Source organism: Kurthia sp. YJT4 (genome assembly GCF_030219945.1).
Lineage (GTDB): Bacteria > Bacillota > Bacilli > Bacillales_A > Planococcaceae > Kurthia > Kurthia gibsonii.
On record NZ_CP126689.1, the window covers coordinates 1885318 to 2000660 of the forward strand.

At 37.2% G+C, this 115343-nt stretch carries 124 protein-coding genes, 1 other RNA gene, 1 pseudogene and 3 other annotated features (1 of these 129 running past the window's edge); of the genes and pseudogenes, 11 read left to right on the plus strand and 115 right to left on the minus strand.

What is annotated here, in order from left to right; translation table 11 throughout:
- From QN089_RS09315 to QN089_RS09410, 20 genes are all read right to left on the minus strand, one after another.
- Positions 1-33 carry the start of a hypothetical protein gene (locus tag QN089_RS09315; protein WP_285215166.1) on the minus strand. Its footprint begins 174 nt before the window's first position, so the window shows 33 of its 207 coding nt (coding positions 1-33); its start codon is at positions 31-33; its stop codon lies beyond the left edge, outside the window.
- Positions 34-81: 48 nt separating this feature from the next.
- Positions 82-309: a hypothetical protein gene (locus QN089_RS09320; protein ID WP_285215167.1), complete on the minus strand. Its 228-nt coding sequence runs from the start codon at positions 307-309 to the stop codon at positions 82-84.
- Between the two features lie 39 nt (positions 310-348).
- Positions 349-693: a hypothetical protein gene (locus tag QN089_RS09325; RefSeq protein WP_285215168.1), complete on the minus strand. Its 345-nt coding sequence runs from the start codon at positions 691-693 to the stop codon at positions 349-351.
- 10 nt (positions 694-703) lie between these two features.
- The gene (locus QN089_RS09330) at positions 704-877 is read right to left on the minus strand and encodes a hypothetical protein (protein ID WP_285215169.1); all 174 of its coding nucleotides are present in this window, start codon (positions 875-877) and stop codon (positions 704-706) included.
- Positions 874-1410: a hypothetical protein gene (locus QN089_RS09335; protein ID WP_285215170.1), complete on the minus strand. Its 537-nt coding sequence runs from the start codon at positions 1408-1410 to the stop codon at positions 874-876. Before QN089_RS09335 ends, QN089_RS09330 begins: the two co-directional genes overlap by 4 nt.
- Entirely contained in the window at positions 1411-1950 is a 540-nt protein-coding gene (locus QN089_RS09340; protein ID WP_285215171.1) for an ERCC4 domain-containing protein, read from the minus strand.
- A gap of 12 nt (positions 1951-1962) precedes the next feature.
- Positions 1963-2175 carry a hypothetical protein gene (locus QN089_RS09345; protein ID WP_285215172.1) on the minus strand — a complete coding sequence of 71 codons (213 nt, stop codon included), beginning with the start codon at positions 2173-2175 and terminating at the stop codon, positions 1963-1965.
- A gap of 15 nt (positions 2176-2190) precedes the next feature.
- A complete protein-coding gene (locus tag QN089_RS09350; RefSeq protein ID WP_285215173.1) occupies positions 2191-2619 on the minus strand; it encodes a hypothetical protein in 429 nt (142 codons plus the stop codon).
- Positions 2620-2905: 286 nt separating this feature from the next.
- Positions 2906-5263: a phage/plasmid primase, P4 family gene (locus QN089_RS09355; protein WP_285215174.1), complete on the minus strand. Its 2358-nt coding sequence runs from the start codon at positions 5261-5263 to the stop codon at positions 2906-2908.
- 220 nt (positions 5264-5483) lie between these two features.
- Positions 5484-6029 carry an NUMOD4 domain-containing protein gene (locus QN089_RS09360; protein WP_285215175.1) on the minus strand — a complete coding sequence of 182 codons (546 nt, stop codon included), beginning with the start codon at positions 6027-6029 and terminating at the stop codon, positions 5484-5486.
- Positions 6030-6040: 11 nt separating this feature from the next.
- Positions 6041-6505 (minus strand): DUF669 domain-containing protein, encoded by a 465-nt coding sequence (locus tag QN089_RS09365; protein ID WP_285215176.1) that lies wholly within the window; start codon positions 6503-6505, stop codon positions 6041-6043.
- Positions 6505-7197, minus strand: a complete 693-nt coding sequence (locus QN089_RS09370; protein ID WP_285215177.1) for an AAA family ATPase — start codon at positions 7195-7197, stop codon at positions 6505-6507. The genes QN089_RS09365 and QN089_RS09370 overlap by 1 nt, the downstream gene beginning before the upstream one ends.
- Before the next feature lie 22 nt (positions 7198-7219).
- On the minus strand, positions 7220-7507 hold the full coding sequence (locus QN089_RS09375; protein ID WP_285215178.1) for a hypothetical protein: 288 nt from the start codon (positions 7505-7507) through the stop codon (positions 7220-7222).
- Positions 7508-7963, minus strand: coding sequence for an AP2 domain-containing protein (locus tag QN089_RS09380; RefSeq protein ID WP_285215179.1), 456 nt, complete (start codon positions 7961-7963; stop codon positions 7508-7510).
- A gap of 3 nt (positions 7964-7966) precedes the next feature.
- Positions 7967-8527: a host-nuclease inhibitor Gam family protein gene (locus QN089_RS09385; RefSeq protein ID WP_285215180.1), complete on the minus strand. Its 561-nt coding sequence runs from the start codon at positions 8525-8527 to the stop codon at positions 7967-7969.
- A gap of 84 nt (positions 8528-8611) precedes the next feature.
- Positions 8612-9040: a hypothetical protein gene (locus QN089_RS09390; RefSeq protein WP_285215181.1), complete on the minus strand. Its 429-nt coding sequence runs from the start codon at positions 9038-9040 to the stop codon at positions 8612-8614.
- Position 9041: 1 nt separating this feature from the next.
- The gene (locus QN089_RS09395; RefSeq protein ID WP_285215182.1) at positions 9042-9314 is read right to left on the minus strand and encodes an AbrB/MazE/SpoVT family DNA-binding domain-containing protein; all 273 of its coding nucleotides are present in this window, start codon (positions 9312-9314) and stop codon (positions 9042-9044) included.
- A complete protein-coding gene (locus QN089_RS09400) occupies positions 9314-10159 on the minus strand; it encodes a hypothetical protein (RefSeq protein WP_285215183.1) in 846 nt (281 codons plus the stop codon). The genes QN089_RS09395 and QN089_RS09400 overlap by 1 nt, the downstream gene beginning before the upstream one ends.
- A 12-nt stretch (positions 10160-10171) precedes the next feature.
- Positions 10172-10372: a helix-turn-helix domain-containing protein gene (locus QN089_RS09405; protein ID WP_285215184.1), complete on the minus strand. Its 201-nt coding sequence runs from the start codon at positions 10370-10372 to the stop codon at positions 10172-10174.
- A 17-nt stretch (positions 10373-10389) separates the two neighbouring features.
- On the minus strand, positions 10390-10629 hold the full coding sequence (locus QN089_RS09410; RefSeq protein ID WP_285215185.1) for a helix-turn-helix transcriptional regulator: 240 nt from the start codon (positions 10627-10629) through the stop codon (positions 10390-10392).
- A 163-nt stretch (positions 10630-10792) separates the two neighbouring features.
- Between QN089_RS09410 and QN089_RS09415 the strand changes: the two genes are divergently transcribed.
- A complete protein-coding gene (locus QN089_RS09415; RefSeq protein WP_285215186.1) occupies positions 10793-11407 on the plus strand; it encodes a LexA family protein in 615 nt (204 codons plus the stop codon).
- 83 nt (positions 11408-11490) lie between these two features.
- Positions 11491-12645, plus strand: a complete 1155-nt coding sequence (locus QN089_RS09420; RefSeq protein WP_285215187.1) for a tyrosine-type recombinase/integrase — start codon at positions 11491-11493, stop codon at positions 12643-12645.
- 104 nt (positions 12646-12749) lie between these two features.
- On the opposite strand, the gene lepA is transcribed toward QN089_RS09420, so the two are convergent.
- Positions 12750-14585 carry a translation elongation factor 4 gene (gene lepA, locus QN089_RS09425; RefSeq protein ID WP_285215188.1) on the minus strand — a complete coding sequence of 612 codons (1836 nt, stop codon included), beginning with the start codon at positions 14583-14585 and terminating at the stop codon, positions 12750-12752.
- A 305-nt stretch (positions 14586-14890) separates the two neighbouring features.
- Here lepA and rpsT point away from each other — a divergent pair, with 305 nt between their 5' ends.
- Positions 14891-15139 carry a 30S ribosomal protein S20 gene (rpsT, locus tag QN089_RS09430; protein ID WP_068452547.1) on the plus strand — a complete coding sequence of 83 codons (249 nt, stop codon included), beginning with the start codon at positions 14891-14893 and terminating at the stop codon, positions 15137-15139.
- 57 nt (positions 15140-15196) lie between these two features.
- Here the strand turns inward: rpsT and QN089_RS09435 are convergent, their stop codons facing one another.
- The 15 genes from QN089_RS09435 to QN089_RS09505 all read right to left on the minus strand — a co-directional run bounded on the left by QN089_RS09435 (position 15197) and on the right by QN089_RS09505 (position 26599).
- Complete coding sequence (locus QN089_RS09435) at positions 15197-15556, minus strand: hypothetical protein (RefSeq protein ID WP_285215189.1); 360 nt, start codon at positions 15554-15556, stop codon at positions 15197-15199.
- A gap of 39 nt (positions 15557-15595) precedes the next feature.
- On the minus strand, positions 15596-15895 hold the full coding sequence (locus QN089_RS09440; RefSeq protein ID WP_285215190.1) for a YfjL-like protein: 300 nt from the start codon (positions 15893-15895) through the stop codon (positions 15596-15598).
- 103 nt (positions 15896-15998) lie between these two features.
- A complete protein-coding gene (gene holA, locus QN089_RS09445; protein WP_285215191.1) occupies positions 15999-17015 on the minus strand; it encodes a DNA polymerase III subunit delta in 1017 nt (338 codons plus the stop codon).
- Positions 17016-17081: 66 nt separating this feature from the next.
- Entirely contained in the window at positions 17082-19217 is a 2136-nt protein-coding gene (locus tag QN089_RS09450; protein ID WP_285215192.1) for a DNA internalization-related competence protein ComEC/Rec2, read from the minus strand.
- A 122-nt stretch (positions 19218-19339) separates the two neighbouring features.
- Positions 19340-19921: a ComE operon protein 2 gene (locus tag QN089_RS09455; RefSeq protein ID WP_087680296.1), complete on the minus strand. Its 582-nt coding sequence runs from the start codon at positions 19919-19921 to the stop codon at positions 19340-19342.
- Positions 19922-20006: 85 nt separating this feature from the next.
- A complete protein-coding gene (locus QN089_RS09460) occupies positions 20007-20675 on the minus strand; it encodes a helix-hairpin-helix domain-containing protein (protein ID WP_068452538.1) in 669 nt (222 codons plus the stop codon).
- A gap of 78 nt (positions 20676-20753) precedes the next feature.
- On the minus strand, positions 20754-21491 hold the full coding sequence (locus QN089_RS09465; protein WP_285215193.1) for a class I SAM-dependent DNA methyltransferase: 738 nt from the start codon (positions 21489-21491) through the stop codon (positions 20754-20756).
- Positions 21484-21837, minus strand: coding sequence for a ribosome silencing factor (gene rsfS, locus QN089_RS09470; RefSeq protein ID WP_068452532.1), 354 nt, complete (start codon positions 21835-21837; stop codon positions 21484-21486). Before rsfS ends, QN089_RS09465 begins: the two co-directional genes overlap by 8 nt.
- Before the next feature lie 18 nt (positions 21838-21855).
- Positions 21856-22413 carry a bis(5'-nucleosyl)-tetraphosphatase (symmetrical) YqeK gene (yqeK, locus tag QN089_RS09475; protein ID WP_087680298.1) on the minus strand — a complete coding sequence of 186 codons (558 nt, stop codon included), beginning with the start codon at positions 22411-22413 and terminating at the stop codon, positions 21856-21858.
- The gene (locus QN089_RS09480; RefSeq protein ID WP_285216428.1) at positions 22382-22972 is read right to left on the minus strand and encodes a nicotinate-nucleotide adenylyltransferase; all 591 of its coding nucleotides are present in this window, start codon (positions 22970-22972) and stop codon (positions 22382-22384) included. Before QN089_RS09480 ends, yqeK begins: the two co-directional genes overlap by 32 nt.
- A 10-nt stretch (positions 22973-22982) precedes the next feature.
- A complete protein-coding gene (gene yhbY / locus QN089_RS09485) occupies positions 22983-23288 on the minus strand; it encodes a ribosome assembly RNA-binding protein YhbY (RefSeq protein WP_068452524.1) in 306 nt (101 codons plus the stop codon).
- Positions 23289-23293: 5 nt separating this feature from the next.
- The gene (aroE, locus tag QN089_RS09490; protein ID WP_285215194.1) at positions 23294-24127 is read right to left on the minus strand and encodes a shikimate dehydrogenase; all 834 of its coding nucleotides are present in this window, start codon (positions 24125-24127) and stop codon (positions 23294-23296) included.
- A gap of 13 nt (positions 24128-24140) precedes the next feature.
- Complete coding sequence (gene yqeH / locus QN089_RS09495; protein ID WP_068452519.1) at positions 24141-25244, minus strand: ribosome biogenesis GTPase YqeH; 1104 nt, start codon at positions 25242-25244, stop codon at positions 24141-24143.
- Complete coding sequence (locus QN089_RS09500; RefSeq protein WP_068452516.1) at positions 25244-25765, minus strand: YqeG family HAD IIIA-type phosphatase; 522 nt, start codon at positions 25763-25765, stop codon at positions 25244-25246. Before QN089_RS09500 ends, yqeH begins: the two co-directional genes overlap by 1 nt.
- A gap of 48 nt (positions 25766-25813) precedes the next feature.
- Positions 25814-26599: a phosphatidylserine decarboxylase gene (locus QN089_RS09505; protein ID WP_285215195.1), complete on the minus strand. Its 786-nt coding sequence runs from the start codon at positions 26597-26599 to the stop codon at positions 25814-25816.
- A gap of 99 nt (positions 26600-26698) precedes the next feature.
- On the opposite strand from QN089_RS09505, the gene pssA reads away from it, so the two are divergent.
- Entirely contained in the window at positions 26699-27223 is a 525-nt protein-coding gene (gene pssA, locus QN089_RS09510; protein WP_068457299.1) for a CDP-diacylglycerol--serine O-phosphatidyltransferase, read from the plus strand.
- A 160-nt stretch (positions 27224-27383) separates the two neighbouring features.
- Here pssA and mtnN read toward each other — a convergent pair whose 3' ends face one another.
- From mtnN to cymR, 20 genes are all read right to left on the minus strand, one after another.
- Positions 27384-28076 (minus strand): 5'-methylthioadenosine/S-adenosylhomocysteine nucleosidase, encoded by a 693-nt coding sequence (mtnN, locus tag QN089_RS09515; RefSeq protein ID WP_068452512.1) that lies wholly within the window; start codon positions 28074-28076, stop codon positions 27384-27386.
- Positions 28077-28151: 75 nt separating this feature from the next.
- The gene (locus QN089_RS09520; RefSeq protein ID WP_285215196.1) at positions 28152-28796 is read right to left on the minus strand and encodes a DUF1510 family protein; all 645 of its coding nucleotides are present in this window, start codon (positions 28794-28796) and stop codon (positions 28152-28154) included.
- Between the two features lie 213 nt (positions 28797-29009).
- Positions 29010-29486: a transcription elongation factor GreA gene (gene greA, locus QN089_RS09525; RefSeq protein WP_068452507.1), complete on the minus strand. Its 477-nt coding sequence runs from the start codon at positions 29484-29486 to the stop codon at positions 29010-29012.
- 103 nt (positions 29487-29589) lie between these two features.
- A complete protein-coding gene (gene udk / locus QN089_RS09530; RefSeq protein WP_068452504.1) occupies positions 29590-30228 on the minus strand; it encodes a uridine kinase in 639 nt (212 codons plus the stop codon).
- 1 nt (position 30229) lies between these two features.
- Positions 30230-31504, minus strand: a complete 1275-nt coding sequence (locus QN089_RS09535; protein ID WP_068452498.1) for a peptidase U32 family protein — start codon at positions 31502-31504, stop codon at positions 30230-30232.
- Between the two features lie 13 nt (positions 31505-31517).
- Positions 31518-32447, minus strand: a complete 930-nt coding sequence (locus QN089_RS09540) for a peptidase U32 family protein (protein WP_068452496.1) — start codon at positions 32445-32447, stop codon at positions 31518-31520.
- A gap of 5 nt (positions 32448-32452) precedes the next feature.
- Positions 32453-33085: an O-methyltransferase gene (locus QN089_RS09545; RefSeq protein WP_068452494.1), complete on the minus strand. Its 633-nt coding sequence runs from the start codon at positions 33083-33085 to the stop codon at positions 32453-32455.
- A 207-nt stretch (positions 33086-33292) separates the two neighbouring features.
- Positions 33293-34417 carry an endolytic transglycosylase MltG gene (mltG, locus tag QN089_RS09550; protein WP_285215197.1) on the minus strand — a complete coding sequence of 375 codons (1125 nt, stop codon included), beginning with the start codon at positions 34415-34417 and terminating at the stop codon, positions 33293-33295.
- Between the two features lie 170 nt (positions 34418-34587).
- Positions 34588-34857, minus strand: coding sequence for a DUF1292 domain-containing protein (locus QN089_RS09555; RefSeq protein ID WP_068452485.1), 270 nt, complete (start codon positions 34855-34857; stop codon positions 34588-34590).
- A gap of 25 nt (positions 34858-34882) precedes the next feature.
- Positions 34883-35164 (minus strand): DUF1292 domain-containing protein, encoded by a 282-nt coding sequence (locus QN089_RS09560; RefSeq protein WP_087680306.1) that lies wholly within the window; start codon positions 35162-35164, stop codon positions 34883-34885.
- A gap of 36 nt (positions 35165-35200) precedes the next feature.
- A complete protein-coding gene (locus tag QN089_RS09565; RefSeq protein WP_068452478.1) occupies positions 35201-35479 on the minus strand; it encodes a DUF1292 domain-containing protein in 279 nt (92 codons plus the stop codon).
- 14 nt (positions 35480-35493) lie between these two features.
- On the minus strand, positions 35494-35913 hold the full coding sequence (gene ruvX, locus QN089_RS09570) for a Holliday junction resolvase RuvX (protein ID WP_068452475.1): 420 nt from the start codon (positions 35911-35913) through the stop codon (positions 35494-35496).
- The gene (locus QN089_RS09575) at positions 35913-36182 is read right to left on the minus strand and encodes an IreB family regulatory phosphoprotein (protein ID WP_068452472.1); all 270 of its coding nucleotides are present in this window, start codon (positions 36180-36182) and stop codon (positions 35913-35915) included. The genes ruvX and QN089_RS09575 overlap by 1 nt, the downstream gene beginning before the upstream one ends.
- A 264-nt stretch (positions 36183-36446) precedes the next feature.
- Positions 36447-39104, minus strand: a complete 2658-nt coding sequence (gene alaS / locus QN089_RS09580) for an alanine--tRNA ligase (protein ID WP_068452469.1) — start codon at positions 39102-39104, stop codon at positions 36447-36449.
- 71 nt (positions 39105-39175) lie between these two features.
- Positions 39176-39397 (minus strand) — a binding site (T-box leader).
- A 57-nt stretch (positions 39398-39454) separates the two neighbouring features.
- Positions 39455-40240, minus strand: coding sequence for a GNAT family N-acetyltransferase (locus QN089_RS09585; protein ID WP_285215198.1), 786 nt, complete (start codon positions 40238-40240; stop codon positions 39455-39457).
- A 108-nt stretch (positions 40241-40348) separates the two neighbouring features.
- Positions 40349-42808 carry an SF1B family DNA helicase RecD2 gene (gene recD2 / locus QN089_RS09590; protein ID WP_285215199.1) on the minus strand — a complete coding sequence of 820 codons (2460 nt, stop codon included), beginning with the start codon at positions 42806-42808 and terminating at the stop codon, positions 40349-40351.
- 17 nt (positions 42809-42825) lie between these two features.
- Positions 42826-43491, minus strand: coding sequence for a tetratricopeptide repeat protein (locus QN089_RS09595; RefSeq protein WP_285215200.1), 666 nt, complete (start codon positions 43489-43491; stop codon positions 42826-42828).
- A gap of 16 nt (positions 43492-43507) precedes the next feature.
- Complete coding sequence (gene mnmA, locus QN089_RS09600) at positions 43508-44629, minus strand: tRNA 2-thiouridine(34) synthase MnmA (protein ID WP_285215201.1); 1122 nt, start codon at positions 44627-44629, stop codon at positions 43508-43510.
- A gap of 18 nt (positions 44630-44647) precedes the next feature.
- Positions 44648-45793, minus strand: a complete 1146-nt coding sequence (locus QN089_RS09605; protein WP_285215202.1) for a cysteine desulfurase family protein — start codon at positions 45791-45793, stop codon at positions 44648-44650.
- A 14-nt stretch (positions 45794-45807) separates the two neighbouring features.
- A complete protein-coding gene (gene cymR / locus QN089_RS09610; RefSeq protein ID WP_068452451.1) occupies positions 45808-46227 on the minus strand; it encodes a cysteine metabolism transcriptional regulator CymR in 420 nt (139 codons plus the stop codon).
- 131 nt (positions 46228-46358) lie between these two features.
- Between cymR and QN089_RS09615 the strand changes: the two genes are divergently transcribed.
- Positions 46359-47645 carry a replication-associated recombination protein A gene (locus QN089_RS09615; RefSeq protein ID WP_285215203.1) on the plus strand — a complete coding sequence of 429 codons (1287 nt, stop codon included), beginning with the start codon at positions 46359-46361 and terminating at the stop codon, positions 47643-47645.
- Positions 47646-47675: 30 nt separating this feature from the next.
- Here the strand turns inward: QN089_RS09615 and QN089_RS09620 are convergent, their stop codons facing one another.
- From QN089_RS09620 to QN089_RS09650, 7 genes are all read right to left on the minus strand, one after another.
- The gene (locus tag QN089_RS09620; protein WP_068452444.1) at positions 47676-48914 is read right to left on the minus strand and encodes an ABC transporter permease; all 1239 of its coding nucleotides are present in this window, start codon (positions 48912-48914) and stop codon (positions 47676-47678) included.
- Entirely contained in the window at positions 48907-49806 is a 900-nt protein-coding gene (locus tag QN089_RS09625; RefSeq protein ID WP_087680312.1) for an ABC transporter ATP-binding protein, read from the minus strand. The genes QN089_RS09620 and QN089_RS09625 overlap by 8 nt, the downstream gene beginning before the upstream one ends.
- A 130-nt stretch (positions 49807-49936) precedes the next feature.
- The gene (locus QN089_RS09630) at positions 49937-51346 is read right to left on the minus strand and encodes a phytoene desaturase family protein (RefSeq protein ID WP_285215204.1); all 1410 of its coding nucleotides are present in this window, start codon (positions 51344-51346) and stop codon (positions 49937-49939) included.
- Positions 51343-52428, minus strand: coding sequence for a glycosyltransferase family 2 protein (locus QN089_RS09635; protein WP_285215205.1), 1086 nt, complete (start codon positions 52426-52428; stop codon positions 51343-51345). The genes QN089_RS09630 and QN089_RS09635 overlap by 4 nt, the downstream gene beginning before the upstream one ends.
- Positions 52422-53030, minus strand: coding sequence for a 1-acyl-sn-glycerol-3-phosphate acyltransferase (locus QN089_RS09640; protein WP_285215206.1), 609 nt, complete (start codon positions 53028-53030; stop codon positions 52422-52424). The genes QN089_RS09635 and QN089_RS09640 overlap by 7 nt, the downstream gene beginning before the upstream one ends.
- Entirely contained in the window at positions 53011-53742 is a 732-nt protein-coding gene (locus QN089_RS09645; RefSeq protein ID WP_285215207.1) for a carotenoid biosynthesis protein, read from the minus strand. Before QN089_RS09645 ends, QN089_RS09640 begins: the two co-directional genes overlap by 20 nt.
- Positions 53729-55279, minus strand: coding sequence for a phytoene desaturase family protein (locus QN089_RS09650; RefSeq protein WP_285215208.1), 1551 nt, complete (start codon positions 55277-55279; stop codon positions 53729-53731). Before QN089_RS09650 ends, QN089_RS09645 begins: the two co-directional genes overlap by 14 nt.
- A 206-nt stretch (positions 55280-55485) precedes the next feature.
- On the opposite strand from QN089_RS09650, the gene QN089_RS09655 reads away from it, so the two are divergent.
- Positions 55486-56376, plus strand: a complete 891-nt coding sequence (locus QN089_RS09655; RefSeq protein ID WP_285215209.1) for a MerR family transcriptional regulator — start codon at positions 55486-55488, stop codon at positions 56374-56376.
- Between the two features lie 489 nt (positions 56377-56865).
- On the opposite strand, the gene QN089_RS09660 is transcribed toward QN089_RS09655, so the two are convergent.
- The 14 genes and pseudogenes from QN089_RS09660 to hisS form a co-directional block, all read right to left on the minus strand.
- Positions 56866-57630 (minus strand): tRNA threonylcarbamoyladenosine dehydratase, encoded by a 765-nt coding sequence (locus QN089_RS09660; protein WP_068452419.1) that lies wholly within the window; start codon positions 57628-57630, stop codon positions 56866-56868.
- A gap of 133 nt (positions 57631-57763) precedes the next feature.
- Positions 57764-58459 (minus strand): glucosamine-6-phosphate deaminase, encoded by a 696-nt coding sequence (locus QN089_RS09665; protein WP_285215210.1) that lies wholly within the window; start codon positions 58457-58459, stop codon positions 57764-57766.
- A 12-nt stretch (positions 58460-58471) separates the two neighbouring features.
- Positions 58472-58921, minus strand: a complete 450-nt coding sequence (locus QN089_RS09670; RefSeq protein ID WP_068452415.1) for a BadF/BadG/BcrA/BcrD ATPase family protein — start codon at positions 58919-58921, stop codon at positions 58472-58474.
- Between the two features lie 268 nt (positions 58922-59189).
- A pseudogene (locus tag QN089_RS09675) lies at positions 59190-59514 on the minus strand (PTS sugar transporter subunit IIB).
- Positions 59515-60269: 755 nt separating this feature from the next.
- On the minus strand, positions 60270-61979 hold the full coding sequence (gene ptsP, locus QN089_RS09680) for a phosphoenolpyruvate--protein phosphotransferase (RefSeq protein WP_068452411.1): 1710 nt from the start codon (positions 61977-61979) through the stop codon (positions 60270-60272).
- A gap of 1 nt (position 61980) precedes the next feature.
- Positions 61981-62250, minus strand: coding sequence for an HPr family phosphocarrier protein (locus QN089_RS09685; RefSeq protein ID WP_068452408.1), 270 nt, complete (start codon positions 62248-62250; stop codon positions 61981-61983).
- Positions 62251-62269: 19 nt separating this feature from the next.
- Entirely contained in the window at positions 62270-62986 is a 717-nt protein-coding gene (locus QN089_RS09690) for a sugar isomerase domain-containing protein (protein WP_068452405.1), read from the minus strand.
- A gap of 4 nt (positions 62987-62990) precedes the next feature.
- Positions 62991-63713 carry a GntR family transcriptional regulator gene (locus QN089_RS09695; RefSeq protein WP_285215211.1) on the minus strand — a complete coding sequence of 241 codons (723 nt, stop codon included), beginning with the start codon at positions 63711-63713 and terminating at the stop codon, positions 62991-62993.
- A gap of 13 nt (positions 63714-63726) precedes the next feature.
- Complete coding sequence (gene nagA, locus QN089_RS09700) at positions 63727-64884, minus strand: N-acetylglucosamine-6-phosphate deacetylase (RefSeq protein ID WP_068452399.1); 1158 nt, start codon at positions 64882-64884, stop codon at positions 63727-63729.
- Positions 64885-64957: 73 nt separating this feature from the next.
- Positions 64958-66901, minus strand: coding sequence for an N-acetylglucosamine-specific PTS transporter subunit IIBC (nagE, locus tag QN089_RS09705; RefSeq protein ID WP_285215212.1), 1944 nt, complete (start codon positions 66899-66901; stop codon positions 64958-64960).
- 184 nt (positions 66902-67085) lie between these two features.
- Complete coding sequence (locus QN089_RS09710; RefSeq protein ID WP_285215213.1) at positions 67086-68885, minus strand: hypothetical protein; 1800 nt, start codon at positions 68883-68885, stop codon at positions 67086-67088.
- An 89-nt stretch (positions 68886-68974) separates the two neighbouring features.
- A non-coding RNA gene (ssrS, locus tag QN089_RS09715) (6S RNA) lies at positions 68975-69157 on the minus strand.
- 278 nt (positions 69158-69435) lie between these two features.
- Positions 69436-71223 carry an aspartate--tRNA ligase gene (gene aspS / locus QN089_RS09720; protein ID WP_068452392.1) on the minus strand — a complete coding sequence of 596 codons (1788 nt, stop codon included), beginning with the start codon at positions 71221-71223 and terminating at the stop codon, positions 69436-69438.
- 15 nt (positions 71224-71238) lie between these two features.
- A complete protein-coding gene (gene hisS / locus QN089_RS09725) occupies positions 71239-72510 on the minus strand; it encodes a histidine--tRNA ligase (RefSeq protein ID WP_285215214.1) in 1272 nt (423 codons plus the stop codon).
- Positions 72511-72585: 75 nt separating this feature from the next.
- Positions 72586-72829 (minus strand) — a binding site (T-box leader).
- 246 nt (positions 72830-73075) lie between these two features.
- Here hisS and QN089_RS09730 point away from each other — a divergent pair.
- The gene (locus QN089_RS09730) at positions 73076-74674 is read left to right on the plus strand and encodes an N-acetylmuramoyl-L-alanine amidase family protein (RefSeq protein ID WP_285215215.1); all 1599 of its coding nucleotides are present in this window, start codon (positions 73076-73078) and stop codon (positions 74672-74674) included.
- 51 nt (positions 74675-74725) lie between these two features.
- On the opposite strand, the gene dtd is transcribed toward QN089_RS09730, so the two are convergent.
- From dtd to QN089_RS09790, 12 genes are all read right to left on the minus strand, one after another.
- Entirely contained in the window at positions 74726-75163 is a 438-nt protein-coding gene (gene dtd / locus QN089_RS09735; protein ID WP_285215216.1) for a D-aminoacyl-tRNA deacylase, read from the minus strand.
- A gap of 18 nt (positions 75164-75181) precedes the next feature.
- Positions 75182-77377: a RelA/SpoT family protein gene (locus tag QN089_RS09740; protein ID WP_285215217.1), complete on the minus strand. Its 2196-nt coding sequence runs from the start codon at positions 77375-77377 to the stop codon at positions 75182-75184.
- 177 nt (positions 77378-77554) lie between these two features.
- The gene (locus QN089_RS09745) at positions 77555-78067 is read right to left on the minus strand and encodes an adenine phosphoribosyltransferase (RefSeq protein WP_087680331.1); all 513 of its coding nucleotides are present in this window, start codon (positions 78065-78067) and stop codon (positions 77555-77557) included.
- Positions 78068-78074: 7 nt separating this feature from the next.
- Positions 78075-80411 (minus strand): single-stranded-DNA-specific exonuclease RecJ, encoded by a 2337-nt coding sequence (gene recJ, locus QN089_RS09750; RefSeq protein ID WP_285215218.1) that lies wholly within the window; start codon positions 80409-80411, stop codon positions 78075-78077.
- Between the two features lie 103 nt (positions 80412-80514).
- Positions 80515-81258, minus strand: coding sequence for a prepilin peptidase (locus tag QN089_RS09755; RefSeq protein WP_087680333.1), 744 nt, complete (start codon positions 81256-81258; stop codon positions 80515-80517).
- Between the two features lie 13 nt (positions 81259-81271).
- On the minus strand, positions 81272-82054 hold the full coding sequence (locus QN089_RS09760; protein WP_285215219.1) for a hypothetical protein: 783 nt from the start codon (positions 82052-82054) through the stop codon (positions 81272-81274).
- Entirely contained in the window at positions 82051-83592 is a 1542-nt protein-coding gene (gene pilM, locus QN089_RS09765; RefSeq protein ID WP_285215220.1) for a pilus assembly protein PilM, read from the minus strand. Before pilM (QN089_RS09765) ends, QN089_RS09760 begins: the two co-directional genes overlap by 4 nt.
- A gap of 100 nt (positions 83593-83692) precedes the next feature.
- Positions 83693-84184, minus strand: a complete 492-nt coding sequence (locus tag QN089_RS09770) for a prepilin-type N-terminal cleavage/methylation domain-containing protein (RefSeq protein WP_285215221.1) — start codon at positions 84182-84184, stop codon at positions 83693-83695.
- Positions 84185-84272: 88 nt separating this feature from the next.
- A complete protein-coding gene (locus QN089_RS09775; protein WP_285215222.1) occupies positions 84273-85478 on the minus strand; it encodes a type II secretion system F family protein in 1206 nt (401 codons plus the stop codon).
- Entirely contained in the window at positions 85475-86518 is a 1044-nt protein-coding gene (locus QN089_RS09780; protein ID WP_285215223.1) for a type IV pilus twitching motility protein PilT, read from the minus strand. The genes QN089_RS09775 and QN089_RS09780 overlap by 4 nt, the downstream gene beginning before the upstream one ends.
- 16 nt (positions 86519-86534) lie before the next feature.
- Entirely contained in the window at positions 86535-88193 is a 1659-nt protein-coding gene (locus QN089_RS09785) for a GspE/PulE family protein (protein WP_285215224.1), read from the minus strand.
- A gap of 17 nt (positions 88194-88210) precedes the next feature.
- The gene (locus tag QN089_RS09790; protein WP_285215225.1) at positions 88211-89539 is read right to left on the minus strand and encodes a VanW family protein; all 1329 of its coding nucleotides are present in this window, start codon (positions 89537-89539) and stop codon (positions 88211-88213) included.
- Between the two features lie 221 nt (positions 89540-89760).
- Here QN089_RS09790 and QN089_RS09795 point away from each other — a divergent pair, with 221 nt between their 5' ends.
- The 3 genes from QN089_RS09795 to QN089_RS09805 are packed head-to-tail and all read left to right on the plus strand — an operon-like array spanning position 89761 to position 92899.
- Positions 89761-90240: a type IV pilus modification PilV family protein gene (locus tag QN089_RS09795; protein ID WP_285215226.1), complete on the plus strand. Its 480-nt coding sequence runs from the start codon at positions 89761-89763 to the stop codon at positions 90238-90240.
- Positions 90230-90718, plus strand: coding sequence for a type II secretion system protein (locus QN089_RS09800; protein WP_285215227.1), 489 nt, complete (start codon positions 90230-90232; stop codon positions 90716-90718). Before QN089_RS09795 ends, QN089_RS09800 begins: the two co-directional genes overlap by 11 nt.
- A 3-nt stretch (positions 90719-90721) precedes the next feature.
- Positions 90722-92899 (plus strand): pilus assembly PilX N-terminal domain-containing protein, encoded by a 2178-nt coding sequence (locus QN089_RS09805; protein ID WP_285215228.1) that lies wholly within the window; start codon positions 90722-90724, stop codon positions 92897-92899.
- An 85-nt stretch (positions 92900-92984) separates the two neighbouring features.
- Here the strand turns inward: QN089_RS09805 and QN089_RS09810 are convergent, their stop codons facing one another.
- The 9 genes from QN089_RS09810 to ruvA form a co-directional block, all read right to left on the minus strand.
- The gene (locus QN089_RS09810; RefSeq protein ID WP_285215229.1) at positions 92985-94670 is read right to left on the minus strand and encodes a S8 family peptidase; all 1686 of its coding nucleotides are present in this window, start codon (positions 94668-94670) and stop codon (positions 92985-92987) included.
- 113 nt (positions 94671-94783) lie between these two features.
- Complete coding sequence (gene secDF, locus QN089_RS09815; protein ID WP_285215230.1) at positions 94784-97069, minus strand: protein translocase subunit SecDF; 2286 nt, start codon at positions 97067-97069, stop codon at positions 94784-94786.
- Between the two features lie 169 nt (positions 97070-97238).
- The gene (locus QN089_RS09820) at positions 97239-97535 is read right to left on the minus strand and encodes a post-transcriptional regulator (protein ID WP_285215231.1); all 297 of its coding nucleotides are present in this window, start codon (positions 97533-97535) and stop codon (positions 97239-97241) included.
- A 16-nt stretch (positions 97536-97551) separates the two neighbouring features.
- Positions 97552-97710 carry a hypothetical protein gene (locus QN089_RS09825; RefSeq protein WP_285215232.1) on the minus strand — a complete coding sequence of 53 codons (159 nt, stop codon included), beginning with the start codon at positions 97708-97710 and terminating at the stop codon, positions 97552-97554.
- Between the two features lie 287 nt (positions 97711-97997).
- A complete protein-coding gene (gene yajC / locus QN089_RS09830; protein ID WP_285215233.1) occupies positions 97998-98276 on the minus strand; it encodes a preprotein translocase subunit YajC in 279 nt (92 codons plus the stop codon).
- A 45-nt stretch (positions 98277-98321) separates the two neighbouring features.
- Positions 98322-99467, minus strand: coding sequence for a tRNA guanosine(34) transglycosylase Tgt (gene tgt, locus QN089_RS09835; RefSeq protein ID WP_068452320.1), 1146 nt, complete (start codon positions 99465-99467; stop codon positions 98322-98324).
- A 3-nt stretch (positions 99468-99470) separates the two neighbouring features.
- Positions 99471-100517, minus strand: a complete 1047-nt coding sequence (gene queA / locus QN089_RS09840) for a tRNA preQ1(34) S-adenosylmethionine ribosyltransferase-isomerase QueA (protein WP_068452317.1) — start codon at positions 100515-100517, stop codon at positions 99471-99473.
- A gap of 19 nt (positions 100518-100536) precedes the next feature.
- Positions 100537-101541: a Holliday junction branch migration DNA helicase RuvB gene (gene ruvB / locus QN089_RS09845; RefSeq protein ID WP_285215234.1), complete on the minus strand. Its 1005-nt coding sequence runs from the start codon at positions 101539-101541 to the stop codon at positions 100537-100539.
- Positions 101542-101554: 13 nt separating this feature from the next.
- Positions 101555-102175: a Holliday junction branch migration protein RuvA gene (gene ruvA, locus QN089_RS09850; RefSeq protein WP_285215235.1), complete on the minus strand. Its 621-nt coding sequence runs from the start codon at positions 102173-102175 to the stop codon at positions 101555-101557.
- A 192-nt stretch (positions 102176-102367) separates the two neighbouring features.
- Between ruvA and QN089_RS09855 the strand changes: the two genes are divergently transcribed.
- Positions 102368-102901: a transcription repressor NadR gene (locus QN089_RS09855; protein ID WP_068452306.1), complete on the plus strand. Its 534-nt coding sequence runs from the start codon at positions 102368-102370 to the stop codon at positions 102899-102901.
- 38 nt (positions 102902-102939) lie between these two features.
- On the opposite strand, the gene pheA is transcribed toward QN089_RS09855, so the two are convergent.
- The 17 genes from pheA to pilM (QN089_RS09940) all read right to left on the minus strand — a co-directional run bounded on the left by pheA (position 102940) and on the right by pilM (QN089_RS09940) (position 115312).
- On the minus strand, positions 102940-103809 hold the full coding sequence (pheA, locus tag QN089_RS09860; protein ID WP_141273607.1) for a prephenate dehydratase: 870 nt from the start codon (positions 103807-103809) through the stop codon (positions 102940-102942).
- 15 nt (positions 103810-103824) lie between these two features.
- Positions 103825-104280: an ACT domain-containing protein gene (locus tag QN089_RS09865; protein ID WP_068452300.1), complete on the minus strand. Its 456-nt coding sequence runs from the start codon at positions 104278-104280 to the stop codon at positions 103825-103827.
- Between the two features lie 20 nt (positions 104281-104300).
- Entirely contained in the window at positions 104301-105590 is a 1290-nt protein-coding gene (gene obgE, locus QN089_RS09870) for a GTPase ObgE (protein ID WP_068452297.1), read from the minus strand.
- 3 nt (positions 105591-105593) lie between these two features.
- Positions 105594-106130: a Spo0B domain-containing protein gene (locus QN089_RS09875; RefSeq protein WP_285215236.1), complete on the minus strand. Its 537-nt coding sequence runs from the start codon at positions 106128-106130 to the stop codon at positions 105594-105596.
- Between the two features lie 160 nt (positions 106131-106290).
- Entirely contained in the window at positions 106291-106584 is a 294-nt protein-coding gene (rpmA, locus tag QN089_RS09880) for a 50S ribosomal protein L27 (RefSeq protein ID WP_068452291.1), read from the minus strand.
- Between the two features lie 13 nt (positions 106585-106597).
- A complete protein-coding gene (locus QN089_RS09885; RefSeq protein WP_068452288.1) occupies positions 106598-106939 on the minus strand; it encodes a ribosomal-processing cysteine protease Prp in 342 nt (113 codons plus the stop codon).
- A 22-nt stretch (positions 106940-106961) separates the two neighbouring features.
- Positions 106962-107270, minus strand: coding sequence for a 50S ribosomal protein L21 (gene rplU / locus QN089_RS09890; protein ID WP_068452285.1), 309 nt, complete (start codon positions 107268-107270; stop codon positions 106962-106964).
- A 13-nt stretch (positions 107271-107283) separates the two neighbouring features.
- Positions 107284-107356 (minus strand) — a sequence feature (ribosomal protein L21 leader region).
- A 157-nt stretch (positions 107357-107513) separates the two neighbouring features.
- The gene (gene minD / locus QN089_RS09895; protein ID WP_068452281.1) at positions 107514-108311 is read right to left on the minus strand and encodes a septum site-determining protein MinD; all 798 of its coding nucleotides are present in this window, start codon (positions 108309-108311) and stop codon (positions 107514-107516) included.
- Between the two features lies 1 nt (position 108312).
- Positions 108313-108984: a septum site-determining protein MinC gene (locus QN089_RS09900; protein ID WP_068452278.1), complete on the minus strand. Its 672-nt coding sequence runs from the start codon at positions 108982-108984 to the stop codon at positions 108313-108315.
- Between the two features lie 18 nt (positions 108985-109002).
- A complete protein-coding gene (gene mreD / locus QN089_RS09905; protein WP_068452275.1) occupies positions 109003-109530 on the minus strand; it encodes a rod shape-determining protein MreD in 528 nt (175 codons plus the stop codon).
- Positions 109530-110432: a rod shape-determining protein MreC gene (mreC, locus tag QN089_RS09910; RefSeq protein WP_141274222.1), complete on the minus strand. Its 903-nt coding sequence runs from the start codon at positions 110430-110432 to the stop codon at positions 109530-109532. Before mreC ends, mreD begins: the two co-directional genes overlap by 1 nt.
- Before the next feature lie 16 nt (positions 110433-110448).
- Positions 110449-111468 (minus strand): rod shape-determining protein, encoded by a 1020-nt coding sequence (locus QN089_RS09915; protein ID WP_068452268.1) that lies wholly within the window; start codon positions 111466-111468, stop codon positions 110449-110451.
- A 93-nt stretch (positions 111469-111561) separates the two neighbouring features.
- Complete coding sequence (radC, locus tag QN089_RS09920; RefSeq protein ID WP_141274221.1) at positions 111562-112254, minus strand: RadC family protein; 693 nt, start codon at positions 112252-112254, stop codon at positions 111562-111564.
- Positions 112251-112820, minus strand: coding sequence for a hypothetical protein (locus QN089_RS09925; protein WP_285215237.1), 570 nt, complete (start codon positions 112818-112820; stop codon positions 112251-112253). The genes radC and QN089_RS09925 overlap by 4 nt, the downstream gene beginning before the upstream one ends.
- 220 nt (positions 112821-113040) lie before the next feature.
- The gene (locus QN089_RS09930) at positions 113041-113742 is read right to left on the minus strand and encodes a hypothetical protein (protein WP_285215238.1); all 702 of its coding nucleotides are present in this window, start codon (positions 113740-113742) and stop codon (positions 113041-113043) included.
- Positions 113742-114335 (minus strand): hypothetical protein, encoded by a 594-nt coding sequence (locus tag QN089_RS09935; protein ID WP_285215239.1) that lies wholly within the window; start codon positions 114333-114335, stop codon positions 113742-113744. Before QN089_RS09935 ends, QN089_RS09930 begins: the two co-directional genes overlap by 1 nt.
- Positions 114332-115312 carry a type IV pilus biogenesis protein PilM gene (gene pilM / locus QN089_RS09940; protein ID WP_285215240.1) on the minus strand — a complete coding sequence of 327 codons (981 nt, stop codon included), beginning with the start codon at positions 115310-115312 and terminating at the stop codon, positions 114332-114334. Before pilM (QN089_RS09940) ends, QN089_RS09935 begins: the two co-directional genes overlap by 4 nt.
- Positions 115313-115343 lie beyond the last annotated feature (31 nt).

Below are 115343 nucleotides of genomic sequence, written 5' to 3' on the forward strand. Positions count from 1 at the left end.
TCTTTGAAATTCTAATAATTCTTTATCTGTCATTTTTATCCCTCATTTCCTATGTCGCATAACGGTCGTGATGTGTATTTATTATTCCATATCCTCACGCCAAGAATAGTATGTTTTGAAATACTCGATGTTATCATCAATCATTTGAATATGGTTTTTAATTCCTAAAGTAGCTTGCTCTTTTGTTATTACACCTTCTCTTGCTAACTGCCAAATCAACTCTAATCGCTTCATATTTTCATTAATTGCTTCTGCATAATCAGTTGCATAATTTAATCTGTATTGCGATGTGCCTAATGACTTCTCCATTCTCTCTACTCCTTCGTGTTATGTTTCTAACACACACTCTTACTCCTTCGAAAATACCTCTAACCCAACCTGTGCTATATTGCGAATACTTCGCAATAAATCTTCATTATTTGCTTCAGTGCTAACTGCGTTTGTTTCATCCACAATTGCACGAAACAGGTTTTCGCACTCACTGATTTGATCGTATACCTTTTTAAGACATTCTAGGTATACTATCCCGTCCGTTAACTCCTCTTGGGTATGATTTATCCATTCGAGTACAGAAAGCGATTCTGGGCGTACTGTATGCCCATATTTCGCTATTCCTTTTTCGGTTTGTGTTTCAAATTTATCTTGAATGTTTCTTAAAATTTCATTTGCCATTATTTCTTCACTTATTTTCAAGTTAATCCCCCTATGCATATGCACCTGTGATTGTCTCGTCAGCTTCAAAATCTCTAACTCTTATACCTTTGGTGCATTTGCAATTCTTGTCATATCCCCAAAACTTGAAAGTATCGTAATAACCACGATATTCAATTACTCTCATCTCTAAACCACATTTGCATTTCGGTTTATTCTTATTCATTTATTTTCCTCCACAATTTCGAAGTCATTGGCTGACGTTACATTTTTTTTCTGATTGATCCATATCAATTTCTCCTTTTCGAATTGCTCTTGCGTAATATCCAAAACGAATAAAATTTCTTTCTCCGTTAAATTCTTTTTCACCATTTTTTTATACTTGAGATACAACTTCGCGTTTTCGGAAAGACGGTTTGTAATCTCTCTGATATCTTTCATGTACGCTTCGTCTTTTCTCCACTTTCTAACCAAGTAATTCAAACGATGGAGTGAAATATTCATTTCTTTCGCCATAACCTTTTGCATAGTTCCTCGCATTGCAAGTTCTTTATAAACAGCGAATGACTTTTCTATTTCTTCTTCCGTCAACGGTTTGTATTCTGACTTCGGCATTGGCGCTGCTATTACGTCACCACGTAACACTTTTATTTCTTCTTGAACTTTTTCTAAGTCACCGACAACCTCACCCATTTGGATTAGACTACGCAAGCGTTTAAGCTCACGTAGTTTAATTTTTTGTTGTTTAGTCAAGTTCATCTAAATCATTCCTTTTTTTAAATACTCACGAGCATAGTAATAAAAGTGATGATAAATGTAGTTGCCACTAAATTTTTTATCCATGAACACAATGCTAAAACCGTATCGTGCTTCGAAAGTTTTTAACGTACCGAGTAAAGCTTTTGGATCGTAACGACTGCGATAGTCGCCACGTAAGATTTTTTCGTACCCTTCAAGGTCCTCGCAAATTAAAACGAACGGTTTATCTTTCGAGCGAATCAATTCATTTTCAAACGCTTTACGTGTATCTTTTTGCAAATTCCCTGTGATTTCGTCCACAGAGTTTTTACGCTCCAGGCAGGCATCTAAGTAAATATCGCGCATAATACCGAGTTCAGGATTTTTAGGAATCATTGCCGAGTAATCCCCTGTATCAAGTTTTTTATTCACGTGCGGAATTTTTTTCTCGTGTAAGTAGCGTAAGATATGGTCATTTACGTTTTCTCTTGTGTCCACAACAATTGTCAATGTGTCGAGTAGTTTTTTTAATTCTGTATCTGAGTACGAATAACGAATCATTGCTTTCTCTCCTTAACGAATGTTATTAAGTGCGCTGTGGATATAATTAATTGCATCATCAATAGCGCTTACGATTTCACTACTTTCTGCTTCTACGTCCACATTTCTAAGAGTTTCCATCGCATCTTCTAAGTGGTCAGCTGCTTCATTTGCATAAGCTCTAAGTTCGTTGAAATCTACTATGCTTTCCATTTCATCTATCGTTCTAATTAAATCTATTGCCATTTTCAAGCGCCCCTTTTAAGTATTTTTATTTTTTGTGTAAGTGATTGCGTTATTAAAAATTCGATTAGCAATCTCGTTCGTTTGCTCATTTTCAAACGGTCGGTAATCGTCGTATATATCGTTCCAACCATTTTTACCAAGTTCAATCATCCAATCATTCATTAAATGCGCTGCTTGATCATCACCATTTAGCCAATCGAGTATTTTTTCGTTTTTTCCCCAATTGCAATATTGCTGATAAGCTTTCCACAATGTTAATTGTGTAGGAGTCGCATTCACCCAACTCTTGAACCATTGTTCAATTTGTGGGAAAACAGTTTTTGCAGCATCCATAACTTCAGGAGAAACTGCTTCATGATTTGACAATTTAATCTCACCGGTTGGTAAAAGCTCCATCACTGCACCCGATTTCCAAAATAGAGATAAAACTTCCAATACTTTCATAAAAACACCTCTTTTATACAATTTCGGGTTACACTTCGTTCAATAAGTAACCCAAAGTAACCCGTTATTTTTACAAAAGTAACCCACTCAAACCCTTGATATGACTGACTTTTTAACGATTGGGTTACGGAAGTTACTTTTGTAGGGGTATAAAGGCTCTTATATATATATTTATTTATTTTTTATTTTTTTAGTGAACTGAAAAAAAAGTAACTAAAGTAACCCAACAGGTCTTTAACCCTTATGGCTCTAAGGCTCGCATTGGGTTACTTTTCTTTTTAGATAGTTACTTATTGACAAAAAACGGGACTTTTTCACTATCATTAGTAACCTTTTCTTGATGAAAAGTAACTCGGTCAGTTGGTGCTCTTTCCTGTAAAGTAATTCCATAAAAGTAATTTCGGTTTTTAGTTCCTCGCATTTTTTTGAAACCTTTTGTTTCGAGCATGCGATAAAACGCTCTAGAGTTTCTAACTGCTGTATCGCCACTTTTAAAACTGAAACTATCGTAGACTTGATACAATTCTTTCGCTTCGATTTTTAGTTCCATATCTGTTTGATCTACATAACAACACTCGGATAAAAATGGTCCAAGTAAGTCCATATCTTCTTTGTAAGTACCTGTTGCTTCTGCTACTGCCCGAGGTTCTTTCAAACCCGACTGCTGCCACTTCATGCAACCTTCGATTGCCCAATTTAAGATACCTGACATTTCAAGCGATAGTTTTTCAGGAAGTTTTTTATCTCGCTTATGTGCTGGGAGATTTAAGTTAAATGGAATTAGCTTGATACGTCGCCAAATACCTTCGTCCAAACCTCCGATAATTGGCTTGTGGTTAGTCGTAAAGAACACCTTGAACTCTGGAATAAACTCGAAAAACTCTTGTCTAAGGAATCGTGCTAGTACAGGCTCTCCGCCCGTAATTTGCTTTACGAATGATTCAGAAAGACGCTCACCTTCTTCACTCTCGATAGCACTGACGAAACGAGCTCCAACTAATCGAGCGATATCATTATTAGCTCCTGTTTCTTTTTTCTTGATGAAGGTATCTGATTTAGCTTGTTTACCGTACTCACCCATTAAATCTTTAATCGTATTAATAAAAGTCGATTTACCATTTGAACCACCGCCGACTAGGAACATCATGTTTTGCTCGCTAATATCACCCGTTAAGCTGTAGCCAATTAGTCGCTGCATATACTCGATAAGTTCTTGATCACCCAGAAAAATCGCATTTAGAAACTCAATCCAATTCGGACATTCTGCTCCTTCTACATATTCAACATTTGCGATTTTTGTAATACCCAACTTACGATCGTGCGGAAGTAATGCGCCTGTTTGTAAATCAATCACACCGTTTTCGACATTGAATAAATATTTATGTGTATCAAACTCTGAACGTGATCCTGGAACAAGTGGCATTAAATCCTTGATACTATTCATTCGGATATTTCGCTTTTCACAGTTACTTGCCCAACGACGTAACACTTCATCATCTGACTTGTGGAGGGAACGGAGCACTTTAGCTGTAATACGCTCGATTTCTTTTTTATCATCCACACGCCAGCGTTTCCCATCCCAAATCATCCAACCGATTTCATTTACATACTTAATGACATTTCCATATTGATAAGCGATTCGTTCCGCATTACCGAGTTCTGTTAATCTAAACTTTTTATCTAACTTTTCTTCTACTGATTCATCTGCTACCGATTGGCCAGTAATGCTAAAACTAAATTCATCAAATTCTTGTTTGTTATCAAGGATTGTTGTAGTTGTGGAAGAAATGGCTGTTGCGATCGTGCGTTCACCATACGTTTCGTTCGTATCGCTAAAATGAATGACATCCCACTTATCACGCATAAGTGCTGTTTCTCTGAACATAGTGTCCATTCGTGTTGCGCTCTTTCCTGTCCAAAAAGCTAAGAAGTTACACATTGCTAAATCACTTGATGAGTGATCATCATCGATTAAATTACCGTTATATAATGCTCGAATTTTGTCGCCTTGTTTACTTCTGAACATCATTTCCCACAGTTGTTCGTTTGAGTGCTTGATATCATCTTTTTCGAACTCGGCTAGATTCACACGCCCTTGAATATCGCTATCGTCGAAATATTTCTCAAAGACTTCTGCGAGTTCGTCTGTACGTTCATATACGTCGTTGGAATTTTCTTTATTACCCGTAAACGTGAAGTACCGACCGTAGCTGTAAATCTCCAAACCATGTTGTGCATTTTTACGTCCGGTGCCCATGACTGATTGTGGAAGGTTACCTCGAATAATAATGTGAATGCCTTTTTCGCTTGGACTAAATTCTGTATATGAATCAATGGTTTCGATAATTTCATTTGCGAAATCATTAGGCTTTCCATCGATTACACATCCATCAATATCAATCCCGATGTAGTTATCTTGTCTGCTGAAAACGAAGCCAATACCATCAAAATTACCATCTATATAAAATTTGACTGCTGTTGCAAATGTGGACCATGTGCTGCGATTGTTAGCCTGTGCCATCTCACCATTCGGTTGATAAGGCACTTTCGTTCTCTTATCATTTCGTTCTTCGTATTTCCACAAAATCCATTGCGGACGAGCTTTCAACTCACTTGGTATTTCATTAAAATTATAATTATTCATTTCTTAATCGCTCGTTTCTGTTTGACGTTAAAGCTATCCACTCTACGCCACCCCTCTTTTCTCAGTTGCTTAAAATAATCTTCATCGAATGGAGTTATAATCTTTTCATTTTTATCTCTCACTAAGATGTAATAACTAACACTGATTAGCTTTAACCCCATAAAATCACCTCATTTTGACAAAAATAAAGAAGCCTACCCGAAAATAGACTTCTATTTAGTTAATTTGCTCTTAGAAAGACTTCGTAGCCTTTTATTTCAGAGCGACCTTTCTGTAGTTCTCGTGATAAATAACCATGATTGTGACCTAAGAATTCGCTTGCTTTAGCATAACTTCTGAATAAATGTGTTTCTCCTGTATTTGAATTAACTAAAATAACTTTTTTATTCGTTGACATGAGATCATTGTCAAAAGCATGGTTATTATTTTCTTGGTGATTACACCATTCTAAATTTGAAACATGGTTGTTTTTGGGATTCCCATCAATGTGATTAATGCAATTTTTTTGATTAACTTTTACAATGAATGCTTCAGCAACCAACCTATGAACCAAGTAATCCTTCGATTTACCATTCTTCCATAAAGTAACTCTTGTATCACGATTATTAGGAGTTTTATCTTTTAGAATCCTTTGTTTCCAATGCCTTATACCATGATATTTAGTGTAAGTTGTTTTGTAAGAATAGGTTCTTATTAAACCTGTGTCACTCACCTCATACAAACCTTCATATCCAACAACATCTTTCCAAACGATTTCATCATTCATTTTCTATCACCTCAGAAAGGCAAATCCTCATCGCCTACAGTTGGAGTAGATGACATTTCTGGTCCACCGACTTTTGAAACATTGTAATACTTAGCTTTAGCTGCCTTTCGTTTTTCACCGTCTTTCGTGTATTCTTCATGCTTAACAGTGATTTCTAAGTGCTTGCCAAATACTTGATTCGCCATATCCTCTGGAGTTTTGAAAGTATGCTTATCCGGGAACCCACAAGCTTTTACGAAACCATTTACGATTTGTACTGCTACTTCGTGCTCAAAAGTAAATGTGTTGAATAGGATTTTCGCTCCTTGATGATCCTGATTCACATCTGAACGAATTTCAAAGTCGACTGTTAATTTTGGTTTACCTGCCTGTGTTGTACCTGCTACTGCATTAGTAATCGTAGCTTCGTATTTCCCCTCTTTTACTAACTCAAATGCTGTTGATGCGTTTTCTGAATCGAATGTGAAAAATGACATTATTTTTTCTCTCCTTTAGTTGTAGTTTTCTTCTGTAAAATTAAATCTTCTTGCACGCACCCTTTTCTATCATCTAGATGATTTTTAGCATACGTGCTTTGATTTCCTTCGAGCATAAAACCTCGGGTGCCATCTGCTTTTTTAACTAGCCGAGCCACGACATGTTCAATTCCCATGATGTGATTTACAATTTTGTCGCGAATATCTGGAATAAACTGATTGTAAATTTGACCGCTTTCTTCTGTGATTTTATGCGTTGTTTCCCATGCTGTGAAAATCACATTAGCATCAAGTTCGTTGAAGATAACAACTAACTCAAATAAGTGTGTATCGTAAATTGCGTAATCCTTTAGCTCAGGCATACCACTTTTCGTATTTTTACCTTTATGCATTAACCAAAGTTTTTGATAGTGCGTGATATTATCAATGAAAATATTGTCGTATTCTGCGATGTGTTGCTTAGCGTATGAATAAAATTCAACAATACTTCTGTGTGGATGGTCTTTGTCGATTGTTGCTACATCGACATTTTCATAACCTTCTAAAACTTGCGAAGTTCCGTCAATATCTAGAACCAATGTTTTGCCAGGTAATAAACCAGCTACCGTCGTTTTACCATCACCAGGTTTTGCGTAAATAAGAATATTAGCGTTTGCACTTTTTTTGATATCTTTACCGTTTTTTAAATTCAATTGATTCACCTACCTTCGTATTTTAAAATGGTGCACGATCTTCAGAAGCTAACTCGCCTGGAGTATCTTCTGCTACTTCATCCATGTTCATTTGACCGTCAGCTGCTTCTGGTTTATCCTCCATGACTTCTTTTGGAGTGCCATATTGGTAAGTCAGGTCAACTAGGAAATATTGACCGTATTTATTGTACTTTTCACTAATTTTATTCATGATAAGTGCTTCATTTGATAATGCTTCACCTACAATCTCTTCTGCTTCTTTACGCGTATCTGCGTAATGTTGCTCTTTTTGATTTAATAATTTTTTCATCTACTTTGCCCCTGCCATCCCATTAAAATTTAATATCGCTTTGTCACCATGTAACTTTCGAGCTGCTTGATCATACGCTTCTGCTGCTGCAAATTCGCTCGTATATGAACCTAACCATTTGCGTTTTCCGTTATGCTGAATGGAAGCGTAAAATCTATCATTTTTCTTACTCACTCCTCGAAAGCGACTTCTACCTTTACCGACAATCACATTGCCTAGTCGGTCTTTCTCCACAAACTTCTCAATGACAACTTCTTTCACTACAGGTACTTCTTTGATTTTTTCCACAACTTTTTTTTCTTTGATGTAAACTGTATATTCAACTTTGAAAACCTTGCGCTTCTCTATGATGTCTACAATTTCTCGACCTTCTGCAAAAATCTTAATTTTCTCAAATACATCTGTTCTACGCGACCAACGTTTAGCTGTAAAAGTTCCACTATAAACAGTTGCCATGTTTTATACCTCCACTTTAAAAGTTGTTGTCGTTGGTTTTACTCCAACACCAGGAACAATTTGCCCTGTTTCATCTACACATTGTTTAGAACCATTTTCTAACTCAACAATTGATACAGACTTTTTCAAATCTGCCCATTTTAGCGTTTCTTTCACTTGAACGAATTGTTGTAATTCATTCGCTTTCAGATGTTCTAACACTGCTGCTTCATTTAATTTTTCCGGCTGTTCTTTTGATGTAGTTGATTTACTTTTTCCGTATGGCGTTGTGATGGTTTTCTTCTTCGGATCCGCTTGTAGTTCTTCGGAATGATACTTTTGAATAGCTGCTTCAAAAAATGAAATACTATCCTTGATTGATGATGTTTCTTTTTGCTCCCATTCGGCAATGCGTTGTTTTTCAGCTGCTGCTAATGTTTCAATTTCAGTTTTCTGTGCGTTTAAAGCACTAATTTTACGAAATGCCCAATTCAGCGAATCTAGGTTGTTAATTTCGAATGCAGGCTTTTCCTCCACAGAATTGTTTTCTAGTTCTTCTAACTCATATTTTTCAATAGCGTTCATTTTATTCGCTCCTTTTGATATATTAAAAATGTAAACTTGTTTTACTACTCGTTAAAGACTGCCATCTTTAGCGAGTTTTTTTATTTACACAGGTTCTAGTTCTACCTCAGCTGGAATACCTTCTTCTTGTTCTTTCAGCAAACTCACAAGTGCAATCACATCGTCAATCACCGCTACTTGCCCACTCAACACTTGATAATTCCTAACACTTTCATGATGCGCTGTTGTACCGACTAGGCTATGTACAACGTCATGCGCCGCTTCATCGAAAGCTGAAGTTTTCTTTTCGTTCAGTAGAAGTAGTTCGTCGAGTAAATCATCATAACGACCAATCCATTTGATGTGACTTGTTAAGTTTTCGACCATTTCAAGCTCTTTCGTGTAATCGTTCTTCTCGCAAACGAATTTGTACTTTTCGCCATCGTAATAGCAAATCTCGCGTACATTATTTTCATTGATCTGCATTGTTACGATGTCGTATTGTTTTGAATTGTGGACAAACACAGGGCGCATATTATTTACCTCCAATCAATTTAATAGCTTTTGAAAGCACATCTTTATGGTCTGTGTTACCAAGGGTAGACTGTAATTGTTTTAACTCTTTAAGCGCAGTCATTACTTCTAACGGAGGTTCAGATTCTACATATTTTTTTAAGATGTTTTTTTCTTCGTCTACATAAATTTCTAAAGATGTACCCTCGTAGATGTCTAATACATTGCGCAATTCTTTCGGGAGTACAATGCGCCCCAATCGGTCCACTTTGCGTACAATTCCTGTTGATTTCATTATTCACTCACCTCGTATTTAATTTTTTCGAATCGACTAACATCTTCGTAAAGCATGCGTCCTAACACGATTGCTTTACCGATTTCTTCATCCCAAATATCATTCGGCGCACATCTTGCGATTTCGCGTTTGAGCACTTTTTTTGTGTGCAAGCCGATTCCTAAACCAACTACCGTACGCTTTTCTTCGTTTACTACAAATCGAAGTTCTAAGCACGAAGTATTCGGAAAATCAGGTTTAAAACAGAAGTGATAACGTGCCGGGAAATCTTCACATAATTGTTCTTCGCAACGTTTACTTTCTAGTAGTTCCTCGATAAATTTTTTCGCTTCTTCACGCATTTTCAATTGTGGAGGAATCAGTTCGTGAATCGCTTTTTCTTCATCTTCACTTAAGTTGAAAGGTAAATCGTGCATGACTTCGTGCACTTTTGGATCAGGACAACTCGATTCCCAACCGTAAACCATTTGACGAACTCCTATTTCGTCTTTGTAAACTAAAGATTTCGGAAAAGTAAAATCAACTAATACTTTGTAGAACTTTTCTTCATTCGTACCTGGCAATTCCCTTTTAGCATTCGAGAACTTAACGTAATCACCAGGCTTTGCTTCTCTTTCCACAAGTTTTAAGATTTGTCCGTCATGTTGTACGTACTTTTCTGATACATCTAACTTCTTTTTTTGACCTGGGATGTTAGCTTGTAACCACTCGATGTTACTAACAAGCTGTTCTAAGTTACGTTTTTGATTAGACAATCTTTCTTCAGTCGCTAACACCATTTCATCTATTTTTTCTAGTGATTTTAAAGATTCTTGTAACACTTCTGCATACGTTGTGTATTCCATTTTCACAACCTCCTATAAATTTTTAACTTCATATGGATCTGATAAATCTTTTCCGACATTGCGGATTAAAAAGTTCTCTAACTCAATGGTAGTCACTTTCATACGCCCTAGCTTCAAGCCTTGTAGTTGACCACTTTTGATTAAGTCGTAAACTTTGTTGCGATTACACTTTAATAACTTTGCTACTTCTGAAACTTCGAGAAGTTCATGCATTTGTCACACCCCCTCTCTTAAACACAAATCGACATTTCACTCTGACTACGGAAATTCTGTAGTTGTCCTGGAAAAAAAATTATAGTATTCATCGGGACATCTACATTTTCGACAAACTTAAACGCTTGATCCATACGAAAAATACGACGGTACTTTTCATATTGAATATAAGTTTTTTCGGACATTCCCATTTTCTTAGCCATTTCAACTTGAGTTAAACCGGTTAAGATACGAGCTTGTTCTAATGTGTAATTCATTTCATCACCTCGCTTACAAACATTACTTTACTACAGATTTTCTGTAGTTTCAACTATTTTATTCAGAATTTCTGTATTTTTAATTACAAATGGTTAAAAAGTTACAGTTTAGCTGTACTTTTATACAGAAATAACTTACAATGTAAAAGAAGGAGGTGAAGAAATGTCAGTAGGCAAAAAGATTAAAGCACTAAGAAAAGAACACTGTCTTACCCAAAATGAATTAGCAGAAAGACTTGATGTAGCACCTACTTCAGTAAGTGCGTGGGAACGTGAAGCGAATCGTCCTTTAATGGATAAACTTTCAATTATGGCTAATATGTTTAACGTACCTATTTCTTATTTTTTCGATGAAGATGAGTTTCCTTCTAACATAGTAGAAATTAGTCCTCCTACAATTAGAATACCGATTCTAGGAACTATCGCTTGTGGAAATCCAATACTTGCAGAACAAAATATAGAAGGTTATCTATATGAATTTGCAGAAACATTACCGCATGGAACAATTTTCGGTCTAATCGCTAAAGGTGATTCAATGGAGCCGACAATACCAAATGGTGCGACTGTATTAATAAGAGAACAGTCAGATGTTGAAAATGGTGAAATTGCGGCGGTATTAGTAAACGGTGATACAGAGGCTACTTTAAAAAGAGTTAAAAAAATCGGTTCGATGGTTATGTTAATGCCAGACAATAACAAGTATGACCCGATACCTGTTAGCGAAGACACACCAGCTCGTATCATCGGGAAAGCAATACGTGTAAATATCAATTTATAGTTAAACAACGTTGATTAATTATCTAATGAAGATAGAGTAGCTCATCTGCTGCTCTTTCTTTGTAATCGAGGAGTGTGGAAAAAATGAAAGGTGGCGTTCGTAAGCGCGGCTCTAGTTGGTACTACTATTTCGACTTAGGGACAGTAGATGGAAAAAGAAAAAAAGTGGAACGTGTTGCTGAAGGGGCTAAAACAAAATCTGAAGCTGAGGTAATTTTACGAAGAAAAATATTAGAATACGAAAATGCTGGTACTATCTTCAAACCGTCAGAAATGACTTTACAAGATTTTTTAATGTTTTGGCACAAAGAATATGTACAACTAAAGTTGAGGGTTAATACACAAGCGAATTATGAATCCGTAATACGTTTGCATATCCTTCCACACTTAGGGAAGTACAAACTAAAATCTTTAACCCCTCATATACTGCAACAATTTATGAACGAAAAAGTACGTGAAGGTTACGCTCGACAAACATTGAGTATCATGCAAGGGATTTTAAACAAAGCTCTAAAACAAGCTGTTTATCCTTATAAATATATTCATGAAAATCCAATGCAATATGTTGAATTAATGAAGGTACAGGAAAAGCGTAAAACCAAAGAAGATTTGAAAATACAATCCAAAGAAAATTTAAAAATAATCAGTCAATCACTAGACGAAGATCATGCATTTTATTTACCGTTTCACATTGGTTTGAATTGTGGATTACGAGTAGGTGAGTTGTGCGGATTAGAATGGAAACATATTAATTTCGAGGAGAAAACGATAGAAATTGAACAACAACTCGTTATGAAAGAAAAAGAATGGGTAGTCGCACCACCAAAATCGAATTCTGGTTATAGAACTATCCCTATTGGAAACTCTCTATTAACAATCTTGAAAAAAGCTAAAATGAAACAAAAAGAGAATAAACTAAAATATGGACCTCATTATAACCAAAGTGAATTAGGTGATTTTGTTTGTAAAAAAGAAAATGGCGAACACTGTACTCCGAGTGTAATTAAATATCACACTAGAAAAAGCATTCGCCAAAAACTTAATATTAATTTCAATTACCATTCTTTGAGGCATACACACGCTACTATGCTTGTAGAAAACGGTGTACCCATTAAAACTATTCAGAAACGACTTGGGCACAGTCGAGCTGCTATTACAGAAGATACGTATGTCCATCTTACTCAAAAAATGGCACGAGATGCCGCGGATATTTTTGATTCTTTTGCAGAAGAATTATAAAAATATCTCACGTATTTCTTAATACGGTGGCAAATCGGTGGCAAGACCGTTTATATAACATTTTGCATAAAATACAAAGTCTTATAAAAGGCTCTATATCAAGTTTATTTCTTCGGTTGGTCGTCGTCCATTTTCAAGACAGCCATGAATGCTTCTTGTGGAACTTCTACCGATCCAACTTGTTTCATACGTTTTTTACCTTCTTTTTGTTTTTCAAGAAGTTTACGTTTACGTGAGATATCTCCACCGTAACATTTTGCTAATACGTTTTTACGCATTGCTTTGATTGTTGAACGTGCCACAATTTTTTGTCCTACTGCCGCTTGAACAGGTACTTCAAATTGTTGACGTGGAATTAATTCTTTTAATTTTTCTACGATGACTTTACCACGATCGTAAGCAAAGTCTTTATGCACGATGAAACTTAGTGCATCGACTTGTTCTGAATTTAGTAAGATATCCATCTTCACTAGTTTTGATGGGTTGTAACCGATCAATTCATAGTCGAATGACGCATAACCTTTTGTTGATGACTTCAATTGATCGAAGAAGTCATAAACAATTTCAGATAATGGTAGTTCATACAGAATATTTACACGCGTTGTATCAATATAATCCATTGTTAAGAAGTTACCACGTTTACGTTGGCAAATCTCCATTACTGCACCTACATAGTCATTCGGAACCATAATACTTGCTTTTACATACGGCTCTTCAATTGACATGATTTTTTGTGGGTCTGGCATTTCAGATGGGTTCGCTACTTGTACTTCGGTACCGTCTGTCATGTTCACATGATAAATTACAGATGGTGCTGTTGTAATTAAGTCGATATTGAATTCACGTTCAATACGTTCTTGGATAATCTCCATGTGTAGTAATCCTAAGAAACCACAACGGAAACCGAAACCAAGTGCTTGCGATGTTTCAGGCTCGTATTGTAGTGCTGAGTCATTTAGCTCTAATTTTTCAAGTGCTTCACGTAAATCAACATATTTCGCTGTATCAATTGGGTACAGACCACAATATACCATCGGGTTCAATTTACGATAACCTTCTAATGGTGCTGACGCAGGGTTTTTAACTGATGTAACCGTATCACCGACACGTGTATCTCCTACATTTTTAATAGAAGCTGTTAAATAGCCTACATCACCAACTGTTAAGAAATCACGCGGCGTCATATGTGGTGTATGAACACCTACTTCGATTACTTCGAATTCAGCATTTGTTGCCATCATACGAATTTTATCACCAGGTTTTACAGTACCTTCTGAAATACGAATCGAGATAATAACACCACGATACGAATCATATACAGAGTCAAAAATTAGCGCTTGTAGCGGTGCTTCTGGATCACCTTGTGGCGCTGGTACTTTCTCAACGATTTGTTCTAAAATCTCTTCAATTCCGATACCTGCTTTTGCAGAAGCTAAAACAGCCTCTGAAGCATCTAAGCCGATTACATCTTCAATCTCACCACGTACACGTTCTGGATCGGCAGAAGGTAAATCAATCTTATTGATAACAGGTAAAATTTCTAAATCATTATCTAGCGCTAAATAAACATTAGCTAATGTTTGCGCTTCGATTCCCTGTGCTGCGTCCACGACTAAGATGGCGCCTTCACAAGCTGCTAGACTACGTGATACTTCATATGTGAAGTCGACGTGTCCAGGTGTATCAATTAGATGGAATGTGTACTGTTCGCCATCTTTTGCTACATAATTTAATTGTACTGCATTCAATTTAATCGTAATACCGCGCTCACGTTCTAAATCCATTGAGTCCAATAACTGATTTTTCATTTCACGCGCAGTTAATGCTTGCGTCTGTTCTAAAATTCGGTCAGCTAATGTAGATTTACCGTGGTCAATATGCGCAATAATAGAGAAATTTCGAATATGTTCTTGTCTTTTTAATAATTCTTCTCGATTCATGCATTCCACTCCTATTTAAACTATTTGAATTATATCAGTCAAAAGGCTATATTGGCAATGAAAGTTCGTGAACTACTGTGAAAATAAAGTTTTTTATTTATAAGTTATTTCAAAATAATAGTTAGTTCGGGTTCTTTTTCTAAATTTATGTAGAAAATTTGTAAAAAAAAGCTTGTCAAGTAAATATTCTTTCCATTTCTCTCTTGATTTCAGGAGTATTTGTTTGCTATAATGATGCTTGTTGTATTAGATACAGACACAGTTGAGAATTTACTCATCTCGAATCTTTATAGGAGGTGAATTTCATGCCAAATATTAAATCTGCAATCAAACGTGTTAAAACGACTGAAAAAGCTAAAGCTCGTAACATCGCAATCAAATCTGCAATGCGTACAGCTGTGAGAAAAGCTGATGCTGCTTTAATCGCTAAAGAAGAAAATGCTGCTGAATTATTATCAGCTGCAGTTAAATCTCTAGACAAAGCTGCTTCTAAAGGCTTAATCCACAAAAACGCTGCTTCTCGTACGAAAGCTCGTTTAATGAAAAAAGCTTAATTCTACCTTGTGTAGAATTTAAAGGGCTGATGCTTATCGCATCAGCCCTTTTTTAATTTAGATTGTGTGTGTGATTCCTTCTTTCACAGGTGGTTGATTTTCCATAAATTGAATTTTATAGATATAATGCCATTTCTTTTGATTTACTTCACCTTTCAATTCATATCCTGCTATGGTTACTTTTTCATAATGAACTTGCTCACGTGCCAGTTCTTCATATACTTCCCGCGCAATTTGATATAAATCTTCCCGCGACATGCCCGTCATATCGATATCAATCGCAATAACAGCTGGTTCTTCTAACTGTTCCTCTTTCGAACTTAATTGAATGGTCTCCTTTTTAGTACGAATAGTAGCTAAAACATGTTTGACATTCGGAACATTGCTCGTAAGTACTTGTTGCAATTGATTACTCATTTGAACAGACACTTCTTTACTTTGTTGCGGATTATAACTCTATTCTTTTAATGTATCATTCAATACTTCATATCCACGTCCATTTTGAATTTGAAACGTATATTTTTGTTTCGCATCATCACGATTTTTTACAGTAAACGCATATACATCACGTTTTTGTTCATACTTTCCATTCTTTACATCGAATGTTTGGTTCGGATAATTTTCATTTAAGTATGTTTCTAACTCGATTGCTGCACGATGCTTTGCAAGCGGATTACTCATATAATAATTCGTAATCCATAAACCGACCACCACTACAACTAAAACAATCCATATTATACACCATCCTTTACTCATCTTTTACCTCCTTATATATCTGTTCACTTATACCCTCTTTTAATAAAAAATTCCATTTTATACAAAAAAAGAAATCACTAAGAATAGTAATTTCTCTTTTTGACTAATGAGATAATGGTTTCATTAAAAACAGTTCTAAGTAGCGTTCGCGTCTGCCGCTCATTGTTTTTAATTGAAGATCTACTTCACTTAAACCGTATAATGCTTTTAAAAGATGCGTGTCCTTTACACCACGACGGTCTTCTACAATACGTTTTACGCGGTATGGATTCACCTTTAAGGTTTTTGCAATTTGCTGTGCATGATAACCTTTAGAAAGTAAATAATACACATTCGACATGAGGCGGACTTGTGAAGCAAGCAATGCAACGAGTGCAATCGGCTCTTGTTTTTGGCGAATTAAATCATGATAAATAGAGATTGCAGTAGAAACATCACCTGCAATATAAGCATTTAACAATTTAAAAGCATCTTGTTCTAAAGTTTTCGCAACGAGTTCCTCTACATCCTCTAATTGAATCGTTCCTTCTTCGCCAATATAGTGACATAACTTATCTACTTCCATTTGCAAATGCAGCATGTCTAGCCCTACAAGTTCAATTAGCTTCTGTATCGCTTGTTCATTGATTTGCTTTTGACGTGAGGATACTTCATTTTGAATCCAAACTGCTAAATCGCGTTCTTTTGGTGCTTCCGCATGCACAACATGTGCTAATTCCTTCATCTGCTTTGTCACTTTTTTACGCTCATCTAATTTTTCATAGGGCGCAATAAAGAGTGTAATGGAGAAATCAGATGGGTGACGTAGCCATAACTCTAATGCTTTTAAATCATGTGCAATTTTCTCTTTTGAATTGTCTGTTGCTTTTAAAAAGGATGCATTTTTTGCGATAATTAACTTCTTTTCTGAAAAAAAAGGAATTGTATCGGCTTCCTCCATAACATGTTGGACAGGTACTTCTTCTAAATCAAAAATCGTCGTTTCGATTTCACCTGCTTGTTCAAGTGCCTGCTTCATACGACGAATCGTTTCATCAATAAAATACGTTTCGGTTCCTGAAAGTACATAAACAGGATCGATTTTCCCTTGATTCACTTCTTTCCATAGTTGTTGGAACATATATCCCGCCTACCTTTCACATCTTTTTCAGTATAGCATTTTTTCGTGAAAGGTTGTATGACGTTTTCATGGTTGTAAATCAATTGTTGTTTTTGTCATGCGCACTTCTATCGTTCCTACCTCCGCTGTATTAAGTGCTTCAATATGTGCTTGTTGTACACGCTCCACTACTTCTTTTGCAGGATGATTATAACGATTATTCCGTCCACTTGAATAGATGACGAGCTGCGGCTTTACAGCTTGTAAAAATAAATCTGATGTGGATGTTTTTGAGCCATGATGACCTGCTTTTAAAATCGTCGTACCTTTCAAAGCATCTGGGTTCTTCTCAACTAACTCTGCTTCTCCTGCTGCCTCTAAATCACCTGGAATAATAATCTTTTTGCCTTCATACGTAAGCACGATAACAATCGAGTCATTATTTCCTTCATAAACTGTATCGTAGGGCATAACATATTCCATGCGAAAAGCACCTTGTTGCCACGCTGCTCCTGCCATTTGTTCCTGAATGGGAATATGTTGTTTTTCTGCTTCATGTAGGACATCTTGCATGACTGATTTTTGAGCTGAACTTGGTGTAATATGAATTTCTTTCACCTTTACTTCTTGCATAACTTCCTCTGCGCCTTCCACATGATCCGCATCTGCATGTGTCAAAATAAGGCGGTCAATCTTCTGAATCCCCCGTCCTTTTAAATAAGGAACGATAATTTGCCTGCCAATTTCATATACTTTATCGGACTGTTTCCATGTTGTACCGCCAAATCGCAGCAACCCACCGCTATCAATCATATAAACACCCCGCCGATTTGGTAACTCAATAATGGTACAATCACCCTGATCTACACTTAAAAATGTGACACGTACGTCTTCATGATATTTTGGTTGTTCTGTTATATAAAAAGTAAATGAAAAAAAGATACCTATACTCACAAGACGATAACGCTTTTGTTCCATTGTGTAAAAAAAGAAGAGAATGACTAAAAATAAAAAGCAAAGCATCCAAATAGCAGGTTTTCCGGGATTCCACATTTGATATGGAATCTTCTGACAGAGATAAATAAAATCTTGAACAAATACGCGAAATGGTTCATAGAGACTAAATAAAAGTTGTGAGACGAAAGGTGGTAAAAAACTACTACATAATAGCACCAAATTCGCTGGTAGAATAACAAACGAAAAAAGAGGTACGAAGATTAAATTCATAACAATACTAGCAGTCGATACTTCATAAAAGTGAGCGAGAAGTAATGGTAGAACGAGTAACTGACAACTAATCGTAATCCACAGTGACTGTGTCAGCCAATTTTTGCAACGGGCTAAATATTCGGAGGATAAGACAATGGCGCTCGTCGCTAAAAAGGAAAGTTGAAAGCCTACTTGATAGATGATATTTGGTTCAATTAGAACGAAAAGAAGGAAACAAAGTCCAAGCGCACTTTCTACTTTTAGACGATGATTAAAGAGAAGCGCGCCATATAAGATGAGTACCATGATGACTGAACGCCAAACAGAAGGTGCTCCGCCTGCTAAAATAGCGTAGGTTGGGAGCGCAATCCATAATGTATAAAAGACATGTTCTTTTCGCACACCCATTCTCAGTAGCACTTGTTGAAATAAAAGACTCATCAGTGCGACATGCAAACCGGATATAGCGAAAAGATGCGTAATGCCAAGCTTCTGATAAGCTCTTGTATCGACAGCTTCCACATCATCTTGTTGCCCAATTAATAAGGCTTTCGCTTCTGCTTGAAGTTCTTCTGGGAAAATTTTATCAATATGCTGTTCGAGTTTTACACGTTGTTGCCATAAAAAAGCAGTGAATGGTACATTTACTTTCAATGGTTGCCACTTCGTAACTTCATAAATACCGATAGCATGATGACTTTTTAAATAATCTTGAAAATCAAATGCATATGCGTGATGTGGCTTTGTTACAGGCTTTAATTCACCTTCTACATGAAACGTTTGTTTCGCCAATGTTTGCTGTTCGAGCATTTTCTTTTCTTCTTCATGTTGAATGGTATAAACAACATAAATTTTTTGTCCATTCACATCTTCCATTAACCCTCTCACACGACCACCATTCACTTTCACAGTTGATGTCCACTTCAAGATCATCTGTTGTGGTAATTCTTTCGGAACGTCTAGCTTCTCTGTTGTGTACACGAAAAAGAATAGACTCGCGATTACCGTAAACACAATCGTAGACCAAGCTGTTTTTCTAAAAATTAACCATATAAAAAACGGAATATATAAAAATAAAAGCCTTGTCGTCTCATTTGCAGAAAGAATGGCAAGGAGGACTGACAAGGCAATATAGATTACTTCATTGAGGCTACGCTTAATCCAAATAATTGTTCCACCCTTTGTTCAAATGGAGCCAATTGTTCTGGTTCAACGCCACGAGCACGAAGCTCTGCTAACATCTCTAAATTAAGTTTTAATTTTTCATCACGTAAAAAGTCGATTTTTTGTTCTTCAAACGGTACGTGGACAATATTAACGCCCGCCTGTTCAAAAAGTTCAATCGCATATGGATTGTTTTTATAATCTGTTGCGTAGTATAAATTTTTAATGCCCGCTTGAATAATTGACTTTGTACATGGTAAACATGGGAAATGCGTTACATATAAATCCGCATCTTTTGTTGGTGTACCATATTTCGCACATTGTAATAATGCATTCGTTTCAGCGTGTACTGTACGGACACAATGATTGTCAATAACATAACAACCTTTATCAATACAATGATCATCTCCTGAGATTGAACCATTATAACCGCCAGCAATAATGCGTTTATCACGAACAATTGTCGCACCTACAGATAGACGGGTACATGTACTTCTTAATGCTAGTAAATGGCTTTGTGCCATGAAAAATTGATTCCAAGTTATTCGCTCCATGTGAAATCCCTCGATTCTTTACTTTTACGCACTGCGTGTTTACTTTTATTCTACATGATGTATGAGTTGTTGCCCATAGTAAATATTATTGTACAGTAATCGATGATTTTAACTTTTCGAATGTTTTTTCACCAAAACCCGTTACTTTTTTTAAGTCATCAATGGTTTGAAATAGACCGCTTTCTGTGCGGTATGCAATAATGGCTTTTGCTTTCGCTGGACCAATACCTGTTAAAGTTTGTAGTTGTGTTTCATCTGCTGTATTTAAATTTACAAGTACTGTTTGTTCTGTCGAGCTACTTGTATTTCCTTGTGCAGTTGATGCAGAGGACGGTGTGCTCACAGAATTATGGTCCGTCTTTTCACCTTTTTTCGGTACATAGACAACCATTTCGTCTTTCAACTTCTCTGCAAGATTAATTGCTTTCGGATTTGCAGACTGATTATAGCCTCCTGCTTCACGAATCGCGTCCATAACCCGTGCTTCCGCATCTAACTGATAAATACCTGGTTTTTTAACAGCACCTTTTACATCGACAATAATCGCTGTTGACGTAAGTTGTGTACTATTTGTTTGCTTGTTGGGGGTTTCAGTAGAAGTTGGGGGTACTTCCACAGGTTGAATAAGTGAGGTTGGCTCTTGTGTCGCTTGTAGTGATGGTTCTTTTTTCGTCCAAAGATAAAGACTGATTGCACCAATCACCAGAAGGAGTATGCCAAGATGTTTTTTATATTGTATAAAAAAAGATGGCATTGCTTGACTTCCTTTCATTCGAGGAAGTTCACATGAGCTAATGCCATCTTATCTTATTTATCCAAAAATAGGAAGTCTTTATTTTACTGCATGGAAAAAAATACGTTCTGATTCTGCTGTTGGTGCTTGTTCACTAAAGTCAGCAGTTACATGAATGTTTGTAAAACCAATCTCTTGCAACAGTTGAACATAATCATCTACCGCAAACGAACGTTGAATATGTTGTTCATCAAAGCGCTCAAAAAGGTCTTCTTCTACTTCAACAAAGAATGTCATATCATGTTCGACAGTATGCGGTGTTTCAAGAGCTTCCGTATGCCAAATATATGTGACTTCTCCATCATCATATGTAAAAGGTCCATCCATAAAAATCGTATCCATTTTATAAAGTGAATGCACATCGAAAAAGAGTTGACCACCCTTACGAAGTGATTCGTAAATGCGTTTTAGCGTCTCTTTTACTTGCGACCATTCTTGTAAATAGTTGATGGAATCAATCGGAATACAGACAACATCTAAATCCACAAAGCCATCTAACTCGTCCATCGATTGGCAGACGAGTAATGCTTGTTGACCTTGTGTTTGTAGACGTGTATTAGCCATCATTAACATCTCTTCTGATAAATCAAGACCAACTGCTTCATAACCCGATTGTAAAAGCATGGATAACATGACACCCGTTCCACATCCTACATCTAATAATTTAGAATGCGTTGTTGCAGGTGCATGTTTTGTAATCCATTCAACATATTGATCGTATGGAATGTCTTCCATTAATTGATCATAAACTTCTGCAAAACGTCCGTAACTATTCATGTGTGTCATCTTCTACATATAGCTCTGGTGCATCGCCCCATAGACGTTCTAAGTTATAATAACTACGCTCATCGCGGTGGAATACGTGTGCAACTACATCACCTAGGTCAATTAATACCCAACGTGCTGCGTCAAAGCCCTCTACACGTTTTACTGTGTAGTTTGCCTCATGTGCTTTTTCTTGAATTTCACGTGCGATTGCTTGTACTTGGCGGTCTGAATTTGCATGGCAAATTACAAAATAATCGGCTAGTAATGAGATTCCTTGCATATTTAATACGACCAAATCTTCTGCTCGTTTATCATCTGCTGCTTTAAAAACAAGATTTAATAATTCATGTTCCATTAACTCGTAACCTCTTTCCTATAACAATAAGTCATTATAAAATTTAAAAGAATCTGGGAATACTGCTTGTTGTTGCTTCATTAAAAAGGCGATAGAGTGGCGAACAGAGCGCAGTGATAAATCATGTAGATTCTCTACTTCTGCTGCTTCACGCAGTTCATCAATTCCAGGGAATTTACGATTCGGCTCAATTAAATCCGCAATATAAATAATGCGCTCCAAGTTACTTGAACCTGCTCGTCCTGTCGTATGATAGCGAATCGCATGCAACACATCTTCATCTTCAATATGAAATTCTGTTTTTGCCACGTAAGCTCCGACAGGCCCATGCCATAATTCATGATGATACGCTAACAATGTAGGATCCATTTGCTGTTCTTCAATCACCTGTTTCATCCAATCGCGGTCGGCATACTTACATACATCATGTAGAATACCCGCAATCTCTGCCTTCTTTACATCTTCACCAAAACGTGCTGCGAGTTTCATCGCCGTATCAGCCACACCAATCGTATGAATATAACGTTTTTCAGGCATACGGTCTTTAATGGCTGCGAGTAGCTGTTGTCGTTCCATATAACCCTTCCTCTCGTATATAGTGTTCGACTTTCTGTGGTAACAGATAACGAACGGACTGATTATTTTTTAGACGTCTACGTAAAAGAGTAGACGATACATCGATAATTGGCGCTGCTACATGTATGACTGGTAATTCACTTTTACCCTCTGTTCCTGGGCGATCAACACCAACAAAATGAACGAGTTTAAGTAAATCCTCAATGCGATACCATGTATGAAGCGAATCGACCATATCGCCTCCGATGATAAAATAGAAATCACAATCTGGCTCGCGTTCTTTTAAAACTTGCAACGTCTCAAAGCTATACGACGTATCGCCTTTTTGAATTTCATACGGTTCAAGTTTAAACTTGGCATGATCTTCAATGGCAAGGGCTGTCATGTGTAAACGTTGTTCGCCTGTCGCACCATTCGGTTCTTCTTTATGCGGCGGAATCGCATTTGGCATAAAACGTACTTCGTCTAAGTCAAGTGCTTGTAATACTTCATTCGCCATCAATAAATGTCCAACATGTGGTGGATTAAACGTGCCTCCCATAATTCCTATTTTCTTCATCATCTTCACCCTACTTTGCTTTTGGTAATTCAATGCGACGGTTTTCGCGTTTTGGTGCTTCTTTATAAAGCACGACTGTTAAACCGATTAATTGAACTAATTCTGCATCTGTTCCTTCTGCTAATTCAGCTGCTACATCGCGCTTATCGAATTCACAGTTATCTAAAATACGCACTTTAATTAACTCACGTACGCGTAAAGCTTGTGTAATTTGCACGAGCATCGCTTCATTTACGCCGCCTTTACCTACTTGGAAAATCGGGTCTAAATGATGTGCCTCTGCACGTAAAAAACGTTTTTGTTTACCTGTTAACATAATAATTAATTTCCTCCTAAATGTGTCAACAACTGCTCTTTCACAGCTGTTGGGTCGGGACTTTGTTTCGTCCAATATTCAAAGGCAAGGGCACCTTGATGAATGAACATACCTAAGCCCGATACAATCGTTGCACCCTTGTCTTGTGCTGCCTGTAGTAAAGGCGTCATTAATGGATTATACACAATATCTGCAACAATTGCTGATGATTTTAATTTTTCAAGTGAGAAAGGTATCGTCACCTGACTATTTTTCATACCAGCAGGTGTTGTTTGAATCAGAATCGCGTACTCATCCAATTGTTCACTTGCTGTATTTAACGAAATCGCTTGTGCTGGAATTGTTAATTCAGCGCAAATTTGCTGTGCTTTTTCAACTGTACGATTACAAATCGTTACATCTGTATAGCCTATTGACTCAAGTGCAAACGCAATTCCTCGCGCTGCACCACCAGCCCCAATCAACAATACCTTTTTATGTCTTTTCGCATCGCCAATGACTTCTTCTAACGAACGAACAAATCCTAAACCATCTGTATTGTAGCCCTTTAAACGTCCATCTTCTAAGCGAACAACCGTATTGACTGCGCCCATTTTTTCAGCTGTTTCATCTAAAGCATCTAAAAATGGTCGAATTTTTTCTTTATGTGGAATCGTCACATTAAAACCGCTAATTCCAAGTAATTTCATCGAAGCAACAGCCGCTTCTAAATCTTCTTCTTTCACATGAATCGGCAAATAAGTCGCGTCGATTCCGAGTTGTTGAAACCATTCATTATGCATCATTGGCGATAAAGAATGTCCAATTGGATCTCCAATGACTGCGTACCACTTTTTCATGTCAAAATACCCCCTAAATGAGTGACGGACGAACTTGTACTTCTACGCCTTCTGGTGCATAAGCTGCAATCACGACATTTGGATCTTGTACAGTAATCCAACCTAAACCTGAAAAGACGATATCTGTTTTACCTTCTTTAATCGAAAATTCATGACGTACTAAACGAGGAAGTTGGTCGATGAATTCAGCAGTTGGTGGTGCTAATAATTCACCTTTGTGATTCTCATACAATTCATCTGCCTTTTCTAATTTTGTACGGTGAATTGTTAAATCATTCGCTACATAAACTGTGAAGGCTGAACGCTCTCCTTTGATAAAGTCAAAACGTGCTAATGCACCTACAAACAATGTTTGCTCTGCATTCAACTGGAATGTTTTCGGCTTGATTTCTTTTTTTGGCATAATATATTTTAATTCAGATGAATCTAAATGATGTGCCATTTGATGATGATTAATAATTCCTGGTGTATCATAGATTCCTTTTTCGTCATCCAGTGGAATTTCAATCATATCAAGCGTCGTTCCCGGGAAGTGTGATGTTGTAATCACATCGCCATGCCCTGTAGCCGTCTTAATAATGCGATTAATGAATGTTGACTTCCCTACATTCGTACAACCTACCACATATACATCTTCTCCACGTCGGTATGTGTCGATTGCTTCCATCGCTTCATCCATACCAAGACCTTTATGTGCACTCACAAGTAATACATCAACTGGTTTTAAGCCTAACTTCTTCGCTTCTTGCTTAATCCAATGTACCACTTTTTTCTTATTCACAGATTTCGGCAATAAATCCACTTTATTCGCGATTAATAATACTGGATTCGAACCAACGAATCGGTGTAAACCTGGTAACCAACTACCATTAAAATCGAAAATATCAACGATTTTTACGATTAGACCATTCTGTGTACCTAAGCCATTTAAAATGCGTAAAAAATCATCATCTGTTAAAGAAACAGGTTGAATTTCGTTATAATTTTTCAAACGGAAACAGCGTTTACAAATTACGTCTTCCTTTTCTAATGAAGATGCAGGTGCATAGCCCGGTGCTTTTGGATCCTCTGTTTGTATTTCTGTTCCGCAACCAATGCAGTGTAACTTTTCTTCCATTATGATTGTTCCTCCCAAGTTGGTATTCCTTTTTTGTCTAAATACTTATAGACTCTTTTTTCAATCGCACGATTAAACTTCGTCACAAAACCATCTGAGTTCGCGACTGGTTTGACAAGCATCGTATAAATTTTCATACGATTTGCGCCCATCATATCCGTTAACATTTGATCTCCTAGCATTAATACTTGATTTACGGGTAAATGTAAAGTAGATAATGCTTCTTTAAAAGCGCCTGTCAATGGCTTACGCGCACGGTAAATATAAGGCAACTCAAGCGGTTCTGCAAATTTTTTCACGCGATCTTCCGCATTATTTGAAGCAATGATGACACGAATGCCTGCTTCTTTCATTGTTTTCAGCCACTGTTCGACTTCAGGCGTCGCTAAAGCACGATCCCATTCAATTAAGGTATTGTCCAAATCTGTAATGATTCCTTTAATACCCAAAGCTTGTAACTTTTCAGGTGTTAAATCTAAAACAGAACCGACAAATTCCTTTGGCATAATTAATTTATACAAATGATGTTCTCTCCATTTTCAATTGATTTTTCATTTTACCTCATAAGATTATAACATATTACAAAAGGCTTCTCCCACCTGTATATGTGCACCTTGTTGAACATTTGGTAAAAATTCAACGGATTTTTCTTCAAATAACATTACAACGGTTGAACCGAATGCAAAATAACCAATCTCTTCGCCTTTTACCCATCTAGTAGATGTATTGGTTAATTGAATGGTATTAACGAACATCGCCCCTACTTTAATGACTGCCACTGTATCATCATATTTTGTTTTTAGTTCTGTGACCATACGGTAGTTTCCTGAAATCGGCTTTCTACCATACTTTAAACCGGCTTGATTTACAGGATAGCTATTATTCCCTAAAATGTATTGGCGCTCAATTTGACCATCTACAGGGCTGTGTACACGGTGATAATCTGCAGGACTTAAATAGAATACAATATATTGCCCGTTTTTGTAGCGCTGTGCATTGTCATGTTTACCTAGAAGCTCATCTAATTGATAAACCTGCCCTTTTACAGTAATCGATGTATTTTGTGTAATAACACCAAATGATTCAATTTTAGAATCTGCTGGACTTGTCATCACATCTAAGCGACCATCAACCGGACGAGCACTCGATTTTAGCTCTCTCGTAAAAAATTGTTGTAAAGTTGGGAAAGAATCGACTTTTTTTGAAACTTCCTGGGTACTAATATCGTATATATGGATATATGACTGGATGAATCGTTTGCTAATTTTGGAGTTCATCATTGTTTTTAAAAGATGCGATGACCACTTCTTATTCGTGAGTTCAATCGCAGTTTGGTACAGTTTCTTTTTGAGCATAATTATGCCTCCGATTTTTTTAATGATTTACAGTTGATATCTTAAAGACTTATAATAGTCTAATATTGAATAAAATTAAAGGAGTGTTGTCCATTGAATATGGTGGATATCACAGTAAAGAAGATGAAAGCAAATCTAGCGAACCTCATCACCCTTGGAAACATCTCATTCGGTGGTGCAGCGCTAATGGCTACAATCAATGAATCATACGGTTACGCGGTCTTATTTATTCTTATTGCTGCTTTGCTGGATCGATACGATGGTAAAGTCGCACGAAAATATAATCTAGAATCAGAGCTTGGTAAACAACTCGATTCGATGAGCGACATTATTTCGTTTGGTGTAGCACCTGCAGTATTAATGTATGAAGTTGAATTGACCGCTTACGGTAACTTAGGCATGGTCATCGCGGTATTATATATCGCTTGTGGTGCATTCCGACTTGCTCGATTCAATGTTACTGAATCAAATGGTTATTTCACTGGACTACCGATTACGGCTGCCGGAGCAATCTTAACCATCTCATTTTTCTTCTCGCCATGGTTATCAACGGCTTTCTATGTCGTATTGTTCCCATTACTTGCGATTTTAATGATTAGTAATTTCTCATTGAAGAAAGTGTAAATAAAGCGAAAGTTATGCCTCTTAGGTGTGACTTTCGTTTTTTTGTTATACTATTCTATTGTATCTTCTTTCCATTATTTATACGAAAGAAAATTGAATTTGTTTCATGAAAGTTCACAAAAAAATGAGCCACGCCTTTTCAGTACGTGACCCCATTATCTTATAAACTTTTAATTGTTTCTAATACAACTTGTGTCGAATGCTTTGCAGCTACTGGTAAAAATTCATCAAAGCTAATATTCGATTCTTTACCTGCGATATCCGATAACGCACGAATCACAACGAATGGTGTACCGAATTGATAACATACTTGTGCAACTGCTGCTGCTTCCATCTCAACAGCTTTCATTGTTGGGAACTGCTTACGAACGACTTCCACACGTACAGGATCATTCATGAATGCATCACCTGTTGTAATTAAGCCCGTCGCTGCTTGGTGTTCACCAATCTTTTGAACTGCTAATTCTGCTGCTTGCATTAAGTTTGCATCTGATTTGAATGCAGGTGGCATTTGAGGTACTTGACCAATCTCATAACCAAAGATTGTTGCATCAACGTCGTGATGGCGTACTTCATCTGAAATAACGATTGCACCTACTTCTAAATTCTCATCATATCCACCAGCTGAACCTGTGTTAATGACAACATCTGGTTTGAACTCATGTAAAAGAATTGTTGTAGACATGGCTGCATTCACTTTACCAATACCACTCTTTAAAAGGACTACATCTTTACCTTCGTATGTACCTTCTGTATATTCTGAGTTTGCAATGACTGTTGTTTTTGGATTTGAAATGGCTGCACGTAGTAACTCCACTTCTTCTTCCATTGCACCGATTACGGCAATTTTCATCGTTTGTTCCGCCTTCCATAGAAAAAATACGTTCTATCTTACATTACAGACTATTTGAAAATCCGTCAATGCCAATTAATAAGCACCTTGTAGTTGATTTAGCACTTCTACTTTTTCTGGTTTCCATCCTTTTTTTGCTACCCATTTTAAAGATACACGATATTTTTTCGTTTGATCTTTTGAAGATACTGTGATAATTGATGCATCTGCTGATCCATTACCTTTCGCATACCAAAGAATCCAGTCTTCTTCTTTAAGACCTGTAATATTTTGAACAGCTTGTAATTTTTCATTCCAGTCAACTGTACCCGCACTATAACTTGATACGTGCATTGTTGTACCATCATCTTGTTGCGCTGTTTTATATGGCTTCCATTCCTTATCTTCAATTACTTCATCAACAATTGCCTCATCTGATTTTGATACTTTAACCGTATCACTTTTTTTCAGTTCTTCCACATCTTTTACGACAGTTGGTTTAACTGTTTTTTTCTTTTTAACAGGTTCTTCCTCTTTAGGCGTCTCTTTTTGGGGTTGAGCTGTTACAGCTTCTTTTTCTGGCTCTTTCGCCTTTTGTTGTTCTTCACCGCCCGAAAAAATAATACTAGCTACTAAAATAATTAAACCGACAACAAGTGCGATTAAATAATTTAAAATACGGTCGCCTTTTTGTTTACTCGTCATATGTTTTTTTGAACGATATCTTCTTTGTTCTTCCATACTTTCACCTCTTAGTTACCGTCATAATAGCATATTTAATGAAAATATGCTTTCTGTTTGAATACGTTGTTAGCAAATTGAAATATTTTAAAGGTTGCATAACATATTTTACATTCATAAGACGTTTTTTTAGATAAAGAGTTCTTTATTAAAAAAGACTGAGACCTATGTGTTATAAAACACAATTTGTCCCAGTCTTTTTTCTATTACTTCTTATTTAATCGATACGATACGAACGTCCATATCGCCACCAGGTGTATTGATTTTTACTACATCATCAACCTTACGACCTAGTAAAGCTTTAGCGATTGGTGAATCGTTTGAAATACGTCCTTCGAATGGATCTGCTTCTGCTGAACCAACGATTGTGTATTCTTCTTCATCTTCGTCTGGAAGTTCTACGAATTTTACTGTGCAACCGATTGTTACTGTATCGCGTGCATCTGAACCTTCTTCGATAATCATCGCATTACGAATCATTGTTTGTAATAAAGAAATACGTCCTTCTACAAAACCTTGCTCATCTTTTGCTGCATCGTATTCCGAGTTCTCAGAAAGGTCACCGAAACCACGTGCGATTTTAATGCGTTCTACAACCTCTTTACGTTTTGTCGTAATTAGGTACTCTAATTCTTCTTCTAATTTTTGCTTACCCGCTGCTGTCATTGGGTATTGTTTTTCGTTAGACAATACAATCCACTCCTTAAGTACGATATAAAAATACTATGTCGCCATTCGTAACGAACGCGACATAGTGATTTCTCATTAACTTCTGTTAATCATTACCATGATATTACACAATGGTGTCAGATTCAACAATTGTTTTTATTTTTGTAACCATTAAATCGATTGCGACTTCATTTTGACCGCCTTCTGGGATAATAATATCCGCATAACGCTTCGTCGGTTCGATGAATTGATTATGCATTGGACGAACAACTGATAGGTATTGTTCAACAACTGAATCAATTGAACGACCACGCTCATTAATATCACGTAAAATACGACGAATGATGCGTAAATCTGAATCGGTATCAACGAATAATTTAATATCCATTAAGTCACGTAAACGTTCATCTGCTAATACAAGAATACCTTCTAAGATAATTACGTCTTGTGGTTCAATATGCTCTGTTTCTTTTGAGCGTGTATGCAAAGCATAATCATAGATTGGCTTTTCAATTGGCTCACGATTCAATAACTTTTCAATATCTGCAATTAATAAATCGGTATCGAATGCATTTGGATGGTCATAGTTTGTTTCAAGACGTTGTTCAAACTCCAAATGACTTTGATCTTTATAATAATAATCTTGTTCAATCACGACAAGGTTATGGTTTTTAAATACTTCATGAATTGCGTGTGTCACACTCGTTTTACCAGAGCCTGAACCTCCTGCAATTCCAATGACAACCGGTCTCTTTTTTGTCATCTTAGCGCATCTCCTTACGAATCATATCATGTGCATTCACTTTATGCTCACATTTGAAACGAACAATTTGTAGTGGATGTCTTGCTGCATCCAATGATTCGCCTTGTTCATCAAAGATTTCTTCTACAACGATTGTAAAGTTCTCAATCGCTGGACCGAAGAATTCGATTTCGTCGCCTGGTTTGAAGTAATTACGTTGTTGCAATGTAACCATTTGTGTTTCTTCATCGTAATCAAGTACCATACCACAGAAGTCGTAGTTTGTTTGTTTACCATGAACGCCAAACATTTGTTGTTCATAACTTGGTTCGCCTTCGAAGAATGAAGAAGCTGTTTCACGATTTGCACATTTATCTAATTCTTCTAACCATTCACGTTTGATGACAAAGTTTTCTGGGTCTGCACAATAAGCATCAATTACTTTACGATACACCGTTACAACTGTTGCGATATAGTGAATTGACTTCATACGACCTTCTACTTTTAATGAGTCGATGCCTAGTTCGATAATTTTTGGAATCGATTCAATTAATTTTAAGTCTTTTGGACTCATCGCAAATGCTTCTTTTCCTTCTTCGAATAACGGCTTTTCTTCGCCATCTTCTACTGCATATAAATCATAATCCCAACGACATGATTGGCAGCAACCGCCGCGGTTTGAGTCACGCGCTGTCATATGGTTTGATAATACACAACGTCCTGAATAAGCGATACACATCGCACCATGTACGAATGATTCGATTTCGATATCTACTTTTTCTTTCATTAATTGAATTTCTTCAGCACCTGTTTCACGTGCTAATACAACACGTTCTAAGCCCTGTTCTTTCCAATATTGAACTGCTTTCCAGTTCGATAGAGATTGTTGTGTACTTAAATGGATTTCAAGCTTTGGTGCGACTTCTTTACATGTTTCGATAATTAATGGGTCAGCTACGATAATTCCTGTAATGCCAACGCCTTCTAATGCTTGTAAATAATCTTCTAAACCGTCCATATTTTCATTATGCGCAAAAATATTTGTTGTTACATAGATTTTCGCACCATAACGGTTAGCAAATTCAACACCTTCTGCCATCTCTTCGATTGAGAAGTTCCCTGCATTTGAACGTAGTCCAAACTCTTGTCCACCGATAAATACCGCATCTGCTCCATAATGTACGGCAATTTTTAATTTTTCCAGATTCCCAGCAGGTGCTAACAGTTCTGGTTTCTTCGTAATGACACGCTTGCCATCAATGATTTCTGAAATACGATCATTTATAATAGTCGTCATGTTACGTCTCCTCCTAATAAACTGTTTCTTTGAAGTAGAATCCAGTATCTAACGGACGTAATTCTGGTTGAATCTCTTCAATTTTTTCAAGTAAGTCTTGCTTCATATCTTCGTATGCATCTTCTGACTCCATGTACGCATCAATCGCTTGACGGTAGCAAGCTGTTACTTCAACTGCATAGTCATCTGAGCATAGAACCGAATCAAATTTAAATGAATCAACGCCTGCTTCAAATAATTCATTTAGTTCATCAATAATACATACATCATTCGGACTGTAAATGTGTGTACCATTTAAATCTTCATAGATTGGGTATTTATTTTCACGTTCTTTATCATGTAAAAACATATTTTTCGCTTCTTTACGATTTTCAACTTCCATCGCTTTATCTTGGAATAAGAAGTAGTTGCCTAAAAGCGGACGTTTTGATTGGAACATACATGTCATACCATGCACCAATACTTCAATCTCAACTTCTGCGTTTTCTTTAATCTCTACAACTTCTTCCATGCTTAATTCACGAGCTAAATACGCGCGTGTTGCACCGCGTTTACCCCAGTAATTCGCTTGGAACCAGTTTGTAGAAATTGTTTCTGCATCCCAGTGAAGTGGAATTTCACAATTTGCTTCTCGGCGTGCAATAATAACAGCTGGATCGCCGAATACGATACCGTCTACATGTAATTCCGTTAGTTTTTCCATATAAGGAGCTAAATCATCGACACGATCATTATGATAAATCGCGTTCATTGCAACATAGACTTTTTTGCCTGCTGCATGAATCATTTTTGTTGCTTCTGCTACTTCTTCAATTGAAAATTCGCCTGCTAAACGCAAACCAAATTTTTGTTCACCAATTAAAAAAGCATCTGCACCAGCTTCAATCAAACGTGCTACGTGTTCAACTGAATGGGGTGTTACAAGTAATTCTGGTTTTTTCATGTTGGTCACCTCTTAATACAAATCAATAAACCATCGCCTACTGGGAAGAAAGTTGATTGATATTGCTCATTTTGAATAATCCATTCCGCAAATTGATGAAGGTTTCGAATCATCGTTCTTTTACGTTTTGGTACATCTTTCATGTCTAAATCTGATAGACCGTGCATATACATATTATCAATGTATAAAATGCCCCCTTGTTTGACAAGTGGACTATATTGATCAAAGAATTTTTGATATTGGCCTTTTGCCGCATCAATAAAAACAGCATCAAAAGATGGATATTTGCTTGCAATGTCCACTTCTAACGCGTCACCCTCGATTAATGTGATATTTTCTTTTACATCGGAACGTCCGATAAATGCTTTTGCATATTCAATGCGTGCTTCATCTCTTTCAATCGTTACAATATCAACATTTGGTACAGCTTGTGCCATACGAATTGCTGAGTAACCAATCGCGCTACCTACTTCTAAAATTGATTTCGGTTGTTGAATTCTTAGTAACTGTAATAAGTTTTCAATCGCTGAAAGCTGCATAATCGGTATGTAATTTTCAGCCGCAAACTGTTCCATTTCAATTAAAAGTTCATCTCGTTTAGGTATGAAGGATTGAATATAGGCATCTGAAATTTCCATCTGCTATTCCTCCTTAATTATATACAAAACACACTTTATCCTAACATAAAAGTATTTTAAAATCTAGATTTCAACCTTGCAAATCCATAATTTCATGCTTTTTCGACAAAGTTTTGAAAAGAAAACAACATTAAAAAAATCTAGACGATGTTCATTCATCATCTAGATTTTTATATTAACGCTATCTATGAGGCTAAAATAGCATCATTATTTTTGCGATTTGATGTACTTGGCTACATTATTTTGATGCTCTGAATACGTTTCAGCAAAGTGATTATTACCATCTTTATCTGCAACAAAGTATAGATATTTTGTTTTCGCAGGGTCAACCGTTGCATCAAGTGATGCACGTCCTGCATTCGCAATTGGGCCTGGTGGTAGACCTTTATTCAAGTACGTATTATACGGATTTTTCACTTCTAAATCTTTATACAGCACGCGATCTTTATGCTCACCAAGTGCATATAGAACAGTTGGATCTGTTTGAAGTGGCATACCTTGTTCAATACGATTATTGAATACACTTGCAATCGTTTCACGGTCTGTTTGTGCTGTCGCTTCACGTTCAAGAAGTGATGCAAATGTTAAGAACTCGTGCGGTGTCATGCCTAATTCTTTTAATTGCGGTTCATATGAACGAACAATCGCATCTGTTTGTGCAATCATCTTTTCAACAATTTCTTCTAAAGTTGGTTTCTTCGTGAAGAAATCATACGTAGATGGATATAAGTAACCTTCCAACTTGTAGCGAATATCTTTTCCATTGATATCTTTCGTTACTGTTTCTGGATACTTCGCTTTCATCTCTTTAATGAATTTTTCATTCGTTACGAGTTTCATAAACTCTTTTGATGTATAGTCTGTATTTTTCGCGATAATATTACCAATTTGATCGAGCGTTAATCCTTCTGGTATCGTAATTTGTAAATCTGCTTTACGATATACTTTACCCGTTTTTAACGATTTGATAATATCATCAATCGACATAGATGGTGGAATTCGATACGTTCCAGCTTGGAAACCAGAAGCATTTTTAAACTTTGTATAATATTTGAAGATTTTCGCATTACGAATAACGCCTTTATCTTCTAAAGTTTGTGATATCGTATCAATATTCGAACCGATTGGCAATTCGATTTTTACTGCTTTTTTATTATCTGGATCTACTGGTTTTAAAGCATTTGAAATATAAAAATAACTACTAATACTCCCAATTAATGCAATAGCAATAATAGCGATTCCCACGTACATCACAATTTTTCGGACTATTCTTTTTTCATGGCGTTGCTCTTGTAATCTCTTTAATTGATCATCGGGCAATTTTGGATCCACACATAATCCTCCTTCATATCACTCTCATCCTGACTCTTATGTAAAGTCACAACATGTTCATATTACTTGATTCTCTCTTTTTTTTCAAAAATATTTTATACGATTCAAAAAATCCGCCCCTATTATCTGCACTTTTCATAAGCACAAAACAATATTGGACGGACTTTCTTTTACAGACTCATAATTGTATTGACTACTTCTTCAATCATTGCCCATTCTTCTTCAGTTTCGATTTCGTATAATTGCTCGCCGCTACCATCTTCATTTTCGATGACTTCTGCTGCTTCAATTTGAATATCGTCTTCTTCTGTATCTTCATAAAACACGATATACGTTGAATCTGAATCGTCTGGTTCAATGCGCGTTAGAATCGTATAGACAACCTCATTGCCATCTTCATCTAATTCCGTAAAGAATTGACCACTATAATCTTGAGACATGAACATTCACCTCGTTTTGTAAGGACTATTCTTCTTCTTCATCAGCTAGCTCAGATAAAACGCTCTCGATGAATTCCCATTCTGCATCTGAATCGCTCTCGATTCCAACTAAACGGTCGCCTTCTTCGTCTTCTACAACGATTGCTGCTTGTACTTCTACAGGCTCGTCTGAATCGCTATGTTCTGCAAAAAGAACGTATTCTTTTTCGAATTCTTCTGAGTATACGCGTGTGATGACAGCATATACGATTTCGTTTCCGTTTTCATCAATTGCTACAATATGTTCATGGTTGTGTTCTTCTGACATATTAAAAGCCTCCCTTATGGTTGTTGAAATAGTGAATTATTCTTCGTCGTCTAATTGCTCAAGAATGTCTTCTAAGTAAGCCCATTCTTCTTCTGATTCGATTGGTTGTAATTCGCCATCTTCACCATTTTCTGCTGGTGTGAATGATGAAGCCATGATTTGTACATAACCTTCTTCATCCTCTGAACCGATTTCGCTGTATAATACGAAGTTTTTACCAAATTCTTCTGATTCTACGATTGTAAGAATCTCACAAAGAATTTCGTTCCCTTCCTCGTCTACTACTGTAATTGTGTTTTGTTTTTCATTTGTCATACTCTCATTCTCCTCTAAAAAGATTTGCGGTCTAAATATCCTTGTAAAATCATACTTGCAGCCATCTTATCAATGACCTTTTTACGATCTTTACGACGAACATCCGCTTCAATTAGCACGCGTTCTGCGGCCATCGTTGTCAGTCTTTCATCCCATAGTGTAACGGGAAATCCAAACTCCTGCTCTAACAGTGTAGCATAACGCTGTGATGCTTCTCCACGCGGACCCACTGTATTGTTCATGTTTTTTGGAAAACCAACGACAAATTCCTTCACATCGTATTGTTTTACGAGTTCACGAATTCGTTCCATACCAAACTTTTCATTCTCTTCGTCGATTTTAATCGTTTCAATCCCTTGAGCAGTCCAGCCAAGTGCATCGCTTACAGCTACTCCGATTGTTTTAGAACCGACATCTAAACCCATTACTCTCATTATTTTGCCTCGTTATTCTTTTTAATATAAAATTTCACAAGCTCTTCTAAAATTTCATCTCGTTCAAGCTTGCGAATCTTTGTACGAGCATCTTGATGACGTGGAATATATGCCGGATCGCCCGAAAGCAAATAACCCACCATTTGATTGATTGAGTTATACCCTTTTTCTTCTAGTGCTGCATGAACATGAAGCATCGTTTCGCGAACTTCTTGTTCCATAGGTTCTTCGGGAAAATTAAATTTCATCGTTTGATCAAACTTACTCATGCTAAGCACCTCACAGTAAAGTTAAGTAGTGTACTACTCTTTCAACTAGTATAACTTATTCCCTGTTCGTTTGAAACTCATTTTGCCCATTCGCTATGAAATAATTACTAGTGGCAAGAAAATAAGGTTTAAAAAGCATTGTTTTCCTGTTTGTTCCACCGTTTTTGGCTGCTTATTTTTATAACGTCATCTGTTTTTACTACATCATAGAAAAAAGCCAGTTCTCAAACAGTTGCCTAAGAACTGACTTCTTCTATTCATTAATTATTTTGCTAATGTTTCATAAACAGATGCAAGTGCTGCATCCAGTTGATTCGCATCTTTTGCACCAGCCATCGCCATATCTGGGCGACCGCCACCTTTACCACCACATTGTTCTGCTACTGCTTTGACAATGTTTCCTGCATGGTATTCTTTTCCTGCGATTTCTTTTGTTACACCTGCACATAGCATTACTTTATCGTCTGCTACTGCACCTAAAACGATCACCGCATTTGACATTTTCGCTTTTAAATCATCCATTAGTTGACGTAATTGGTTATTATCTTTCGCTTCTACGCGTGTTGATAATACTGTTACACCATTGATGTCTTTTGCATTCGCTAGAATATCACCTGCTTGTGCTGCTGCCATCTTCGCTGATAATGATTCATTTTCACGTTGTGCATCTTTTAAATCATGTTGTAATGATTCAATACGTGCTGGTACGTCTTTTGGATTTGATTTTAAAGCGTGTGCTGCTGCTTCTAATGTGTGTTGTTCTTCCTTCACTGCAAAGTATGCTGCACGACCTGTTACAGCTTCAATACGACGTGTTCCAGCGCCAATACCGCCTTCTGAAACAATTTTGAATAAACCAATTTCAGATGAACGTTTTACGTGAATACCACCACATAATTCGATTGAGTAATCTGATACTTGAACAACGCGTACAACATCACCATATTTTTCACCGAATAATGCCATTGCGCCCATTGCTTTTGCTTCGTCAATTGGCATTTCTTCGATGATTACTTCGATATCATCCCAAATTTTTTCGTTTACTGCACGTTCAATTGCTTCAATTTCTTCTTTTGTTGTTGCACCGAAGTGTGAGAAGTCAAAACGTAAACGATCTGGACCTACATATGAACCTGCTTGGTTAACGTGGTCACCTAAAATATCTTTTAATGCACGTTGTAATAAGTGTGTCGCTGTATGGTTTTTCACGATTAAGTTACGTTCTTCGCGATTTACGCTTGCAATCACTTCATCTTCTACATTCATTTCACCAGACTCTACTACAACTGTATGCAATGACTGACCGTTTGGTGCTTTTTGTACGTCTTTTACAAACGCTGTGAATGCATCATTTGAAATCGTACCGTGGTCCGCTACTTGTCCACCCATTTCTGCATAGAAAGGTGTTTCAGTTAAAATCACAAGTGCTTCTTCACCTTCAGAAACAGTTTTTACTTCTTCGCCGTTTGCAACGATTGCTGTAATAACTGTTTCTGTTTGTAATGTATCGCCACCTACGAATGTAGAAGCTTGTTTTAAGTTTGCTAACACTTCTGATTGTACTTTCATTGAGTCAACATCTTGACGTGCTTCACGTGCGCGTGTACGTTGTTTTTCCATCTCAACTTCAAAGCCAGCTTCGTCCACTGTCATCCCAACTTCAGCAGCGTACTCTTCTGTTAATTCTACTGGAAAACCGTATGTGTCATATAGACGGAATGCATCTGCACCTGGAATAACCATTTCGCCTTTTTCTTTTTGCGTTGCAACAACTTCGTTGAAAATTGCTAAACCATCATTTAATGTTTCGTGGAAGCGCTGTTCTTCATTTTTAATTACACGTTGAATGAACGCTTCTTTTTCTTTTACTTGTGGGTAGAAATCTTGCATGATTTCACCAACAGTTGGTACTAATTCAAACATGAACGGTTTTTCGATACCGATTTGTTTTGCATAACGTACTGCACGACGTAATAAACGACGTAATACATAACCGCGACCTTCATTTGATGGAAGTGCGCCATCACCAATTGCGAAAGCAACCGTACGAATATGGTCAGCGATGACTTTGAATGGTGTATTTACATCTTCTTCTGTACCAAAAATTTCACTTAATTCAATTTCGCCAGGACGCATGTAGCGACGGTTTGCGAATTTTTCAATTGTTTCAATGATTGGCATGAATAAATCTGTGTCATAGTTTGTTGGAACATCTTGCATAACCGACGCAACACGCTCTAAACCCATACCTGTATCAATATTTTGCTTTGGTAGTGGTGTATATGTGTGATCTGGATTATGGTTGAATTGAGAGAATACTAAGTTCCAGATTTCTAAGTAGCGTTCGTTTTCGCCACCTGGATATAATTCTGGATCTTTTGGGTCGTTTCCGTACATTTCGCCGCGGTCATAGAAAATTTCTGAGTTTGGACCCGATGGACCTTCACCGATATCCCAGAAGTTTCCTTCTAAACGAATCAGACGTTCTTCTGGAATGCCAATTTCGTCTTTCCAAATGTTATATGCTTCTGTATCTTCAGGGTGAATCGTAATAGATAATTTTTCACCGTCGAACCCTAACCATTCTTTTGACGTTAAGAATTCCCATGCGTAATGAATTGCTTCTTTTTTGAAGTAATCACCGATTGAGAAGTTCCCTAACATTTCGAAGAATGTATGGTGACGTGCTGTTTTACCAACGTTTTCAATATCGTTTGTACGAATCGCTTTTTGTGCATTTACGATACGTGGGTTATCTGGAATAACCGAGCCATCAAAATATTTTTTTAATGTAGCTACACCTGAGTTAATCCATAATAATGACGCATCATTAATTGGAACAAGTGGCATACTTGGTTCTTGTTTGTGCTGTTTTTCAACGAAGAATTCGATATACTTACGACGAATATCTGAAGCTTTCATGTGTGTTTCCTCCTAAAATTTAAATGCGATGAAGTGCTTTTCAAACAAAATAAAAAGTCCCCATCCCTATGGAAAGGGACGAGAACTGTCAATTCGTTTTCGTGGTACCACCCTAATTTATAAAAAGTATCAAGCAACACTTTTTATCTCTTAGCACTATAACGTAGTGAACGGCAGGGATTAACTGCACTCTGGAATAGCTTTCCGTTATCAATCGTGAAGGTTTTTTCAGCCATGAAACCTCTCTCTTAACACAATCAGTATAACGTACTCTTTTCCGTCATCGTGTTCAATTATTCTACTGCTGATTATAAAATAAAGTCGCTTAACCTGTCAATGCCCGCATCCTATTAAAAGTTATGCATTCCCCAGTAACCAATCGGTTCAAATCCAATGCGCTCGTAAATCTTTCCTGCTTTCGGGTTATCGTAGAACAAACAAACTACCTTATCTTCTGCTAGTAATTCCTCACACATTCTATAAAGAAGTGCTGTCGCATATCCTCTTTCTACATAATCAGGATGCGTCGCTACACCGACAATCATCGCTGACTGTAAATTTTCCGCTGCCGTTGAGACAACCGAAACAATTTGATCATCTTCCCAAAGCGCATACGTACGACCTGTTTGATTTTCAATCGTTCGAACCATTTGTTCCTCTGTTGTCGTACTATTTGCAAACTCTGGTATTTGTTGTAATAATGCACGGTGCTGTGGAATATCTTCTACAGTTGTTTTACGAATTGTAAAACGGTGTGGTGGTGCTTCTCCGATTAGTGCTGTACATTTTGCATAGTGCATCTTACCTGAGCGTTTAGGCGTTTTTTCAATTAAAGGATATAAAGACGTTAAAATATCGTACATACCAGATAAACCTAACAGTTGTTCATCTGTATTCACAATACGAGCGAAGCCTTCTACATCATATGTTCCTTCTGCATACATCACATACATATGGTCGTAGTTTAACAGCAGTGCAATCAACTGCTCATCTTGAAATTCCCCGTAAAGTTGTTGTATGTCAGAGTCGTATCCATACGCCTCCAAGTCACCAATAATGAATAAATTCTCTGCTGGCTTTTTTCCAATCAACTGCAGTACTTGTTGATGGTCTTGTTCTGTCAATTGTCGAATCATTTCATCATCCCCTTTTAAAGTTCCAACGATTATATCACCACATGGATTAAAATGGAAATAAAAACACCTAAATCGATTTATAACAAATCAACTTAGGCGTTCTTCAATTTATTCATTTTCTAGTAACTCTTGTTGTACTTCAATTAAAAAATCACTTGGTTTACAACCATCCATACCAATCATTGGCGAGATGTCCATAAAATTGTCCATCGTTAGAACAAATGTATTGCGTTGAATCATCTCATCATTCGTTTCTTCTACTTTTTGTTCAGTAGCTTCTTTTTCAGCAATTTGTTCAGATGTTTCACCAAGGCGCATCGCAAGTGTTGTCTGCCTTAAAACATCTGCATCATTTTGAATACCACGTAAAAATGTATCGGGTTCTCCGCACAAAATCAAAAAGTTTTTCGCACGTGTCAGACCTGTATAAAGAAGATTCTTTCGTAACATCTTGGCATAACTTCTTACAACGGGCATGATGACCATTGGGAACTCACTACCTTGTGATTTATGAATCGAACAACAATAGGCAAGTGTAATTTGATTTAGATCGGAGCGTTCATACGTTACTTCAATACCATCAAATGACACGATGACAACGTCTTGTTTTTCCGTCGTCTCTTTCGCTTTTAAAATCGAAATAATTTCGCCCATATCCCCATTAAAGACATTACTATTCGGCTGATTGACAAGTTGCAACACTTTGTCGCCAATACGGTACGTTGTGTCACCAAAGACAATCTCTTTCGTCTTCGCATTCTTTTTCGGATTGACAAACTCTTGAATCATTTTATTCAGTGCATCAATTCCGGCATCTCCTCTATACATCGGCGCTAGTACTTGGACATCGTGAATTGAGAATCCTTTTTTAAGCGCGGAACCAATCACTTGTTGAACGACGCTCGCAACTTGATTCGTATAGGCAGGGATAAAGGAGCGGTCTTTTGTTTTCTCTGTTAAATTCGTCGGTTGCTCTCCCATTTTCATCTGATGCGCCAACTCAATAATAGACGAGCCATCTGCTTGACGATACACATCGGTTAATTCGACCGTTGGAATCGCTTTTGAAGCGAGTAAATCTTTTAGCACTTGCCCCGGACCTACAGGCGGTAGCTGATCTTGGTCACCAACGAATACAATTTGACAGTGGTCATTTAATGCACGTAGTAATTGATGTGCGAGCCACGTATCAACCATCGACATCTCATCGACAATAATTAATTTACCACCGATTTCTCGTTCTGTTTCTTCGTCTTTATCTTGTCCATTAAAGCCAAGTAGACGGTGAATCGTCTGTGCAGGTAAGCCTGTCGATTCACTTAAACGCTTCGCGGCACGACCTGTTGGTGCAACAAGAATAATGGGGAATTCTTCGTCTTTTTTACTATATTCTTTCGGATCAAGTGATAATCCATGTAACTCTGCAAATACATCAACAATCCCACGTACAACGGTTGTTTTCCCTGTACCTGGTCCCCCTGTTAAAATCATAACCGCACTATTAATAGCTGTCTCAATTGCATGGATTTGTGTCGTTGCATAGGTCACACCAAAGCGTTCCTCTGCGTCACCAATCCATGTGCGAATTTCAGAAAGCGGAAATGCTGATTGTTGTTCATTCTTCTCTTTTAACTGCAAAATCTTTGACGCAATCCCCACCTCTGAATAATAAAGAGATGGTAAATAGAGACGTGTCTCCTCACCACACAACTGTCCATTTTCACCAAGACGAATAATCGCTTGTGAAATCTCTTCGTAAGTGAGTTGGATAGGCTGACTTTGTTCCAAAAGAGCTTTTGCTTGTGGAATAACCTGTTCAGCAGAGACATAGGTATGTCCTTCTGAAATCGATGCTTGATTAATAATATGTAACACTGCTGCTTCAATACGGTCTGGATGCTTTCCTTCAATTCCTAAAATAGCGCCTAAATCATCTGCACGCTGAAAACCCACTCCTTCTACATCTTGAATGAGTCGGTACGGATTTTCTTGTAAGAGTTGAAGTGTATCATCTAAATAGAGCTGATAGATTTTGATTGCTAATTGTGCGCCAAAACCCCATTCGCCTAATTTAATCATAATACGGTCCATCCCTAGATTTTGTTGGAGTACAAGTCGCAATGTCTCTTTCTTTTCTTCATTTAAACGCGGAATACCATCCAAAGATGAAGGATCTTGAATGATGACCTTAATTGCATCCGCTCCCAATTGATCGACAATGATTTTTGCTGTTCGTTGTCCGATTCCTGGGAATAAATCACTTGATAAATACGAGATGACACCTGCTTCAGTTGCAGGAATCTCTTTTTCAAATGTTTCTGCTTTGAATTGTGTGCCGTATTTCGGATGGGTTGTCATACGCCCTGTAAAACGATAGAGCGCATCCTCTACTACCTTTGGAAAATATCCAGCGACAATCACTTCTTTTTCTTGGTAATCTGTATTCGTCTCTTGAATTTTCACTTTCACAATTGAAAATAAATTTTCTGCATTATGAAAAATAGAGACGACAGGTCGACCTACTACGAAAAATGGTTCATTCGCAAATAGTGAAAGATTTTCAGTCAACACTGTCCCCTCCTTTTTTATTGGTTATTCTTCTTTTGCTCAAGCATATCGTAAATATAACGCGCTTGATCAAATTCAGGTTGTAATGTGTAAGCTTGTTTTAAATGATACTGTGCATCTTTAATATTATCTGTAGAAACTGCAAATAATACACCTAAGTTATAATGTGCATCTGCATTATTCCAATCTTCATTGATAATATGACGCAGTTCTTTTTCTGCTTCTTCAAACATTTCTAATGAACACATTAAAATCGCAAATGATAAACGAATTTGTAAATCCTCTGGTGCTAATTCTGCTGCACGCTGTAAATAAGGAAGTGCTAGTTTCGTATTCCCACTTGCTTCAAGCGATTTTCCAAGCATGAAGTAAGCATCTGCCCCTTCAATGCCTTTACGAATTGAACGCTCATAAATTTTTGCCGCTTCTTCAAAACGCTCATTATTGTAATAAAGATTCGCTAAACCATAATAAGCAGTCGCTGCATCTTCATCCAATGTAATAGCTTTTTGGAAAAAGCGCTCTGCACGTTCTGTATCATCCATTGAAGCGAGTAGATTACCGAAGTTAATGTAGCCAATCGCTTCTTCAGGATTTGCTTCGATTGCTTCAGTAAATGCTTTTGCTGCATCTTCAAAACGCTTTTCTTGCATCGCTTTGATGCCTTCTTCATTATGATTCACAAAAATCCAACTCCTATTACCCTACATATGTTAATTTTTCACCGTTTTTAAATACTTCATCAATTGTACCGCCACCGATACACTCATCACCATCATATAATACAACCGATTGTCCTGGTGTAATCGCACGTGTTGGTTCTGAGAATGTTACAGACCAATCGCCATTATCTAGTAATGTTACATCTACAGGCACATCTGTTTGACGGTAACGGAACTTCGCTGTGCAGCTAAAGTTCTTGTCGAACGTGCGATTCGTTGTAAAGCTTGTTTTCACAGCCGTTAAGCTTGTTGAATATAACAAGTCGTTATGGAAACCTTGTCCAACTAATAAAACATTACGCTCTAAATCTTTACCAACTACAAACCAAGGCTCACCATCTCCACCGATTCCTAAACCATGACGTTGACCTAATGTGTAATACATTAAACCATCGTGTTTACCCATCACTTTACCATCAAATGTTTCCATATTACCTGGTTGTGCTGGTAGGTATTGGCTTAAGAATTCTTTGAAATTACGTTCACCGATGAAACAGATCCCTGTTGAGTCTTTTTTCTTCGCTGTCGCAAGTCCTGCTTCTTCTGCAATTTCACGTACACGTGGTTTTTCTAAATCACCGATTGGGAACATCACATGTGATAATTGTTCCTGTGATAATTGATTTAAGAAGTATGTTTGATCTTTATTATGGTCCACACCACGTAACATTTTCACGCCATCTTCTGTTTGTTCAACGCGTGCATAGTGACCTGTTGCAAGATAGTCGGCACCTAATTTTAATGCATGTTCTAAAAAGGCTTTAAATTTAATCTCTTTATTACACATTACATCCGGGTTTGGTGTACGTCCTGCTTTATATTCTTCTAAGAAGTATGAGAATACTTTATCCCAGTATTGTTTTTCAAAATTGACAGCATAATAGGGAATCCCAATTTGATTACATACTTTAATGACATCTTCATAGTCTTCCGTTGCTGTACATACGCCATTCTCATCTGTATCATCCCAGTTTTTCATGAAGATACCGATCACATCATAGCCTTGTTTTTTTAATAGGTACGCTGCTACAGACGAGTCAACGCCACCCGACATCCCTACGACAACACGTGTTTTTGAGGGGTCTTTTACTTCATTCATTTTCTTCTCACCTGATTTCTATACATTCGCTAATCTTTGTACAATATCTACTGTACGTTTTGCAGCTTCTGCTACTGTATCATCTGTTAGCCCATATCCGAAACTAAAACGAATCGAATTACGCAATTCTGCAGAATCTTTTCCAAACATCGCAACTAAAACATGTGATGGATCAATTGAACCTGCTGTACATGCTGAACCACTTGATACCGCAACACCAGCCATATCTAAATTGACAAGGAATGACTCTACATCCATTCCTGCAAAGCTTATATTCAATACATGCGGTAGACCATTTTCGACTTGCCCATTAACTTTAAAATGAATCCCACTCGCTGTAAAGGTGTCTACTATGATTTGTTGATATTTTTTCAACTGTATTCGTTTTTCATCCATTGTTGCCTGTGCAATTTCGACTGCTTTTGCAAACCCAACAATCCCTGGAATATTTTCTGTACCCGCACGACGTTTACGTTCTTGTTCCCCACCTAAAATAAGTGGTTGCAAAGGTGTTTGTTCACGTTGGTATAAAAATCCGACACCTTTTGGACCATTCAACTTATGCGCTGAAGCAGATAATAAATCAACTTTTAACTCGTCTACATTGATTTTTTCAAGTCCAAATGCTTGCACTGCATCCGTATGGAATGTCGCTTGATGTTCAGTTAATAATGCACCAATTTCTGCAATTGGTTGTATAGAACCTACTTCATTATTACCTGCCATAATCGTAACGAGAATCGTATCTTCGCGAAGTGCTTGTTCTACATCTGCAACTGATACAACTCCCTGTTCATTAACAGGTAAATAGGTCACTTCAAAACCTTCTGTTTCAAGCTGTTCACATGGATGTAATACCGCATGATGTTCAATTGCTGTTGTAATAATATGACGACCTTGCGCTTTTTTCGCATAGGCTGTTCCGCGAATCGCTAAATTATCTGCCTCCGAGCCACCACCCGTAAAGATGATTTCATTGTCTTTGGCTTGAATAGATGTTGCAATCACATGACGTGCATCATCTAAATATTTTCGTGCATGGCGACCAAGCTGATGGATACTTGATGGATTACCAAATACCTCTGACATCACTTCTGTCATCACTTGAATCACTTGTGGATGCATCGGTGATGTTGCCGCATGGTCTAAATAGATTTCGTTCATGAAAAAAATCTCCTTTAAATATAGAACATAAAGTTTTCATCTGTGTTTTCGTCTGTATATTTCGCTAAATCTTCCAGACTTGTTGTATCCAAAACTGTTTTTACAGCATCGCGAATACGCATCCATAACTCACGTTGTGGTGGTGCTTCATTTTCGATTCCTTCTACAGGTTGAATCGGGCCTTCTAATACTTTAATCACATCTGCTGTTGAAATCAAATGTGGTGGCTTCGATAACATATAACCACCGTAAGCACCACGTACACTCTTGACTAAACCCGAGTTACGAAGTGGTGATACTAATTGCTCTAAATAAGCTTCTGATAAATGATTATCTGCGGCGATTTGACGCAGTGGAATTGGTCCTTGTCCGTACTGTTTTGCTAACTCAATCATAATTGTAAGCCCATAACGGCCTTTTGTTGAGATCTTCACTCGTATGCACCTCATCTAAATTATAAATTCTTTATCGTTAAATTATAACATATTACCACCCATCGTACTTGGTTTTGCTATACTATTATTTATTATGTAACATTCTTATTTAAGGAAAGGAGCAGATGATTATGCCGAATGAACCGCTTGCCTACCGTATGCGACCACAAAATATAGAAGAAATTGTTGGACATGAAGACGTGATTGGACCTAACACGCATCTCTATAAAATGATTCAAAAAGGACATGTACCGTCTATGCTCCTCTACGGAAATCCAGGTATTGGCAAAACATCAATTGCTTATGCTATTGCAGGAAGTGTATCTATTCCTTTCTTTGCATTAAACGCCACACGCGCTGGAAAAAAAGATGTCGAAGGAATTGTAGCGGAAGCTCATTTTTCAGGTCAAGTGATTTTATTTTTAGATGAAATTCATCGTTTTAATAAATTACAACAAGATACGTTACTGCCACATGTCGAAAATGGTTCGATTATTTTAATTGGTGCAACGACCGAAAATCCATTTCACGACGTAAACCCTGCCATCCGTTCTCGTTGTGGTGAGATTAAACAATTAAAACGACTGACAACTGTAAATCTAGAACAATTAATCCGACAAGCATTACAAGACGAAAAACGTGGGCTTGGTCGTTATAACATTCAAATCACAGAAGAGCAAATTCACCAAATTGCACAGGCTGGGAATGGAGATGCGAGAAAAGCATTAAATTTATTAGAATCTGTTTACTACGCTGCTGATGAAGAAACTGACGTGGCAATCGTAACAGATAAATTAGTCGCACAACTCGCTGAAAAGATTGGTTTATATGGAGATGCGAAAGGTGATCAATTTTATAATTTATTATCCGCTTTACAAAAATCCATTCGCGGTAGTGATGTCAACGCTGCACTTTATTATTTAGCGCACTGTTTAGAAAATGGCGACTTAATCGCAGTGAACCGAAGACTACTCGTCATTAGTTACGAAGATGTCGGCTTAGCTGACCCACAAGTCGGGCCTCATGTGTTAGCAGCTGTTCAATCGGCTGAACGCCTTGGTATGCCAGAAGCACGCATTCCACTTGCGCAAGCTGTTATCGAAATGTGCCTCGCTGAAAAATCAAACTCTGCGATAAGTGCCATTGACGCTGCCATACATGATATCCATACAGGCAAAACCGGCGACATTCCCATGCACTTACGTGACACACATTATAGCGGTGCAGCAGAACTTGGAAATGTCGGCTATCAGTACCCGCATAATACACCAATCGGTACATTCGGTGGTTGGGTGAATCAACAATACTTACCTGACGAACTCGTAACACGCGAATACTACACACCTGTTATCGCAGGTAAAGAACAACGCATGGCTACCATTTACGATAAATTAAAATCATTCAAAAAGAAAAAATGAGAAACAGCCATGCGCTGCTTCTCATTTTTCTTATGTCGTTACTTTTAAGACGGTTTTAATTTTTTGCATAATCCCACCAGAGCTATATGTGAGAACACTTCGTTTATAGAATGTCACACTAATTGTGAAGAGTAGTGCAACTGTAGCGAATAAAATAGCGAGTGAAATCCATACCGATACAGTTGAAATATCCGTCGCACCTAAACGTAATGTCATAAGCATACCTGATGTAAATGGAATATACGAGAATACTTTAATAAGTAAAGAATCTGGATTCGAAATACCTGAAAGCATCACGTAAAAACCGATTAACATAATGAATACGCCTGGCATCATTACTTGTGAAGCTTCTTCTACCTTTGATACGAGTGAACCTGCAAGCGCACCAATTAATAAGAACAGGATGATTGATAATAAGAAGAAGAGAATGACATAGATAAAGTAAGTAGCTGGTAGTTGACCGAGCATCTCTTGTAAACCATCTGTCACTGATTTCTTCGCTGTGAATTGAATGAGAATATATGCACCGACTGCTAAAATCGCAATTTGCGTTAAGCCTGTTAAAAATACACCAATTAATTTAGAGAATAAATGTGTAGATGGCTTAACACTCGCCATTAATACTTCTAATACACGAGAGCCTTTTTCAGAAGCAATATCGGTTGTAATCATTGATAAATAACTTGTGACGAATAAATAGATTAAAAAGCCCATAATATATGCAATTAGAATACCTGCTGACTTTTCTTCAGCTGTTTTATTCGATGTTTTCTCTTGTAAATCGACTTGTTTTACAACTGTATTCGTCTGTAAAATTTTCGCTGCTTGCTCAGCTGATAAATTTAATTGTTGTACACTATATACTTTTCCTGCATTTTCAGCAAGTGCATCAATTTTAGATTGAACTTGTAAATCAAGTGATTTCGCTGTTGCAAGTTCAACAGCTAATTGTTGATCTTTTGATGTTAAATAAACTGCTGCATCGTATTTTTCCTTTTTGACAAGTGCATCTACTTCTTTTTTCGATTCTTTGACAACTTTGAACTTCACTTCTTTATCCGAAGGAAATTGCTTTGCTAAATCAAGTTTTGTATCATCTACCAGTGCGATTGTTACATACTTATTGTCATCTGTAAAAATCCCTTTAATACTTGACCAGTTCACTGCTACTGCAATAATAGCTAAATATAAAAGCGTTAATAATATAAAGGACTTCGACTTAATCTTTTGAAGATAAAGTTGCTTAATGAGTAGTCCAAGTTTATTCATTTGGCGCACCTACTTTCAATTTAAAGATTTCATCGAGCGATAAATAGTCCATACTGAATTTGTCCATATAAGAACCTTCACTAATCGCTTGGTATAATGCTTCACCATAACTTTCGTCTTGTAGATATAACGTGTAACCATCTCTCGTCTGCTCCACACGTTCGACACCTTCCAATACTTCAAGCTCTGGTTTTGTTTTCGCCGTACGAATACTCAGTTTGATTTTTCCGTATAGCGCCTTTAACTCTTGTAACCCACCTGTATAAAGCGAAGCACCTCTTTTTAAAATACATAAGTGGTCGCATAGTTCTTCGACATTATCCATTTGATGACTTGAAAATAAAATTGTCGTTCCTTGCTTTTTTAAGTCTAAAATCGCATCCATTAATAACTGACGATTCACAGGATCTAGCCCACTAAACGGCTCATCCAAAATTAAAAATTCTGGTTTATGAATAAAACTCGCAATCAGTTGTACTTTTTGTTGATTCCCTTTTGAAAGTGTCTCTGCTTTATCATTTCGCTTATCTGTCAGCTCAAATCGTTCTAACCAGTACTGAATTTCCGTCTTTAATTCTTTTTTTGATTTCCCTTTTAACATGCCGAAAAAGTAAAGCTGTTCTTCTACTTTCATTTGCGGATAAATGCCACGTTCTTCAGGTAAATAACCTAAAAAATCCCGCTCTAGCTTATGTACCGATTTTCCTTTCCATAAAATTGTTCCTTCTGTCGTATCTTGAAGATTTAAAATCATACGGAAAGTCGTTGTTTTACCTGCACCATTTTGACCGATTAATCCGAAGACTTCTCCTTCATTAATCGTGAAATCTAGTGCATTGACAGCAACAAAATCTTTATACTTTTTTGTTACCTGTCTCACTTCTAGTGTCATGGAACACACTCCTTTTCATGTTATCTATTTATTATACAGAATAAATAAGTAAAAAGTTTCATTTATTTCCAAAGTGGTTGTAAAAAATAAAAAGTAGGACACCGTTTACTACGATATCCCACTTTATATATCATACTTCTTGTCGCTCCTGTATAATACGCTTCGCTACTTCATAACCACCTTTTACAACAATTGGTGAACCACCACCTGGATGAACGGTTCCCCCTACATAGTAAAGGTTATCCAGTTTCAAATCGTGGTTCGATGGTCTAAAGAAACTACCCTTCCATGTATTCGAAGCTTGTCCATAAATTGCTCCTTGTCTAACAGCAAATGTGTCCGCAATATAATGCGGTGGCAAAGCTTTTCTCTCAACAATTTGTTCTTCTTTAATCCCCCATTTCTGAAGGGCATCATCCACTTGCTCTACTAAGCCATCTTGTGAGGCATAAAGATTTGCGGGTGCGTTAATCAAAACGAACAGTGTTGGTAATCGACTTGAATCGGACGCATGTGGATAACAACCATAGACACTCGGTTTACGCGCATAATTTCCTTCCCTTAATGTCTTAAATTCGGCTACATAATCATTACTAAATAATACATTATGATGATGTAAATCAACCGGCTCTTTTAATGCGATGAGTTCTACATAAGCAGACGTTGAAAGTTCACGCTTCGGTATTTTTCGACCTAGTAAAGATTGCATGACATCATAATCCATATCACTCACAAAAATATCCGCTTCATAACGCCCTTTTTCTGTTTCGCAAAAGCGAATTGTATCGCCGTCCATCGCGAATTTCAAAACTGGTTCATTTAGATGAAGTTTAACACCTTGTTCGCGTAATACACGTTCAAATGTAGCCGCAATATTCGGTGGTCCACCCTCTAAAAAATAAGTTCCTTCAACTAACTCAAAATAGGCAATCATCGCAAATGTCGCAGGTGTTTCATATGGAGAAGAACCGATATACGTCGCAAAGCGATTGAATAACTGTCGAATTTTCTTATTAGGGAAATAGTGACCTAAAAATGCATCTAATGTTTGAAACGGACGTGCTGCCATTAAATTTTTCATTAATGAAGCCTTTGTATAATCTTTTACATTAAAGAATGTTTTATTTAAAAAAGCTTTTTCACTTAGATGAAATAGACGTGTAATCTCTAAAATAAAAGCTGGATAATTTTCTGCACTCACTGGATCAATAAGCGCAATTTGACGCTGCATCTCCGCTACGTCTGTTGTAAATGTGATTGTGACATCTTTAAAGCGATGTGCAGTCGGTTGTTCCACTCGCTGAAATGGTAATGCTTCTTTTGGCTGTACAAAAGGCGCTAGTACATCCCAAAAGTAACGTGGCATTGTAAGCGTGTTGGGACCAAAATCAAATGTATGCTCACCGAGTTGAATTGATTGCATCTTGCCGCCTAACCAACTATTTTTTTCGAAAACTTTCACATTGTAATGCGTACTTAATGTGAGTGCAGTCGCTAAACCACCTAAACCACCCCCCACAACAATCGCTGTCGGCTTCATAATATACGTCCTTTCCAATAAGTATTTTTTTGTCTAACTGTTCGAATCATTGTTGTGATGAGTAATACACAATAAACGATGGCACTAACAGGCATAAGTAGCGTATAGATATTCAACTCTTTCGCAAGTAAATCACTAATTAAACGCATGAGTGTAATACAAACGAGTGGTACTAATAATACATACTTTGTTATAAAAACCCCATAGATTGCCAAACCTACTGGACTGACAAAGTAAAGAAAATAGAATACGACTAAAAAAATGCCTGTTAGATAAGAATGATTAATTCCTCTAAAACAGTTTTTTTGAAACCCTTGCCATGTTTCTTGGCGATTCGCATACATCGCGCAAGATACGAAGTCGGTAATATTATAGAGCATGGCTTTTTTATCATGATGCTTTAAAATACGAAATAATGCCACATCCTCTACTACCGCATCTTTTACAGAAGCATGTCCTCCAATTTCTTCGTACACTTCTTTTCGAATTGCAATAAATGCACCACTTGCAGCGGTTGCCGCTACCATACGTTGATGATTCGCAAGTGCGATTGGTAGATGGAAATAAACAAAAAAATGAAGCAATGGCGTTAACAGACATTCCAACACATTGCTCGCTTTAAAACGAGGAAAACCCGTTAATGCATCAATCGGTTGTGTAAACATCGTTGCCACTGCTTCTAATGTTTTCTTTTGAAGCGTTACATCTGCATCAATCCAAAGGAGTACATCACCACTTGCTTCATCTGCTAATACTTGGCATGCATGTGGTTTACCACGCCATCCTTCTGGTAAAGCTTTTCCTCGAATCATGCGAAAGCGTGTATCTTCATGTAATCGCTCTTCGATTAACTGCGCTGTGCAATCTGTTGAATCATCATCATATAGAATAAATTCTGCATTTTTATACGTTACATTTTTCAAACTCGTCATTAATTCATGTACATGTGTTTCTTCATTTCGTAGTGGCACTAACACACTTATTTTTGAATCATTATGCTGTGCTACTCGTAATTTCTTCAAAAATTGAATATTGAAAATCAGCCAAATAAGTCCGATTAAAAAAGGTATGGTTATTACCATAAGCGTACAAACCCTTCTTCTTCTTTTGCAATTACTTGTGCTTTTAAACAATCTAAATAATATGTCATACCTTCTTGAATCGATGTTCGCTTACTTGCCGGTTGATAATCCATCCGACAAGCTACTTCACCTTTTAAACCGTCTGTATATGAATAGTAAATTGAAATATATAAAATTCCATGTTGAGGGAATTTACTTATTATTTTGTCCATACCTGGTTGAATCGTCAAAGGTCGCTTTTCCTGATGTTCTTCTACACCTTGCGGAAAAAGTGTAATCGTATTCGTTTTAGCTAGTGCATACATCTGTTTGATTTCAGATACTTTAATCGGCTTTGAGATAGGAAATGTTCCAATCCCCTTAAACAAAGGAAACTTTTTCAAGCCCTCTGCACTCATACCTGCGACAATGTTTGAAGGCAAATAGCCTCGCTTGAATAATTCAAAAAGAACGAGGCTATCATAAAAACTACTATGATTGACAACGACCATACACGGTTCTTGAATCGTTGTCAGATTGACTTTCATCGTTTGAAACATTCTTCGCATCATGAAGCGCTGACCAATTTGAAAGAATAATAAATTAGATTTTTTGCGAATCATTTGCAGCACCCCTTATAAATTGGAGTAGTAAAAAACCAATCACTCCAACGAAAAATGCTAAGTATAGTTTGGATAAAATAGCAATCCATAAGAATAAAATAACGATGGTCCAAAAGACGACACGCATTTGTTTAATCATGTTGACGCTCGGCTCGTTTTTACGCGTACGTGGTAATAATAATTGTAAAATAAAAGCAACAACGAACCAGCCAATAAAGTTACTCGCTGGTATTCCATAATACGCACTATTGTCCTCCCAAATCCAATACTGCTTTGCAACGAAAGCAACAGGATCAAGAATTAAGTCTAAAAGAACGACGTAGAGTGCCGCAAAGAAAGCACGAGAAAAACGATGTTTTAGACGAATCGTTAAAGCATGACCTGCCATAACCATAACAACCCAAGCAAATCCTATGCCGATTGGAACACCGAATAATAATGGTGGAAAACGATCGGTATAATCATAATTACCAAAAAAGACATTAAAATAGGCACTTAATCCTTCCACACTGAACGTGACAATCCAAATAAAGATGGAAATGAGTAAACCTTTTCCGTTCCCGAAAGCATGCATTGCATAGCGAACTGCAATTAACCCAGCAAGAATCAAAAATACACTATTTGCCCATTCCAACCATGGTGGAATGAGGCTGAATCCAACGAGGATACAGCCAATTGTAAACCAAACTAGATAGAGCCTATAAACTAGCATGACTCAATTCCGTAATACGATAATCTAATTCTTGTGGTAGCGGCTTGATTGGGAATGTCTTTTGTCCATCTCGCTCTAACATTAAGTTCGCTGTAATACGTGCAGATTCAATAATGATTGGTAGACCACTACCTGGGTGCGTTCCGCCACCTACTAACCAGCAATTCTCGTATGGCGCAAAGTGGTTATGAGGACGGAATGTCATCATTTGATTTAATTGGTGTCCAAGGTTAAATGTTGCACCTTTATACACATTCATTTTTTCTTCCCAATCAATTGGTGAATAGATTAATTCTTCTTCGATGTGTGAAGCTAAATCTGTTAGACCAAGACGTTCTTCAAGTGTTGCAATTAATAAATCACGGTATTGTTGCTTCACTTCATTCCATTCAATCTCACTGAAGTTATTTGGAACAGGTGCTAATACATACAATGTCGATTTACCAGCTGGTGCTAGCGTATCGTCTGTTACCACTGGATTTTGAACGTAGATTGACATATCTTTTGAAATCACTTTTGTACCAGAGATTTCTTCCATGTTTTTGCGGTAATCTTCAGCAAATAGGATTGTATGATGTTGTAAATCATATTGTGTATCGATTCCTAGATACAACATGAATGTTGAACAAGAATATTGTTTTTTCTCAATTTTTTGTGGTGACCACTGACGTTTTTTCGGTACATTTAATAGCTTTGTTAAAGCATAACCGAAGTCAGCATTGATGACTACATCGTCACAATGAAGGAGTTGTCCATCCTCTAAACGGATACCTTCAATGCGCTTTTTATACTGTACAACTTCTTTAATTGGTGTATTTAAATGAATTTTTACGCCTTGTTCTTCCAATACTTTCGCCATCGCTTTTGTTAATTGATTTAAACCACCTTTTAAGTGATAAATTCCGTAAGCTTGTTCGATATACGAAAGAATCGAGAATGCACCAGGGCAATTCCACGGTGACATACCTAAATATTTTGATTGAAATGTAAATGCTAGCTGTAATTGTTCATCATCAAAGTACTTTCCTAATTTATCCATTAAACATTTACCAAATTCTAACTCTGGTAGCGCTTTTAATGTTTCAGGAGCTAATAAATCCGTCACGCTGTCCATCTTACGTTGTAAAAGTGGCGCAAGTGCTTCTAGCTTTTTATGTGTTTCTTGTAAATAGCGTGTATAACCTTCTTCGTTACCTGGGAAGGTTTTTGAGATTGTTTCAATCATTTGATCGTAATCTGAACTTACAGTAAAACGCTTGTCCGCATAAACCAACTCATAAAGAGGTGATAGTGCGACTGGCTCTACATAATCTTCTAATGTACGACCTGTTAATTCAAAAATTTCACGTACTAAGTACATCATATTTAAAAACGTTGGACCGCGATCAAATGTATAATCACCTAATTGGATAGAACTTGTACGTCCACCAACAAAGTTTTCTTTCTCAAATACTTCTACATCATATCCTGCATGCGCTAATAACATGGCTGATGTTAGGCCCCCTGGACCTGCACCGACTACATAAATTTTTTTCATTTATATTTCCCCCTGTAAAGGATTAGTTGAGTATAATTGCAGCATTTTTACATATCATTCCTACTGTATTAAATATACCAGTAAGTATAATTAAATTTATACCGTTAATCCATTTTTGTCAAACCTTATTTAATAAAAGGTTGGACAAATTTATAAAAGCGTCTATAATGACTAGTACATACTTCATTGTGAGAGGAGTTGATTCCATGGATGATTTTTCTCAAAATTACTCTATATCTAGCGTTGAAGCGATTACTGGGATTAAAAAAGAAACATTGCGTAAGTGGGAACAACGCTATGACTTTTTACATCCGACACGACTAGAGAATGGTTATCGTCAGTATTCACAGCAACAAGTAGAGTTTTTATGTTTATTACAAAGTCAATTGCAACAAGGCATTTCATTAAAAAAATCTATTCAGTATGCAACTGAGCAAACTGAAAAAAGACCATCTACCCTTTCTCTTGTCGAACCTTTTCTTTACCAATTACTCGCCTATGGAGAAGAATGTGACGAAGAAGCTTTTTCCATCACATTACATCAAGCTCATCAAACACTTGGTTTGACCGTTTACTTGCAACAACTTATTCGACCTTTTTTACAAGAGGTTGGAAGGCGTTGGATGACAAAACAATGGTCCGAATATCAAGAAAAATTCGTATCTACAATTATTCAAAATCATCTTGTTGAAGTGAAACAACAAATCCCTGTTTCTAAAAATGCACCACTGGTGATCGGCGCTTGCTTACCATACGAAAACCATGAACTACCTTTGCACATTCTACTCTTACAAATTCTATTAAAAGGTTATCGCGTATTTTTAATTGGACGTTCACCAGCAGCAGGTACAATCGAGGACTTTGTAGATAAATTACACCCAACTGTTGTACTATTATCAGCTACAACTCATATACCGTTGGATCATCCAAACTATTTATATGAATTGGATGAGTTCGCCAAAAAGCGTCCAAAAATAACTTTTTTCTTAGGTGGTACAGGTGCTAATCAACTGATTGAAAGAAAACCTTTGACAACCATTACGATTACACATACGCTTGAACCGATTTGGAATGCATTAAAAAAGACTACTTCTTAAAAATCGAATCTTCTTAGAGGGTTCGATTTTTATTTACATTTTTTCTGCTTCGTATGTAATGGTGTAAAACTATTTTGTCCAACCTTTGCTCAAGTAAGTTGTATAATACAAAATAACGTATTATTCAATTATCTATCCGACTAGTTTTCGCTCCACACGCACACAACCTCATTCTTCTTACTCTTTAAGACGTACCACTTTTTAAATTCCTCTAGTCCTTAATTCAGTTATAAAGAAAAAGACATAAAAGATATGTACATATTTATACATATACCCCTTAATTATACAAAAAAGATTGTTTTTTCATGTAATCATACTTCCAAAAACAATTCTTTCAATTAATTATGAAATTTTTTTTACAAATATTAAAGACTCATACCGTTCAAGTGTACCACTTATTTCCTTAAAAAGAATTTATTTCGTCTTATTTACAGTAAATCAAAAAAAGCTTCCGACGATTTGAATTATTCGTCGAAAACTTTTTATAATTTATTGATTTTTTACTGTTGCAATATGAATCGGTGATAAAATATCACGTACTACCCAACTCGCTGCAATCAAACCTACAGATGATGGAACGAATGCATTAGATGATGGTGGCATTTTCGCTTTACGAATAGCTGCATCTGGATTCCCAACTTCTCCTACAACATCTGGACGAATCACAATCGGGCTTTCATCTGAGAAAATAACAGGCACGCCCTTTTTAATTCCCTCTTTACGAAGTTTTGTACGAATGACTTTCGCCAGTGGATCTGTATGCGTTTTTGAAATATCAGCGATTTGGAATCGTGTTGGATCCATCTTATTCGCAGCACCCATACTTGAGATAATTGGAATATCACGCTTTAAGCACTCTTTCATAATATGAATTTTATATATTACTGTATCTGATGCATCAATAACATAATCTGGCTTGTAGCTGAAAAATTCTTCATATGTTTCTTCTGTATAAAACATGTGTAAATCATGTACTTCACAATCTGGGTTGATATCTGCGATACGTTCTTTCATGACTGCTGATTTTGAGCGTCCGATTGTTGACATATATGCGACTAACTGACGGTTAATATTTGTAATATCCACATCATCTTTATCTACTAAAATAATACGACCAATTCCAGAACGTGCGATGGCTTCTGCTGCGAATGAACCTACGCCACCTACACCTAGAATAGCGACTGTCTTATTTTTTAATAACTCAATACCTTCTGTACCCACTGCTAACTCATTACGAGAAAATTGATGTAACAAAATAACCCACTCCGATATGTTTTTTGTAAGTATTCCTACTTAATTACTCTGAAAAAAATATACAATGTAACGCACGTAATTGCAAGTAAAAATCCAAACAACTCGAACGTATAACGAATTGTTTGGATTCTTTTTAAATCATTAAATCAGTTAAGACAATTACATTTGCATGATCTTGTAATGCTGTAACTGGAACATCGATTGTTTTTTCACCGTGCATGAATGCTTCAAGTGCAGCACGTTTTTTTTCACCTACTGCAATCAGTACAATTTGTTTCGCACGAAGAATAGATGAAATCCCCATCGTAATCGCTTCTGTTGGTACTTCATTAATCGAATGGAAAAAGCGTGCATTCGCTTCACGTGTCGACTCTGTCAATGTTACAACATGTGTAGGCGCATCGAATGGCGTCCCCGGTTCATTAAAACCAATATGCCCATTCTCTCCAATTCCTAGTAGCTGAAAATCAAGTGTTGTTGCTTGCAATTTTTGTTCATACGCTGCCGCTTCTGCTTTTGCATCTTTAGCTTCACCATTCGGTAACGTCGATTTTGCAAATGGCTTTTGATTAAATAAATGCTTTTTCATAAAAGATACATAACTCTCTGTATGTGTCGCAGGTAATCCTACATACTCATCTAAATTAAAGCTTTCACATGTAGAAAAATCTAAATCACTCGCACAAATTTTCTCATATAAAGGAATCATCGTTCCTCCAGTTGCCAAACCAAATGTTTTTGCGCCATTTTCTTTTGCTTCTTTAAAAAGCTCCATACCTCTTGTGTATAATTCATCTAAATTCGAAATTACTTCTAATTTGATTGACATAGTTTACTCCTTTTAATGTGTTTTTAACTCTTGCGAAAACTGTTTCAGAAATGTATAAGCAAGTGTACGTTCAATTCTTTGCAAAGCGCCAATAACCGCACCTCCAACGGGCGAAACTTTTGGTGCAATAAAAACATAGGGTAATTGTTTTTTCGCAATAATAATTGACAATAACTCCTCATATAATTCAAAATTTGTAAAAACGCCACCCATTAGTACAACGGGAATAAACATTCCTTTTTGCCATTCTGTTTGTTTTCGACACGCTTCGATTGCCTCAATAAATTGAGCACAAGATGTCTCAATAATTTCTCTAGCTATTGAATCTTTTTGAAGTGCAGATTCTTCCACATATCGACTTAAAGAAGCAATATATGTGCGTGGGTGCTCTTGTGAATAAACACAATGGACTAATTCGGGCACATTTTCAACACCACAATGCTTTAAAACTTTTGTTGTCAATATCGTTTCAGGTCCTCGTTCTTGCAATATGTACAATGCCTAGTTTTCGAAGTGTATCTGCATATAAAGCGATACACGCGTCACTCTCTATTATAATCGAAACTTCATCACCATAAAACCTTTTGAAAATAGAATAGACACTTTTTTTTAATCCCATTTCCATTACTCCAACATGCCTAGCAAAATAACTTTTAACTAAATGAAAAACAACAGGATTTCGCTCTTGTAAAAAGTGGAAATTTAACTGTCAACTCTAACATGTGACGATTTAATTTTCACAAAGTTTCTTCATTAGATGAAGTGCTTGATTTAATACATTTTCACCGTTCATCATACCGTAGTCGGACATGCTAATAACATCTAGCGGAATACCTGTACCTGCTAACTTTTTATCGAAAGATGATTTTAAGTAACGGACTTGTGGTCCAAGTAACAGGACATCAATTGATTTGTTGTCCATTGTTTTTTTACTTCATTTTCTGCAATGGCAAAAATATCTGCCTCCATATTTTGTCTCTGTGCTACTTTTTACATTTCGTTACGAGTAAATTTGTACTCATCCCTGCTACGCATACCAACATAATCGTTTTCACTGTGCAACTCCCCTTTGAAATGTAAACGTTTTCTTGATTTGAACATAGCATTTATTGGTATATACCACAACTTTTTTCACATTTTAACTATTAATTGCATTGGTACATTTAGATAAAATAATACTATCAAAGCTTTGAATTTAAGTGGTATAGTCCAATTTTCTCCTTATTTAAAATACTCATTGAAAAGACAATTACTTTTCGGAAAGAGTTGATTTATTTCTGAAATAATCTCACCATCTACTTGTACACATTGGCGATAAAGAAGTTGTTCAATTGGGTCATAACCAGCAACTAAAGAAGCCAAATGTTGGATTGAAATCGTCCATAAGCGTGTAGTAGGTTTTATTATTATTTCTCAACAGATCCTTTATGGATAGGAAAAACACCTTCATTCCAAAGTGCAAATGTACCCAGAACTTGTATATAAAAAGAAATATTTTTTTGGTAATGTCAGTTATGTAAAAAAAGCATATACATCTACAATACGGAGCATCGTTTCTCGTTTTCGTTGTTGTTTAATTTGTGGTTTAGTAAATGACAACATAAATTTCTGTTCTATTGATATAACACCTCTTACTTTATCAATACTAGAGGCATGCGAAAAAACATAACGCTAAATTGCTTCTTCTACTGAATAGTAATCATGGACTGTAAAGTGTAAATTTCTATAAAAACCCCCCTCGATGTTTTAAAAAAAGCCATCCGAAAATAGCGATACAATTACCCTATTTTCAAGATAGCTTTTATTTAATTTATAATAGATTTTCAATTACATAATTTTCGATGTCAGCTGATGTCGTTAACGTTAAAATATGATCAATGTGTTTTTTCATTTCAGCTTTTGATAACTTCGAAATTTGAGCACGTGCATGTAAGATAGATGAAGCACTCATCGAGAATTCATCTAAACCAAAACCAAGCAAGATTGGGATGGCAATCTCGTCTCCTGCCATTTCACCACACATGCCAACCCATTTACCATTTGCATGTGCAGCATCTATTACATTTTTAACTAAACGCAAGATTGCTGGATGGTAAGGTTGATATAAATAAGATACTTTTTCGTTCATACGATCAGCAGCTAATGTATATTGAATTAAATCGTTCGTACCAATCGATAAGAAGTCAGCCTCTTTTGCAAATAAATCTGCAATGACTGCAGCAGAAGGAATTTCTACCATCATACCCACTTCAATATCATCTGATACTTCGAACCCTTCCTCAATTAATTCAGCTTTTACTTCCATTAAAAAGTTTTTAGCTGTACGGAATTCATCGAGTGTCGCAATCATTGGGAACATAATCTTTAAATCCCCATGAATACTTGCGCGTAATAATGCACGTAATTGCACACGGAATAATGAGCGCTCTTCTAAGCATAGACGAATTGCACGATATCCTAAGAAGGGGTTCATTTCCTCTGGAAGCGTTAAATAACTCAGTTCTTTATCCCCACCTATATCAAGTGTACGAACTACTGTCTTACGCCCTTCCATTTTCTCAAGAACTGTTTTATATGCTATATACTGCTCTTCCTCGGACGGAAAATCATTACGGTCCATGTATAGGAATTCGGTTCTAAATAGACCTACACCATCCCCACCATTTGCTCTCACAACCTCTGCATCATCTGGTCTACCTATATTCCCTGCAATTTCGACGTGATGACCATCTCGATCTACACTTGGTTGGTCAATATAAGCACGAAGCGCCGCTTGTTCTGCTTCAAAGGCTTCTTTCTTTTGCTCATATTCGTTTACAACTTCTTGCGTCGGGTTGAAGATTGCAATACCTGTTGAACCATCTAATACAACCATTTCATTATGTTCAACAGATGTGGTCGCGATTTTTGTACCAACAATCGCAGGTATTTCAAGCGTACGTGCTAAAATAGCGGAGTGCGATGTACGTCCACCGATATCTGTTATAAAACCTTGTACAAATTGTTTGTTCAATTGTGCTGTCATAGATGGTGTTAAATCATCTGCAATAATAATGACGTCCTCTGCAATAGTGGTTAAATCTGGTAAATCAACTTCAAGTAGCTTAGCGAGAATACGTTGCGAGACATCACGAATGTCGGCAGCACGCTCTTTCATATATTCATTATCCATTGATTCAAAAGTAGCTATAAATGTGGAAGCCACTTCATCTAGTGCAGCTTCAGCATTTACACCTTTATCAATTTTACTTTCTATTGTCATACGCATTTCTGGATCTTGTAAAACAAGTAGATGTGCAGAGAAAATTTCAGCATTTTCTTTTCCAAACTTTTCAATAGCGTGATTACGAATCAACTCTAACTCGATTTTTGCAAGATCGATTGCGCGCTGTAATCGTGCTTTTTCCTCTGAAAAATCTTTTATTTCGTACTTATCAAAGGTTAAGTTTGGTTCTACAAGGCGGTAGGCTTTAGCAACGGCAATACCATTTGAAACGCCAATTCCTTTAATCTCCAACATACTATACCTCTACTCCAATACCTTCTTCTAGAATTACTGCACCTGCTTTTTCTACCGCTGCCTCTTCATCACTACCATTTGCTGAAATTGTAATAATTCCATCTGCTGGAATTCCTAATGCCATAACACCCATAATTGATTTTAAATTTACTGAACGACCATCATATGTTAATTGAACATCCGATGAGAACGGTGTTACCGCTGATACTAATAGTGTACATGGACGTGCATGTAAGCCTTCTGAGCTTGTAATTTTATATTGTTTTTCCATTCTAAAAACCTCCATTTAATTAAAAGTTAATACGGTGTTCATATTGCTTCATATAAAATGCATTTGTATTTCCTTCTTGTTCAACGTTATTACTCACAAAAATAGGAAACGTTTTTTTGTCATCGTGAAATAATTGCACAACGCGCACAATGACTTCATTTAATAATGTAACGCCTGCAAGAGTTGATACTGGACCATAACGCAAACCGTTTTGCTCCATAATACCATCACCAAGTGGTACATGTGTATTTAATACCACATCTGCATAGGTTTCTAATCTTTTTTTTGTTGGATGTTTAGAAGATTGTTCACAATATGCTAATGATTGCAGTGTTATCACAGGTATACCCTTTTCTTTTGCTCGTAAAGCTATCTCAATTGGTACAGCATTTTTTCCACTTGTTGAAATAACAATAAGTACATCATGAGATTGAAATTCAAAATGCGACCAATATTCTTCGATGTGCGAAAGGTCCTTTTCATTTTCTGAAGATATTTCTGCACCTTTATGCAACATGAGTGGTTCGATGCATACAGCTTTAGCTGGTACTAAACCACCTGCTCGGTAATAAGCCTCTTGAGCAATTAATTGCGAATGACCACAACCAAACAATTGCAAAATGCCCCCTTGTTCAATAGACTGATAAATTATATTTGCAGCTTGTTCGATTGCTTGTTGCTCTTGTTCTTCTAGTACTTGAAGAAGATTCGCCACTTTTTGCAAATAGATGCTCATTCTTTCACCTCTGAATTTCACTAATAAATTTATAACGATCTGCTCGATAAGAAGAACGTACCAATTCAAATGGTCTTCCATCCGTTAAGTAACTAATACGCTTAATCATTAGTACAATTGCAGATGGATCAATTTGAAGATACTTACTATCCTCTTTTGCTACAATAGAAGCTTCCATCTGCTGAATCGCGTTCCCAATTTTCAAACCATATGTGTCTTCTACCAAACGATAGAGCGAACCATTAAATGATTCTTCTGTTAAATTAGGTAAAGCTCTAACTGGAATATACGTACGTTCGATTGCCATCGGTTGCTCATCTGCATTACGAATTCGCACGATGAAATATACTTCTTCGCCTTCTTCTAATAGTAAATCTCGTGCTATATCAAATGGTGGTTTTTGTTTTTCAAACTTAATTAATTTATTACTTGGCACTAAACCTCTCGCACGCATATCTTCTGTGAAACTCGTCAAACCGTTCAATGGCTGTTCTAATTTAGGTTTTGATACAAAAGTACCTCTCCCTTTTTCACGATACAATAAGCCATTTAATACAAGATTTGTGATTGCTTGGCGCACTGTCATACGACTTACTCCAAAAATCACAGATAATTCTCTTTCTGAAGGAATTGGCTCTCCCACTACATATTCACCCGAATCGATACGTCTTTTTAGTTCTTCTTCAATTTGGACATAGATTGGAATATGTGAACTTTTGTTTACCAAAATACATCATCCTTTACATTTTGTGCGCTTCAAAGACAACTTTACCTTTTTTAATAGTCTTTTGTACAATCAAATCCTGGTCTAATAAGACAAAATCTGCATCTGCACCAACACAGATTTTCCCTTTATTTAATTCGTTCAACTGTTGCGCTGCATTTGCTGATGACATAGCTACAAGTTCTTCCATTGTACAGTTTGTTAATTGTTTCATATGTCTAAGAGCTGCATCCATTGTGAGCACACTGCCTGCTAAAGCACCATTTGAAAGGTGTGCTCCTGTTTCTGTTACATGTACTGTTTGACCACCCAAATCATAGTCACCATAAGGGACACCCTTTGCACGCATTGCATCTGTAATTAAAATAATGCCAGATGCACCTTTCATACGATATGCTAATTTAACTGCTTGTTCGTGACTATGAATAAAATCGACAATTAACTCGACTTTAATCGCATCCAGTAATAAACTTGCTCCCACCACACCAGGTTCTCGGTGATGGAATGGTCGCATCTGATTATAGAGATGTGTTCCTTGTGTCGCACCATAATTTACTGCTTGTTCCACCTCATCGTACGTTGCATCAGAGTGACCAATCGATACAATGACTCCTTCTTTTGAGACCGCCTTCACAAATTCAAAACCATTTTCTACCTCTGGTGCTACCGTAATTTCCTTTATTTTATTTCCACTTAGTTGCTGCCATTTTCTAAAGAGTTCAATAGATGGTGGAATAATATATTCTTCTGGTTGTGCACCTACACGATGAATGGATATAAATGGCCCTTCTACATGGACACCTAAAACTTCTGCTTCATCTTCTGTATTTTCAAAATGTGCAATGGTTTGTAGTGCTGATTCAATGGCTTCTATTTTTTGTGTCATTGTTGTGGCTAAAAAACTTGTAACCCCTTCTTTGACGAGTGATTTTGCCATCGTATGCAAAGCATCTTCGGTAGCATCCATTGTATCTACACCGGCAGACCCATGGATGTGCAAATCGATGAACCCTGGAAATAGATACTGATTTTCTCCATCTATTTCTTCAGTTGTTTGTTGCGTTAGAGATGAACCAATAGCTATAATTTTTCCCTCTTGAATCACTACATCTTGATTTTCAAATGACTGATCGGCATTGACAATATGCACGTTTTTTATTTTGACTGTAGACATATGTGCTTTATCATCCTTTCTATTTAAGTAAAGGACAATGCAGGAGAAGTTTCTCCCGCATTGTAGTGATTAATTATTTTACATCAATAATACTTGCTGTACCTGCTTCTTGATATCCTGATTTTTTCAGCGTAACTTCTTTTCCTTGTGAATTTGTGAAGACAACTGGCGTTACGAGCGATGGAACTTGTGAGCGAATCGCTTCAATATCCACATTCATTAATTTGTCGCCTCGTTGAATAAATTGATTAGCTTCTACAAATATTTCGAATCCTTCACCATTTAATTTTACAGTGTCTAAACCAACATGAATGAGAATTTCCATCCCATTATCTGCTTGAATACCAATCGCATGTTTTGTTGGGAATACCATCACGACTTTACCGTCAACCGGTGATTGAATAACACCGTCTTGAATATCAATACCAAATCCAGGTCCCATTGCTCCAGACGCAAATGCTTGATCTGGAATGTCTGCAAGTGGTAAAAGTTTACCTGTAATCGGCATTTCAAAATCTCCTGGAATGAACGCTTCATTCTCTGTTGGTGCATCTTCTTTTAATGCTGTAATTTCAATAGATTCATCTTTTAATGGTGGATTCCCAGCTTTTATTCGATTTTTAATTGCTTCTGCTAGGAACTCAACAGATGTTCCAATAATCACTTGTACATTGGTTTTACTAATTTTCATAACACCACGTGCGCCATATTTTTTTAATTCTTTTTCATCTACTTTTTCTGAATCTTTTAATGTCATACGAAGACGCGTTGTACAATAATCAACTTGTTGAATATTATCTACGCCACCTAATCCTTCGATAGTATGATACGCTTTGGCTTCTAATACTTCATCTCCAGACATACCTACCATATCTGCTTCTTCTTCCTCATCTTCACGTCCTGGTGTTTTTAAATCCAGTTTGCGAATTAAGAAGTAGAAAATAACAAAGTAAAGTGCACCGAAGACTAAACCAAGAGGTATCAGTAATAATGGATTTTCAGCTAACCTATAATTTAAAAGATAATCAATAAAGCTAGCGGAGAAACCAAAACCATCACGGAAGCCTACAATGTAAGCAACAGCAAGTGAAATACCTGTTAATACGGCATGAATTCCATATAAGATTGGTGATAAGAACATGAATGAGAATTCAATTGGTTCTGTTACACCTGTTAAGAATGCTGTAATACCAATCGATAAGAACATACCTGCTACAAGCGGACGTCTTTTCTTTTCTGCTGCTAAGAACATCGCTAAACATGCAGCTGGTAAACCAAACATCATAATCGGGAAGAAACCAGCTTGGAAATGTCCTGCTGTTGGATCCGCTGCTAAGAAACGTGGAATATCACCTTTTACAATATTTCCTGCTGTTGTCGTAAATGTTCCAAAATCAAACCATACGACTGTATTAATAACATGATGTAAGCCTGTTGGTATTAATAATCGATTTAAAAAACCATAAATCCCTGCACCAAGAGGCCCTGCACCTATCATCCAATTCGCTACACTATCCAGTAGTGCTTGAGGGTAGCCCCATAACACACCTAAAATTGCCCCTAAAATTGCCATGACAATCGATGTAATGATGGGAACAAACCGTCGACCACCGAAGAAGGAGAGCCATTCAGGGAATTGAATATTACGGAATTTATTATAAAGTAGACCTGCTGTCACCCCTGAAATTACACCACCGAACACTCCCATATCTAGTTTGTCATTAACGGACCCTAAAACAGCTACGAGTACTAGCTGTGCAATCAAACCGGCTAAAGCCGCAGCACCTGCACCGTCAACAGCTAATCCCATCGCAATACCAACAGCAAAAATAATGGGTAGATTGCCTAGAATTGCATTACCTGCAGCTACCATAATAGCAGCTACGTATTGAATCCATGCAATGTCGATATGCCCTAACATATCATCCGAGCCGAATCGTACTAGTATTGCAGCAGCTGGTAATGTCGCAATTGGAAACATTAAAGACTTACCAATTTTTTGTAAAAAAGCCAACATGTTTATCCCACTCCTTTGTTAAAATTTTCTTCTTGGTATAGTTGTCTATACCAATTATAAAGCGTTTTCACAGACTTGAAAACCCCTTTATATAATTGTTCTTTTCCCTTTATAATTGGTATGAAACAAAAAAACAGATTATCGTTGCTAAAATAGCTTTTTTCGATAACCTGTATAGTTAAAATTATTTTTGAATTTTTTGTAAAAGCGGGTGAATAACGAAGTGAATCATCTTCGCTTCATTCGGATCACCTTTTGCACAAAATTGATGCGTTGGGAAGGAGTAGGGTTCCATCTGCATTTCAATATACTTCTGAACGAATGGATTTGCTTGAATTGCTTGCATCGCATACTCTTCTTCATCCAGTTGGTATGCCAACATGAAAACCCATGTTAACCATCTAAACAAAGCCGTGTCTTCAATGGCTGTTTGTAATAAATCTTCTAAAATTTTTGGTTGATCAATTAAAAAGTGTAAGCACGCATAGAAATAATATAGTATTGTATGCTGCCTTAACTCATTGAATGGAATGTCTGACAAAATGGCTAACGCTTCTTCAAAACGTCCTTGTTGATATAATAATGTAGTTTTGAGTAAATAAATCCGATTGCGATTCAACATTGTAATTGGATAGTCTTGCAAAATAGCTAAACGTTCATCAGCTGTCTCATATTCCGATAAAATAATTTGAGCATCATGATTATTCGGGTCATAGTTTAATGCTAAACGTGCTAGTTCATATCTCTTACGTTCGCCATCTTCTAAAAAAGCTTCATATGCATACTTTTGTGCTTTTTCATGTTTTTTAATTGGTTTATATGGAATATGTTCAAGCTTTTTTTCCATACGTTTTTCATCTAAATCATTTGTAAAAATCATTTTTTCTAAATGTTTATGCATTTGCCATTGTTTGAATTCATCCATTGTTGCGTCTGTACCAACAAAATAAATAGCTTGTCGAATTTTATCAAACATAAAAACATCAAAATCTTGTTCAAAATACATCGAAATTTTCTTACTATAACGTGCAATTGTACTTGGTGATACATCAAAAATCGTACCGAGTCTTTTTTGCGTGATGACACGTGGAACAAAGTCGTAACGCATACCAAAATCAAGAACTGCTGCAATTAATGCCTGTTTTTTTCGCACATGTTCAATACGCTTTTCTTCCATGAGATAGTTGAAAAATAGACATGTCAAACGATCACTTTTTACATCTAAATCAAGGAATAACATGTCTAAATTAACAATAAGCTGAAGTGCTTCAACATTCATTTCTTTTTCATCTGGTTGCAATACTGGGTTTTCTGTAATCAAGTCTAATAGACAATCCAATAAACTTTCTTTAAAAAAAGCTTCTAATTCTTCATGCTTTGATTGTTCGAAGCGATGGAACCAACTATCTAACAAAATCTCTTGAGAAGCTTCTAAAATAATAGCACTACTTAATAGTCCATAAAAACGCTCATTTACACCTGGTACGATATGCCCTAAAATCAAATTACCTTCTACTTGATCTTCCAAATCAACATCGGCTAAATAAATACATTCACCTGTCCAAATATGTTCGGCAATCACATAGTCTTCATAGAAAGACTTCATTCGACCGACAAAATAATAAGGTGTTTGCCAACTAGATAAAATGAGATGTGTTTTTGGTTGGACAATCGCTTTCATCTGCTCGATTAGATGATACCCCCACTCCAAACGATTCTCAGTAAAGAAATAAAGATCCGTCAATAAATGTTGGAGTGTGGCAGAATCAATTTGCTCTTCAAAACATTGAAGGCGCTCTATACCAACCCACTGTTGAAGCGCAATCAGTTCTTCTTCAGTTGGATGTTCAGATAGAAAAGTTTGAACAACTCGGCCTTTAATCGCTGTCCAATGTTTTTCAAGTGTATTATTTTTTTTAACGAAACAACACATACTCGCTTTCTTGCCACTCTGACAAGGACATAGTAGTTCTTCGTATGCCACGTAAGTCACATCCTCCCATTTATTCAATATAAATAAAAAAACTCCGATTCAATATGGAATCAGAGTTTTGAAATGTGTCAATATTAAATACAAATCCCGATTGTGCCGTCCATTAATGCATCGTTTGAACCCGCTCTCCGCAGGTGGGTGTTCGCACTCTAGAAAAATCATGTTCTCCGAAAAGACATACCTTTTCCTAAAGAATATAAAACTCCCTTATCATTAGTGTTCGGTTAAAACTGATGTATGTGTGACGAACACATCAGGATTTGTATTACAGATAATATAACATAAGCAATCTGTATATTTCAAATCATAAGCATCTTCTATCTGTTCCATTTTATTCCTTTATTATATCACTATAAGTACTAAAGGGAAATAATTGCTTTTAAAAATTCAAAATAAATTCATACTTCAACTATAGTTATTTTTTTCCCTGTTTTATGTCTTCAAAACAATATTGTATATACTTTAGTAAGTGGTTAACAGTCTAGCATTTTAAAAAAAGAACTTTGGCATGAATTCATACCAAAGTTCCTCTCATTTTTAATTAATCTTCGTCTGCTAATGTTTTTACACGGATGTGTAATTCATCTAATTGTGCAGTTGATACATCAGAAGGGGCATCTGTTAATAAGCAGCTTGCTGATGCAGTTTTAGGGAATGCAATTGTATCACGTAAGTTATCGCGACCTGCAAGTAGCATGATGAAACGGTCAAGACCGAATGCTACACCACCATGTGGTGGCACACCGAATTCAAATGCATCCATTAAGAAACCGAATTGTTCTTGTGCTTGTTCTTCTGTGAAACCAAGTAATTTGAACATTTTTTCTTGTAATTCTTTTTCGTAAATACGTAATGAACCACCGCCAAGCTCGTAACCGTTTAATACAATATCGTATGCTTGTGCACGAACTTTACTTGGGTCTGTATCCATTAATTCTAAATCTTCATCGAATGGACGAGTGAATGGGTGATGTGCTGCTGTGTAGCGACCTGCCTCTTCATCATACTCAAGTAATGGCCAGTCTGTAATCCATAGGAATGCAAATTTAGACTCATCGATTAACTCTAAATCTTTACCTAATTTTTTACGAAGGGCGCCTAGAGCATCTGCTACGATTGCTGGCTTATCTGCTACGAATACTAATGTATCACCAGGTTCTGCACCCATACGTTCCATTAATTTTACGCCGTAATCGTCTTGGAAAAACTTACCGATTGGACCTGTTAAACCTTCAACACCTGTTTCTGTCACTTTAATCCATGCAAGACCTTTTGCACCGTAACGACCAACGAATTTTGTTAATTCATCCAAGTCTTTACGAGAGTATTTGTCGTTTGCACCTTTGATATTTAAACCTTTTACTTGTTTACCATCTGCAACAGTTTGTGCGAATACTTTGAAACCACAACCATCTACAACATCGGATAACTCAATTAATTCTAAACCAAAACGAACATCTGGCTTATCTGAACCGTAACGTGCCATTGCTTCATCGTATTTCATACGTTGGAATGGACGTGGGATGTCGATGCCTTTTACTTCTTTCATTACTTTTTGAATTAAACGCTCATTGATTTCTAAGATTTGCTCTTGATCTAAGAAGCTCATCTCCATATCGATTTGCGTGAATTCTGGTTGACGGTCTGCACGTAAGTCTTCATCACGGAAGCAGCGTGCGATTTGGAAGTAACGCTCGAAACCTGACACCATTAATAATTGTTTAAATAATTGTGGTGATTGTGGTAAAGCATAGAATTCACCATCATGTACACGTGAAGGTACAAGATAATCACGCGCGCCTTCTGGTGTTGATTTTGTTAAGATTGGTGTTTCAACTTCTAGGAAACCTTCGTCTTGTAAGAAGTTACGTACCACTTTCGTTACGTCTGAACGTAGTTTGAATGTATTATACATAACTGGACGACGTAAATCTAAGTAACGGTATTTTAAACGTAAATCTTCATTTACTTGAATACGATCTTCGATTTGGAATGGTGGAGTTTTTGCTTTGTTGATTAATGTTACACGGTCAACATACACTTCAATTGCACCTGTGTCTAAGTTCGGGTTCACCATTTCTGGTGTACGCGCGCGCACTTCACCTTCTACTTCGATAACATATTCACTACGGAATGAATCAGCAAGATCTAGTGCTTCTTGTGAGTTCTCTGGTGTGAATACAACCTGTGTTAAACCTGTACGGTCACGTAAGTCGATGAAGATTAATCCACCGAAGTCACGACGGTATTGTACCCAACCTTTTAATACAACGCGTTCGCCTACGTTTTCTGCACGTAGTACGCCACATTCATGTGTTCTTGTAGCCATTATTTTATCCCCCAATTATTGTTTATGTGTTAATAAGTAATTGACAACATCATGGAATGGTACTTTTTCTTGGTCACCTGTTTCCATGTTTTTAATGTTGACAGCTTGTTCTTCTAATTCAGAACTTCCTAAAACCATCACATATTTTGCTTCAAGACGATTCGCTGCTTTCATTTGTGCTTTCATCTTACGACCTGCATAGTCGATATCTGCTGAAATACCACGCGCGCGGAATGAACTTGCAAATTCAACTGCTTTTAGTTTCGCTGCATCGTCCATTGTCACGATATATAAATCAAGTGCATTTTCTGTATCAAGTGTTACTTCCTCTGCTTCTAAAGCAAGTAATAAACGTTCAATACTCATCGCAAAACCGATACCTGGTGATTCAGGCCCACCAATTTCCTCAACTAAACCGTTGTAACGACCACCACCACAAAGTGTTGTAATCGCACCGAAGCCTTCTGCTGTACTCATAATTTCAAATGTTGTGTGATTATAATAATCTAATCCGCGCACTAAATTTGGATCAACAACATAGTCAATACCAAGTGCATCTAAGTACATTTTCACTTGTTCAAAATATGTGGCAGATTCTTCATTTAAATAATCTGTTAGTTTAGGAGCTGAAGCAGTTAGTGGATTCCCTGCATCTACTTTACAATCTAAAATACGTAGTGGATTTTGCTCCAAACGTTTTTGACAGTCTGAACAGAATTCTCCAATATGTGGTGCAAAGTGATCAATTAATGCTTGGCGATGTGCTTGACGTACTTCTTGATCTCCAAGTGAATTAATGACTAATTTTAAATGCTTTAATCCCGATTCTTGATAGACACGCATCGCTAATTCGATAACTTCCGCATCAATTGCCGGGTCTTTTGAGCCAATCGCCTCTACACCAAATTGAACGAACTGACGATAACGACCCTTTTGTGAACGTTCATAACGGAACATTGGTCCTAAATAAGATACTTTAACAGGTTGGTCAGGATTACCAAACATCTTGTGTTCCACATATGCACGTGAAATCGATGCAGTTCCTTCAGGACGTAATGTCATTGAACGACCACCACGATCTTCGAATGTGTACATCTCTTTTTGTACGATATCTGTTGAATCACCTACACCACGTTGGAATAATTCTGTTGATTCAAACATCGGTGTACGAATTTCTGGATAACGATAGACATTTGTTAAATGACGCATAACACCTTCTACTTTTTGCCATTTTTCCACTTCACCTGGAAGTATATCTTGTGTTCCTCTTGGTACTTTAAAACTCATACGATTTAACTCCTTTCACTTCATTTTGCCTGAATGATTGTGCGCAATATAAAAAGCTCTCGCCTCTTGCATTACGCAAGGGACGAGAGCTGTATAAGCTTCCGCGGTTCCACCCTAGTTGATTTATACAAAATCGCATAAATCCTCTCAAATTCGGATAACGGCCGACTCCGTTCTCCCCTACTATGATTGCTCATTTCGAAAAGAAACCTCTCGAGTGTTATTCATCTACTCGTACTATTGAAAAAGATTTCAGCCACGTCTTTTTCTCTCTAAAACAGTCTATAGAGTTGACTACTTGCTCGGTCATAGGTGATATATAATTCATTTCAGATTAACTAATATGATAGAGTTTTCCCTACCTTCTGTCAACATCTATTTACGTAAATATAAACTGACTTATCTGACGAATCCCCAATTTCCTAAATAAAAAGAGCAATAAAGTGAAGCTATTTACCTAATTTTGAATATATACATAAAAAATATTATTAAAAATACATTTTTTTAAAGTTATTATAGCTTTTTAGTACCTAAAGCATATACAATGTAAGAAAGGAGGAGAATTATGGTCAACTTTATTCAAAAAAGTAAAAAATTAGGTATCGCTCTGTTGCTACTAATTGCAACAATTTTAACCGCGTTACCAGCAACAAGTTCTGCCGCAACAACGACACAGTACAAGGTTAACACATCCAGTTTAAATGTTCGTTCGGGTCCTTCAACGAATTACAAAGTCGTTTTCACGTTGAAGAAAAACACCGTCGTAACGAAACAAGCAACAAAGGGTTCTTGGTTTAAAATCAAATCAGGTTCAAAGACTGGCTATGTTTCTTCTAAGTACTTAACGGCAGTGAAAAAAGTAACAGTAAGTTCTGCAACATCAACACAATACAAGGTGAATGCTTCAAGCTTGAATGCCCGTTCTGGTCCTTCAACAAATTATAAAGTCGTGTTCACATTGAAAAAGAATGCAGTCGTAACAAAGCAAGCAACAAGCGGTACATGGTTCAAAATTAAATATGGTTCGAAGACAGGTTATGTATCTTCTAAATATTTAACTGCGATTAAATCATCTGAAACATCTACATCTTCTACACCTGCAAAAACTACATACTTCTATGTAACAGAACAAACGGGTTTATCACTTCGTTCTGGTGCTGGCGTAAACTACAAATCATTAGGTGTAACCGTTCCTTTTGAAGCAAAAGTAAAAATCCTAAAAGAAAACAAAAATAATTGGATTCAAGTTACGTACAAAGGTAAAACAGGTTGGATTAATGCCCATACAGCTTATGGTTTTAAATCAACAACAAGTTTCTCTTTCACTTCAGTGAAGGTGACAAAAACGACATACCTTGTTATGAAAGGTAATTCATTAAATGTACGTAAAATGCCAAATGTAGCAGCTCCAAAAGTAGCATCTATTGGCATTGGCTTCACAGGTAAAGTACTTCGTACATCAAATAATAACTGGGTTGAAATTGAATATAGCAATAGTAAACGCGGTTGGGTATCTGCTAATACAGATTTAAGTATTTTAACAGATAAAATCGATCAAGTTGGTAACCCAAGTAGCAAACCATTAAAAGGTTTGAAATTCGTAATTGATGCTGGACATGGTGGTAACGATTCAGGTGCTGTTGGTACAGACTTAAACGGTAAACGCGTAACAGAAGCTGAATTAACATTAAAATCAGCAAAAGCAGTACAAGCTAAAATCGAATCACTTGGCGGTACAGTGTTTATGACACGTACAGGCACAGGTGCGCTTTCTTCTAACAAAGTGACTGATTTAGGTTTACGTGCAAAATCAGCAGCAAAATATGGTGCAAATGCATTTATCAGCTTACACTATAATTCAGCAACACCTGCTGCTGAAGGAATCGAAACACTTTATTACAAAGCCGATTCAAAAGAATTCGCAAGTACAATTCATAAAAATGTAATGGAAGCTCTTAAAGAAGAATATAATGGTATTAAAGACCGCGGTCCAAAATTCCAAAATGTTATGGTATTACGTGAAAATACAGTATTTGCTACATTAGTAGAACTTGGTTTTATCTCTAATAAAACTGAATTAACACGTATGAACACAGATAAATACCGTGCAACGATTGCAGAAGGTATTGCAAACGGCGTATTGGAATACTACTTCGGTGAATAATAATATGTATGAAAAAACGAGGCTTGGGCATATGCTCAAACCTCGTTTTTATTATGCTTCTAGCAGAATCGTTGTTGGTCCAATATTCGTTAATTGAACATCCATCATCGCTCCAAAAATACCTGTTTCAACATGCATACCTAAGCGGCGAAGCGTGTCGTTGAATTCTTGCCATAGAGGTTCTGCCATTTCTGGGCGTGCAGCTTCTGTAAAGCTCGGACGATTCCCCTTTTTCGTGTTGGCATAGAGCGTGAACTGTGAAATAGATAGAATCGCACCTTGTTCATCAACAATGGAACGATTCATCTTCTCCTCTTCATCTTCCCAGATGCGTAATTTCACAATTTTATTCGCCAATGCCTCTACTTGTTCTTTTGTATCACTTGCTGTAATACCAACAAGTAATACGTATCCACGATTAATCTGTCCAACAATTTGACCATCTACTGCCACTGAAGCTTGTTTTGCTTTTTGTAATACAACCTTCAACTGTTAACAGCTCCCTACTTAATTATTCACACGTTGTACCGAATAAATATCTTGAATCGACTTAATTCGGTCAACTACTTTTAACATATGATGAATATCACGAATTTGTAACGTTAAGTGAATCGTCGCCATCTTATCACGATTTGCACGTGCATTCACTGCAAGAATGGATGTTTTTGTTTCAGATACAACTGCCATTACTTCAGCAATAAAGCCTGGACGGTCGTAACCTGTTACTTCAATATCCACCGAATATAATTTAGAGTCTTGTTGTAATGCCTGACTCCACTCTACTTCAATTAAGCGGTCCTGTTCATCTGCTGTCGCAACATTTGGACAATCTGCTCGGTGAACCGATACGCCACGTCCTTTTGTAATAAAACCAACGATTTCGTCACCTGGTACGGGACGACAACAACGCGATAGACGAATTAATAGATTATCCAAACCTTTGACAACAACACCCGTTTCAGTTGGCTTCGTATCTTTTGGCGTGTTCATCTCTTTCGTGATTTTTTCCATCTGTTCTTCATGGTCACGCTGTTTACGGATTTTTTCTGCTAGGCGATTAACAACTTGTTGTGCTGTCATACCATTAAAACCAACTGCTGCAATTAAGTCTTCTTCTGTCGCATAGTTCAATTTTTCACAAACACGTTTGAAGTTTTCTGACGTTAGTACCTCTTTTGGATCGAAGCCTTGTGCCTTAATCTCTTCTTCAATTAGGCGCTGTCCTTTTTCTGCATGATCTTCACGCGACTGCTTTTTAAAGAACTGCTTAATTTTATGTTTTGCTTGTGAAGATTGGGCAATTTTCAGCCAATCATGCGATGGACCGAATGACTGTTTTGACGTCATAATCTCGACGATATCACCTGTGTGTAGTGGCGTGTCTAAAGGTACCATCTTACCGTTTACTTTCGCACCAATCGTCTTGTTACCGATTTCAGAATGGACACGATACGCAAAGTCAATTGGTACAGAGCCGGCTGGTAATTCTAATACATCGCCTTTTGGTGAGAATACATAGACCATGTCAGAGAATAAATCGAATTTTAATGATTCCATGAATTCTTCCGCATCCGATGATTCATTTTGGAATTCTAAAATCTCACGGAACCATGATAATTTACTATCAATATTTTGTTGTTCCGGCTGTACACTTTTTCCTTCTTTATAAGCCCAGTGCGCTGCTACCCCGTATTCCGCGATATTGTGCATCTCAACCGTACGAATTTGAATTTCAAGTGGATCGCCGTATGGGCCAATCACTGTCGTATGTAATGATTGGTATAGATTTTGTTTTGGCATCGCAATATAATCTTTAAAACGTCCTGGCATCGGCTTCCATAATGTATGCACAATCCCAAGTGCTGCATAACAATCCTTAATACTCTCTACAATAATACGAACAGCTAATAAATCATAAATTTCGTTAAACTGCTTGTTTTGCATTTCCATTTTACGATAAATGCTATAGATATGCTTTGGCCGACCTGAAAGTTCCGCTTCAATACGAATATCATCTAATTGATCGCCAATCTCCTCCATTACTGAATTTAAGTATTGTTCACGTTCAACACGTTTACGCTTCATTAAATTCACAATACGATAATATTGCTGCGGGTTCAGATAGCGAAGTGCTGTATCTTCTAGCTCCCACTTAATTGTCGAAATCCCTAAACGATGTGCAAGCGGCGCGAAAATTTCAAGTGTTTCTTTTGAAATGCGGCGCTGTTTTTCAATCGGTAGATGTTTCAACGTACGCATATTGTGCAAACGGTCAGCTAATTTAATTAAGATGACACGAATATCTTGCGCCATCGCTACAAACATTTTGCGATGGTTCTCTGCTTGCTGTTCTTTTTTTGATTTATATTTAATTTTCCCTAGCTTTGTTACACCGTCCACTAACATCGCTACTTCTTCACCAAAATGCTCCACTAAATCGTCTCGCGTATAATTCGTATCTTCTACAACATCATGTAAAAAACCAGCCGAGACAGTTTCAGGATCCATTTGAAGCTCTGCTAATATACCTGCAACTTGTATAGGATGAAGAATATACGGCTCTCCTGAACTGCGGAATTGCTCTCTATGTGCTTCCTCCGCTAAATCATATGCTCTTTTTACAAATGCCACATGTTCTTCGTTCATATAAGAGGTAAGCGTTTCAAAAACCTCTTCCACTGTCATCACTCGATCTTTCGCCATGTTCAGCTCACCCTATTTCATAAATTTACCGATTAAGATATAAGAATAATTGTATAAAATAACTACCTATCTTGTAAAGGTTAAGTACATGAATTTCCTTGCTCCTTCACCGAATAGTGAAAAACCCGTTCAAAAAGTCGAAACTCTTTGAACGGATTTTTTTAAAAGACGTAAATATTAGTATTCCATAAGAGAAAAAATGTCATATCCTGCGATTTTTTCGCGTCCTTTTAATTCTGTTAATTCGATTAAGAATGCACAACCGACAACTTCGCCACCTAATTGTTCAATTAGTTTAATTGAAGCTTCTACTGTACCGCCTGTCGCAAGTAAATCGTCAACGATTAATACTTTTTGACCTGGTTTTACAGCATCACTATGCATTGTTAATGTATTTGTACCATATTCCAAGTCATACTCTTGTGAGATCACTTCACGTGGTAATTTACCTGGTTTACGAACAGGTGCAAAGCCAATTTCTAAAGCATAGGCAACCGGGCATCCTGTAATGAAACCGCGCGCTTCAGGGCCTACGATTAGTTCAGCACCCATTTTTTTCGCATAATCAACAATTTGGTCTGTCGCATATTTGTAAGCTGGGCCATTATCCATAATTGTTGTAATATCTTTGAATGAAATGCCTTCTTTTGGCCAGTTTTCAACAACTGTTACGTATTTTTTTAAATCCATGGTTTCCTTATTCCTCCTCAGAAACTGATTGTTCTTGTCTACACAAGTCTAACCAATCTCTTAAATCCATATATTGGGCGTACAAGAGTTTTTGTTCTAAAGCTACTTGTTCCTTGCGTTCCTTATAGATTGTTGCAGACTCGATTGCACGCTTATCTGGATTATCTATAATTTTCGCAAGTCCATTCTCTATTGTAACAAATTTCAGCTCAAAAAACACCTGTGTCATGAAAATCAACATCGCACGACTCCAACCTTTATGTTTGGCTAAATCATTTAGATGTTGACGTAAATGAAATTCACGACGTTTTTTCAAAAAACTATAGTACCAGATGAATTGTTCACGTGTTGGCATCCCTTCAAACAGGTGTGAATTCGCTACATGAAAATGCGCATACACACGCATCGGTTGAACCGTTTGTAAAATATGCTTCACTTGTTGTTCATGCTTTGGTAAATCTAAAAAGACAATATATGACGTATACGTAGATAATTCTTCTTCCTCGTCATACAGCGCAATTTCTTTTGGAATAAGTGTTGTAAAATAGTCGACTGTTTCACGCTTGAACGCGATAAATGTCGTTTCTTCAATCGGCATTTTTTGAAGCCATTTTGAGATTTTATTACCACCACGCAAGTCAAATAATTGCCAATCATCGGTGTGTACATCTGAGATTAATAACTGCGCTTTTTTATGATTATTCCACTCATTAATTTGTAAATCCCCTGCAAATGATAAGTCGATTCCTTTTGTTAATTCATCTGCTAAATACCCTTTATGAAAACCGATTGCATCCAGTGTATGTTTACCATCGCCAAGCTCCATCTTCACATGGTCTTCGTTCGCTCCAATTTTACGCATGGATTGAATCGACGTTTTCGGAATACCGTACATTGGTTTTGTAAACCCGACACCATACGGAGCAAGTGTGCGAACTGCCTCAATCGCTGAAACATCAATTTCTGACACATCGACAGGAACATCAATTTCTAAAATCGGAATCAAGTCTTCTTCTGTTAGACAGACCATTGCCTGCTCATGAAGTCGTTCACGTAATTCATCAACATCTTCCATCGCAAGTGTCATACCTGCTGCCATCGGATGTCCGCCGAACGCAGGAAGGATATCGCGATTTTTGTCGAGTTCTAGATACATATTAAATCCTTCAATACTACGTGCTGAACCTTTCGCAATTCCTTTTTCTAGATCAATACCAAGCACAATCGTTGGCTTGTAATAGCGCTCGACTAAACGAGAAGCGACAATTCCTACTACCCCCGGATTCCATCCTTCTTCTGCGACAATGAGGACACGTGAGTCACGAATTTCATCGATATTTTCAACCAGATCAATCGCTTGTTTCGTCATATCTGCCACAATATCTTTTCGCTCTTTATTTTTCTCATCGAGCAATGTCGCCATTTGCATCGCAGTGTCGGCATCTTGCGTCATTAAAAAGTCGACTGCTTCTGTGGCATCGCCTAATCGACCAATCGCATTTAGGCGAGGACCGAATGAAAAACCGAGCGTTTCCTCTGTAATTTCTTCAAGTGCAACATCTGATACCTTCGCTAATGCTTGTAGCGATACGTGCTGTGTGCGCTGTAAATGTTCTAACCCACGCTTCACTAAATAGCGATTCTCATCATGCAGTGGTACTAAATCGGCTACTGTACCAATCGCTACAAACTCCACTAAATGCTCTGGGAATCGTCCGAGTAAGGCATGCGCTAGTTTGAATGCGACACCAACACCTGCTAACTCACCAAATGGATACTGCCCTTCTGGAATACGCGGATGAATGATAACATCTGCTTCTGGTAACGTTCCTGCTGGTTCATGGTGATCTGTCACAATAACATCTAAACCTAGTTCTTTTGCAACAGCAATCGGACCATTCCCCGCAATCCCATTGTCGACTGTGATGATGAGTTGAACACCATCTTCTGCCGCCTGTCTAAATAATCGCTCTGAAGGCCCGTAACCGTCTATAAAACGGTTCGGAATCACATGTGTAACATTTGCCCCTAACTCGACTAGAGCGCTCTTTAACACCGTCGCACTCGTAATACCATCACTATCGTAATCGGCATATACGAGAATCGACTGTTGTTGCTCAATGGCTTGTTGAATACGTTCTACTGCTTCTTTCATACCATGCATTAGAAAAGGATCATGTACTACTTGTTCATCCATATGTAAAAAAGCTTGTGCTTCCTCGACTGTTTGAAAGCCACGTGCCACTAAAATTTTGGCCGCAAGTGTCGGTAACTGTAAAGCTTGTTGAAATAACGTCACTAATTGTTCATCTGGCTGTTGAATGCGCCATCTTTTATTTGTCATATTCTCACTTCCTCATCTACTCATTATAACGAAAGTCATGGACGAATAGATACCATTTGATATAAAAAGAGCGCATCTTTTCCGAAGAATCGATGCGCTACGATTATGTAAATAGATGTAAATACCAATTGAAAATGGCCTCACCATGAAAGTAAACGATGAATGTCGCCACCGCAATCGATGGTCCAAACGGAATCGTCTTACCGAATCCACGTCGTAAAATGATGGAGACGATGAGACCAATAAGTGCTGCAAAGAATAAGGATAAGAATGTTAGTTTAAGCCCTAAAACTAATCCCAGCACAAAATACAGCTTAATATCGCCACCACCCATACCGCCTTTTGAAAGAATGGATAGTAACAATAATAAACTAAAACCAAATACAGCACCTAATATCGCATCCCACCACGGTTGTAATGGTGAAATGATGCGCATGATGGCAATTAAAGTACCAAAAATCAATAATACGCGGTCTTGAATAATCGTATAGAGTAAATCAGATACGGTAATAATCGCTAATAATGAAATCAGTAATAGTGCTACAACCAGTTCTTTTGAAAACCCAAGTTGCGCATAAGCATACGCAAAGAGAATACCCGTTAATGCTTCAATAATGACGTGAAAAGGTCCATATGTTGCACCGCATGTACGACACTTCCCACGTAAAAAGAGATAGCTAAAAACAGGTACTAAATCACGCGCAGTAAGAGGTGTCTGACAGCTTTCACAGTGCGACCCTGGTCGAACAATCGACTCCCCTTTTGGCCAGCGCATACCAACTACATTAAAAAACGAACCACATACTAACCCGATTAAAGCGAATACGATTGTGTAATACAGTTCCAAACTTCATCACCTACTATTTCTGATCTTTTGCATAAAATGTCGTAATCTGTACGTTTGCTTGTACAGGGTATTCAGCAGGTGTATCGTCTGGATTGGTTGCTGGATCCGTTGTTTGCTGTTCGACAGCCGCTTCTGGATTTGCAATCTCATAATCAACCGAGTCAATCTTCATTAAACGCGGATAGCGCTCGATATTTTGTAAAAACTGACGCACATCTGCTATATCTTCACCCGATACAGTGAACGACACCGTAATTAACTCCATGTTACCAAGAATTTCTCCATTGGCAAGGTCAGATGTTGGTGTTTCTGTCTTTGTTTCGTCTGTTTCCTCTTTTTTCGCCTCATCTTCTACTTGTTTTTCAGCTTCTTCGGTTGTTTTTGTCGGCGTATTTGGATTAGACGTATTTTCTTCATTTGATGCATCACCTTGAAGCGTATCTTTTGCAGAAGCATCGTAGTTATTAAATGCGACACTACTCACTTCTGTTGCTGTTTGTCCTTCAAACTGTTCTAGCATACGAATCAACTGACTAATATCACGATTTTTTGGTACTTTCATGCGCAATTCCGCATCGCTTCTTTTTGATGCTTCCGCGTTCTTTTGATCTTGCTGCAATTGAATACGTAAATTCGACGCTTCATCTACTAACTGCACATTTTCAGCTTTTAAGGCATCGCGTTCTGACCATTTTGGTTCTAATATATACGCATAAATACCATAAACAACTGCGCCTACTAGACAGATTGCAAGAAGGATGAGAATGAGTTGCTGTCTGTTTAACTGTTTTTTCATGACTCCTTCTCTCCTTCAATTAATTTGGCTAAGTTTAGATCAAGCGTTAACTGCGCTTTGTGACGCGGTACACTCGTCGCAGCGTTCGGTAATGCTACTGAATTCACTTCAATTGTTGTGACTTTAATATCTGTAAATAACGGATTCGTCTGTAACTGATCGACATAATTTGCGACCTGTGTAAATGTTTCATATTGAATATCGACAGTCGCTTGATTTGCACTAAATGTAAAGTTCAGCTCATATTCATACGGTTGTAAGTCTTTTCGAATCGCATCCATGACCGGCGTCACAGGATAGGCAAGACGTTCAATCACTTTTACTGCCGCATCCAGTGAATTTTGCTTCTCTTGTTCATAAGCTGCTACTTTTGCTTTTTCATCATCAACAATCGCTTGATTCGCTGCTTTTTCTTGCTCTAATGCTTTAATTTCTTTCGAGATGGATGCATTCCAAATCGCAATACTCGCAATCAAAATCGTCACGACAACTGCTGCTCCCCAAATCCATACTTTCTTACTACCTTCAGCTTTGAATGATGGAAGTAAGTTAATGTTTGGAATGGCTGATAATAATTCATCTTTTAATGCTAAGCCGACTACTTCCGCATTACTCGCATGTAGTGCTGGGAACTGTTCTTTTACCCGACTATCTTCCAATGTATAAATCGGAACATCCATCTGACTCTCTAACATATTTTTTATGTATGTAATTTCAGGACAATCCCCTAGTAATATAACTTGTTCGACATTTTGTTGATCTTTATTAATGGAGAAACGATAGAAGTTCATAATACGATTCATTTCAGCTAACGCTTCCATTAAATCCATTTGATACTCACTTGTATTTCCCTTATACGTAAATGTTAGATGGTCGCCTTCTTCTGTTGGCTCCCACTGTACTAATTCTGTTTCAATCGTATGATAACGAATGAATTCAAGTACGCCCTTATCATAAATTGATAGCGATAATTCATTAATCGATACTGCCACCGTCATCGTAATACGATCAACAAATTCCGGGAAGATTTGTTCTACCATACGCAACGTCGCTAGTGCGCGCGCATCGGCAGCGACTGGCTTTAATCCTGCATCGTATAAAATCCCTTGAATTTTTCGAATCTCGATGCCATTTGTCGCAAATAAGAGTGCCTGTCCTTCTTCTGGTAAATCGACCACATCAATGACCGGTTCTTCAAATGGCAAATGTACCGATTGCCCAATTTCTAGTTCAAAATATTCTTTAATCGCAGCACCACTTAAATCAAGTGGATAATCGACTTTACGCATCGTTAATGCATTATCAGGCACCGTAAAAATAACCGATTGCCCTTTTAATTTAGATTCTTTTACAATTTGTTTAATTAATTCAAATACACCGACTTCATCAACAATTGCACCGTCTCGAATCAAGTCTTTTGGTAAGTCTTGCTCAATTAAGATCGCTTTCGTTAAATCTTGCTCATGATATTGAAATAATTGGATTTTATAATCATTATATGTCAACGCAACCTTTTTCTTCGAGCCCAATTTCATCATGATTGCCTCCTACTTTTCTAAATCAAACCAACACTTCGGCACGAAGCCGTCGGAGGACGGCTTCTAAACGAAAGGCTGGTTACTTTCGTGGTTAAATTGTTTATGGGTTTGCTGGTTCTTCAGGTTTGTTGCCCATTGCTTTAGCAATTTGTTTCTGCGTTGCTGTAGTGCTTGTTTTACCTGCACCAAAAACTTTATCTGCATACTTTTTGTTTAAATTTGCTAATTCAGAGTATGTGATACTATAATCGCCGTCTTTTGCTTTTGTAACACTATATGTTGTATCGTCTGTTTGTTTCACATTCTCTACAAAATCAGCTAGTTGAGTTTTACTACATGTTACATTACCTGTTTCTTTATCATCTTTATCTTTATCTGGTGAACATGCACCGTCTGTAATAGCAGTTTTGGCACCTGCGATAATTGATGTTGCATCAGATAAGATGGCTTTTGATTTTGAGTTTGATACGATGCTGCCGATTGCTGGGATTGCGATTAACGCGATGATTGCTAGAATAACGATAACAGCTAGTAACTCGATTAGCGTTAAACCTTTTTCATTTTTTAATTTCTTATTTAGTAGATTTCTCAATGAAATCCCTCCTCTTTCTTTTTTGTCCTTGCTGAAAGTACGTTCGTTTGTCATTGTACGTTCACCTCCCTTCAAGGTGATACTCATTTTAGATTTGTTCGTATAGACTTAACATTGGCATCATAATCGCTGCGACGATGAAGCCGACAATTCCTGCAAGTAAAACAATCATTAATGGCTCAATAAGTGACTTTAGTGCATCAACCGTACGGTCCACGTCATCTTCATAAAACTCAGCCACTTTTTCTAACATGTAGTCGAGTGAACCTGTCTTCTCACCAATGAGAATCATCTGTGTAACAAGCGGTGGGAATACCCAACTCTTTTCTAATGGTTCTGCGAGTGAACTGCCGCTTTCAAGCGATTTCTTCGCCTCACGTAATACTTTTTCGATAATCGGATTGGCTGAAATCTTCTCCACAATCGTCAGTGCATTTAAAATCGGTACAGAACTACTAAAGAGCGAAGCAAGTGTACGCGTCATGCGCGCAATCGCAGCCTTTTGTAATACAGGACCGAAAATTGGTGTTTTCAGTAACACATAGTAGACACCAAAGTGAAATTGCTTGTTATTTTTAAATAGGAAACTGAACACTGCGATGATTGCAATAAGAATGCCTAAGAATAGCCACCAATACGCTTTTAGCGCATCACTCAGTCCAAGTACGAATACAGTAATCGGTGGTAAATCAGCTCCAAAGCTCGCAAAGTTCTGTGTAAACTGCGGTACAAGCCATAACAACATAAATGCACCGACACCTAAAATTAAAATAATCAGCATAATCGGATACATCATCGCTGATTGGATTTTCTTTTTTAACTTGAATGTCTTTTCATAACTGCTTGCAAGACGATCTAGCGTATCGTCCATGTTCCCTGTCGCTTCCCCTGCTTTCATCATATTAACGAATAATGTCGGGAACACTTTTGGGAACTTGACAGCAGACGTTGAAAAGGCAATACCAGCACGAAGGTCGTCTTCTACTGTATAGAGTGCTTTTTTCAGTGCCTTACTCTCCGTCTGTGCCGCCAAGATATGAATCGACTCGACAATCGAGACACCTGCACGTATCAAGGTCGCAAACTGACGACAAAAGATCACAAAGTGCTCCATCTTCACTGCATTTCCAATCGTTAAATCCAGATGTAAAATACTGCTCGATTCTTTCACTTCACGTGGACTAATACCTAAATCACGAATTTTCGCGATTGCCTGTGTTTTACTCTCTGCTTCAACTGAGCCCTTCTTTTGTTCACCAAGTTTTGAGCGCCCAGAATATTTATAAACGGTCATCCTAAATCACCCGTACGCATAAATGTTTGCGCTGTTTCGAAGTCGATTTTTCGCTCCGTTAATAATTGTTGAATCGATGTATCAAGTGTATGCATCCCGAGCGAACGTGATGTCTGCATAATATTCGAAATTTGGTGAACTTTATCATTTCGAATTAAGTTCGCAACAGAAGGGGTTTGAACTAACACTTCTGTCGCTGCGATACGCCCTTCCGTATCAATGCGACGGAATAGACGTTGTGATACAATCCCTTGTAAAACATTGGCTAATTGAACACGAATCTGTCCTTGTTGATGTGGCGGAAAGACATCAATAATTCGGTCGATTGTTGTCGGTGCACTACTCGTATGAAGCGTCGCCATAACTAAGTGACCTGTTTCAGCAGCTGTAATCGCTGTTGAGATCGTATCCAAATCACGCATCTCTCCGACTAAGATGATATCGGGGTCTTGACGAAGTGCCGCTCTTAATCCATTGGCGAAACTTTTCGTATCTGAACCAACTTCACGTTGATTGACAATGGATTTTTGATGACTGTGTAAATACTCGATTGGATCTTCTAATGTAATAATATGTTTCGCTTGATTTTTATTAATAAAATCAATCATGGCAGCAAGTGTTGTCGACTTACCTGAACCTGTTGGACCTGTTACAAGAATAAGTCCTTGTGGCTTTTCGCATAAGCGATATAATACTTGCGGCATATTTAATTGCTCAATCGTCGGAATCGTTGAGTCAATCTTACGTGCAGCAAGCGTCAAACTATTGCGTTGATGATAGGCATTCATACGAAAACGACAGCGGTTTTGAAGTGAGTAGTTGAAGTCGAGTTCACGACGCTCTTCGAATTCCGCCAGTCGAAATTCAGGAATAACGGATTTCACCATACGCTCTAAATCATCTGGCAATAACTTTTCTTCTCCATAAGCTTGTAGTCTTCCATTTACACGAAAAGTAGGTGGAATTCCGACTGTAATATGTAAATCGGATGCATTCATCTCATCAGCTTTTGTTAATAATTCAATTATGTCTTTAGACATCTTTGCCCCCTCCTACTTAATCTGTAACGACGCGAATGACTTCTTCAATGGTTGTCAAACCGCTCAATGCTTTTTGTAAGCCGTCATGTACGAGTGGCTCATATCCTTTTTTCATCGCATTTTGTAAAATTTCATTTGAAGCGGCACCTGCTAAAATGAGTTGCTTGGCTTCTTCATCTAATTCAAATACTTCATGTAGCGCAATTCGACCACGATAGCCTGTGTGATTACATGCTGGACATCCTGCTCCTGCATGCACTTGCGCTGAATGGAAACCATATTTTAATAACACAGCCTGTTCTGTTGCAGTGACATCACGTGTACGACCACAATCTCGGCAAACACGACGTACAAGACGCTGTGCTACAATGCCTTCAAGTGACGACGTAATCAAATAAGGCTCAATCCCCATATCTTTTAAACGATCAATCGACTCAATTGCACTATTCGTATGCAGCGTACTAAATACTAAGTGACCTGTTAATGAAGCACGTGTCGCCATTTGAGCTGTCTCTGTATCACGAATTTCACCAATCATAATGACATCAGGATCTTGACGTAAGATAGAGCGTAAACCAGCAGCGAATGTTAACCCGACTTCTTCACGCACTTGAATTTGATTAATACCTTCTAATTGATACTCCACCGGATCTTCAACCGTAATAATATTTAGCGCTTCATCATTCAAATCATTCAATGTTGCGGATAGCGTAGATGATTTACCTGAACCTGTTGGACCCGTAATAAGAACGATGCCATTCGGCTTACGTATCATACGCTCAAACTTCTGTTGATTCTGTTCCGAGAATTTCAAACCACTAATTGAGATTTGTGCATTCTTCGTATCCAATACACGCATTACCACTTTTTCACCGTAAATGGTTGGCAATGTCGATAGACGAATATCAATCGCTCGCATTTGCGCTTGAATTTGAATACGCCCATCCTGTGGTAAACGACTCTCGGTAATATTCAAGTTCCCCATAATTTTTAAACGAGCAATGACCATATTCTGCATACTTTTCGGTAATGAACGTTCTGTTTTCAACATACCATCTACACGAAAACGAATGCGGAATTCATTATCTTGCGGATCGAAGTGAATATCACTCGCACCTTGTACAACCGCATCGTTAATAATTTGATTCACAAGTACAACAATTGGTGAATCTTCTGCCACAATATCCGAATTATCTTCTTCTGTTGTGCCAACTAAATCACTAAGTGCCGCATCCATCGTTGCTTGTAGTTCATAGTATTTACTAATGGTTTTATTTAAATCTTGTTTTGTCGCGATACAAGGCTCAATACGGAACCCTGTCAACATACGCAATTCTTCAATCGCAAAGTAATCCATTGGATCTGCCATCGCCACAAATAATTTGTTTTTCTCTTTTCGTAAAGGAACGAGTAAATAACGTTTCGCAATTTCTTTTGGTACTAATTGTATGATTTCTGAATCAATAGGGAACTGCCCCAAGTTCACATGAGGTATTCCTAACTGAAATTCAAGGACTTCGATTAACGTTTGTTCGGTTACGAGCTGCTCCTTAATCAATACATCACCCAGTCGTTCATTCGGTTGTTTGATTGCAAGTGCGTGTTGTAATTGATCTTCCGTTAATACATTCGCTTCGACAAGTAAATCACCTAGTCGCTTTCTTCCTTGTTTCACTGATTGCGCCCACCCTTCTATTTTTCAACGGAATAAATGTAATAGTAATAATCCTCATCTTCTGAATAATCCACAGTCGCATTTTTTAATTCATCTGCTGTTGGCTCATTCGGCGGTGGCGTCGGTGCTACTACATCGTCCTCTGTCGGTACTTCTGTTGTATCTTCATTCACTTCAAATGAACCATCCACTTCCGGATTCTGTGTCACTGGTTCTTCCACAATCACTTCTTCATTCGACGTTTCAATCACTTCATGGATTGGCGCATAATAATTATTACTCATTAACGTTCGTTTTGTTTCGCCCTTCTCTGTTCGAATTTGGCGATATACAGAGATTGTTAATCCATCTTTCGCTTGTTGAACAGACGCTGTCACACCCGCGCCTAGTGATTCGTTATAACGATAGATCACACCACTCGGAATCGATTCCTCGTCTGCTGTGTATACTTTTACATCTGGCTTTTTCTCTCCTGCTGCGATGTAAAACTTCACGTTCAATGTATTTCCTTCTACTTCTGCACGCATCTTAATCGAAGAATCACGTGACACAATGAACTTTAAATCATACTGCTTAGACGGTTTAATAACAGCTTCCATTCCTGGATCTGTATAGTTCTGCTGTAAAAGTGCTTGATGACGCTCCGCAATTTCAAATCCTGATTGTAATGCATTTTGATAAAGTGCAGATGCCATAATACTCCCTAAACGAATGCTCTCTGGCACGCCGACTTGTTGGAAGAATGACAATTCCTGATTTGGCTTCACTAATACACCATTCACATTTTTCGTCATTTGCGTAATCGACTCTACTTCATCTTCTTTCAAATTGATAGAAGCAGATGAGATTTCAATACCTTCTTCAAACGGAAAATCTTTTCGTTCAATTTTTAACGGTCGATTCGGTAAAAGCGCAACTTGTTTCAGCAACTCTTTCATTTGTAAATCCGTTTCGTCCCCTAAAATCGGCTGTAGCTTTTGACGTAGCTTTTCTGTTTCATTCACTACTAGGTCGACAGAAGCACTTGGTGTAGGAGACCAAAAGTCATACCATGGTTGATCAACCTTTTTCAATAAATCATTGACCGATTGCTGTACATCAAAATTAAAATCTTCGCCCGACACCGTCACTTCATTTCGACCAATTTGGATGATGATGTCGTTCTGCTGCCACACATCGACAATTTTCTGCGTTTCTTTTCGCATCTCTTTTTGCGACATCCCACTTACATCGACCGGACCAATTTTTGTCTGACTACCACTCGCTTGTACGGATAATGTATGTATGAAAAATAGCGTCATAGTACCTAAAATCGTAAATATGACGATTCTCTTAAATAGACTCATGTTGAATCTCCTTTAAATGCTTTTTATATGGAAAATATAACTAATATTTGCTTTAATAATTATAATATACCTCAAAAAATTGGAAACTTCCATAACTATTAGCATATTTTTAAATTTTTTTGTGACAAATTACGAAAATGCATAGTGTTTTTTGACTATATTTTTGTTACGCACTATAATAAGAAGGATATATTAGGAAACTACATGTTGGAGGAATTTATATGCAATGGAATAATGAGAAGGGTTTTTCACTCGTAGAAGTCGTAGCTGCTTTTGTACTAATCAGTATCATTTTGATTTCTTTTTTTACACTATTCTTTAAAGGAAGAGAAACAACGGTCGAGTCGAAGAAGACAGTTGACGCTACATACACTGCACAACAAGAGATGGAGTCGATTTATGCAACAGCACAACAAGAGAATAAAACAGGTTCGGCAAGTATGAAAAATATCTTACCTAAACTACAATACGAAATAACAAGCTGTACGAACCCACCCAAGACGATTTACACAAATGACACAAAATATAAAAATGAAGTGGTCGTTGTGGAAGTATTTGAAAACAAAAAAATTGGTACATTACGCAATGTAATGGTATCGGTATATGACCAGAGAAAAGTCACAGATTCATGCCAACCAAAAGTGAATCCAAAAGCACAAATGGAGAATATTATGAGAGCAGGTGATGAATATGAAAAATGAAAAAGGCTTTACACTTGTCGAAATATTAGCAGTCATCGTCATTTTGGCGATTGTCAGCGCCATTCTATTTAACTTGCTCACCTCCTCCAACAAAGAATATAAATCACAAGTAGACGATACAACGAATTTGAATGAACTCTCTTTTATTATGAAAGAAATCACACGCGATTTTAGAAAAACAAAAATTGTCGACATTCAAATTAATCAGGTTGTATTTAAAACAAAAGAAAATAATCAAGAAAAAGTCATTGCGACCTATACAAAAACAGGCGATACATTAAGTAAAAATGGTTCTCCTTATCAAACGAAGATTCGTTCGTTCTGTGTTCAAAGTACGAAAGAACCTTCAAAAAGCACATCAGAAGAAGACTGCCCAAGCACATCACAAACACAAAGTGCACAGGAAGGAATCTATTTAAATATCAAAAATATAAATGGCAAAAGAGTGGAAACCACACTTTATTCTAGAGGAGGATAAACGATGCGAAAATATGTAAAATCGAATGATGGCTATGCCCTTGTCATTGCCCTACTCGTTATTACCGTTGTCACCGTACTCGGACTCGGTATTTTAACAACGACGAGCTCATCGAAAAAGTTATCAGAAGAAGAAAGCAAAGACCAAACAGCATATTACATTGCAGAAGCTGGATTGAATCAGAAGAAAGAGGAATTGAAAGATGCGAAAGCAGTTTATGATGGCTTTGTTAAATCTTTAGAAGAAAATAAACGAAAATTAACGAAAGAAGAATTTGTAAACGAATTAAGAGCAACTGCAGAAAAAGAGCTTAAAGAACAATTAGAACCAATTGAGTACGGTGCAAATATCTTCAACCGAAAAAACGCAAAAGCAAATGTGACAACAGTAATGACCGTTTCAGAAACTGAACTTAAATTCACGATTACATCGACAGGTATTATCAAATCGACTGATTCAACGAATGAAAAGAAACGAACAGTTCAATCGGTGGATAGTTACAATTTGAATATATCGGGTAATGGAGACCGATTAGGAAAATACACTGCCTATTTATCTGGTTCTAATAATGCATTAAGTATGAGTGGTGGGAAAAGTTATATACAAGGTGATATTGGATTCTCTGCCCCTCCTACCGGTACTTTTGTAAAGGATTTTAAACATGATGGAGAGGTATTCTTTAACGCTTCAGAACCTTATAAACCGTTTCCAAATAATAAATTTGAAAATTTTACAGATAAAACATGTATAGCCTGTAAAGATTTCAGTTCATTAAAAGAAAATTCTATTAAAGCATTAAATGAGGCACTTGAAGCACAGCCTAATAATCCAAAAACGATAATTCGAACAGGTGATACATTAGAAGGTGATTATCAATTAACTAAAACAAGTCTTGTGAATGCAGGAACTTATACTGTTAAAGAAGGAAAAAATGTAAGGATTTTTATAGATGAATTCCCAGGTAATTCTGGTATTTTAAATTTAAAATTCTCAGGAAGTGGTAATATTTACTTCTATATAAATAAAGTAAATATACCTCAATTGTTAAATTTGGATTTAGGACAAAATAACGTATACTTTTTCAGCAAAAAAGATGATATCGATTTTAAAGGCTCTGTGAATATTAACAATGCTAAATCTTTACAAATGTATAGTTATGACGATATTGAGATGCAAGGGTCGATTAACATTACAAATATACCTAAACTTTCTTTTTTCGCACGTGATGATATCGATTTAAACGGTAGTCTAGCAGTATATAAAAGTGAGGAAATCAATTTCCTTGCTGCTGCTGTAAAAAAAGATGGCACTGAAGCAGATGATTCTTCTCTTGATTTGGAAGGTTCTATCGCTTTTTATGATGCTAAAAGAATAAATTTTTTTGCTGAAGAAGATATTGATTTAGAAGGTTCATTAAGTATCCTCGGCAATAACTTTGCTGATACATTCAATTTATGCGCAAAAGAGGAAATTGAGTTTGAAAACTCATATGAGCTTGATGCAAAAGAAATTAATGCATTCGCAGGAAAATCAATCGAATTTGACCCTAATAATAAATTAGAAGAAAAGAATAAAAAAGGTACCATTATTCACCGAGGGACTTTCGAATTATTTACACCTGAACTAGAAATAGATGATTTTACTTCTTCTTATTTTAATACAGAAAATACTACTAAAAAGTCTGGTCCTACTAATTTTTATGTAACTAATAAAGTAGACGTTGATAAACAGACTATTTATGATAACTTTAATATTTATTATACTGGTAAAGAAGATATAGACATCGACAATAATTTAGATACTACAATCAATTTTGATATCTTAAATAACTTTATAGACTTCAAAGGTCAAGCTTTAAAAGGTACACCTTATAAAGGCGTTATTGTTTTACGCTACCCTATTAGTAGTGAAATAAAATTAAGTTCACCATCGAACGGTTATGGTTCCATTCATTTTTATGCTCCTCAAGCAGCATTAAAAGTAAATGTAAATAAAAATTTTTATGGTGCTCTTGGTGGTAGAGAAATTCATGGATCAGGAAATATAAAACTTTATTACACAGCGCCCTACCCTAACTCCATTCTAAAATTTTCAAGTAGTGAGGGTGATAACATCGGTTCCATCAGTTCAGATATCTCTAAAAATCCTGATGGTGGCTCTATAGAGGTTAATAATCCTTAATAATTGAGAAGAAATCTCCTAGCGAGGTTTCTTCTTTTTTCATATCAAAAAACCGACTTCAGCATCTCATGCCGAAGTCGATTTTTTATTTCACTACATATTTCACAATGACGGGTTTCACTGTTTTATTTTTCGTTGTGCGTACGTTTTTCGGATCGAGTGTCATGTAATACGTGCCTTTTGCGAGTGTTTTCGTTGTTTTCACTTTTGTATATTTACCTGAGGCACTCGTTGAGAAGGTGAAGCCCGATACTTTCGCACCGTCTTTATATACTGCATATGCCGATGTACGAACTGTCGACTTTTTCACTGGTGTTGCCCATGTCCATGTCGATGCTTTTTTCGTTTTCAATGTTGTATAATTCGTTGCTTTGATTCGACTTGATTTTTGAGTACTTGAAATAATCGTTGCGCCGACTTTTTTGCGGTATGCTTCAACACTTGTTTTTTGTGCTTTCGTTAATTGATTTGTAACGGTATAAAGCGGAATAAATTCCGTTACATAATGCACTGTTTTTTTATTATTCATTTTTTGAACGATTGTTTTAATTTTGGATTGATTCACACGAACATATTTAGCAGCTGCTGATTCAACTGGCTGTAAACTCGCTGTTAAAATTTTAGACGGAAATTGTGCGAGTCCGTAACCATATATTGAGTCAGGTCCTTTTACACCTAAATCTATTGCATTTGCATAGAGACGATTTTCTAGTTGTTTCGCAGATTCTTTTGGATACGCTTGTTTTAATAATGCGAGTAAACCTGTCACATGTGGCGTTGAAAACGATGTACCTGAGCCGGTAGATGTACCGCCACTGTATGCAAGTGATGTAATATCCGTTCCCGGTGCTACAAGGTCTAATACACTCCCTGTATTGGAGAAGTAAGACAACTTTTTCGTCTTTTCAACTGAACCCACTGCTACAACACCTGGGATCGCGGCTGGATAATCAATTTGGTTTTTCCCGTCATTCCCTGAAGCTGCAACGACCATTACACCTGCATCCAATGCTTTTTTCACTGCGATATATAATGGATTGTCGCTTACTTTTTCATTCGGTAATAATAAGTCGGCTTGAGAGATTCCCATCGAAATATTTAAAATATTGACTTTTTGTTGGATGGCGTAATTAATCGCTGTCATGAAGTCGATTAAATCGGCTCCGTCTTTTCCATCAATATTATAACTATATAATTCAACACCGGGTGCCACACCAATTACATTGCCCGCTTTTCCTGGTTGTGCAGCGATAATACCTGCAACAAACGTACCATGTGATGTAGCACTCGATGCATATGTAATCTGGCTTGAGTCAGAAATAATCGTTTTGTGTTGCACTTTTGGAAGTGCTGTATGATTGGCTATACCTGAGTCGATAATTCCTACTTTCACGCCTTGACCATCTAGTCCTTTTTGCCATGCATTTTGAACAGTGATTAATTGTTGGTTCCAATTCGTTGTGAAATTTGCGAATGGTACAGGAAGTCCAACATCTTGTGTACGTAATTTTCGTGTACCTGTATGTACAACCTCGATTTGTTTAGAAGCCTCTAATTTTTTAATTTCTTCTTTTGAAAATGTTCCCACTACTGCATCAATTGCATCTAATTTTTTTGCGTCTTCCGCTTGATCTAAAACAAGTTCCTTCCCTGCCTCTGACTTATAAAAAACAGATACGTGTTCTACTTCTTTTTCGGCATGGGCTGAAATCGGCTGAAAACCAAGCCATGCTAGAAAGAGACTGCCGACTAGAATTTTTGTATATTTCACATGAATCTCCCCTTTCTCTATCCGAATTATATCATCAGATGGATAAATTGAATATATTTTTCTACACAAAAAGCACTAACTTATTTTCATAAGCTAGTGCTTTAGTCTACATATTATACTTGTGGTTCATCTGAACCCCATTGACGTTTTTTCTTCTCTACATTCACTTTACCGCCAATCTTTTTCATTTGGCGTACTTTTAATACATACCAAATCTGTGCTGCGATGTAAATAGATGAATACATACCTGTTACTAAACCAATTAGTAACGCGATGGAGAAGTTTTCAATTGATGGTGCACCAAAGATTAATAATGATACAACAACAATGATGACTGTCATTACAGTATTAACCGAACGACCTAATGTTTGACGTAATGATTTATTGACAATATCAGCTAAATCATCTGGTGTTTTAATAACTTTTGCACGATGTAAGTTCTCTCGAATACGGTCAAACGTAACAATCGTATCATTAATTGAGTAACCAACAATCGTTAGAACTGCTGCGATAAAGGTCATATCGACTTCTAATCGGAACAGACTGAAGATCGCTACCATGAAGAATATGTCATGGATTAGCGAGGCAATCGCACCAACACCCATCCGCCACTCAAAGCGAATTGCTACATAGATAATGATTCCGACTGCTGCAATCGCAAGTGCATACATCGCATTACGTGCAATCTCTTTACTTACATCTGGTGATACAGAACTTACAGAAGCTTTATAACCAAATGCTTTGTCTGCTGCTGCATTCATTTTTTGGACATCTTCTTTTGAGAAGTCCTTATCATAACGAACAGCTGCATATTCTGATTTGTCACCACTGATGACAATATTTTCAGATGGGAAGCCTGTTTTATCTAAGAATTTCTCTACTTCTTGTGTTGTTAGCTTATGTTCAGATTGTAATTGAACACGCGCACCACTTGAGAAGTCGATCCCTAAATTTAGTTTAAAGATTCCTAGAACGACTAAACCAGCTAAAATAAGAACAGCTGAAATCGTGAAGAAACGCTTACGTGTGTGAACGAAGTCGAATCGGTCGAATTTCGTTTTTAAATCGAGTGTATCAAAGCCTTCTTCAATGCCATGAATACTTGATTTTTTCACACCAAACCATGTTTTCTTATTATCTAAGTAACCACTGTTTACAAGTAAGCCAAGTAATACACGTGTACCCCAAACAGCTGTTAAGAAGCTGACTAAGATCGTAATGATTAATGTTGTTGCGAAACCTTTTACTGTACTTACACCGAAGATGAATAATACGCCTGCTGCTAGTAATGTTGTAATGTTCGCATCAAAGATTGCAGAGAATGAGTTTTTCGAACCTGCTTTGAATGCTTGTTTTACAGACTTACCAACACGAATTTCTTCTTTTAGACGCTCGTACATGAGGATATTCGCATCGACTGCCATACCTACCCCTAATACTAAAGCGGCGATACCTGGTAATGTTAATACAGCATTAATCATGTCTAAAATCCATAATGTGATGAATGTGAAGACACTTAATGTCACGATTGCGACAGCACCTGGTAAACGGTATACAACTAACATGAATACGAAGATAGCTAAAACACCAATAATACTAGCCAGTACTGTTGATTTTAAAGCATCTTGACCAAATTGTGCCCCTACCGATGTTGAGTACACTTCTTTTAATTGAACAGGTAATGAACCTGCATTTAAAATACCTGCTAAATCCTTTGTTTCTTGTACGGTAAAGTTACCTGAAATTTGAACATCTGTTGTGTTCAGAGGATTTTGTACAGACGCAGCTGAGATAAATTTAGGCTTTTGACCAGCAGCTTCTTTTTTGGCTTCTTTTTCATACGTATCACCTTTTTGGTAATCTAACCAGATGACCATTAAGTTTTGACCAGGCCCACGTTGTGAGAGGTCTGTTGTGATTTCGCTGAATTTTTTCGCATCTTTTAATTTTAATGATACGATTGGTTGATTCGTTTGAGAATCGAAGCCATCACTTGCTCCACCTTGTTTTAAATCGCGACCATCTAATAATAGTTTATTATTAACGTCGCGGAATGTTAGGTTCGCTTGTGTTGCTAATAATTCTCGTGCGGCATCTTGATCTTTAACACCAGCTAACTGCACACGAATGCGGTTGCCGCTCTCAATTTGAATACTCGGCTCACTCACTCCAAGCACGTTGACACGTTCTTGAATGGCCGTTACAGTGGCTTGTAAATCTTTTTCTGTAATGGGCTTAGCACCTTTTAAAGGTTCTACTTGATAAAGAACTTCAAATCCACCTTGTAAATCAAGACCTAGATTAATGTTCTTTACGATGCCTTCTGTTGTCGCTCCCATTGTTGCAAATAATGCAATGACAACAATGAAGAAAGCAACAATTCGACTTCTCAATTTCATGTATAAATCCTCCCTGAACATTTAACACATCGCTTGTTCTTAAATGCAGTAATATAATACCAATATATTATTACTATAATGGAATAACGTCAATTTGTCACCGTTATTCGTAACAGGTCTATTATGAAACAGTGCTTTCCTGCTGTCAAACCTTCTCAGTAAATTTTTTCTAACTTTCGAGCAATGCGGCAATTTCTTCTTCTTCTAATTCAGCAAATGGTGTCATTTTATATGATGTTTGCTCAATATATGTACAATATTGCTGTTTTGTTAAAGCTAGTAAATCACTGACCATCTGGTGAATATGCATTTCTTCCTCTGATTCCACATCACACCATTGTTGATGAACAAAATAGTGCCATATAGCAGATGGATTCGGTTGCTCCACACCTTGAGCCTGTAAATCTTCACACTTCATATTTAAAACCGTTTGCAACTTCTGAAACAATGATTCGAATGACATCATGTAAAATGCCCCTCCTCTACATTAGAAATACACGGACTGTCCAAATAAGCATCGCCACGATTAATATGGTCATAATCACATAGCCTAAAAAGCGTAAACGTTTTTCAGACTTTGAAATTTTTGCATAGGTTTGGCTATCCGCCATCTTTCGTGGTCTTTCATCTTTTGTAGGCATAAAACATTCGCTCCTTCAAACATGAGTTGATTCTATTATTTCACATTTTTCAGATAAAAGCGATTCATGACCTATCTATTATAACCTTTATACCACCTTTATTATATTACACCTTTAATTCCAATTTATTCAAACAAAAAAACAGTCTGGGACAAAATATTTCACTTCCCGTTTTAACGTTCGCAACGAAAAACTGGAACCGCGCCACAGCGCGATTCCAGTTTTTCTTATGCTCATATGGGATAGTGTTTTTACACTTATGTCCCAGCCTGTCTTTTATACACTGACTATTCAGCTGCGTCGTCTTCTACAACACGACCAATTGCTGCACGCTCAAAACGCATTTTTGTACCGTCTTCTAATACAACTACTGCTGTTTTATCGTCAATTGCATCAATCGTTGCATGTAGTCCCCCGATTGTAATAATCTTGTTCCCACGTGATAAAGCTGCTTGCATTTCTGCTGTTTTTTTACGCTGCTTTGACGCTGGACGGATTAACATGAAGTACATTAACGCAATGATAATGATCAATGGTAAGAAGTTACCTAAAGCTCCAAAATTCATTCTTCTATTCCCCCTTTCTCTTTCTCATTCATTATTATACAAGAATCAGAAATTTTTTGCATTCGGTTTATTAAATCCATATTGTTCAAAGAATTCTTCGCGGAAGTCGCCTAAACGGTCTTCACGAATTGCTTGACGTACTTGACGCATTAAGTTTTGCAAGAAGTGCAAGTTATGTGTCGAAGTTAAACGGATACCGAATGTTTCATCTGCCTTAATTAAGTGACGAATATATGCCTTCGTATAGTTTTTACATGTGTAGCAATCGCACTCTGGATCAAGCGGTGTAAAGTCTTTTGCATATTTTGCATTTTTCACGACAACACGACCTTGGCTTGTCATGCACGTACCGTTACGTGCAATACGTGTTGGTAATACACAGTCAAACATATCAATACCACGAATCGCACCATCGATTAATGAGTCTGGTGAGCCAACACCCATTAAATAACGCGGCTTATGCGAAGGTAGTAATGGCGTAGTATATTCTAACATGCGGTTCATAATTGGTTTTGGTTCGCCAACTGATAAACCACCAATTGCATACCCTGGGAAGTCCATAGAGACTAAATCTCTTGCAGATTGTTTACGTAGTTCTTCGAATTCTCCACCTTGTACAATACCGAATAGTCCTTGATCTTGTGGACGTTCATGTGCTTCTAAACAACGTTCTGCCCAACGAGAAGTACGTTCAACAGAAGCTTTCATGTATTCGTATGTTGCTGGGAATGGAGGACATTCATCAAAAGCCATCATAATATCTGAGCCAAGTGCATTTTGAATCTCCATTGCTTTTTCTGGACTAAGGAACATTTTGCTACCATTTAAGTGATTGCGGAAATGTACTCCTTCTTCTGTGATTTTGCGCATATCGCTTAATGAGAATACTTGGAAACCACCTGAGTCCGTTAAAATTGCACGGTCCCAGTTCATAAATTTGTGAAGTCCGCCTGCTTCCTTAATAATCTCATGCCCTGGGCGTAGCCACAAATGATAAGTGTTACTTAAAATAATTCCTGCGCCCATTTCTTTAATTTCTTCTGGTGCCATCGTTTTTACCGTTGCTTGTGTACCTACTGGCATGAAAGCTGGCGTTTCAAATGAACCATGTGGTGTATGCACAATTCCTAGACGTGCTCCCGTTTGTTTACATGTTTTAATCAGTTCGTAGCGAATTGGTTGTTCTGACATAAATTAATTTCCTTTCTTTTGTGGACGAATGAACATCGCATCACCAAAGCTGAAGAATCGGTATTTATTTTCAACAGCGATTTTATAAGCATTCAGTACGTTTTCACGACCTGCCAATGCACTAATCATCATTACTAATGATGATTTTGGTAAGTGGAAGTTTGTAACCATTCCGTCGATTGCTTTATATTCAAAACCAGGGTAGATAAAGATTTTTGACCAACCTGACTCTGCAATAATTTGACCATTATTATTTTGTGCGACTGTTTCAAGTGTACGTGTAGATGTTGTACCTACTGCGATGACACGTCCACCGTTCGCTTTTGTATCATTGATGATTTGAGCTGTTTCAGCTGGTAAGTTATAAAACTCTGCATGCATATCATGTTCTTCAATTGTTTCAACACTTACCGGGCGGAATGTACCAATCCCTACATGTAAGGTTACAAAAGCAACTTGTACACCTTTTGCACGAATAGCATCTAAAATTTCATCTGTAAAATGCAGACCGGCTGTCGGCGCTGCTGCTGAACCTAGTTCTTTTGAATAAACCGTTTGATAGCGCTCTTGGTTATCTAACTTCTCATGAATATAAGGTGGTAGAGGCATTGTACCTAACTTTTCTAAAATCTCAATGAAGATCCCTTCATAATTAAACTTGAAAAGTCGACCTCCATGCTCTAATTCACCTGTGCATTCAGCTGTTAATAGACCATCACCAAATGTGACAACGGTTCCCACTTTAATACGCTTAGCGGGCTTCACTAATGTTTCCCATTCGTCATCAGCTGTTTGCTTAATGAGTAGCACTTCGATATGTGCCCCTGTTTCTTTCTTTTCACCGATTAAACGAGCAGGTAGTACGCGTGTATCATTTAAAATTAGGCAGTCTCCTGCTTCTAATTCTTCCACAATATGCGGGAAGTGATGATGTTCTACTTCACCTGTTTCTTTATCTAATACCATCAATCGACTTGCAGCACGATTTTCAAGTGGTACTTGCGCAATTAATTCTTCTGGTAATACGTAATCAAAATCTTCTAGTTTCATCGTTACTTCCTTCTTTTCATTAAGTTTCTGCTGGATACGCGTATCCGAAATGTGTATAAGCAAGTGCTGTAACCATACGACCTCTTGGTGTTCGTTGAATGAACCCGATTTGCATTAAATAAGGTTCGTACATTTCTTCAATTGTCATCGATTCTTCACCAATACTTGCAGAGATCGTATCTAAGCCTACAGGACCTCCTCTAAAGCGTTCAATCATTCCCTCGATTAATTTGCGGTCAATATGATCTAAACCGAGTGGGTCGACTTGTAGAAGCTCTAAAGCAGTCTGGCAGAGTGATACCGTAATCTCACCATCTCCTAAAACCTGTGCATAATCACGTACACGCTTTAATAAACGGTTTGCAATACGCGGTGTTCCTCTCGAGCGTCTTGCTAATTCATTCGCTGCTTGGTCATGAATTGAAACACCAAATAAGTCCGCACTTCTTTTTACAATTTCGGCAAGTGAGGGTTCATCATAATAGTCCAACCTTAATAATACACCAAAACGGTCGCGAAGTGGTGCAGATAATGCGCCTGAACGTGTTGTTGCACCAACTAATGTAAATGGTGGTAAATCAAGGCGAATAGAGCGTGCTGTCGGACCTTTACCAACTACGATATCGAGGCAAAAATCTTCCATCGCTGGATATAGCACTTCTTCAATCGCACGCGGTAGACGGTGAATCTCATCAATGAATAACACGTCTCCCGGTTCTAATGAACTGAGAATCGCAGCTAAATCTCCTGGTCGTTCAATTGCCGGTCCACTCGTCATCCGAATATTAACACCCATCTCATGTGCAATAACTGCCGCAAGCGTCGTTTTCCCAAGTCCAGGAGGTCCAAATAATAGTGCGTGATCGAGCGACTCTTCACGCATTTTTGCCGCTTCAATAAAGATGCGTAAATTCTCTTTTACTTTTTGTTGTCCAATATAACTATCAAGCGTTTGAGGTCTTAATGAAAGTTCTAATTGTTCATCTAATTCTGTAGACTCACCTGATACAATCCGTTCCTCCATCAATCTGCACCTCCTATTTTTGTTTTAATAATATTTTGAGCGCTTCCTTCATGTAAGCTTCTGTCGTATGTAATTGCTCATTTTCATCTAGTTGTGGCTTCACTTTTGCAAGTTCACGCTCTGAGTAACCAAGTGCTGTTAAAGCAAGCATCGCTTCTTCAAGTTCATGTTTATTCGGATTCACGCCAAATAACGGTAATTCATCTTCTGCGCTCGGTAATTCTACATGTTCAAGTAATGCATCTAACTTCCCTTTTAAGTCGAGAATCATTTGACGTGCTGTCTTCTTACCGACACCTGGGAACTTAATTAAGAAAGCTTCATCTTCTTGTTCAATCGCTGTAATTACTTGCGATGGATGTCCACTTGCAAGAATCGCAAGTGCACCTTTTGGTCCAATCCCTGACACTTGAATCAACTTACGAAATAGCTCACGCTGTTCAAGTGACGTGAAGGCAAATAGTTGCTGTGCATCTTCTCTTACACTTAGATGTGTAAATACTTGAATTTCCTCATTCGATACATGAAAAGCATACGGGTTTGGTGTATTCAATTGCCAGCCTACACCTGTCACTTCCACTACAATGTATTCGGGTGTTACACGCGTAACAGGTCCCTTTATATAATCATACATACACGAATTCTCCTTTTCATAGCCTTTTGCATTATAGCATAATCCGTCGTGCGCTAAAAACAAACACACATTCCCATAGTAGCTATCATACCACAATTCACGAATGCTTTCGAACGATTATAAGGTGATTCATTTTTAAAAATATATGATATGATTAACAGCGTAAAAGCATTCAATCGAGGTGTTAATCATATGAAAAAATTATTAGGTGAAGAACGTCGTGAAGCCATTATTACGATTCTGAAAAATGAACAACGCCCTGTCACAGGGACAGCACTTGCGAAACGAACAAATGTATCGCGTCAAGTGATTGTGAATGACATGGCGCTCTTAAAAGCAAAGGACGAACCAATCATGGCGACAAGTCAAGGTTACGTCTATTTATCTGAACATCCAAATCATCGTGTGTTTGAACGCGAGATTGCGAGCTTCCATACACCGGAACAAGCAGAAGATGAACTGAATACACTTGTTGATGCAGGGGTAACGGTTAAAAATGTAACAGTAGAACATCCCGTATATGGTGAAATTACGGCATCGATTATGGTATCAAGTCGTTATGATGTGCAACAATTTATTCAAAAAGTGACCGCAACTGAAGCAAGCCTTCTAATGAATTTAACAGAGGGTGCTCATCTACACGTGATTTCAGCTGATGATGAGAAAAAATTAGATGCAGCGATTGAACAATTACATCTAAAGGGTTATCTATTACCTGAAGCATAATAAAAAACGAGGCGAGTGTTTCCACTCTAACCTCGTTTTTATTTTTGTTGATACGTATAATAACTACCTAATGACTTAACCGAACAGCCAAGCGCTCTCAATTCTTCCATCGCACCCATCATTAAAGGTGCATGCTCGTCTTCTAGTAAGTCAACGATGAAGAAATAATCACCAAGTCCTGTTTTTAATGGGCGAGATTCAATCTTACTTAAATTGATTTGACGCCATGCAAACACAGATAATACTTGATGCAATGCACCCGAACGATCATTTGGTAACTTAATCATCAACGTCGTTTTAATTGGTCCCTGATCCGCTTCACGTTCAATACGGTCATTACGCTTCGATAATACAAAGAAACGTGTATGATTAAAATGGAAATCATGAATATTCTGTTCTACAATTGCCAAATCATACTGTTTCGCCGCTGCAATATTCGCAATTGCTGCGATATTATTCTCTGGATGTTCTGACACATATTGCGCCGCTGCTGCTGTTGAAGTCGTTTGACTTAGTGGTACAGAACGATAATGGTAATGCAAAAATTTATGACACTGCGCAAGAGCATGTGGATGCGAATATACGCGTTCCATCTCACTATAATGCGCTGCATGGTCTTTATGTACCATTAAATGCTGTTCAATCGGCGACAATACCTCTGCCGCAATATACAAATCTGCCTCATGGAATAAATAATCAATCGTCAGTGGCACTGTACCCTCTAAAGCATTCTCTACGGGTACCACTGCACGATCGACTTGTCCTGAGTCAACTGCTTCAATACATTCTGGAATTGTCTTAAAAGGGATTGTCCAATCGTTTGGAAACAATTCTTTTGTCGCCAACTCCGTAAATGTACCTTCTGGGCCTAGATAAGCCACCCGATTCTCCCACTCTTTTGATTCCAACACAAAAGCCCCCTCTTATAACGCGCCTGAACTAATCACTTCTGCTGATTCAACAAAATCAAGTTTTTTCAGACTTTGTAATAAGTCGTCTAAATCAACATCCATTGCAGTCACATCTAAAGACAATGTTACATTGGCTCTACCTTGAATCGGAATTGTTTGATGAATCGTCAATACATTACAATGTGTATCGGTAACTGTAGAAAGAAGTCTAGCTAATGTACCTTTACGATCCTCTAATTGCAAGAACACTGTTAAAATGCGTTCTTGAACAATTGAGTGAAAGGGGAAAACAGCATCTCGATACTTATAAAAAGCACTCCTAGATAAATCAACCTGTTTCACAGCATCCCAGATAGATGAGACGCTTCCTGATTGTAGCAAATGTTTAGCTTGCAACGTTTTGTGCATCGCATCTGTTAAAACATCTTCACGAACTAAATAATATCTTTGATCCGCTACATTTTTCATCTTTTTCCCCCCTGAATCGTTTATTCTACAAATTCAAATTCAAATTTTAAGATACGAACGGTATCGCCATTTTCAGCACCTTGTTCACGAAGCTCATCATCGACACCCATACCACGCATTTGGCGTGCAAAGCGACGAATTGATTCTTCACGACTAAAGTCTGTCATTTTGAATAGACGTTCGATTGTGTCACCACTTAATACAAAAGCACCGTCATCGTCGCGTGTTACAACGAAATCTGGTCCTTTAATTTCATGTTTGTAAAGTACTGTAGCATCTGTTTCTTCCTCTTCATCATCGTGTAGTAGGAACTCAGGTGTTACTTCTAGTAATTCATACACTGCATAAAGTAGTTCTTGTAAACCTTGACGTGAAACAGCTGAGATTGGGAAGATTTGAATATCTTCTCCTACTTTCTTTCTAAACTCAGCTAAATTTTCTTCTGCATCTGGCATGTCCATTTTGTTGGCTACAACAATTTGTGGACGTTCAGTTAAGCGTAAATTATATTGCTCTAACTCGCGATTAATCGTCAGGTAATCTTCGTATGGGTCGCGACCTTCCATCGCTGACATATCAACTACGTGTACAATAACACGGGTACGTTCGATATGACGTAAGAATTGGTGTCCTAAGCCCACACCTTCAGAAGCGCCTTCAATTAATCCTGGTAAGTCAGCCATTGCAAATGATTTGCCATCCCCGACTTGAACCATTCCTAAGTTCGGTACAATCGTTGTGAAATGATATGCACCAATTTTTGGTTTTGCTGAAGATACGACTGATAGTAAAGTAGATTTACCTACACTTGGGAAACCGACTAAACCAACATCAGCTAATACCTTTAACTCTAATATAACATTAAGTTCCTGTCCTGGCTCTCCTTTTTCAGAAAGTTCTGGCGCAGGATTTGCAGGTGTTGCAAAACGTGAGTTACCACGTCCACCGCGTCCACCGCGTGCAATGATTGCTTCTTGTCCGTGTTCTACTAAGTCGGCAATAACGCGACCTGTTTCTTCTTCTGTTACGACTGTACCTGGTGGCACGCTAACAACCATTGGCTTTGCACCGCGACCATGTGCGTTCTTGCTCATACCGTTCTCACCTGGTTCAGCTTTGAAGTGACGTTTGAATCGAAAATCCATTAACGTACGAAGTCCTTCATCTACTTTGAAAATAACGGCTCCACCGTTACCACCATCGCCACCTGCTGGTCCACCATTTGGAACAAATTTTTCTCGACGGAACGCGACCATACCATCGCCACCGTCACCGCCTTTAACATAAATCTTTACGTGATCGACAAACATTATTTACTTTCCCTCCTTACTTCCTATGACACGATAACGCCACACTGTATCTGAATACTCCTCATGGATTACACTTAAATCTTCTGATTGAATCGGGATTGAAAAATCGCTTTTTTCAAAATGTCCCTTTATCTCGACTGTAATCTCCACTTTTTGTTTCGTAGACATCACATAGATATGACAATTTTGTTCAACAAACGGGTCGATTGTTTCATGTACAGACTGTAGCGAGCTCTCTAAATAATTACGCAGAGGAACGTCCCACTCTGTTGGAGCGCTATCGGAAATATCGCTCTCCATTGTAATCGTTATAGAAGGAAAACGCCACTGACATGTCTGAAGCCATTCGATTAAATGCGCACATTTCAGTCCATTTATAATTGAAAATCGTTGATATTTTGTTGAGAGTTGGTCAACAAGTTGATTGGCTTCTTCGACATGGTCTAGAGCCAGATTCATTTTGATTAATTGTAATTGATTTAAAAAATCATGTTGAATGTGCCGAAGCACTTCATTTACGGATAGTGGCTGATCTATCACAAGTAAACACTCCTTTAGCGAGATGTTCTTGTTGTTAGTATAACAATTTTTTATGAAAATTTCTCTATTGAGCGAAAAAAATTCGGTATTTGCATCTGAAGCAAACACCGTTTTTTCACCACAAAAAAGGACTGCATTACTGCAGTCCTTAACTTTTAAATTAAGCTTCTTGTGCTACAGGATACACGCTAACTTTCTTCTTATCGCGACCGTAACGTTCGAATTTAACAATGCCGTCTACTTTAGCGAATAAAGTATCATCGCCACCACGACCAACGTTTTCACCTGGGTAAATTTTTGTACCGCGTTGACGGTATAAAATTGAACCAGCAGATGCGAATTGACCGTCAGCACGTTTAGCGCCTAAACGTTTTGACTCTGAATCACGACCGTTTTTTGTAGAACCTACACCTTTTTTAGATGCGAAGAACTGTAAGTCTAATTTCAATAACATAATGTTCCACCTCCTACAGCATTTTATATTTTAATTCGATATAATCTCCATAACTAGCAACCATCGTATAAAACTGGGTTACCATTGTTTGAAGAATTGTTTGCAGTTTTGCGTCTTGTTCAGGAGTTAAATCGGCAGGATCCACAACGACTGATAAATAGCCGCCTTCTTCACCTTGCTCAATTCCCGGCGTAATTTGAAGTAGTTGTCCAATCGCATTTGCACTACCAAAGGCAATAGCAGATGCGCCTGCACAAACTAAATCATGACCAGGTTCACCTGAATAGGCATGTCCTGAAATTTCAAAGCCATATGATTCTCGATTTTCATTACTATGAATCTCTACTGTAATCATAACTTTTTCACCTCACTAATAATTAAGCGTTGATAGCTTCAACTACTAGTTTAGTGTAAGGTTGTCTATGACCTTGCTTACGACGGTAGTTCTTTTTAGCTTTAAGTTTGAAAACAGTAATTTTCTTTTGACGACCTTGTTTTTCAACTTTAGCTGTAACTGTTGCACCAGCTACGAATGGAGCTCCAACTTTAACGTCGTCACCACCAACGAAAAGAACCTTGTCAAAAGTTACCACTTCACCAGCTTCAGCGTTGATTTTTTCAACGTAGATTTCTTGGCCCGCTTCAACTTTGATTTGTTTACCACCTGTTTCGATAATTGCGTACATAACTGCACCTCCTCAATAGACTCAGACTCGCCTTCAAAGGTGATCTAAAAGATACTTGAACCTCGTCAGTGCGGTTGTAGCACGGGTGCTACATAACATATGAAATAATACCATACGGTTTTAAAGTCGTCAAGTTACTTTCGTATAATAACGTATATTCTTCTATTTATAACAACCAAAATTTTTTTATTGTACGAAAAAAGCGAATTTCTAAACCTAAAACGGTGAAATTCGCTCGCATCTTTATTTTGAAAATAAAGCTTTAAATTTAGTGAAGATTCCTTGCTTTTCTTTTTCTAGTGTCATTAATGGTACAGACTCACCCATTACACGTCTCACGATATTACGATAAGCTTTCCCCACTTGTGTAGATGGTTCTAACACAATCGGTTCCCCCTTATTCGAAGATGTAATAACGCGATCATCATCTGGAATAATACCAATTAAATCGAGTGATAGATGCATTGTAATCTCATTAATATCAAGTGTTTCGCCGCGATCCATCAGGTGCGTACGAATACGATTAATAATTAATTTGGGTGGCTCGATATTTTCTTGCTCTAATAAGCCAATAATGCGATCTGCATCTCGAACAGCTGAAATTTCTGGCGTTGTCACAACAATCGCTCGTTCAGCACCCGCAATTGCATTGCGGTAACCTTGTTCAATTCCTGCTGGGCAGTCAATTAAAACATAGTCAAATTGTTCTTTTAACTCATCGATTAAATCTTTCATTTGTTGCGGGTTAACCGCATTCTTATCCGCTGTTTGTGCAGCAGGTAATAAATATAGTAATTCTTCAAATCGCTTATCTTTTACAAGTGCCTGATGAACTTTACATCGTCCTTCAATCACATCGACTAAATCGTAGATAATACGATTTTCTAACCCTAAAATAACATCTAGGTTACGTAGTCCGATGTCTGTATCGACTAAACAGACGGACTTCCCTTGCAGTGCCAATGCAGTCCCTAGATTGGCAGTGGTTGTTGTTTTACCAACTCCACCCTTACCGGAAGTAATTACAATAGCTTCTCCCACATTAGCTTCCTCCCTTAAACGTAGACAAATTCGGTCTAATAATACGCAGTTCTTGAAGCCTTTTAATGCCAATTGTCTCGTCATCAAGTAAATAAGCACATTCCATTTCTGGTGTTTCAGCCAACTCTTGCTTTTCATTCGTCATGATTTCAAGAACATGACCAATTGCTAAATGTGTAGCGGATAAAAATGACGCTCCAATAACTGCCTCACAGTTGCCATTTTTCCCTGCATGTGCTCTTCCTTTTAACTTTCCTAAGACATAAATACTTCCGCCTGCTGTAACTTGTGCATTCGGATTTACATCTCCAACAATGACAAGATCTCCTTCTGAACTGACAGTTTGACCAGAGCGTACGATGCCAATATATGTAGAAGACTGACTTTCCATTATACGCTGGTTCGATTCTTCAATCGTAATCACGTCACTTTTCACTTTCGATACGCGAACATTCAATGCTTCCTGTACTGCTTGAAGCAATTCATTCATTTGTTCATCTGTACAATAACGGTTTCCGATTGCAATCTGGACCTCTACTTGTTCATCAAGACGATCTTCTGCAAGCTTTCCTTCCAATTCACGCAATAATTCCTCATAGCCACATTGGTCGTCTAATTTGAGGACAAAACCTTCTTTTGTCCCCTTTAGACTGACAAGTTGTTTCGTTGTCAAAGAAGCCACCTCACTCCATTAAATTATTGACTGATTTGCTTTTTCTAGAACCCTTGCTTCAAGTAAGTACTTAAACGTCCAACCAAGCATAATTAAAAATACAGAGTTAGCAATCATTGTCGGTACTAAACGATGATTTAAAAATTCTGTAAAAGAAATATCAGTATAACCTATGAGTAAGAAAAATTGATGCAACGCAATTTCCAGAAGTGCTACGAGCAATAATGATAATGTTGTTGTGACAACTAGATGCTGATGTATATATTTTACTGTAGAACCAGCAATAAAACAAATGAACGGATAAAGGAAAGTGTACAAACCGATAATATCAATGTAAAAAATATCGTACACGAGTCCAAAAACAAGTCCGTAAATCATCGCGCGCTTCTTATCATAATAGATAGAGAGAAAAATTAAATAAAGAATGACAAAGCGAGGAACTAAATATTCTCGTTGACCATTAATATCAATCGGTGAAAAAAGTGAGAATTCTGTTTCTAAAAAGAATAGAATGACGGCGACAGCAGGAATTAAATACTTCGCCATTACTTGTCATTCCCTTCTGAAGAAAGGTTTTTATTCGTAGCATCACCGTCTGAACCATCCACTTGGATTGCTTGACGTTTTGCAATAATTACATGATCAATCATTTGGAAATCAGCTGCTGGTTTAACATACGCTAATTTTGTTAGACCGAAATCATCCGTTGTCACTTTTGTTACTTCTCCAATTAAAATACCTTTAGGGAAAATACCCCCTAAACCAGAAGTTGTTACTTTATCACCTTTTTTAATTTTCAATTTTGAATCAATACGTTTTAGCATTAATTCGCCTCTTTTTGCATCATAACCTTCAATTAAACCACGCGCTTCTTTGCCTTTACTTGAGACAGTAGCCGATACGCGGTAATTTGTATTATTCGTTGATAATAATTCTACTTCTGATGTGTAAGGTGTTGTTTGAACAACCTTCCCAACTAAGCCCTCAGATGTTAAAACAGCCATGTTATTTTTCACGCCATTTGAAGATCCTTCATTTAGAATTAACTTCTCTTCCCATTGGTCAGGATTTCGCGCGATAACATTCGCTTGAATTGGATCATATACGCGAAGATCTGTTTTTTTATCTAATAACTTTTGAAGCTTTTTATTTTCAACTTCTAACTCATTTACTTCTGCTTGAAGTGTACCAAACTCTTCTAATCGTGATTTAAGACGCTTATTCTCATCATATGTGTTCAACAAGTCATCTACACTATTAATAAGCCCTGTAACATAACCAGCCGGCTTAGCAACAATATTTTGTCCTAAGCCGACTGTATCTTTAATAATTTGTTCAGGGAGTGATACCTTATCGCGATCGCTTAAGGTCCAACTGATCAATGCCACTAACAGAATGACTCCGATAAGAAGAAATATTAATCGTTTATTCGATAAGAATTGTGGCATTGCCGATTCCCCTCCCTTAAATTGTTTGCTGTTGTTTTAATGTATCGATTTGGTCTAATGACATACCTGTCCCAATCGCTACACAATCTAATGGATTTTCTGCAATAAATACAGGCATGTTTGTTTCATCACTAATTACTTTATCTAAGTTGCGAAGTAATGCTCCGCCACCTGTTAAGACAATACCGCGCTCCATAACATCAGCTGAAAGCTCTGGTGGTGTTTGTTCTAAAGTTTTCTTTACACCATCAATAATGGCTGAAATCGATTCACGTAATGAATCTGCAATTTCAATAGAAGAAATTTCGATTGTTTTTGGTAAACCTGTTACAAGGTCACGTCCACGAATCTCCATTTTTTGCTCTTCATCCATTGAACTTGTCGCAGAACCAATCTCCATTTTAATTGTTTCAGCTGTACGCTCACCAATTGTTAGGTTATATGATTTACGGATGTATGCAATAATCGCTTGGTCCATTGCATCACCTGCTACACGTACAGATTCACTGATTACAATACCACCAAGTGAGATTACTGCTACTTCTGTTGTACCGCCACCGATATCTACAACCATACTACCTGTAGGTTCTGATACTGGTAAATTTGCGCCGATTGCTGCTGCAAATGGTTCTTCAATTACGAACGCTTCACGAGCACCCGCTTGACGTGCTGCATCAATTACTGCACGCTTTTCTACTGACGTAATACCATATGGTACACAGATAACAACGTTTGGTTTTTTGAATGAACTACCTACTACTTTTAAAGCATTTTGTAAGTAATGCTTAATCATTGTTGTTGTGATATCAAAATCTGCAATAACGCCATCTTTCATTGGACGAATTGCTACGATTGATCCTGGTGTACGACCAATCATATTTTTAGCCTCGTTACCTACTGCTACTGTTGTGTTTGTTTGCGTATTTTTCGCTACAACAGATGGTTCACGTAGTACGACACCCTTCCCTTTAATAAATACAAGTGTGTTTGCTGTGCCAAGGTCAATGCCGACATCTTTTCCACCTAATCCGAACACGTTAATTTCTTCCTTTCCTTAGCCGTTTATAATAACTAGCTGTCATAAAATCATACGTTTCATTATAACGGAAAAATATAAAAAGGAACAGTATCAGAAGAAACCTTTTCCTTTCATACTAATATACCGATAATCGCCGATGATAATATGATCTAGTAAATCAATTCCAATAATTCCTCCGGCTTCCGCTATTCTCTTCGTTACTTCTATATCTTCAGGGCTTGGAGTTGGATTTCCTGACGGATGATTATGCGCGCATATAATTGATGCTGCCGAGCGCTTTACCGCTTCACGAAAAATCTCTCTCGGATGAACAATGCTCGCATTTAAGCTACCGATAAAAATCGTCTGCTTATGTATGATTTCATTTTTCACATTGAGAAATAGAACGACAAAATGCTCTTGCATTAACTGTGCTAAATCAGACATTAGATAGTCTGCTGCATCATCTGGATGTTTCACAACCGTTCGCTCTAAACGATTCGGAAGATGACTTCTTCTTCCTAGTTCAAAAGCCGCCAATAAATACATCGCTTTAACGCGACCAATTCCATCGACTGCTTGCAGTTCTTCAATTGTGGCATGCTTCAAATTGAGTAATGTTTCAAACTGATTTAGTAATCGTGTTGCAATATCAAGAACAGATTCTTTTTTCGTTCCTGAGCCAATTAAAATCGCTAATAGCTCATGATTCGAAAGTTGTTCTGCACCAAACAAAACCAATCGTTCTCTCGGTCGTTCTTGTGTCGCTACTTGCTGGATACAATGATTGACTTTTTTCATCATGACATCACCTCATCAAGATGTTCCATTTCCGCCAACTTTCTCAGCATCATTTCAACCCTTTGGAATGGCAATTCAATTGCATGCGTGAAAATATATTCATTACCGTCTTTACAAGTTTGCCCTTCTCCTACCCTATTATAACTAACATCATCTAAAAAAGGTTCCTTAGTTTGAATATATTTTTGAAGGTTTTTTATTTGTGGTGGTAAAAAACGAACAGGTGTTTCGTAAACGTCAGTTAAAATATATTGACGATATTTAAGTAAAATCATCGTCGTTACTTTTGTTTTTGCAAAAGGATGTTTTTTTACATAAAATAACCATTGTTCATACGTAAGCTTTTTCTTTTCTACTTCAAAAAAGTGGTGATAGGCTAAACGATATACATCATAAATACCTGTTAGTAATTGGTATAAATAAAGATGTACTTCACTTACTTGTTGATGTTCATGTATATACTCATTAGGCAATTCAAATGTTTGATATGACATATATTCAAAATATTTTTGCCATATCCCCTTTTCATAAGGGTTAGAACTTATAATATGGATTGGTGTGGGGTTCATATAATTCCTCCTTTTCCATAAATTATAGCGTATGGTTAAAAAGGACTCTTTGTACTATTCACTTTATTTACCAAAAACAATCCTTTATTTAACTCTTTTTTTATAAAAAAACTCATTTTTCTTTTTAGATTTAAAATAAAGCGACTTTCACAAAAAAAGTACACCCTTGCATCATCTAGATTAATGAGGGGTGTACTTTTATAAATGCGCATAACATCAATTATTTACTCACGGTCTTTTGCTCATTCGCTACTTTAGTTGTTTCTTTTTTACTTTTTGTTTCTACATAAAATGTTGTCGCTTGTATTTTCGCTGTAACTAAACCTTCTTTTTCATTCGTATTTTCATACTTAACTGCATCCACAATGAACAAACGCGACAATTTTTCTATTTTATTAATAAAGCGATTCAAATCTTTTACATCATATGCACTCACAGATAAATCCATTGTTATTAACTTCAAGTGTTCTGGCTTTTTCTGATTTGCTAATGGAGAAATTGGTAATTCATTTTCATCTGCTTGGAATAGCTCTGCTTCTGTTAGACTCGTGTTTTTTTCATCAAGCACCTCTTTCGTCTCTTCTTCATAGTTATTAAAACGAATATTTGTTACAGTTGCTGAACTTGCATACTCCACTTCATCTAAAGCATCTACAATACTTTGTAAATCCGCATTTGCAGGAATTTTCGATTCAAGTGACTTCATCGTATGTGCACGTTCAACTTCTTTTTTTGCTTGACTTTGTTCAGTCGATAATTTCGTTAAGTACTTTTGTTGTTCAGTATATTTTTGATTAAGTGAATCGTATAAAGCCATTTCTGGTTTCAACGCATAGTAATATAATCCCACACCAACCGCTATAACGAGGAGAATGGATAATGTGTACACAAATGAATTATTTTTCTTCTTTTTTGCACGCATTATTTCGCACCCCCTGTTTTAGTAGTTGCTGATGGATCTAATGTCGTAAGAATAATCGCTTTGTACTGTGCATTCTCATTCATTGTCTGTTCTTCACCAACATTATCCACATCTACTTTTGTAAAAGTCGAAGCTGAATCAAGTTTTACTGTTTTGAAGATTGCCTCATTATCTAAATTACGAATAAATGTCGAAGCTTCATTTAAATTATCAAAATACACGATAAATTCAACCTGATCATCTTTATAATCTAACCCTGCTAATTCACCAGAACCTGGCATATATTTATTAGCGACTTCAATAATATTTGATATAGGTGTTTGGTATTTCTCAGCAAATTGTACAGACGTTGCAATCGCATAAGATGGATTACTTTGTACTTGTGTTAACGTTTTTTCTTCTGTTTGAATTTGTGTCGCTAACTGATCCGTTTTCTTCTCCATTTTCGCAATATCATTACTTAACAAATAATAGTTAATACCATAAAAAATAATTACGATAAGCAATAAAACAATAATGATTAGTTTCATTAAACTATTTTTTCTTTTGGGTGGATACTGATCTTGCGGCAGGAGGTTAATATTTGGAATCATACCATCGAAGCCTCCTTCATCTCTAATCCAAGTAAACTGCAATGTTTTAATTGATACGTTGTAAAAACTTCCCCTACTTGTTCATCTGTTATTTGAACTACTTCTAATGGGAATTTCACGCGCAATAACTCTGTAATCTTTGGCAACATTGGATGATCACCTAATACAATGAGTTGTTGAACTTGCTTCATTCCTTTATTTAAAGATATTTCGTAAAACTGGCATATATGTTGAATTTCAACGAATGCATGGCTGAGTTCATCCATATACATTTCAATATGATTAGACAATGTATGTGTAAAACTGTGTGCTTCTTGTTCTTTTAACATCCAATCTGACTGTGTTGTTGGAATTGTATGCGTACGCAATAATTTGACATGATGATTTTCAACAATCGACATTGTCACTTCATTGATGGACCAATCTAATATCATCGATGTTTTTTCAGTATAAGAAGGCATTACTTTTTCTAATGTACGTAAGTTTGCTAAAGATTTAATATCGACAACTTCTGGTATTTGACCTAGTGATTCCACAACTTCAATAATTTTATCGACTTCATTACGCTCTGTTGCAAAAAGCATCACCTCACCATCCGTTGGATCTTCATCATAAATATCAACAACAGGAGTTTCGAATGCTAAATGAATTGATTTACCAATTTCTTTAAATATATAATCATCAACTTCGTCGAATGTTGTTAAATTCTCTGGAATAATAATTTGTTTCATTTCAACATCATGATTCGGTACAATAACACGTACATGATACTTTTTAATTTTTAAATTTTTTAAAGGGGTTTTTAAAGCGCGATAAAAAGAATCTGGATCTAAAATACGTCCATGTTGTACGATTCCTTCCTGTAGAGGAATCTGATATGTAATTCCCTTACTCAAATCGTTTCCTACAACCGCTAACATACTTACCATAAAGTCATTATAAACAATAGACAAAGTCTTTTTCTTATTGCCTAACATTTTGGGTACCTCCTCTTTTTCTCTCTTTTAA

Excerpts from the sequence above, each read along its gene's own strand:
- QN089_RS09385 (WP_285215180.1), bottom strand. The coding sequence starts at position 8,527 with ATGAACGCTATTGAAAAATATGAGTTAGAAGAACTAGAAAACAATTCT.
- rpmA (WP_068452291.1), bottom strand. The coding sequence starts at position 106,584 with ATGTTATTGAAATTAGACTTACAGTTCTTCGCATCTAAAAAAGGTGTA.
- QN089_RS09585 (WP_285215198.1), bottom strand. The coding sequence starts at position 40,240 with ATGATTCGACAATTGACAGAACAAGACCATCAACAAGTACTGCAGTTG.
- mtnN (WP_068452512.1), bottom strand. The coding sequence starts at position 28,076 with ATGAAAATTGCCGTAATCGGTGCAATGGAAGAAGAAGTGGAGTTACTA.
- QN089_RS09800 (WP_285215227.1), top strand. The coding sequence starts at position 90,230 with ATGAAAAATGAAAAAGGCTTTACACTTGTCGAAATATTAGCAGTCATC.
- nagE (WP_285215212.1), bottom strand. The coding sequence starts at position 66,901 with ATGTTGGCTTTTTTACAAAAAATTGGTAAGTCTTTAATGTTTCCAATT.
- QN089_RS09560 (WP_087680306.1), bottom strand. The coding sequence starts at position 35,164 with ATGTCAGAAGAACACAACCATGAACATATTGTAGCAATTGATGAAAAC.
- QN089_RS09635 (WP_285215205.1), bottom strand. The coding sequence starts at position 52,428 with ATGGTAATAACCATACCTTTTTTAATCGGACTTATTTGGCTGATTTTC.
- QN089_RS09825 (WP_285215232.1), bottom strand. The coding sequence starts at position 97,710 with ATGCCTACAAAAGATGAAAGACCACGAAAGATGGCGGATAGCCAAACC.
- QN089_RS09620 (WP_068452444.1), bottom strand. The coding sequence starts at position 48,914 with ATGAATAAACTTGGACTACTCATTAAGCAACTTTATCTTCAAAAGATT.
- QN089_RS09925 (WP_285215237.1), bottom strand. The coding sequence starts at position 112,820 with ATGAACCCCACACCAATCCATATTATAAGTTCTAACCCTTATGAAAAG.
- QN089_RS09805 (WP_285215228.1), top strand. The coding sequence starts at position 90,722 with ATGCGAAAATATGTAAAATCGAATGATGGCTATGCCCTTGTCATTGCC.
- QN089_RS09820 (WP_285215231.1), bottom strand. The coding sequence starts at position 97,535 with ATGATGTCATTCGAATCATTGTTTCAGAAGTTGCAAACGGTTTTAAAT.
- QN089_RS09345 (WP_285215172.1), bottom strand. The coding sequence starts at position 2,175 with ATGGCAATAGATTTAATTAGAACGATAGATGAAATGGAAAGCATAGTA.
- QN089_RS09405 (WP_285215184.1), bottom strand. The coding sequence starts at position 10,372 with ATGCATGAACTTCTCGAAGTTTCAGAAGTAGCAAAGTTATTAAAGTGT.
- QN089_RS09340 (WP_285215171.1), bottom strand. The coding sequence starts at position 1,950 with ATGATTCGTTATTCGTACTCAGATACAGAATTAAAAAAACTACTCGAC.
- nagA (WP_068452399.1), bottom strand. The coding sequence starts at position 64,884 with ATGTCTACAGTCAAAATAAAAAACGTGCATATTGTCAATGCCGATCAG.
- QN089_RS09855 (WP_068452306.1), top strand. The coding sequence starts at position 102,368 with ATGAAAAAATTATTAGGTGAAGAACGTCGTGAAGCCATTATTACGATT.
- rpsT (WP_068452547.1), top strand. The coding sequence starts at position 14,891 with ATGCCAAATATTAAATCTGCAATCAAACGTGTTAAAACGACTGAAAAA.
- QN089_RS09505 (WP_285215195.1), bottom strand. The coding sequence starts at position 26,599 with ATGCTCAAAAAGAAACTGTACCAAACTGCGATTGAACTCACGAATAAG.
- QN089_RS09465 (WP_285215193.1), bottom strand. The coding sequence starts at position 21,491 with ATGAATAGTTACGGACGTTTTGCAGAAGTTTATGATCAATTAATGGAA.
- QN089_RS09665 (WP_285215210.1), bottom strand. The coding sequence starts at position 58,459 with ATGTCAATCAAATTAGAAGTAATTTCGAATTTAGATGAATTATACACA.
- QN089_RS09760 (WP_285215219.1), bottom strand. The coding sequence starts at position 82,054 with ATGAAAAAACAGTTAAACAGACAGCAACTCATTCTCATCCTTCTTGCA.
- QN089_RS09775 (WP_285215222.1), bottom strand. The coding sequence starts at position 85,478 with ATGACCGTTTATAAATATTCTGGGCGCTCAAAACTTGGTGAACAAAAG.
- QN089_RS09480 (WP_285216428.1), bottom strand. The coding sequence starts at position 22,972 with ATGAAGAAAATAGGAATTATGGGAGGCACGTTTAATCCACCACATGTT.
- QN089_RS09380 (WP_285215179.1), bottom strand. The coding sequence starts at position 7,963 with ATGGCAACTGTTTATAGTGGAACTTTTACAGCTAAACGTTGGTCGCGT.
- QN089_RS09420 (WP_285215187.1), top strand. The coding sequence starts at position 11,491 with ATGAAAGGTGGCGTTCGTAAGCGCGGCTCTAGTTGGTACTACTATTTC.
- QN089_RS09520 (WP_285215196.1), bottom strand. The coding sequence starts at position 28,796 with ATGGAAGAACAAAGAAGATATCGTTCAAAAAAACATATGACGAGTAAA.
- QN089_RS09935 (WP_285215239.1), bottom strand. The coding sequence starts at position 114,335 with ATGATTCCAAATATTAACCTCCTGCCGCAAGATCAGTATCCACCCAAA.
- QN089_RS09655 (WP_285215209.1), top strand. The coding sequence starts at position 55,486 with ATGGATGATTTTTCTCAAAATTACTCTATATCTAGCGTTGAAGCGATT.
- yqeH (WP_068452519.1), bottom strand. The coding sequence starts at position 25,244 with ATGGAAGAAAAGTTACACTGCATTGGTTGCGGAACAGAAATACAAACA.
- rplU (WP_068452285.1), bottom strand. The coding sequence starts at position 107,270 with ATGTACGCAATTATCGAAACAGGTGGTAAACAAATCAAAGTTGAAGCG.
- QN089_RS09320 (WP_285215167.1), bottom strand. The coding sequence starts at position 309 with ATGGAGAAGTCATTAGGCACATCGCAATACAGATTAAATTATGCAACT.
- QN089_RS09640 (WP_285215206.1), bottom strand. The coding sequence starts at position 53,030 with ATGATTCGCAAAAAATCTAATTTATTATTCTTTCAAATTGGTCAGCGC.
- QN089_RS09390 (WP_285215181.1), bottom strand. The coding sequence starts at position 9,040 with ATGCGCCCTGTGTTTGTCCACAATTCAAAACAATACGACATCGTAACA.
- QN089_RS09545 (WP_068452494.1), bottom strand. The coding sequence starts at position 33,085 with ATGGAAATTTCAGATGCCTATATTCAATCCTTCATACCTAAACGAGAT.
- QN089_RS09930 (WP_285215238.1), bottom strand. The coding sequence starts at position 113,742 with ATGCGTGCAAAAAAGAAGAAAAATAATTCATTTGTGTACACATTATCC.
- QN089_RS09605 (WP_285215202.1), bottom strand. The coding sequence starts at position 45,793 with ATGAACGAAATCTATTTAGACCATGCGGCAACATCACCGATGCATCCA.
- tgt (WP_068452320.1), bottom strand. The coding sequence starts at position 99,467 with ATGTCAGAACAACCAATTCGCTACGAACTGATTAAAACATGTAAACAA.
- QN089_RS09685 (WP_068452408.1), bottom strand. The coding sequence starts at position 62,250 with ATGGAAAAACAATATAAAATTACAAGCTCAGAAGGCTTACATGCACGT.
- pilM (WP_285215220.1), bottom strand. The coding sequence starts at position 83,592 with ATGATGAAATTGGGCTCGAAGAAAAAGGTTGCGTTGACATATAATGAT.
- QN089_RS09365 (WP_285215176.1), bottom strand. The coding sequence starts at position 6,505 with ATGTCATTTTTCACATTCGATTCAGAAAACGCATCAACAGCATTTGAG.
- QN089_RS09375 (WP_285215178.1), bottom strand. The coding sequence starts at position 7,507 with ATGAAAAAATTATTAAATCAAAAAGAGCAACATTACGCAGATACGCGT.
- QN089_RS09540 (WP_068452496.1), bottom strand. The coding sequence starts at position 32,447 with ATGAAAAAACCAGAATTACTTGTAACACCCCATTCAGTTGAACACGTA.
- QN089_RS09415 (WP_285215186.1), top strand. The coding sequence starts at position 10,793 with ATGTCAGTAGGCAAAAAGATTAAAGCACTAAGAAAAGAACACTGTCTT.
- QN089_RS09690 (WP_068452405.1), bottom strand. The coding sequence starts at position 62,986 with ATGAGCATCTATTTGCAAAAAGTGGCGAATCTTCTTCAAGTACTAGAA.
- QN089_RS09645 (WP_285215207.1), bottom strand. The coding sequence starts at position 53,742 with ATGCTAGTTTATAGGCTCTATCTAGTTTGGTTTACAATTGGCTGTATC.
- mreD (WP_068452275.1), bottom strand. The coding sequence starts at position 109,530 with ATGGCGAAGTATTTAATTCCTGCTGTCGCCGTCATTCTATTCTTTTTA.
- QN089_RS09745 (WP_087680331.1), bottom strand. The coding sequence starts at position 78,067 with ATGGATTTAAAAAAATACGTAACAGTTGTTGAAAACTGGCCAAAAGAA.
- secDF (WP_285215230.1), bottom strand. The coding sequence starts at position 97,069 with ATGAAATTGAGAAGTCGAATTGTTGCTTTCTTCATTGTTGTCATTGCA.
- QN089_RS09335 (WP_285215170.1), bottom strand. The coding sequence starts at position 1,410 with ATGAACTTGACTAAACAACAAAAAATTAAACTACGTGAGCTTAAACGC.
- yajC (WP_285215233.1), bottom strand. The coding sequence starts at position 98,276 with ATGAATTTTGGAGCTTTAGGTAACTTCTTACCATTGATCATTATCATT.
- mreC (WP_141274222.1), bottom strand. The coding sequence starts at position 110,432 with ATGCCACAATTCTTATCGAATAAACGATTAATATTTCTTCTTATCGGA.
- QN089_RS09355 (WP_285215174.1), bottom strand. The coding sequence starts at position 5,263 with ATGAATAATTATAATTTTAATGAAATACCAAGTGAGTTGAAAGCTCGT.
- QN089_RS09885 (WP_068452288.1), bottom strand. The coding sequence starts at position 106,939 with ATGATTACAGTAGAGATTCATAGTAATGAAAATCGAGAATCATATGGC.
- QN089_RS09410 (WP_285215185.1), bottom strand. The coding sequence starts at position 10,629 with ATGAATTACACATTAGAACAAGCTCGTATCTTAACCGGTTTAACTCAA.
- QN089_RS09350 (WP_285215173.1), bottom strand. The coding sequence starts at position 2,619 with ATGAAAGTATTGGAAGTTTTATCTCTATTTTGGAAATCGGGTGCAGTG.
- QN089_RS09740 (WP_285215217.1), bottom strand. The coding sequence starts at position 77,377 with ATGGCGAAAGATCGAGTGATGACAGTGGAAGAGGTTTTTGAAACGCTT.
- QN089_RS09730 (WP_285215215.1), top strand. The coding sequence starts at position 73,076 with ATGGTCAACTTTATTCAAAAAAGTAAAAAATTAGGTATCGCTCTGTTG.
- obgE (WP_068452297.1), bottom strand. The coding sequence starts at position 105,590 with ATGTTTGTCGATCACGTAAAGATTTATGTTAAAGGCGGTGACGGTGGC.
- QN089_RS09395 (WP_285215182.1), bottom strand. The coding sequence starts at position 9,314 with ATGAAATCAACAGGAATTGTACGCAAAGTGGACCGATTGGGGCGCATT.
- yhbY (WP_068452524.1), bottom strand. The coding sequence starts at position 23,288 with ATGTTAACAGGTAAACAAAAACGTTTTTTACGTGCAGAGGCACATCAT.
- QN089_RS09865 (WP_068452300.1), bottom strand. The coding sequence starts at position 104,280 with ATGAAAAATGTAGCGGATCAAAGATATTATTTAGTTCGTGAAGATGTT.
- queA (WP_068452317.1), bottom strand. The coding sequence starts at position 100,517 with ATGAAACTAGAAGATTTTGATTACGTATTACCAGAAGAATTAATTGCG.
- QN089_RS09650 (WP_285215208.1), bottom strand. The coding sequence starts at position 55,279 with ATGAAAAAAATTTATGTAGTCGGTGCAGGTCCAGGGGGCCTAACATCA.
- hisS (WP_285215214.1), bottom strand. The coding sequence starts at position 72,510 with ATGAGTTTTAAAGTACCAAGAGGAACACAAGATATACTTCCAGGTGAA.
- lepA (WP_285215188.1), bottom strand. The coding sequence starts at position 14,585 with ATGAATCGAGAAGAATTATTAAAAAGACAAGAACATATTCGAAATTTC.
- pssA (WP_068457299.1), top strand. The coding sequence starts at position 26,699 with ATGGTGGATATCACAGTAAAGAAGATGAAAGCAAATCTAGCGAACCTC.
- ruvA (WP_285215235.1), bottom strand. The coding sequence starts at position 102,175 with ATGTATGATTATATAAAGGGACCTGTTACGCGTGTAACACCCGAATAC.
- QN089_RS09555 (WP_068452485.1), bottom strand. The coding sequence starts at position 34,857 with ATGTCTCAAGATTATAGTGGTCAATTCTTTACGGAATTAGATGAAGAT.
- QN089_RS09615 (WP_285215203.1), top strand. The coding sequence starts at position 46,359 with ATGCCGAATGAACCGCTTGCCTACCGTATGCGACCACAAAATATAGAA.
- pilM (WP_285215240.1), bottom strand. The coding sequence starts at position 115,312 with ATGTTAGGCAATAAGAAAAAGACTTTGTCTATTGTTTATAATGACTTT.
- QN089_RS09625 (WP_087680312.1), bottom strand. The coding sequence starts at position 49,806 with ATGACACTAGAAGTGAGACAGGTAACAAAAAAGTATAAAGATTTTGTT.
- ruvB (WP_285215234.1), bottom strand. The coding sequence starts at position 101,541 with ATGGAGGAACGGATTGTATCAGGTGAGTCTACAGAATTAGATGAACAA.
- QN089_RS09360 (WP_285215175.1), bottom strand. The coding sequence starts at position 6,029 with ATGAATGATGAAATCGTTTGGAAAGATGTTGTTGGATATGAAGGTTTG.
- aroE (WP_285215194.1), bottom strand. The coding sequence starts at position 24,127 with ATGAAAAAGTGGTACGCAGTCATTGGAGATCCAATTGGACATTCTTTA.
- QN089_RS09330 (WP_285215169.1), bottom strand. The coding sequence starts at position 877 with ATGAATAAGAATAAACCGAAATGCAAATGTGGTTTAGAGATGAGAGTA.
- radC (WP_141274221.1), bottom strand. The coding sequence starts at position 112,254 with ATGATGAAAAAAGTCAATCATTGTATCCAGCAAGTAGCGACACAAGAA.
- QN089_RS09790 (WP_285215225.1), bottom strand. The coding sequence starts at position 89,539 with ATGAGTCTATTTAAGAGAATCGTCATATTTACGATTTTAGGTACTATG.
- holA (WP_285215191.1), bottom strand. The coding sequence starts at position 17,015 with ATGTTCCAACAACTATGGAAAGAAGTGAATCAAGGGAAAATCGATCCT.
- ptsP (WP_068452411.1), bottom strand. The coding sequence starts at position 61,979 with ATGTTGGAGATTAAAGGAATTGGCGTTTCAAATGGTATTGCCGTTGCT.
- alaS (WP_068452469.1), bottom strand. The coding sequence starts at position 39,104 with ATGAAAGCTTCAGATATTCGTCGTAAGTATATCGAATTCTTCGTTGAA.
- QN089_RS09455 (WP_087680296.1), bottom strand. The coding sequence starts at position 19,921 with ATGGAGCGAATAACTTGGAATCAATTTTTCATGGCACAAAGCCATTTA.
- QN089_RS09460 (WP_068452538.1), bottom strand. The coding sequence starts at position 20,675 with ATGCCATCTTTTTTTATACAATATAAAAAACATCTTGGCATACTCCTT.
- QN089_RS09535 (WP_068452498.1), bottom strand. The coding sequence starts at position 31,504 with ATGACGACTATTATAAATGATCGTATTTCAGAAATCATTGATGGCAAG.
- QN089_RS09565 (WP_068452478.1), bottom strand. The coding sequence starts at position 35,479 with ATGACAAATGAAAAACAAAACACAATTACAGTAGTAGACGAGGAAGGG.
- QN089_RS09795 (WP_285215226.1), top strand. The coding sequence starts at position 89,761 with ATGCAATGGAATAATGAGAAGGGTTTTTCACTCGTAGAAGTCGTAGCT.
- QN089_RS09440 (WP_285215190.1), bottom strand. The coding sequence starts at position 15,895 with ATGAGTAAAGGATGGTGTATAATATGGATTGTTTTAGTTGTAGTGGTG.
- recJ (WP_285215218.1), bottom strand. The coding sequence starts at position 80,411 with ATGACAAATAAAAGATGGCGCATTCAACAGCCAGATGAACAATTAGTG.
- mnmA (WP_285215201.1), bottom strand. The coding sequence starts at position 44,629 with ATGAATGAAGTAAAAGACCCCTCAAAAACACGTGTTGTCGTAGGGATG.
- QN089_RS09400 (WP_285215183.1), bottom strand. The coding sequence starts at position 10,159 with ATGGAATACACAACGTATGCAGAAGTGTTACAAGAATCTTTAAAATCA.
- ruvX (WP_068452475.1), bottom strand. The coding sequence starts at position 35,913 with ATGAGAGTAATGGGTTTAGATGTCGGTTCTAAAACAATCGGAGTAGCT.
- rsfS (WP_068452532.1), bottom strand. The coding sequence starts at position 21,837 with ATGGAACATGAATTATTAAATCTTGTTTTTAAAGCAGCAGATGATAAA.
- udk (WP_068452504.1), bottom strand. The coding sequence starts at position 30,228 with ATGACAAAAAAGAGACCGGTTGTCATTGGAATTGCAGGAGGTTCAGGC.
- QN089_RS09630 (WP_285215204.1), bottom strand. The coding sequence starts at position 51,346 with ATGAAGCCGACAGCGATTGTTGTGGGGGGTGGTTTAGGTGGTTTAGCG.
- QN089_RS09780 (WP_285215223.1), bottom strand. The coding sequence starts at position 86,518 with ATGTCTAAAGACATAATTGAATTATTAACAAAAGCTGATGAGATGAAT.
- QN089_RS09435 (WP_285215189.1), bottom strand. The coding sequence starts at position 15,556 with ATGAGTAATCAATTGCAACAAGTACTTACGAGCAATGTTCCGAATGTC.
- aspS (WP_068452392.1), bottom strand. The coding sequence starts at position 71,223 with ATGGCTACAAGAACACATGAATGTGGCGTACTACGTGCAGAAAACGTA.
- QN089_RS09575 (WP_068452472.1), bottom strand. The coding sequence starts at position 36,182 with ATGAGTAAGTTTGATCAAACGATGAAATTTAATTTTCCCGAAGAACCT.
- yqeK (WP_087680298.1), bottom strand. The coding sequence starts at position 22,413 with ATGGAACGACAACAGCTACTCGCAGCCATTAAAGACCGTATGCCTGAA.